This is a genomic window from Bacteroides sp. Marseille-P8574 (assembly GCF_902825465.1).
Lineage (GTDB): Bacteria > Bacteroidota > Bacteroidia > Bacteroidales > Bacteroidaceae > Bacteroides > Bacteroides uniformis.
This window is the reverse complement of the sequence record NZ_CADEBE010000001.1, coordinates 1038090-1153432: the sequence shown is the minus strand read 5'-3', so window position 1 is coordinate 1153432 and position 115343 is coordinate 1038090. Positions and strand designations below refer to the sequence as shown.

Annotated in this window: 97 protein-coding genes, 2 tRNA genes and 1 pseudogene (2 of these 100 cut by a window edge); 41 read left to right on the top strand and 59 right to left on the bottom strand. The window is 46.2% G+C overall.

The genetic code is table 11. The features are described 5' to 3' along the window. The 19 genes from lpxD to HUX74_RS04875 form a co-directional block, all read right to left on the bottom strand. Positions 1–257 carry the beginning of a UDP-3-O-(3-hydroxymyristoyl)glucosamine N-acyltransferase gene (gene lpxD, locus HUX74_RS04965; RefSeq protein WP_174646303.1) on the bottom strand. The gene continues 784 nt to the left of window position 1, outside the view, so the window shows 257 of its 1041 coding nt (coding positions 1–257); the start codon lies at positions 255–257; its stop codon lies off the left edge, out of view. An 84-nt stretch (positions 258–341) separates the two neighbouring features. Beyond that, complete coding sequence (locus HUX74_RS04960; protein WP_174646302.1) at positions 342–1568, bottom strand: HD domain-containing protein; 1227 nt, start codon at positions 1566–1568, stop codon at positions 342–344. 6 nt (positions 1569–1574) lie between these two features. Then, positions 1575–2405, bottom strand: a complete 831-nt coding sequence (gene pyrF / locus HUX74_RS04955; RefSeq protein ID WP_117599419.1) for an orotidine-5'-phosphate decarboxylase — start codon at positions 2403–2405, stop codon at positions 1575–1577. A 120-nt stretch (positions 2406–2525) separates the two neighbouring features. After that, positions 2526–3638 (bottom strand): peptide chain release factor 1, encoded by a 1113-nt coding sequence (prfA, locus tag HUX74_RS04950; RefSeq protein WP_120172703.1) that lies wholly within the window; start codon positions 3636–3638, stop codon positions 2526–2528. Between the two features lie 4 nt (positions 3639–3642). Next, the gene (locus HUX74_RS04945; protein WP_120141110.1) at positions 3643–4812 is read right to left on the bottom strand and encodes an AIR synthase-related protein; all 1170 of its coding nucleotides are present in this window, start codon (positions 4810–4812) and stop codon (positions 3643–3645) included. A 112-nt stretch (positions 4813–4924) separates the two neighbouring features. Continuing rightward, a complete protein-coding gene (locus HUX74_RS04940; protein ID WP_005835359.1) occupies positions 4925–5506 on the bottom strand; it encodes a LemA family protein in 582 nt (193 codons plus the stop codon). Positions 5507–5677: 171 nt separating this feature from the next. Next, a complete protein-coding gene (locus tag HUX74_RS04935) occupies positions 5678–6586 on the bottom strand; it encodes a YgcG family protein (RefSeq protein ID WP_117964786.1) in 909 nt (302 codons plus the stop codon). Between the two features lie 40 nt (positions 6587–6626). Further along, complete coding sequence (locus tag HUX74_RS04930; protein WP_117599423.1) at positions 6627–7622, bottom strand: alpha/beta hydrolase; 996 nt, start codon at positions 7620–7622, stop codon at positions 6627–6629. Next, entirely contained in the window at positions 7622–8368 is a 747-nt protein-coding gene (locus HUX74_RS04925) for a shikimate dehydrogenase (protein WP_005835363.1), read from the bottom strand. The genes HUX74_RS04930 and HUX74_RS04925 overlap by 1 nt, the downstream gene beginning before the upstream one ends. Positions 8369–8398: 30 nt before the next feature. Then, the gene (gene ubiE / locus HUX74_RS04920; RefSeq protein ID WP_098032550.1) at positions 8399–9136 is read right to left on the bottom strand and encodes a bifunctional demethylmenaquinone methyltransferase/2-methoxy-6-polyprenyl-1,4-benzoquinol methylase UbiE; all 738 of its coding nucleotides are present in this window, start codon (positions 9134–9136) and stop codon (positions 8399–8401) included. Between the two features lie 89 nt (positions 9137–9225). After that, complete coding sequence (locus HUX74_RS04915) at positions 9226–10167, bottom strand: phosphoribosylaminoimidazolesuccinocarboxamide synthase (RefSeq protein ID WP_117599425.1); 942 nt, start codon at positions 10165–10167, stop codon at positions 9226–9228. 26 nt (positions 10168–10193) lie between these two features. Beyond that, positions 10194–11195, bottom strand: a complete 1002-nt coding sequence (locus HUX74_RS04910) for a PhoH family protein (RefSeq protein WP_117599426.1) — start codon at positions 11193–11195, stop codon at positions 10194–10196. Positions 11196–11204: 9 nt separating this feature from the next. Beyond that, positions 11205–11924 carry a M23 family metallopeptidase gene (locus HUX74_RS04905; RefSeq protein ID WP_117599427.1) on the bottom strand — a complete coding sequence of 240 codons (720 nt, stop codon included), beginning with the start codon at positions 11922–11924 and terminating at the stop codon, positions 11205–11207. Beyond that, positions 11925–12590 carry a B3/4 domain-containing protein gene (locus HUX74_RS04900; RefSeq protein ID WP_117599428.1) on the bottom strand — a complete coding sequence of 222 codons (666 nt, stop codon included), beginning with the start codon at positions 12588–12590 and terminating at the stop codon, positions 11925–11927. Positions 12591–12624: 34 nt separating this feature from the next. After that, complete coding sequence (gene pgeF / locus HUX74_RS04895; protein ID WP_117964780.1) at positions 12625–13434, bottom strand: peptidoglycan editing factor PgeF; 810 nt, start codon at positions 13432–13434, stop codon at positions 12625–12627. After that, a complete protein-coding gene (obgE, locus tag HUX74_RS04890) occupies positions 13431–14612 on the bottom strand; it encodes a GTPase ObgE (protein WP_117964778.1) in 1182 nt (393 codons plus the stop codon). The genes pgeF and obgE overlap by 4 nt, the downstream gene beginning before the upstream one ends. Before the next feature lie 14 nt (positions 14613–14626). Next, positions 14627–15199, bottom strand: a complete 573-nt coding sequence (locus tag HUX74_RS04885) for an adenylate kinase (RefSeq protein WP_005823672.1) — start codon at positions 15197–15199, stop codon at positions 14627–14629. A 42-nt stretch (positions 15200–15241) separates the two neighbouring features. Continuing rightward, positions 15242–15778 carry a hypoxanthine phosphoribosyltransferase gene (gene hpt / locus HUX74_RS04880; RefSeq protein ID WP_005835372.1) on the bottom strand — a complete coding sequence of 179 codons (537 nt, stop codon included), beginning with the start codon at positions 15776–15778 and terminating at the stop codon, positions 15242–15244. Positions 15779–15819: 41 nt separating this feature from the next. Then, on the bottom strand, positions 15820–17358 hold the full coding sequence (locus HUX74_RS04875; protein ID WP_174646301.1) for a peptide MFS transporter: 1539 nt from the start codon (positions 17356–17358) through the stop codon (positions 15820–15822). Between the two features lie 388 nt (positions 17359–17746). On the opposite strand from HUX74_RS04875, the gene HUX74_RS04870 reads away from it, so the two are divergent. Together HUX74_RS04870 and HUX74_RS04865 are read left to right on the top strand one after the other, a co-directional pair. Beyond that, complete coding sequence (locus HUX74_RS04870) at positions 17747–19258, top strand: NAD(P)H-hydrate dehydratase (RefSeq protein ID WP_174646300.1); 1512 nt, start codon at positions 17747–17749, stop codon at positions 19256–19258. Positions 19259–19287: 29 nt separating this feature from the next. Continuing rightward, positions 19288–19851: a YdeI family protein gene (locus HUX74_RS04865; RefSeq protein WP_005823665.1), complete on the top strand. Its 564-nt coding sequence runs from the start codon at positions 19288–19290 to the stop codon at positions 19849–19851. 17 nt (positions 19852–19868) lie between these two features. On the opposite strand, the gene HUX74_RS04860 is transcribed toward HUX74_RS04865, so the two are convergent. Continuing rightward, complete coding sequence (locus HUX74_RS04860; RefSeq protein ID WP_005823664.1) at positions 19869–20552, bottom strand: DUF5715 family protein; 684 nt, start codon at positions 20550–20552, stop codon at positions 19869–19871. Between the two features lie 120 nt (positions 20553–20672). On the opposite strand from HUX74_RS04860, the gene truA reads away from it, so the two are divergent. The 4 genes from truA (at position 20673) to HUX74_RS04840 (ending at position 23532) form a co-directional block, all read left to right on the top strand. Then, positions 20673–21425, top strand: a complete 753-nt coding sequence (truA, locus tag HUX74_RS04855; protein WP_138345069.1) for a tRNA pseudouridine(38-40) synthase TruA — start codon at positions 20673–20675, stop codon at positions 21423–21425. Between the two features lie 69 nt (positions 21426–21494). Further along, positions 21495–22394 (top strand): DMT family transporter, encoded by a 900-nt coding sequence (locus HUX74_RS04850; protein ID WP_057282020.1) that lies wholly within the window; start codon positions 21495–21497, stop codon positions 22392–22394. An 11-nt stretch (positions 22395–22405) separates the two neighbouring features. Beyond that, complete coding sequence (locus HUX74_RS04845; protein WP_117964776.1) at positions 22406–22876, top strand: GAF domain-containing protein; 471 nt, start codon at positions 22406–22408, stop codon at positions 22874–22876. After that, positions 22873–23532, top strand: a complete 660-nt coding sequence (locus HUX74_RS04840) for a DUF3256 family protein (RefSeq protein WP_005823657.1) — start codon at positions 22873–22875, stop codon at positions 23530–23532. The genes HUX74_RS04845 and HUX74_RS04840 overlap by 4 nt, the downstream gene beginning before the upstream one ends. Here the strand turns inward: HUX74_RS04840 and HUX74_RS04835 are convergent. Next, positions 23519–24409, bottom strand: coding sequence for a YitT family protein (locus tag HUX74_RS04835; protein ID WP_005835428.1), 891 nt, complete (start codon positions 24407–24409; stop codon positions 23519–23521). The genes HUX74_RS04840 and HUX74_RS04835 overlap by 14 nt on opposite strands. A 132-nt stretch (positions 24410–24541) precedes the next feature. Here HUX74_RS04835 and HUX74_RS04830 point away from each other — a divergent pair, with 132 nt between their 5' ends. Beyond that, positions 24542–24907, top strand: a complete 366-nt coding sequence (locus tag HUX74_RS04830) for a hypothetical protein (RefSeq protein WP_117599436.1) — start codon at positions 24542–24544, stop codon at positions 24905–24907. 95 nt (positions 24908–25002) lie between these two features. Here the strand turns inward: HUX74_RS04830 and HUX74_RS04825 are convergent, their stop codons facing one another. Next, entirely contained in the window at positions 25003–26157 is a 1155-nt protein-coding gene (locus tag HUX74_RS04825) for an acyltransferase (RefSeq protein ID WP_119961259.1), read from the bottom strand. A gap of 98 nt (positions 26158–26255) precedes the next feature. Continuing rightward, complete coding sequence (locus tag HUX74_RS04820) at positions 26256–26819, bottom strand: Crp/Fnr family transcriptional regulator (RefSeq protein WP_117599438.1); 564 nt, start codon at positions 26817–26819, stop codon at positions 26256–26258. A gap of 173 nt (positions 26820–26992) precedes the next feature. Here HUX74_RS04820 and HUX74_RS04815 point away from each other — a divergent pair, with 173 nt between their 5' ends. Then, on the top strand, positions 26993–27289 hold the full coding sequence (locus tag HUX74_RS04815; protein WP_117599439.1) for a hypothetical protein: 297 nt from the start codon (positions 26993–26995) through the stop codon (positions 27287–27289). A gap of 337 nt (positions 27290–27626) precedes the next feature. Here the strand turns inward: HUX74_RS04815 and HUX74_RS04810 are convergent, their stop codons facing one another. The 13 genes from HUX74_RS04810 to HUX74_RS04750 all read right to left on the bottom strand — a co-directional run bounded on the left by HUX74_RS04810 (position 27627) and on the right by HUX74_RS04750 (position 38398). Further along, entirely contained in the window at positions 27627–28052 is a 426-nt protein-coding gene (locus tag HUX74_RS04810; protein ID WP_174646299.1) for a hypothetical protein, read from the bottom strand. After that, positions 28052–28570, bottom strand: coding sequence for a hypothetical protein (locus HUX74_RS04805; RefSeq protein WP_174646298.1), 519 nt, complete (start codon positions 28568–28570; stop codon positions 28052–28054). The genes HUX74_RS04810 and HUX74_RS04805 overlap by 1 nt, the downstream gene beginning before the upstream one ends. Further along, a complete protein-coding gene (locus tag HUX74_RS04800; RefSeq protein ID WP_174646297.1) occupies positions 28557–28967 on the bottom strand; it encodes a hypothetical protein in 411 nt (136 codons plus the stop codon). The genes HUX74_RS04805 and HUX74_RS04800 overlap by 14 nt, the downstream gene beginning before the upstream one ends. 14 nt (positions 28968–28981) lie before the next feature. Beyond that, positions 28982–29716, bottom strand: a complete 735-nt coding sequence (locus tag HUX74_RS04795) for a hypothetical protein (protein WP_174646296.1) — start codon at positions 29714–29716, stop codon at positions 28982–28984. A gap of 948 nt (positions 29717–30664) precedes the next feature. After that, positions 30665–31717 carry a DUF3871 family protein gene (locus tag HUX74_RS04790; RefSeq protein WP_174646295.1) on the bottom strand — a complete coding sequence of 351 codons (1053 nt, stop codon included), beginning with the start codon at positions 31715–31717 and terminating at the stop codon, positions 30665–30667. Next, positions 31680–32570, bottom strand: a complete 891-nt coding sequence (locus HUX74_RS04785) for an AAA family ATPase (protein ID WP_174646294.1) — start codon at positions 32568–32570, stop codon at positions 31680–31682. Before HUX74_RS04785 ends, HUX74_RS04790 begins: the two co-directional genes overlap by 38 nt. Before the next feature lie 89 nt (positions 32571–32659). Then, positions 32660–32932, bottom strand: coding sequence for a hypothetical protein (locus tag HUX74_RS04780; protein ID WP_004289510.1), 273 nt, complete (start codon positions 32930–32932; stop codon positions 32660–32662). 261 nt (positions 32933–33193) lie between these two features. Next, on the bottom strand, positions 33194–35074 hold the full coding sequence (locus HUX74_RS04775; protein ID WP_174646293.1) for a DEAD/DEAH box helicase family protein: 1881 nt from the start codon (positions 35072–35074) through the stop codon (positions 33194–33196). Between the two features lie 349 nt (positions 35075–35423). Continuing rightward, positions 35424–36701, bottom strand: coding sequence for a phage integrase SAM-like domain-containing protein (locus HUX74_RS04770; RefSeq protein WP_174646292.1), 1278 nt, complete (start codon positions 36699–36701; stop codon positions 35424–35426). A 130-nt stretch (positions 36702–36831) separates the two neighbouring features. Then, positions 36832–36904, bottom strand: a tRNA-Gly gene (locus tag HUX74_RS04765). A gap of 9 nt (positions 36905–36913) precedes the next feature. Then, positions 36914–36996 (bottom strand) — tRNA-Tyr (locus HUX74_RS04760). Between the two features lie 73 nt (positions 36997–37069). Beyond that, the gene (ribH, locus tag HUX74_RS04755; protein ID WP_005823623.1) at positions 37070–37564 is read right to left on the bottom strand and encodes a 6,7-dimethyl-8-ribityllumazine synthase; all 495 of its coding nucleotides are present in this window, start codon (positions 37562–37564) and stop codon (positions 37070–37072) included. Positions 37565–37714: 150 nt separating this feature from the next. Further along, the gene (locus HUX74_RS04750) at positions 37715–38398 is read right to left on the bottom strand and encodes a tol-pal system YbgF family protein (protein ID WP_057282025.1); all 684 of its coding nucleotides are present in this window, start codon (positions 38396–38398) and stop codon (positions 37715–37717) included. 237 nt (positions 38399–38635) lie between these two features. Here HUX74_RS04750 and HUX74_RS04745 point away from each other — a divergent pair, with 237 nt between their 5' ends. Both HUX74_RS04745 and HUX74_RS04740 read left to right on the top strand, forming a co-directional pair. Then, positions 38636–39748, top strand: coding sequence for a DNA replication/repair protein RecF (locus tag HUX74_RS04745; RefSeq protein WP_174646291.1), 1113 nt, complete (start codon positions 38636–38638; stop codon positions 39746–39748). Beyond that, positions 39745–40035 carry a DUF721 domain-containing protein gene (locus HUX74_RS04740; RefSeq protein WP_005823615.1) on the top strand — a complete coding sequence of 97 codons (291 nt, stop codon included), beginning with the start codon at positions 39745–39747 and terminating at the stop codon, positions 40033–40035. The genes HUX74_RS04745 and HUX74_RS04740 overlap by 4 nt, the downstream gene beginning before the upstream one ends. Here HUX74_RS04740 and HUX74_RS04735 read toward each other — a convergent pair. From HUX74_RS04735 to gap, 7 genes are all read right to left on the bottom strand, one after another. Beyond that, complete coding sequence (locus tag HUX74_RS04735; RefSeq protein WP_117601146.1) at positions 40028–40813, bottom strand: histidinol-phosphatase; 786 nt, start codon at positions 40811–40813, stop codon at positions 40028–40030. The genes HUX74_RS04740 and HUX74_RS04735 overlap by 8 nt on opposite strands. Then, complete coding sequence (locus tag HUX74_RS04730) at positions 40810–41340, bottom strand: 5-formyltetrahydrofolate cyclo-ligase (protein ID WP_174646738.1); 531 nt, start codon at positions 41338–41340, stop codon at positions 40810–40812. The genes HUX74_RS04735 and HUX74_RS04730 overlap by 4 nt, the downstream gene beginning before the upstream one ends. Further along, positions 41258–42997, bottom strand: a complete 1740-nt coding sequence (locus HUX74_RS04725; protein WP_117601145.1) for a S41 family peptidase — start codon at positions 42995–42997, stop codon at positions 41258–41260. Before HUX74_RS04725 ends, HUX74_RS04730 begins: the two co-directional genes overlap by 83 nt. 68 nt (positions 42998–43065) lie before the next feature. Further along, a complete protein-coding gene (locus HUX74_RS04720) occupies positions 43066–43506 on the bottom strand; it encodes a dCMP deaminase family protein (RefSeq protein ID WP_022401703.1) in 441 nt (146 codons plus the stop codon). Between the two features lie 12 nt (positions 43507–43518). Then, positions 43519–44043 carry a DUF4847 family protein gene (locus tag HUX74_RS04715; protein WP_174646290.1) on the bottom strand — a complete coding sequence of 175 codons (525 nt, stop codon included), beginning with the start codon at positions 44041–44043 and terminating at the stop codon, positions 43519–43521. Continuing rightward, positions 44040–46097: a M3 family metallopeptidase gene (locus tag HUX74_RS04710; protein ID WP_174646289.1), complete on the bottom strand. Its 2058-nt coding sequence runs from the start codon at positions 46095–46097 to the stop codon at positions 44040–44042. Before HUX74_RS04710 ends, HUX74_RS04715 begins: the two co-directional genes overlap by 4 nt. 140 nt (positions 46098–46237) lie before the next feature. Further along, positions 46238–47248: a type I glyceraldehyde-3-phosphate dehydrogenase gene (gap, locus tag HUX74_RS04705; protein ID WP_117601142.1), complete on the bottom strand. Its 1011-nt coding sequence runs from the start codon at positions 47246–47248 to the stop codon at positions 46238–46240. 140 nt (positions 47249–47388) lie between these two features. Between gap and mscL the strand changes: the two genes are divergently transcribed. The 4 genes from mscL to HUX74_RS04685 all read left to right on the top strand — a co-directional run bounded on the left by mscL (position 47389) and on the right by HUX74_RS04685 (position 51848). Continuing rightward, complete coding sequence (gene mscL / locus HUX74_RS04700) at positions 47389–47823, top strand: large-conductance mechanosensitive channel protein MscL (RefSeq protein WP_117601141.1); 435 nt, start codon at positions 47389–47391, stop codon at positions 47821–47823. Between the two features lie 350 nt (positions 47824–48173). Next, entirely contained in the window at positions 48174–49727 is a 1554-nt protein-coding gene (guaA, locus tag HUX74_RS04695) for a glutamine-hydrolyzing GMP synthase (protein WP_174646288.1), read from the top strand. A gap of 39 nt (positions 49728–49766) precedes the next feature. Next, entirely contained in the window at positions 49767–51074 is a 1308-nt protein-coding gene (guaA, locus tag HUX74_RS04690) for a glutamine-hydrolyzing GMP synthase (RefSeq protein ID WP_117601138.1), read from the top strand. 81 nt (positions 51075–51155) lie between these two features. Continuing rightward, positions 51156–51848: an SGNH/GDSL hydrolase family protein gene (locus HUX74_RS04685; protein ID WP_117965899.1), complete on the top strand. Its 693-nt coding sequence runs from the start codon at positions 51156–51158 to the stop codon at positions 51846–51848. Positions 51849–51867: 19 nt separating this feature from the next. Here the strand turns inward: HUX74_RS04685 and HUX74_RS04680 are convergent, their stop codons facing one another. Next, positions 51868–52530 (bottom strand): Crp/Fnr family transcriptional regulator, encoded by a 663-nt coding sequence (locus HUX74_RS04680; protein WP_117601136.1) that lies wholly within the window; start codon positions 52528–52530, stop codon positions 51868–51870. Positions 52531–52612: 82 nt separating this feature from the next. Then, the gene (locus tag HUX74_RS04675) at positions 52613–53296 is read right to left on the bottom strand and encodes a rhomboid family intramembrane serine protease (protein WP_117965902.1); all 684 of its coding nucleotides are present in this window, start codon (positions 53294–53296) and stop codon (positions 52613–52615) included. Between the two features lie 170 nt (positions 53297–53466). Here HUX74_RS04675 and HUX74_RS04670 point away from each other — a divergent pair, with 170 nt between their 5' ends. The 3 genes from HUX74_RS04670 to HUX74_RS04660 are packed head-to-tail and all read left to right on the top strand — an operon-like array spanning position 53467 to position 58123. After that, positions 53467–55407, top strand: coding sequence for a glycogen debranching enzyme N-terminal domain-containing protein (locus HUX74_RS04670; protein ID WP_117601134.1), 1941 nt, complete (start codon positions 53467–53469; stop codon positions 55405–55407). Between the two features lie 14 nt (positions 55408–55421). Then, positions 55422–56690 (top strand): glycosyltransferase family 4 protein, encoded by a 1269-nt coding sequence (locus HUX74_RS04665; RefSeq protein ID WP_008666090.1) that lies wholly within the window; start codon positions 55422–55424, stop codon positions 56688–56690. 17 nt (positions 56691–56707) lie between these two features. Then, complete coding sequence (locus HUX74_RS04660; protein WP_117601133.1) at positions 56708–58123, top strand: glycoside hydrolase family 57 protein; 1416 nt, start codon at positions 56708–56710, stop codon at positions 58121–58123. Between the two features lie 81 nt (positions 58124–58204). On the opposite strand, the gene HUX74_RS04655 is transcribed toward HUX74_RS04660, so the two are convergent. Continuing rightward, complete coding sequence (locus tag HUX74_RS04655; RefSeq protein ID WP_117601132.1) at positions 58205–59788, bottom strand: DUF4270 domain-containing protein; 1584 nt, start codon at positions 59786–59788, stop codon at positions 58205–58207. A gap of 23 nt (positions 59789–59811) precedes the next feature. Then, a complete protein-coding gene (locus HUX74_RS04650) occupies positions 59812–60636 on the bottom strand; it encodes a glycogen/starch synthase (RefSeq protein WP_117601131.1) in 825 nt (274 codons plus the stop codon). A 246-nt stretch (positions 60637–60882) separates the two neighbouring features. Between HUX74_RS04650 and panC the strand changes: the two genes are divergently transcribed. Both panC and panD read left to right on the top strand, forming a co-directional pair. Continuing rightward, positions 60883–61740, top strand: coding sequence for a pantoate--beta-alanine ligase (gene panC / locus HUX74_RS04645; RefSeq protein WP_117965911.1), 858 nt, complete (start codon positions 60883–60885; stop codon positions 61738–61740). A gap of 32 nt (positions 61741–61772) precedes the next feature. Further along, on the top strand, positions 61773–62126 hold the full coding sequence (gene panD, locus HUX74_RS04640) for an aspartate 1-decarboxylase (RefSeq protein WP_005823568.1): 354 nt from the start codon (positions 61773–61775) through the stop codon (positions 62124–62126). Positions 62127–62190: 64 nt separating this feature from the next. On the opposite strand, the gene HUX74_RS04635 is transcribed toward panD, so the two are convergent. Both HUX74_RS04635 and HUX74_RS04630 read right to left on the bottom strand, forming a co-directional pair. Next, positions 62191–63837, bottom strand: coding sequence for a S41 family peptidase (locus HUX74_RS04635; protein WP_117965914.1), 1647 nt, complete (start codon positions 63835–63837; stop codon positions 62191–62193). 106 nt (positions 63838–63943) lie between these two features. Beyond that, on the bottom strand, positions 63944–66244 hold the full coding sequence (locus HUX74_RS04630) for a bifunctional dihydroorotate dehydrogenase B NAD binding subunit/NADPH-dependent glutamate synthase (protein ID WP_117965916.1): 2301 nt from the start codon (positions 66242–66244) through the stop codon (positions 63944–63946). Between the two features lie 196 nt (positions 66245–66440). Here HUX74_RS04630 and HUX74_RS04625 point away from each other — a divergent pair, with 196 nt between their 5' ends. Genes HUX74_RS04625 through HUX74_RS04615 form a run of 3 tightly spaced genes read left to right on the top strand, consistent with a single transcriptional unit; the run spans position 66441 to position 70298 of the window. Further along, positions 66441–68576 carry an outer membrane beta-barrel family protein gene (locus tag HUX74_RS04625; RefSeq protein ID WP_254592827.1) on the top strand — a complete coding sequence of 712 codons (2136 nt, stop codon included), beginning with the start codon at positions 66441–66443 and terminating at the stop codon, positions 68574–68576. 5 nt (positions 68577–68581) lie between these two features. After that, positions 68582–69595, top strand: a complete 1014-nt coding sequence (locus HUX74_RS04620; RefSeq protein ID WP_117965922.1) for a sensor histidine kinase — start codon at positions 68582–68584, stop codon at positions 69593–69595. Position 69596: 1 nt separating this feature from the next. Beyond that, positions 69597–70298, top strand: a complete 702-nt coding sequence (locus HUX74_RS04615; protein WP_117965925.1) for a LytTR family DNA-binding domain-containing protein — start codon at positions 69597–69599, stop codon at positions 70296–70298. A gap of 147 nt (positions 70299–70445) precedes the next feature. On the opposite strand, the gene serS is transcribed toward HUX74_RS04615, so the two are convergent. The 4 genes from serS to HUX74_RS04595 form a co-directional block, all read right to left on the bottom strand. Beyond that, entirely contained in the window at positions 70446–71720 is a 1275-nt protein-coding gene (gene serS / locus HUX74_RS04610) for a serine--tRNA ligase (RefSeq protein ID WP_117965928.1), read from the bottom strand. A 141-nt stretch (positions 71721–71861) separates the two neighbouring features. Then, the gene (gene rpmA / locus HUX74_RS04605) at positions 71862–72131 is read right to left on the bottom strand and encodes a 50S ribosomal protein L27 (protein WP_117601126.1); all 270 of its coding nucleotides are present in this window, start codon (positions 72129–72131) and stop codon (positions 71862–71864) included. Between the two features lie 22 nt (positions 72132–72153). Then, positions 72154–72471 carry a 50S ribosomal protein L21 gene (rplU, locus tag HUX74_RS04600; RefSeq protein WP_005828892.1) on the bottom strand — a complete coding sequence of 106 codons (318 nt, stop codon included), beginning with the start codon at positions 72469–72471 and terminating at the stop codon, positions 72154–72156. Between the two features lie 225 nt (positions 72472–72696). Next, positions 72697–74709 carry an HAD-IA family hydrolase gene (locus tag HUX74_RS04595; RefSeq protein ID WP_117965931.1) on the bottom strand — a complete coding sequence of 671 codons (2013 nt, stop codon included), beginning with the start codon at positions 74707–74709 and terminating at the stop codon, positions 72697–72699. A 174-nt stretch (positions 74710–74883) separates the two neighbouring features. Between HUX74_RS04595 and HUX74_RS04590 the strand changes: the two genes are divergently transcribed. From HUX74_RS04590 to HUX74_RS04545, 10 genes are all read left to right on the top strand, one after another. Further along, positions 74884–77115, top strand: coding sequence for a GH92 family glycosyl hydrolase (locus HUX74_RS04590; RefSeq protein WP_117965934.1), 2232 nt, complete (start codon positions 74884–74886; stop codon positions 77113–77115). Between the two features lie 11 nt (positions 77116–77126). Continuing rightward, positions 77127–77720, top strand: a complete 594-nt coding sequence (locus tag HUX74_RS04585) for an RNA polymerase sigma-70 factor (RefSeq protein WP_117601122.1) — start codon at positions 77127–77129, stop codon at positions 77718–77720. Between the two features lie 11 nt (positions 77721–77731). Then, positions 77732–78721, top strand: coding sequence for a FecR family protein (locus tag HUX74_RS04580; RefSeq protein WP_165491389.1), 990 nt, complete (start codon positions 77732–77734; stop codon positions 78719–78721). Positions 78722–78786: 65 nt separating this feature from the next. Beyond that, positions 78787–81063, top strand: a complete 2277-nt coding sequence (locus HUX74_RS04575) for a GH92 family glycosyl hydrolase (RefSeq protein ID WP_117965937.1) — start codon at positions 78787–78789, stop codon at positions 81061–81063. Positions 81064–81367: 304 nt separating this feature from the next. Beyond that, complete coding sequence (locus tag HUX74_RS04570) at positions 81368–84754, top strand: TonB-dependent receptor (protein WP_174646286.1); 3387 nt, start codon at positions 81368–81370, stop codon at positions 84752–84754. An 11-nt stretch (positions 84755–84765) separates the two neighbouring features. Continuing rightward, positions 84766–86355 (top strand): RagB/SusD family nutrient uptake outer membrane protein, encoded by a 1590-nt coding sequence (locus HUX74_RS04565; RefSeq protein ID WP_138345103.1) that lies wholly within the window; start codon positions 84766–84768, stop codon positions 86353–86355. A 22-nt stretch (positions 86356–86377) separates the two neighbouring features. Beyond that, on the top strand, positions 86378–87391 hold the full coding sequence (locus HUX74_RS04560; RefSeq protein WP_117965946.1) for a glycoside hydrolase family 18: 1014 nt from the start codon (positions 86378–86380) through the stop codon (positions 87389–87391). A 9-nt stretch (positions 87392–87400) separates the two neighbouring features. Then, positions 87401–88555 carry a DUF1735 and LamG domain-containing protein gene (locus tag HUX74_RS04555; protein ID WP_117965949.1) on the top strand — a complete coding sequence of 385 codons (1155 nt, stop codon included), beginning with the start codon at positions 87401–87403 and terminating at the stop codon, positions 88553–88555. A gap of 38 nt (positions 88556–88593) precedes the next feature. Next, positions 88594–90576: a BT_3987 domain-containing protein gene (locus HUX74_RS04550; protein ID WP_174646285.1), complete on the top strand. Its 1983-nt coding sequence runs from the start codon at positions 88594–88596 to the stop codon at positions 90574–90576. Between the two features lie 167 nt (positions 90577–90743). Next, the gene (locus HUX74_RS04545; RefSeq protein WP_117588971.1) at positions 90744–93023 is read left to right on the top strand and encodes a GH92 family glycosyl hydrolase; all 2280 of its coding nucleotides are present in this window, start codon (positions 90744–90746) and stop codon (positions 93021–93023) included. Positions 93024–93081: 58 nt separating this feature from the next. Here the strand turns inward: HUX74_RS04545 and HUX74_RS04540 are convergent, their stop codons facing one another. Beyond that, positions 93082–93636 (bottom strand): RNA polymerase sigma-70 factor, encoded by a 555-nt coding sequence (locus HUX74_RS04540; protein ID WP_117588972.1) that lies wholly within the window; start codon positions 93634–93636, stop codon positions 93082–93084. A 218-nt stretch (positions 93637–93854) separates the two neighbouring features. Here HUX74_RS04540 and HUX74_RS04535 point away from each other — a divergent pair, with 218 nt between their 5' ends. The 9 genes and pseudogenes from HUX74_RS04535 to HUX74_RS04495 all read left to right on the top strand — a co-directional run bounded on the left by HUX74_RS04535 (position 93855) and on the right by HUX74_RS04495 (position 109696). Beyond that, positions 93855–94775, top strand: coding sequence for a FecR family protein (locus HUX74_RS04535; protein WP_174646284.1), 921 nt, complete (start codon positions 93855–93857; stop codon positions 94773–94775). A gap of 256 nt (positions 94776–95031) precedes the next feature. Continuing rightward, positions 95032–98322: pseudogene (locus tag HUX74_RS04530) on the top strand (TonB-dependent receptor). 16 nt (positions 98323–98338) lie between these two features. Then, a complete protein-coding gene (locus HUX74_RS04525) occupies positions 98339–99970 on the top strand; it encodes a SusD/RagB family nutrient-binding outer membrane lipoprotein (protein WP_117958554.1) in 1632 nt (543 codons plus the stop codon). Between the two features lie 33 nt (positions 99971–100003). After that, positions 100004–101113, top strand: coding sequence for a glycoside hydrolase family 18 (locus tag HUX74_RS04520; protein ID WP_117601153.1), 1110 nt, complete (start codon positions 100004–100006; stop codon positions 101111–101113). Between the two features lie 27 nt (positions 101114–101140). Then, complete coding sequence (locus HUX74_RS04515; RefSeq protein WP_174646283.1) at positions 101141–102292, top strand: DUF1735 and LamG domain-containing protein; 1152 nt, start codon at positions 101141–101143, stop codon at positions 102290–102292. 214 nt (positions 102293–102506) lie between these two features. After that, a complete protein-coding gene (locus HUX74_RS04510) occupies positions 102507–104792 on the top strand; it encodes a GH92 family glycosyl hydrolase (RefSeq protein ID WP_174646282.1) in 2286 nt (761 codons plus the stop codon). Positions 104793–104808: 16 nt separating this feature from the next. Continuing rightward, the gene (locus HUX74_RS04505) at positions 104809–106116 is read left to right on the top strand and encodes an MFS transporter (protein WP_117588977.1); all 1308 of its coding nucleotides are present in this window, start codon (positions 104809–104811) and stop codon (positions 106114–106116) included. A gap of 108 nt (positions 106117–106224) precedes the next feature. Then, on the top strand, positions 106225–107199 hold the full coding sequence (locus tag HUX74_RS04500) for a glycoside hydrolase family 130 protein (RefSeq protein WP_117965961.1): 975 nt from the start codon (positions 106225–106227) through the stop codon (positions 107197–107199). Positions 107200–107452: 253 nt separating this feature from the next. Then, positions 107453–109696, top strand: coding sequence for a GH92 family glycosyl hydrolase (locus HUX74_RS04495; RefSeq protein ID WP_174646281.1), 2244 nt, complete (start codon positions 107453–107455; stop codon positions 109694–109696). A gap of 78 nt (positions 109697–109774) precedes the next feature. Here the strand turns inward: HUX74_RS04495 and HUX74_RS04490 are convergent, their stop codons facing one another. From HUX74_RS04490 to HUX74_RS04470, 5 genes are all read right to left on the bottom strand, one after another. Further along, positions 109775–111301, bottom strand: coding sequence for an ATP-binding protein (locus HUX74_RS04490; protein ID WP_174646280.1), 1527 nt, complete (start codon positions 111299–111301; stop codon positions 109775–109777). Between the two features lie 440 nt (positions 111302–111741). Further along, complete coding sequence (locus HUX74_RS04485) at positions 111742–112626, bottom strand: TraB/GumN family protein (protein WP_117601112.1); 885 nt, start codon at positions 112624–112626, stop codon at positions 111742–111744. Positions 112627–112704: 78 nt separating this feature from the next. Further along, complete coding sequence (locus tag HUX74_RS04480; protein WP_174646279.1) at positions 112705–113217, bottom strand: C40 family peptidase; 513 nt, start codon at positions 113215–113217, stop codon at positions 112705–112707. Beyond that, positions 113214–114023: an ABC transporter ATP-binding protein gene (locus HUX74_RS04475; protein ID WP_117965970.1), complete on the bottom strand. Its 810-nt coding sequence runs from the start codon at positions 114021–114023 to the stop codon at positions 113214–113216. Before HUX74_RS04475 ends, HUX74_RS04480 begins: the two co-directional genes overlap by 4 nt. A 25-nt stretch (positions 114024–114048) precedes the next feature. Beyond that, a protein-coding gene (locus HUX74_RS04470; protein ID WP_174646278.1) for a DUF5687 family protein crosses the window boundary here: on the bottom strand, positions 114049–115343 show its 3' portion. 193 nt of this gene lie beyond the right edge of the window; the window shows 1295 of its 1488 coding nt (coding positions 194–1488); its start codon lies beyond the right edge, outside the window; the stop codon is at positions 114049–114051.

The following is a 115343-nucleotide window of genomic DNA, read 5'->3' as shown; positions in this document are numbered from 1 at the left end:
TTAGCAAGACTTTCATACGCATTGTCCACTTTAATCAAGGTAGCTTTCACTTCTTGTTCCGGAACAAAGTCCTTATTTACCAGAACAATGCTTGATTGGGTTTCGTATATGTAGGGGGTATATTTGGGGTTGGATAGGAAGGAGATGGCTCCCGGTATTCCCTCTTCGATTTTCGCAAAGGTATGAACGGTAGCATTCTCGTCTCCAACAATTTCTCCTTGGATAAATGTTGCAATTTGTTTAGCAGAGAACTCCATGTCTTATTCTTGTTAGATGGTTTCAAAACGCAAATAACGGACTTTTTTTTTATATTTCCTTGTCCTGAGGTGAATATTTTATACTTATCTATGCAAACGTTGGTAGCATAAGTAGTATTTTTTTACTTTCTTGGACAGAAGAGAGATATTGAGAATATCCGATGCTTCGGCAATATTCTTGATGCTGCCGTCGTTGTAGAGGATGTCAATACTGTCATCTGCCTCGTCGTACATATTCTTCTCGATGCTGGGGGTAGAGATGAAATATCTCGCTTCGGAGAGAGGGATGTTCAGTTGTTCACTGATTTGCAAAGTTAGTGCTTTTTTCCGTTCCTCACTAATAGGTTCGGTAGAAATCTCAACTTTGAAGATGTTTCGGTTAATCATGCCGGCGCTCAAGGTGGACAAAACCTTGTCCGGATGGCGGCTCCATACCTTGAGGGCAGTCCAGATGTCATTATCGTCCAACTGAATGAAATTCTCCAAACATTCGGGATTGTTGTAGAATGCCTCCCGGCTGATGTCGTTGTATAGAAAGAATTTCAAGGCGGGTGAGGCAAAGAGGTCTATGCCGCGGCTTGCCAGTTCCTTGGCGCGGAGCAGGGCGCTAATCAGCATTTTTTCGTAGGCAACGGAGGTTTTGTGCAGATAGACTTGCCAGTACATCAGGCGGCGGGCGGTGAGGAAGTTCTCAATAGAATAGATGCCTTTGGACTCTACTACCAGGTGGTCATCCTTTACATCCAGCATCTTGATGATGCGGGCGGAGCCAATGTTGCCTTCGGTCACTCCGGTATAGAAGCTGTCGCGGCGCAGGTAGTCCAGGCGGTCCATATCCAGTTGCCCGCTTACCAGTTGGTGCAGGAAGCGCTTGGGGTATTCATCCTTGAAAATTTGAATGGCGAGTGTCAACTGTCCGTTCATTTCCTTGTTGATACGTTCCATCAGCATCAAGGAGATGTCTTCGTGGGAGACGCCCTGCACGATGGTATTTTCCAGTACGTGGGAGAAGGGGCCGTGGCCGATGTCGTGCATCAGGATAGCGGCTTCCACAGCTTCGGCTTCGCTGTCGAAGATAAAGTTTCCTTTGGTGGCAAGTTGCTGGATGGCCTCACTCATCAGGTAGAAGGCTCCCAAAGAGTGTTGGAACCGTGTATGCTGCGCACCGGGATATACGACAGAGGACAACCCCAGTTGCTTGATACGGTTTAGACGTTGCAAAAGAGGATGTCGTACAACATCGTACAACAACCCCTTTGGTATGTTGATGAACCCGAAGACGGGGTCGTTGATAATCTTTCTTTCGAACATTAAGCGTTAGCCGTTAATCACTTTTTTCAACTCTTCCGCCATCTGTGCCTGCACTTCTTGGGCTGCTTTTCGGCTGGCGGCGGCGAAGTTCTCTGTCTTGTCCACGTAGATGATGCCACGGCTGGAGTTGACAATCAGGCCGCAAGTCTTGTTCATGCCATACTTGCAGACTTCTTCCAGGGAGCCGCCTTGTGCGCCTACGCCGGGAACCAATAGGAAGTGTTCGGGAACAATCTTGCGGATATCTTCGAAGGCGCGGCCTTGTGTGGCGCCTACTACGTACATCATCTGTTCGTCACTGGCCCACTCCTGGGATTTGCGGAGCACTTTTTCGAAGAGGCGTTCGCCGTTGGTGTCTTCCGTCAGCTGGAAGTCGTGCGAGCCTTTGTTGCTGGTCAACGCAAGCAGGATTACCCATTTGCCTTCGTACGTAAGGAACGGGGTCACACTGTCTTCGCCCATGTAGGGAGCTACGGTTACGGAATCTATATCCAGCTCTTCGAAGAAGGTGCGGGCATACATGGCAGAGGTGTTCCCGATGTCACCGCGTTTGGCGTCGGCAATGATGAATTGGTCGGGATAGTTCTGCTTGATGTAATTTACGGTTTTCTCGAAAGCTATCCAGCCTTTCACGCCCATACTCTCATAAAATGCCAGATTGGGCTTGTAGGCGATGCAGAGGTCGGCAGTAGCGTCGATGATAGCTTTGTTGAAAGCGAATATAGGGTCTTCCTCTTTCAGAAGATGTTCGGGTATTTTCTTGATGTCGGTGTCAAGACCTACGCAAAGAAATGACTTCTTGCGCTTGATGTTCTCGAATAATTGCTGTTTGTTCATATTATTTTTTAGTTACGGGCTACAAGCTACGAGCTACGAGAGATAGCGTGTGGGCTGGCAGCTGGTTGTTTTTTTAGTTATGAGTTACGAGCTACTTGTCACTTGTTTCTTGTAACTATCTTACAGCTCGCTCTCTTTCAGCCTTTCTGCATTTTCCGCCACAATCAGGTGGTCGATGCAGTCTTGGATGTCTCCGTCCATAAAGGCGGCGAGATTATAAATGGTGTAGTTGATGCGGTGGTCGGTGATGCGTCCTTGCGGATAGTTGTAGGTGCGTATCTTGGCAGAGCGGTCGCCAGTACTGACCATCGTCTTACGCTTGGAGGCGATATCGTCGATGTACTTCTGGTGTTCCTTGTCGTAGATGAAGGTACGTAGGCGCGAGAGGGCGCGTTCCTTGTTCTTGGGCTGGTCGCGCGTCTCGGTACATTCGATGAGGATTTCCTCGACTATGCCTGTGTTGGGGTTCTTCCAGTTGTAGCGCAGGCGCACGCCGGATTCCACCTTGTTCACGTTCTGACCGCCGGCACCACCGCTTCGGAAGGTGTCCCACTTGATTTCACCTTCGTTGATGACTACGTCGAACTCTTCGGCTTCGGGAAGCACGGCTACGCTGGCGGCTGAGGTGTGTACGCGTCCTTGCGTTTCTGTGGCCGGTACGCGCTGCACGCGGTGCACGCCCGATTCATATTTCAGTGTGCCATATACATTGTCTCCCGTCACGGAGCAGACAATTTCCTTGAAACCGCCGGCTGCACCTTCGTTGGCGCTGGATATCTCCATTCTCCATCCCTTGGATTCGCAGTACTTGGTGTACATGCGGAAGAGGTCGCCGGCAAAGATTGCCGCTTCGTCACCACCCGTGCCGCCACGAATTTCGAGGATGGCATTACGGCTGTCCTGCGGGTCGGCGGGGACAAGCAGCAGCTTTATCTGCTCTTCCAGTTCCGGTTGGCGGTTTTGGCAGGCATCCAGCTCTTCGCGTGCCATTTCGCGCATCTCCTGGTCTGTTTCGTTGGCGATGATTTCTTTGGCTTCTTCTATGCCACGCAGTACTTGCATGTACTCTTTGCGGGCATTCATCAGGTCGCCCAGTTCTTTATATTCTTTGGTGAGCTTGACGTAACGCTTCTGGTCCGCAATCACTGCCGGGTCTGTAATCAAGGTCGACACTTCTTCGAAGCGGGCGACAAGCCCTTCCAGCTTTTCGAGTATGGTATTGTTGTCTGCCATATATTTAATACTTGAACTCTCCGAATTCACTCTTGATAATCAGTTCTTTCTTGTCGCTTTCTTCCACGCGGCCTACAATCTGTGCATCGATGTTGAAACTCTTCGAAATAGCAATCACCTCTTCTGCATGTTCGGGAGAGAGGTACACTTCCAGGCGATGTCCCATATTGAACACCTTGTACATTTCGCTCCAGTCCGTATCGCTCTGCTCCTTGATGGTCTTGAACAACGGTGGAACGGGGAAGAGATTGTCTTTGATGACACGGCAGTTGTCTCCCACAAAGTGCAGTACCTTGGTTTGTGCGCCGCCCGAGCAGTGTACCATACCGTGGATTTGGGGACGGAGCGCATCGAGCAGTTTCTTTACTACCGGTGCGTAGGTGCGGGTAGGGGAAAGTACCAGCTTTCCTGCATCCAGCGGACTGTCTTCGACACTGTCTGTCAGTTTTAGCTTGCCACTGTATACCAGTTCTTCGGGTACAGCCTTGTCATAGCTTTCAGGGTATTTCTCTGCCAGGTATTTGGAGAATACATCGTGGCGTGCGCTGGTCAGTCCGTTACTGCCCATACCGCCATTGTATTCTTTCTCATAAGTAGCCTTTCCGTAAGATGCCAGACCAACAATCACATCGCCCGGACGGATATTGGCATTGTCTATAACATCTGAGCGCTTCATGCGGCAGGTCACTGTCGAGTCTACGATAATGGTACGTACAAGGTCGCCCACGTCGGCTGTTTCGCCACCGGTGGCATAAACGCCTACGCCCATCTCGCGGAGTTCGGCAAGCAGTTCGTCCGTACCGTTGATGATGGCTGAAATTACTTCGCCGGGGATGAGAAGTTTATTACGTCCGATGGTAGAGGATACCAGAATGTTGTCTACCGCACCCACACAAAGCAGGTCGTCGATGTTCATAATCAGTGCATCTTGTGCAATGCCTTTCCACACACCCAGGTCGCCGGTTTCCTTCCAGTACATATAGGCAAGACTGGATTTGGTGCCTGCTCCATCGGCATGCATAATGTTGCAATACTCCGGGTTACCGCCCAAAATGTCGGGGATAATTTTGCAGAAAGCCTGCGGGAAAATACCTTTGTCGATGTTCTTGATGGCGTTGTGCACATCTTCCTTAGATGCGCTGACGCCTCGCATCATGTATCGTTGATTACTCATGAGATAATAGGTTTGTTCAATTGAATGTGCAAAGATACATCTAATCTTCTACAACACAAAGCGAGGCACAAAGTTTCTCGCCTTTGTGCCTCGCTATAGAGTTGTGTATTTATCAGAATTGTACCTGGGGAGCTTGTTCCGCTCCTTCTGCCGCTTCGAAATAAGCTCGTTTCTCAAAACCGAAGAGACCGGCAAGGATATTTTTGGGGAAACGGCGAATGGCTGTATTGAAGTTCTTGGCTGCATTGTTGAAGTTGGTCCGTGCTACGTTGATACGGTTTTCCGTACCTTCCAGCTGTGCCTGCAGTTCCAAGAAATTCTGATTTGCTTTCAAGTCCGGATAGTTTTCTGTGATGGCAAGCAATTTACCGAGGGCAGAAGTCACCGCACCTTGTGCTTTCTGATATTCAGCCAGCTTTTCCGGAGTAAGGTCTGCAGCATCCACTTTGATTTGAGTGGCTTTGCTGCGGGCTTCTACTACACCTTCCAGTGTTTCCTTCTCGTGCGTGGCATATCCTTTCACGGTATTCACCAAGTTCGGAATCAGGTCGGCACGGCGTTGGTATTGGGTTTCTACGTTCGACCATTGTCCGCTGACATTTTCGTCCATGGTTACGAGTCCGTTATAGCCGGTTACACCCCAAATGGCGAGAAGAGCTATAACAACGATAATGATAATGGTTGATTTCTTCATACTTTTCATTTTTAGGCCTCACCTCCGATTCCTCTCCGATAGAGAGAGGGGAGGAGGGGAAGGCAGTTATTAATCATTTAATTATATTCTATGTAAACGTTTTATTTTCTTCCAGTATCCTCGAAGGTGTGTCAAAACGGTTGATGGCGCACAGATGACACATACTCGGCGTTAGAACCGGGAACCGGCTCCACCGCCACCTCCCATACCGCCTCCGAAGCTACCACCGCTGAAGCCTCCTCCGCCACTTCCGCCGAAGAGACCTCCACCACCGAAGATGACCGGACCACCTCCGCCTCCTCCCCGGTAGTTTTCATCGTATGACTGCTGGCGGCGCACTACTTTATGTCCGCAATTGCGGCAGGTGTAGGTCACATCTTCCGTTTTCACTCCATTGCGGCGTGAGATGAGTATGCTGCTGCTACGTTGCAATTTATGTTGTCCGCAGTTGGGGCATTTGTTGGCAGCGCGTTGGGCAAGGATGCCTATAATAGATGCCACTGCGAGGAAACCGATAAGTCCCAGTAGGATACCTCCTACGGAGAGGTCATCCTCCTCTTCCGTGTCATTCACCATAGTGCCGTCAAGACGTGAACAGACCGCCTTTACACCCGCGACCATTCCGGCATCCCAATTACCGTCTTTTAGATAGGGAATCATATATTTGGTCTGTATGCGTTTGCAGATGGCGTCAGGCAGGTCCCCTTCCAAACCGTATCCCGTATAAAACTGGATGCAGCGTTGATCGGTTACCAGCAGAATGACCAGACCGTTGTTTTTCTCTTTTTTCCCTACTCCCCATTCATTGAGCAGCCGGTGTGAGAAATCAAAACAGTCTTCTTGTCCGATGGAGGGAACAACGGCAACTACCGTTTCAATACCCGTCTGCTGCTCCAATGCGTAGAGCATGCGGTCTATGTCGGCACATGCCTCTTTGGATAAGATGTCGGCAGGGTTGCAGACATAACGCGTCTTGTCCTGAAGGTGTACTTTAGGAATGTTCTTAGTGGTGTAGACTTCTTGTGCCTGCAAGGATATGAACAAGCACAGGAAGAATGCTATGGAAATAAATCGTTTCATATTACCAATGTTTGTTGCGGCGAAGATAGGAAAAATCACGTCAATGTATGTATTTCCCTACGAATTTCTTTACATGCTCGGTGTATTCCTGCGGATAATCCTTGTAAGACATGGCATGTGTGGCACCGGGTACAATCCATAATTCTTTGGGTTCGGGCTTGGCTTCATAGAGGGGATAAACCATCCACGTCGGTACAAAGGTGTCGGCATCACCGTGGATGAAGAGCATCGGCAAAGTACATTTCTTTACTTGCTCCAGGGCAGAAGCTTCGCGGAAATCCCATCCGTACTCCTGCCGGCAAAGCCAGCTTGCAGTATGCAGTAGGGGGAAAGAGGGCAGTCCGAACTGTTCTTTCAACTCCCCGCGAAACTCATCCCATACGCTTGTGTAACCGCAGTCTTCCACAAAACACTTGATGAATGGCTGTTGGTATTGTCCGTGTTCCACTTCGCCGGATACCATCATGGTGGTGGCGGCTCCCATGGAGATGCCGTGTACTACCATCTTTGTACTGCGGGACGCTATGCTGTCCGTATGGCTGCGTCCGAAAAGCTCATCGGCGGTTTCGGTCCATTGCAACACGTCGAGCCGGTCTTTCCAGCCCATCTGTACATGGTTTCCTTCGCTCATCCCGTGTCCGTAAAGGTCGGGCAGCAGGATATTGAAGCCCATCTCCTTGCTGTACAAATAACCTATCATCAGCATGCGCACGGCGTTGTCCGTATATCCATGTACGATGACTGCCGTTTTGTCGGTAGGGCGGGCAGCGGCAACATAGAGCGCATGCAGCGTCTCTCCGCGGTCGTTCTCGATGTAGAAGTCCTTCAGTGCTCCTGCGGTCATCAGGCTATCCACCCAGGGGTGCAGTTCGGGGTAGCGCTCGTACATGAAATCGTAGGATGCGGCTATGTTGCGGCTGCGTGAAACGAGGTCGTCCGGTTTCAGGGAATAGCCCAGCATATAGTACCCTCCGCACAACAGTAGGGTGCAGAGGGCGGCCAGACTGAGAATTGAATATTTTATGGCTTTTTTCATTATTTATTCCAAATTTCCCATGCGGCAAAGGCCTGCAACAGCAACATCTCCAGTCCGTTCTTGGTGACGGCTCCTTGTGCCTGGCCTTTCTTCATGAAGAGGGTTTCGTTTGGATTATATAACAAATCGTAGAGCAAATGGTTGGGGGTCAGTAGCTCGTAAGGAATGTTGGGACAGAAGTCCACTTTGGGGTACATGCCTACGGGGGTACAGTTGACAATCACCGTGTACTCCTGCATGATTTCCGGTGTCAGCTCTTCGTAAGTGAGGTATTTGTCCTCTTTCTTGGTGCGCGATACGAAGGTACTTTTTATACCCAGGTTCTCCAGCCCGCGATATACGGCTTTCGATGCGCCGCCGGTGCCCAGAATCAGGGCTTTCTTGTGATGTGGTTGCAAAAGCGGTTCTATGGATTGTGTGAATCCTATGATGTCGGAATTGTAGCCAACCAGCTTTACCTTGCCTTTGGGAAGGCGGATAATCTTGATGACATTGACGGCGCCTATCTTGGCGGTGTCTTTGTCCAGTTCGTCCAGATAGGGGATGACTTGCTCCTTGTAGGGAATGGTCACATTCAGTCCACAGAGGTTAGGGTTTTCCTCTATAACTTCCATGAAATCCTCGATACGTGGAATTTCGAAGTTTACATATTCTGCATCAATGTTTTCTGCCGTGAATTTCTCATTGAAATATCCGATGGAAAAGGAATGTTTCAACGGGTAACCTATTAAACCGTATTTCTGCATAATGAGGGTGTGTTAAAGGGGAATTAATGATTATTTTCTGGCTGTATACAACGTACATATTCCGAAAGTGAGCCGCTTGAAGTGTACTTCACTGAAACCGGCCTTGCGGATAACTTCCTGCATCACTTCTCCTTGAGGGAAGGCACGGATGCTTTCCGGCAGATAAGTGTAGGCGCTGTTGTCTTTCGAAATACATTTACCGAGCAGGGGGATAACGACTTTGGAGTAAATAGTAAACAGTTGTTTCATCGGGAAGCGGTCCGGCGTGGAGAGTTCCAGTATGACAAGATGTCCGCCGGCCGTCAGTACGCGGCACATTTCGGACAGTCCTTTATCCAGCCCTTCGAAGTTGCGGATGCCGAACGCTACGGTTACAGCATCGAAACTCTCATCGGCAAACGAGAGAGAGGTGCAGTCCTCCCGGGCAAATGAAATCTTGTCCGAGAGGTGCGCCCGTTTTACTTTTTCGCGCCCCACATTCATCATGCCTTCCGAGATGTCGGTACCAATCAAAGCATCGGGTTGCAGTTCGCGGCATGCAAGGATGGCGAAATCACCGGTGCCGGTAGCTACGTCCATGATACGTCGGGGGTGGAAAGGAAGGAGGTATTTGATTGCCTTCCTGCGCCAGCTGCGGTCAATACCCATGGATAGGGTGTGATTCAGCTTGTCGTAGGCGGGAGCGATGTTGTCGAACATTTCTTCCACTTGTTCGCTCTTCTTACCGTCAGCGCCGTAGGGCTTGATGTGTTCTTGGGGGTAATCCATGATTTTTTTATGTGCTAATGTGCTGATACGCCAATGTGCTAATTGGCTGCGCTATTATGCCGCAAGGTCATTAGCACATTGGCATATTATCACATTAAGTAATTAGTTACATTCTTTTCAATGCGTTCGGCAATGTTGTCGGTATCTTCCTTTACGAACTTCTCACCAGTGATGTGTTCGTACAGTTCGATGTAACGTTCGCTGATTGAAGTAACGATTTCGTCTGTCATTTCCGGTACCTGCTGTCCTTCCTTACCCTGAAAACCGTTGTCCATCAGCCATTCGCGTACAAATTCCTTGGAAAGTTGTTTCTGCGGTTCGCCTTTGGCAAAACGTTCTTCGTAGCCTTCGGAGTAGAAATAACGGCTGGAGTCCGGGGTATGGATTTCGTCCATCAGATAAATCTTGCCGTCGTGCTTGCCGAATTCGTATTTGGTGTCTACCAGAATCAATCCGCGTTCCGCTGCAATCTCTGTACCGCGTTTGAAGAGAGCCATTGTGTATTTTTCCAATACGGCATATTCTTCGGGCGTGGCAAGTCCTTGTGCTAGGATTTCTTCTTTGGAGATGTCGGCATCGTGTTCGCCAATTTCGGCTTTGGTAGTCGGGGTGATGATGGGTTCGGGGAACTTCTGGTTCTCCTTCATTCCTTCGGGCAGTTTCACACCGCAGATTTCACGGACACCGCTTTTGTAAGCGCGCCATGCACTGCCGCAGAGGTAACCGCGTACAATCATTTCTACGGGGAATCCTTCACACATCACGCCTACCGTCACCATCGGGTCGGGAGTAGCCATTTTCCAGTTGGGGCAGATGTCGGTGGTGGCATCCAGAAACTTGGCTGCAATCTGGTTCAGCATTTGTCCCTTGAAAGGAATGCCTTTGGGCAATACTACGTCGAAGGCTGAGATACGGTCGGTAGCTACCATGACCAACTTCTCGCCATTGATGTTGTACACATCACGAACCTTCCCATGATAGACACTTTTCTGTCCGGGAAAGTTGAAATCTGTTTTTGTTAATGCTTTCATCTTTGTAATATTTACGATTTGAGAATTTACTGTTTCTGTTCAATCTTGCTATTGGCTTGTTCGGCCTTGCGTCTTTCGCGCTCCGCTTTCGCTTCTTTGTCAAACTTTTCGTAGGCCTCCACAATTTGGGTGACAAGCTTATGCCTTACGATGTCTTTCTTGTTCAGTTCCACGAAGCTGATGCCTTTCACTCCTTTCAGAATACGGAGTGCCTGCACCAGACCGGATGTCTGGGAGGAAGGCAAGTCAATCTGCGTCATGTCTCCCGTGACAATCATCTTGGTGTTCATTCCCATGCGGGTGAGGAACATTTTGATTTGCTGGGTGGTGGTGTTCTGCGCTTCGTCCAGAATGACGACGGCATCGTTCAGTGTGCGTCCGCGCATAAAGGCGAGGGGGGCAATCTGGATGATGTTCAGCTCCATGTACTCTTTCAGCTTGGCAGCAGGTATCATGTCCTGCAGGGCGTCATAGAGCGGTTGCAGATACGGGTCTATCTTGTCCTTCATGTCGCCGGGCAGGAAACCGAGCTTTTCTCCGGCTTCTACAGCGGGGCGGCTGAGGATGATTTTCTTGATTTCTTTGTTTTTCAGTGCCCGCACAGCAAGCGCGATGGCAGTATAAGTCTTTCCGGAACCGGCAGGACCGATGGCAAACAGCATGTCGTTCTTGGCAAAAGCCTCCACCAGTTTCAGCTGGTTCTCGCTGCGCGGGATAATCGGCTTTCCGGTTACGCTGAATACAATGACATTGCCCGATTTCTCTGCTTGCGGGGCATTGCCTTTGATGATGTCTATAATGACCTCTTCTTTCAAAGAGTTGTACTCGGCACAGTGTTTTTCCAGTTTGGTGATGTTCTCCTCGAATGCACACATTTCCTCCTCATCACCCAATACTTTGATGACATTGCCACGGGCGATGATACGAAGCTTGGGATACAGGGCTTTTATCAGTTGCATGTTGGCGTTGTTTACGCCGTAGAATATTACCGGATCAATATCTTCAAGAACAATCAGTTTTTCTATCATTGATATGCTTTAAAGTTCAATTCGTTCTTTTAGTGAAACGTTTTGCAAATGTAGTGAAACGTTTGGATACTTAAATGGTTCTATCGGGTATTTTTTTTGCAGAGGCTTCGGGTAGATTGCCGGCAATTGTTGCACGACGATGCCGTTTCCTTTTTTTGAGCATCCGATGCGTTGCCGGTTCAGCGTCTGCTCCTTCATGTTGAAGATGATATTGGGGTCGAAGTGCTGGCCGTTGACTCGTGTCTCAAAGTGGAGATGCTCGGTAGAGGCGCGTCCGGTACGTCCGGTCAGTGCGATGGGCTGTCCGGCTTTGACCGTGTCGCCACAATGTACAAGGTTTTTGAAGTTGTGGCTGTATATCGTTTCCAGTCCGAAGTCATGGCGTACGACAACGACATTGCCGTAGGCGCTGTAAGGCTTGGACATCCGTACTACGCCGTTGAAGGCACTCCGTATGGTGTCTTTGGCGCAGGTCTTGATGTCTATGCCGCTGTGGCGTCCCCGCCCCCGTCCGTAAGGGGAGATGACTTTTCCTCCGGGCAGAGGAAAGGAGTATTCCGTGTCCGGAATGTCCTCCAAAGGTAGCTCTATCAGTTCTCTTTGCGAAAACAGTCCTGGAGTGGCAACGCGGATATGGTTGGTTTCCATGGCGGAAAAGACCGCTTTTTTCCCTTGTGCCGTGGCACCAAGGGCTATGAGTAGGAGAGGGACAAGAACGCGTATTCTCATTTATTCAAAATATTGTATGGTCCCACCGGTAGAGGAAGCATATTTCTCCAACAGTCCCAATATCATTTCGGCTGCTTCTTTCAGGCCTTCCTGCCCGTTGTAGCCGTTGACAATGGCAAGGATATGGCGGGTTTCCAGTTTCATCTTGGTGCGTTCGTGGTCACTGGTCGGGGTACCGATACCGCCTATACGGTCGCGGTAGACGGGTAGCCCTTCTATGTTCAGCATGCCGCGGCCTATACCCTCGAACGATTCCTCTGCACGTCCTATGCCCAGTTCAAGGTCGGTTCCTTGTATCTCGTCGGCATCAAATCCGCCGATAGAGTGACCCGTACGTAAGGAAACAAGGTTGATAAGGTCTACCAATGTATCTATCTGATAGAGTTCCAATCCGCGTAGCAGTCGTCGTCTCAGTGCTTCGGCCGAGGGACGGTAGCGGCTGGGGTCTTTGCCGCAACGTTTGTAGGCTTCACGGGTGGCGGCAATGACAGGTTGGTACTTGATGCTGTCCGTGGTTTCACGGGCTCTTAGCTCTTGGGTGAAAGTTGCGATTTCCTGCCACAACCCTTCGCTATATGCGGTATTTGTCACTTCGGCAAATACGGCCGCACCACGGAATTCGGAGCAATTCTGTTTGATTTCTTTAGAAAGTGTGATATGATACATTATAATATGCTTGAATATGTTCTTTATCTCAATTTCATTTTAACATGATTCCTGACAGTAATCTTCCGGATTTGATACCCAGCCTGCGTGCGGAGAAGAATTCTTCGTGTCGGGTGTATGTGCAGATGCCTGCCGTCTCCACTTGTGCGGAAGGTACTCCGAAGTCCAGCAGTTGCAGTCGGTTGGCAGCCCATAGGTCGATATGGTATTTGTGGGTGTCGGGTTTCCATTCGGAGATGTAATCCATCTGGAAACCGTTCTTGCGGAATGCTTCATAGACTTCGTCGCCTACCTCGAAGGCAGAAAGGGAGATGCCGGGGCCGATGCAGGCTATCACTTCTTTACCCTCTGTGCCATAGCAGGCACTCATCTTGTCGAGTGTGTGGCCGAGGATATAATTCACTGTGCCACGCCATCCGGCATGAACAGCGGCTATCACGGCATTCTTCCGGTCGTAGAGCAGGATGGGAATGCAGTCTGCCGTAGAGATGCAGATGCAGCAGCCCGGTTCACGGGTTATCAGTGCATCAATGCCCTGTAACATGGAGTGGCGTTCTTCTGCTGTTGCTTGCAGATAAGTTCCGTCAATGACAAGTGCCTTTGTCCCGTGGGTCTGAAACGGAATGACCAGTTCTTTGGGACGCTGGGGCAGGGAAGAACACACTATTTCCTGATTGCGGCGCACAGCTCCGGCTTCGTCTCCCGTGTAAGGCGTACAATTGAGGGAGGCATAGTTTCCCTGGCTGCACCCTCCATGACGGGTGGTTACAAAACAAGAAATGCCGGGATATGAGGCAAGCAGCTCATATCCCAACATTTTCCTATCTTCAGTAAGAGGAATCATTTTTTATCTTCCTCCCAATCCTCTTCGTATTCAAAGTCCTCGAGGTCCTCTATGTCCTCGTCGTCGTTGACGTATTCATAGCTGAGGTCTTCGTCCTCACCCTCTTCTTTCAATTCTTCCTGCAGGTGGCTGAGGTCTTTGGCGCGGTGGGCAATGCTGTCCACTTTGCCTTCTATCTTATTACTTTCCTTGTTCAGCTCTTCCCAAAGGATGTCTTTCAGCGTAGAGATGCCCATGCCGGAGACAGCAGAGATGAATATATGCGGAATCCCTTCGGGCAGTGTCGGCTCTATCTCGTCCATCAGTTCCTGGTCGAGCATGTCGCATTTGGTGACGGCAAGCACTCTCTGTTTGTCCAGCATTTCAGGGTTGAAAGTGCGAAGCTCGTTCAACAGGATTTCGTATTCCTTACGGATGTCGTCACTGTCGGCAGGCACCATAAACAGCAACAATGAGTTGCGCTCGATGTGGCGCAGGAAACGCAATCCTAAGCCTTTGCCGGCACTGGCTCCTTCGATGATGCCGGGAATGTCCGCCATCACAAACGATTTGCTGTCGCGATAGGACACGATGCCCAGATTGGGCTCCAAAGTGGTAAACGGATAATTGGCGATTTTGGGCTTTGCCGCAGAAACGGCTGCCAGCAAAGTCGACTTGCCCGCATTGGGGAAGCCTACCAGACCGACGTCTGCCAGCAGCTTCAGTTCCATGATTACCGTCAATTCCTGCATCGGTTCGCCCGGTTGGGCAAAGCGGGGAGCCTGGCGTGTGGCGGTTTTGAAGTGCCAGTTGCCCAGACCTCCTCGTCCGCCTTTCAGCAGGATGACTTCTTGTTCGTGCTCGGTGACGTCGCAGATATATTCACCCGTTTCGGCGTTGTACACCACCGTGCCGCAGGGCACTTCAATAACCTTGTCCGCTCCGTCTTTTCCGAAACTGCGGTTCTTGGAACCGGATTCTCCGTGACCTGCCAGGATGTGGCGATCATATTTCAGGTGGAGCAGCGTCCAGTAGTTGCGGTTACCCCGCAGGATGACATGGCCTCCTCGTCCTCCGTCACCTCCGTCGGGGCCTCCGTTGGGTATGTATTTCTCACGCCGCATATGCGTAGAACCTCGTCCGCCCTTTCCGGAGCGGCAATATATTTTTACGTAGTCAACAAAATTCGATTCAGCCATATTCTGTTTTATTGTTATTTCACTGCGTCAATAGCCTTGCAAACATCAGCAAAGATTTCTTCCAATACGCCGAAGCCTTGGATGTGCTGGTATTTGCCATCTTGTTTGTACCAGTCAATTAGCGGAGCTGTCTGTGAGTGATAAACAACAAGGCGCTTTTTGATTGTCTCTTCGTTGTCGTCTGCACGTCCTGATTCTTGTCCACGCTTGATGAGGCGCTTCATCAGTTCTTCTTCGGGCACGTCGAGGTCAAGCATCACGCTGACTTCTTGTCCGCGTTCGGCGAGCATCTTCTTTAATGCTTCAGCTTGGGCGATTGTTCTGGGGAAGCCGTCGAAAATCACGCCTTTGCTATCCTTGAAGCTGTCGAACACGCTTGCCAGGATATCAATCATCAACTCATCGGGAATCAACTGGCCCTGGTCGATATAACCTTTAGCAGTCTTGCCCAGTTCTGTACCGTTCTTCATTTCAGCACGGAGCACGTCTCCGGTAGAGATGTGGTTGATGCCATACTTTTCTACAATCTTCTCACTTTGCGTTCCCTTACCTGAACCGGGAGCGCCAAAAATTACAATGTTCAACATTTGCTTAGTTATTATTTAATGATTTACTATATTATGTCTGTATCAGTCTACTACAGTATAAATGTCGGGATAGTTGCGCCCGAAGCCGTCATAATCCAACCCGTAGCCCACGATGAAGTCGTTCGGAATATTCATGGCCACATATTCTATGTTCAAATCAACTTTCAGCTTATCGGGTTTCACCAGTAGGGAGGCAATATGAATCTCCCTGGGACCGCGAGTGCCGAGGGTGTCCAGTAAGCGTTGCATGGTGAGTCCCGTATCTACGATATCCTCTACAATGACCACTGTACGGTCCGTGAGGTCTTCATTGATGCCTATTACTTCCTTGATTACCCCGGTAGAGGATACTCCTTGATAAGATGCCAATTTGACAAACGAAATTTCGCAGGGAATCGTGATTCGTTTCAGCAAATCGGAGGTAAACATGAACGAACCGTTCAGTACGCTGAGGAATAGAGGATTCTTTCCTGCCAGGTCGCGGTTGATTTCGTTCGCTACACGGGTTACTTCTTTCAGTATGTCCTGCTCCTTGATGGAGACTGTGAACATCTTGTCTTTTATTTGTATGGTATCCATAGATGGGATGTTTTTAGAAAGTTGCCGCAAAAATACGATTTTTATTCCACTCCATGCATCATCTTCTGTAATTTCTTTGAAAGCAGGAAGAGGATAAGCGATGCCGTGGCAGACATGATGACGAACACCATGAAGAAATCGTACATCGTCTCGATGCGATAACCCAGCAGCGTCTTTACTTTTCCGGCTTCGGGGTAGAGCCCGCTCAGCGTGCCTGCAAACTTATTGGCAGTGGCGGTGGAGAGGTACCATATCCCCATCATTAGTGAGGCGAAGCGGATGGGCGTGAGCTTGTTCACCATGGAGAGCCCGATGGGCGAGAGGCAGATTTCGCCCATGGTATGGATGAAGTAGAGCCCCGTCAGCCAGATGAGACTCACCTTGATGCCCGGCTGAACATCTTTCACCCCAAAGCAGATGACGAGATAGCCCAGTGAAAGCAGTAGCAGGCCGATGGCTTGCTTGGTGGGCGAGGCGGGCTCCATGCCCCGTTTGCCCAGGGCGCCCCATACGCCCGGCATGATGGCGGCAAGTATCACTACAAAGAAGGGGTTGAAGGACTGAATCCAGGAGGCGGGCATTTCCCACCCCAGGATGACGCGGTCGGTCTGCTCGGAGGCGAAAAGCGTGAGCGAGGCGCCTGCCTGCTCGTAGGCCGCCCAGAAGAAAATGACGAAGAAGGCGATGATGTAGATGACGAAGATGCGGTCGCGCTCCGTCTTGGTGAGCGAGCCTTCCAGCAGGATGCTGACGGGAAACACGATGCAGGCGGTGAAGATGCCGATGCTTATCCAATCGCTCCCGAAACACCGGTAGAAGAAACCGGCAAGCGCGATGGCGAGCAGGGCGAGCAGCAGGTAGTTGCGCATGGGCCGTCCGTTGGCGTGGGCACTCTTCCGGGCGGTGTTGTCTGCCTGGGGCCGCTCCTTGCGGGCGTCGGGGATAATGCCGAGGGGCTTGCCGTCGGGGCCGATGAGGTACTTGTTCTTCTGGGTTTCGAAGAGGACGACCGTCAGCACGGTGACGATGGCTGCGATGAGGAAGCCCCATCGGAAGTCGTGAGGATTGCCCGTCTCGCCAAAGTAGCCGCAGACCAGCGGGGCGAGGAAGGAACCCACGTTGACACCCATATAGAAGATGGTGTAGGCGGAATCCAGCCGTTTGTCACCCGGCTTGTAGAGTTGCCCCACCAGGGAGGAGACGGTGGGCTTGAAGCAGCCGTTGCCCAATATAAGGAAAGTCAGTCCGCCGTACATCAGCCAATGCGAAAGCTCACGCGCCTCCAGCATCGAGGCGCTGGCAAACATCAGGAACTGGCCGACTGCCATCATCATGGCCCCCCAGAAGACGGAACGGCGGATGCCCCAGTATTTGTCGGCGATGTAGCCTCCGATTAAGGGCGTCAGGTACACCAGTCCGGTGTAGCTGCCGTAGATGGAGGCGGCGTGCTCCTTGTCGAAAAGGAGCGCCTGGGTGAGGAACAGGATGAAGATGGCACGCATGCCGTAGTAGCTGAAACGCTCTGCCGTGCTGGTGGCGAAGATAAGGTAAAGACCTTTCGGGTGTCGGGATGTACTCATTGAATATGCTTTTATTGTTTTGGCTTTTATTATATGTTGAGGGTACAAAATTAGTCATTATTTTGCGTAAGTTAATGGGTATAATTAGAAACTTGCCGACAAGCCTGCGGGAACTTGCCGACAACTTGTGCAAACTTATCCGTAAGCCTACGCAAACTTAAAACAGAATTTCTGTTTCTGTAAATAAAGCTTTTGTTTATAGAAATAGAGCTTTTGTTTCTAAGAATAAAGGCTTTGTTCTAAGAATCCTTTGCATTGAAGACAACTTTTCCTTACAGAGCAGATATTTTTTCCCGGGGGACAAAGCAACTTGATAAAAAACGTCTTCTCTTTGTACAGTTGAAATCAAAGCCCTATCTTTGCTCTACGATTTTAAGATAATCCTATTATGAAGATATTTCCTACTACAAGCATCAAGCAACTGGATGCAGATACCATAGAGAATGAACCGATTGCCTCCATTGACTTGATGGAACGTGCCTCACGCGCATTGGCCCGTGCCATTGCCGAGCGTTGGGAGCCGGACACGCCGCTCACCGTTTTTGCCGGACCGGGGAACAACGGTGGCGATGCGCTTGCCCTGGCGCGACTGCTGGCCGGGAAGGGCTACCGGCTCGAGGTGTATCTCTTCAATACGAAAGGGACGCTTTCGCCGGACTGCGAGACGAACAAGGAGCGGCTGGCCGACGTGCCGGGCGTGGACTTCCACGAAGTGACCACTCAGTTTGTGCCTCCTGTGCTGACGGCGGACCATGTGGTGATAGACGGCCTCTTCGGCAGCGGTCTGAACAAGGCTCTGAGCGGCGGTTTTGCAGCCGTAGTGAAGTACATCAATGCTTCGCCCGCCACGGTGGTGTCCATCGATATCCCATCGGGACTGATGGGTGAGGACAACACCTACAACGTACATACGAATATCGTCCGTGCCCATCTGACACTGAGCCTGCAATTGCCGAAACTGGCATTTCTCTTTGCCGAGAACGAGCCGTATGTGGGCGAATGGCAGTTACTGGACATCGGGCTCAGTGAGGATGCCATTCATGATATGGAAACGGACTTCTGCCTGCTGGAGCATGAAGATGTGTCTGCCCTGCTGAAGCCGCGCAGCCGGTTTGCCCATAAGGGGAATTTTGGCCGCGCACTGCTGATAGCCGGTTCGCAGGGGATGGCGGGAGCTTCGGTGCTGGCTGCGCGTGCGTGCCTGCGTTCGGGTGTGGGGCTGCTGACGGTACATGTGCCGTTCTGCAACAACTTCATTGTGCAGACTTCCGTGCCCGAAGCCATGACGGAGCTGGACATCAGCGACACCTGCTTTGCCGCCGCTACTGATACGGACGATTATCAGGCCGTGGCGATAGGTCCGGGACTGGGAAAGGCGGCAGAGACCGAGGCGGCTCTGCTGGAGCAGATAGAGATATGCCAGACTCCGATGGTGGTGGATGCTGATGCCCTGAACTTGCTGGGCGAGAAGCGTAACTATATAGGGCGTCTGCCCAAAGGGAGTATTCTGACTCCGCACCCCAAGGAACTGGAGCGTCTTGTAGGCAAATGCCAGAATTCGTACGAACGCTTGATGAAGGCTCACGAGCTGGCGAAGAGCGCCGGAGTGCATATCATCTTGAAAGGCGCTTATTCTGCCATTGTCACTCCTGCCGGGAAATGTTTTTTCAACCCTACCGGCAATCCGGGTATGGCAACGGGAGGCAGCGGTGATGTGCTGACGGGAGTGGTGCTTGCCTTGCTTGCCCAAGGCTATGAGCCGGAGAAGGCTGCCTGCCTGGCCACGTATGTGCACGGACTGGCGGGAGATGTTGCCTGCAAGAAGCAGGGGGCAGTGGGGATGACGGTGGGGGATATAGTTGCCTGCCTGCCGCTAGCGTGGAAGATGCTGGAAGAATAAGGAGAGAAGTGTAATTTGGATGGCTTGTCATGTCAACAGAAATAAGATATTTTGAAAACAGAAAAGATTGGCGGAAGTGGCTGGCTGACAATTTCGATACTGCCGATGGAGTCTGGTTTGTGTTTCCTACTAAATCTTCAAGCGAGAAAAGTATTGTATATAATGACGCTGTTGAAGAGGCCCTTTGTTTCGGGTGGATTGACAGCACGATAAAGTCACTTGACAAAGAACATAAAATTCAGCGTTTCACGCCCAGGAATCCTAAAAGTACCTATTCGCAAGCCAACAAAGAAAGGTTGAAATGGTTGCTGGAGCATAAAATGATACATCTTGAATTTGAGGATAAAATACGAACTGTCTTGTCGGTTCCTTTTGTTTTTCCAAATGATATAATCGACAGATTGAAAGAGGATGAAAGAATATGGAAGAATTATCAGAGTTTCTCTGACCCCTATAAACGTATCCGAATCGCATACATTGAAGCGGCGAGGAAACGACCGGAAGAATTTGAAAGGCGATTAAATAACTTTATCTGTAAAACGAAAGAGAACAAAATAATAATAGGGTTTGGCGGGATTGAAAAATACTATTAACGCTAATTCTTTTCCGCTTATTTCTCTCTTGTCGTAATGTGGAAGCATCCTTGCTTCAACTCGTACTTGATGTAGCATTTATCGGCTTTCCGCAGGTCACGGAGCACTTCCGAAAGAACCAGTTTTAAGGTATCTGCGCTGACATCCTGCAAAGGACGTCCATCCTCGTCTTCTATTTTCTGAAAGCGCTTCCAACTGACATCGAATGTCGTTCCGTAAAAATGTGCCGAGTTTGGAGAAGCATTGCCGTTACGGCGGCGCAGGCGTTTTACGTCGTCTTGGGTGCGGAGTACGGAAGTCACAATTATCTTGTTTGGATTCAGCCCCTTGGCGGTCAGTGAATCAAGGAAGTTGTGTCCGATGGTGTCCAGCAGGCTGGCGGCGCCCGGAATGAGATAAGGGATGGAATGCGTCAGTGAATCCACGGCATAGAGCTCGTTTGTCGTGATAGGTTGCAGTTGCTCTCTCATCTTTTCTGCTTCCTCGCGGGATGAAAGTACACGTATGCCGATGGCTTGGGCTACATTGAGATGTTTCTCATTCAAGTCTCCGAACGAGCGCTTGTAGCTGACAACACCCCGAATGTTGCGCGGTTCGTTCAACTTGAGCGACATGTCCTTCTTCTTGCAGCCGGCAAAGGTGAATGTTGCGGCAGCTGCGACAATTATCAGTATAGGTAGGATTCTGGAAGAATATCTCATCTTATAAATGTACTATGTCTGTGAAAAATCTGCGTTAATCTGTGTAATCTGTGGTGAAAACCTTGCAAAGATAATTCAAACCTTCTTAAGTTTGCACTATCTTTGCACACAAAAAAGACCGTGCAACGATATTTTATATACCTGGCTTATGATGGCACCGCTTATCACGGCTGGCAAATCCAGCCGAATGGAGCGAGTGTGCAGGAGTGTTTGATGAAGGCGCTGAGTACCTTGCTGCGTCGCGAGGTGGAAGTCGTGGGAGCGGGGCGTACCGATGCCGGGGTGCATGCCTCACTGATGATAGCTCACTTTGACAGTGATTCTCCTCTGGACACTGTTTTTATGACGGATAAGCTGAATCGTCTGCTTCCTCCCGATATTTCCGTATACCGCTTGCGGGCCGTGAAGCCCGATGCACATGCCCGCTTTGATGCTACGGCGCGGATGTATAAGTATTACGTCACTACTGCCAAGATGCCTTTCAATCGTCAATACCGTTGCCGTCTGTTCCAAACGCCGGACTTTGAGCGGATGAATGAGGCTGCCCAAACCTTGTTTGACTATACGGACTTTACCAGCTTCAGCAAACTCCATACCGATGTCAAAACCAATAATTGCAAGATTATGCATGCCGCCTGGACGCAAGTGGACGATGTGACCTGGGTGTTCACCATCCAGGCCGACCGGTTCCTGCGGAACATGGTACGTGCCATTGTCGGCACTCTGCTCGAAGTGGGGCGTGGAAAACTTTCCGTTGAAGGTTTCCGACGCGTCGTCGAACAGAAGGACCGTTGCCAGGCAGGAACTTCCGTTCCCGGAAATGCATTGTTTCTGGTGGACGTAGCCTATCCGGAAACTACTTTTTTAGAATAAAAGAGGGATGTACTACAAAAACGTAGCCCCCTCCCTTTAATTTTTAATTCTTAATTTTTAATTGACTCTATGTGGTTATTACTTGCTTTCCTCTCTGCTGCCTTATTGGGATTTTACGATGTCTTCAAGAAGAAGTCGCTTCGTGACAATGCCGTACTGCCGGTGCTTTTCCTGAACACGCTGTTCTCAAGCCTTATATTTCTTCCTTTCATTCTGGTATCTGCCTTTGCGCCGTCGGTGTTGGGAGGTACGATGTTTGATGTTCCCGTGGTGGGGTGGGAGGTACATAAGTTCATTATTGTCAAGTCGTTTATCGTGCTTTCTTCCTGGATATTCGGTTATTTCGGGATGAAGCATCTGCCGCTGACCATCGTGGGACCGATTAATGCGACGCGTCCCGTAATGGTGCTTGTAGGTGCCATGCTTGTGTTTGGCGAACGCTTGAACCTTTATCAATGGATTGGCGTGCTGCTTGCCATAGTGTCCTTCTTCATGCTGAGCCGTTCGGGCAAGAAAGAGGGAATCGACTTCAAGCATAACAAATGGATTCTTTTCATCGTGCTGGCTGCCGTTGCCGGAGCTGTCAGCGGGCTGTATGACAAATATCTGATGAAGCAGCTCAACCCGATGCTGGTGCAGTCGTGGTATAATGTCTACCAAGTCTTTATCATGTGCCCCATCATCCTGCTGTTGTGGTACCCCAAGCGAAAAGAAAGTACCCCGTTTCGTTGGGACTGGACCATTATCTGTATCTCCATTTTCCTTTGTGCGGCAGACTTTGTCTATTTTTATGCCCTGAGCTATGAGGACTCCATGATTTCCATCGTTTCGATGGTGCGTCGTGGAAGCGTTGTTGTTTCCTTCCTTTTCGGTGCGCTTTTCTTCCGTGAAAAGAATTTAAAAAGCAAGGCTGTCGACCTCATTTTGGTGTTGATTGGAATGTTCTTCCTATATTTGGGGAGTAAATAAACAAGAGATATATGGCAGAAGACCTATATATAAATGCTGGTAGCAAGACAGAGAAATATCGCGCTTTGCTTCCTCAACTGAAAAATCTGCTGGCAGGTGAAGATGACTTGATAGCCAATCTGGCGAATGTTTCGGCGGTGCTGAAAGAGACTTTCCATTTCTTTTGGGTAGGCTTCTATTTGGTGAAGGGTGAAGAATTGGTGTTAGGACCTTTCCAGGGACCGATAGCTTGTACGCGCATCAGGAAAGGCCGCGGTGTTTGCGGCGCGGCATGGGATAGAGCCGAGACGTTGGTTGTGCCCGATGTGGATGCATTTCCCGGACATATAGCCTGTAGCTCGCTGTCGCGTTCGGAGATCGTGGTTCCGCTGAAGCGTGAGGACGGTGAAGTGTGGGGAGTATTGGATATTGACAGTGACGATTTGGGCGGTTTTGATGAAACAGATGCCCGTTTCCTTGAAGAAATGATTAAAATGTTATGATAAGAAAACTGAGTGCTTTTTTGATTTTGGCTTTCATCGGATGGGGGTATTTGCAGGCCCAGGAAGCCAAGACGTGTTTTAAGAATATGCCGGATTCTATATGTCCGTTGCTTAGCGCCGTGAACCGTGCGGATTTTATAGACTTTCTGGAAAGTAAGATGAAAGCTGAGGTGACCAACAGCTTTGGTGGTAAATCGGAAATGACGGAACTTTCTCCAGACTATATACATGTGAAGATGACGCCCCAGAGTTCATGGCAGATGAAGCTCTTGTCTATTAACGACAGTACGAAGGTGATTTGTGTGGTTGCTACGGTTTGTGCTCCGGCTTGCGACAGCCATGTCAAGTTCTATACGACAGACTGGAAGGAGCTGGTTGCTTCGTCCTACCTGCCGGCATTGCCCGTTCTGGATGATTTTATCGCTGAGGCCGCGGATACGGTGGATGTCTATGAGTATCAGGATGCCCGTCGCCAGGCCGACATGCTGCTGATGAAAGCGGACCTTTCTGCGAAGGATGCCACGTTGGCATTCACTTTTACCACGACCGATTACATGGGTAAAGAAGCGGCGGAGAAACTGAAACCGTTTGTCCGCCGTCCTATTGTTTATACTTGGAATCAAGGGAAGTTCGAGAAATCCTCTACTTCACTTTGATTCTGTCGAATCCCTCTCCATAGACTCCGATGACTGCACTTTGTGATACAAAGGCATTGGGGTCTATGTCTTTTATGAGCCGGAAAATGATGGTGGACTCCCGCTTCTTGGCCAGCACGAACAGCATTTTTATCTCTTTTCCCGTATAGAAGCCCGAGGCGTTGATGACCGTTGCACCTCTGTGAGGATATACCTGGATGTGCTTGGCTATCTCCTCATATTTATCGCTGATAATAAAGAATTGTACGGACTGGCGGGCACTGTTCACCACTTGGTCGAGCACGAAGCTGCATATGTATAGAGTAACGTAGCCATACACCACCTTTTCCCAATCTTTTAGAACAAAGTAACTGGACGAGATGATGATAAGGTCACATATCAACATGACTCTGCCCAGCGTGATGTCGCGGTACTTGTTGATTACGGCGGCAATGATGTCCGTGCCGCCAGTACTGCCGTTGTTGGAAAAGGCGATGCCGATGCCGCTACCGCAGAAGGAGGCACCGATGACACAAGCCATGAAAGGCTGGTCGTGCAGGAGGACAACACCCTCGGTCAGTTTCTGGATAATGGAAAGGAAAAAGGTCAGGGTGAATACGGCAAAGATTGTCTTTACGCTGAACTTCCATCCCAACACACGTAGGGCAAGCAATAGAAGCAGAAAATTGATGGCGAAGTACGTATATTGGACGGGAAATCCAGTGGCAAAATATACGATGGATGCAATGCCCGGTACGCCACCGGTAGTAATATCGTTGGGAAGCAGGAAGACTGTCCAGCCGATACCGTACAAGACCATGCCTAAGGCAATCATCAGATAATCCCGCAGTTCGCGCATAGTGTTCTGTCGGGAGGGAATATTTACTATTGTTTTCATTATAATTTTATGTGGTTGTGAAAATGCGGGGACAAAGATACTGCTTATTTGGGATATAATGTTGAAAAAAAAATGCAGATTTTTGCAACCAAACTTCATCTTTCTGCGTCTAATAAATAAAAAGAGGAGATTATGAATATGAAAATGAATTTTTCCATGAACGAGATTCGTCTTAAAGTAGAAGAGTATATAAAGAAAGGTGGCCGGGCAGCTGGTCGTCCAGTACTGACGGCTTATTATGTGATGACTGCAGACTCTACTCCGGAGAGTGAAAGGACAAATATCATGATTGCTTTGGTGGCCATTGTATTTCCTACCAGTATAGAAGACCTTTTGGGACAAGTCTTTATGGTAGGGAAGGGATTTGCCGCAGTTTATGCTTATAAGAAAGTGAAGAAATACATCACTCCACAGATAAAAGACAAGGTTGAAGCTAAATTGGATGAGTGGTTCCATGAGAATGTGACGGAGGTGGTGGAGCCACTTTATCTGGAATAGCAGTTCGCCACGGAGATTATGCTGATTTGTACGGATTGAATTCATATCGCGTATTTGTATCTGTGCGAATCAGCATAATCTCCGTGACGGACTGTTTATTGTTTTTTGCTCAAGAAGCGTTTAGCCAGATATTTCCGTACCGGTTCATCATAGAATTTCAGGCATAGATAGGCTAACAATATATTCCATGCATAGACGCATAAGGCAACCTGCCAAGTCTGCTCCAACGTGAAGAGCTGGTTCTTGATGAGCCATGCATAGAACAAGTACATAAATGGATAATGTATCACATAGACAGGATAGGATATATCTCCCAGGAACTTGCATATCTGGGTCGATTTCTTATCCGTTGTGGTACCGGAAGCTCCTAACCAGACAAGAATCGGAAAAGCTATGATGACACAGAACACTTCATAAATGCCATTTGTACAGACCGGCGCCGTACCTTCCAGATAGGGCACTGAGAACAAGGTAATCAATGCAATGGTGCATATCCAGAAAGCGCCTTTCACCTTAATGGGCTTGAAGTTGCGCGATAAAAGCATACCCATGGAGAAAGGGAAAAGCATCCTCAATAATCCTCCGATAAAGTTTATTCCGTCCAGTGTCCAACCTACTCCCATATTGCCATATCCGGAGACATCGAAGATGGCGAATGATGCCAATGCTATTCCCAGCAATATTGTCAGTACGGTCAGTGCTTTGTTTGACAATCGTCGGATGAACAAGGCATAAAGGATGTTGCCTATATACTCAAAGAACAATGACCAGCAAGGACCATTCAAGGGAAACATTTCGCCATTACCACGGACTTCATAGCCTGCTCCCGGCATTGCGGGAATAAAGAATATGGAGCAGAGAAGGGACAGCATAATCATTGATAGGGCAATATGTGTTCCGTCCCATTGTATGCATCCTTGAATGCAGAAGGTGATGGCGCCCAAAACAGCGCCCATAATTACCATCGGATGAAGACGTATCAGACGTCGCTTGAAAAAACTCTTCATGGTGAGGCTCCTGCCCCAACGGTCGTCATAAGCATACCCGATAACGAATCCCGATAGTATAAAGAAGAAATCTACAGCTAAATAGCCGTGGTTGAAGGTTTCGATAATGCCACCACCGGCAAAAGCGTAGCCTTCGAATATATGATACCATATAACCATCAAGGCTGCTACGCCACGGAGCCCGTCGAGAAGGTCATAATGTGCTTTGGTGTCTGAAAAGGCAGAAGATGAAATGTACGACATCTGTTTTTTCTGTTGTTTGGTTAATGTTTTCGGATGTCAAAGATACGCCATGCGAAGCGAAGTTCTTTTGCTTAAAAGCAAAAAAGAACGGTAATCTTCTATTTTTTTGCGCGTACCCGGCTGAGAGTATAGATGGAAATACCCAGGAAAGCTGCCACATATTTTAGCTTCACCCGATTTATCAGTCCGGGGTAACGGCGGTTAAATTGTTCATACCGCTCTTGGGGAGGCAGTTGGAGTCTTTCCACAAACATATGACTGAGCTCCTTGTTTACGTTCTGATGCAGTATTCTGCCCCAGTTGGCTATATCAATATATGTTTCGTAGAGAGCATTTAACTTGTCTATGTGGATAGTATAGATTTTGCAGTCCGAAAGAGTTTCAATGCTTTCTACCGACGGCTGCTGATAGTACAGTGAATCCATTCCGAAGGTTACATCACCTTCCTGGCTGAACCAAGTGGTGGTATCTTGTCCGTCGTGATGAAATACGGAACGGGTGACCCCTTCCTCAATGAAATAAATCAAACGGTCTGTTACTCCCGCTTGTACTATATAAGTTCCTTTAGGATAGTATCTTACCTGCATATTCGTCAAAAGTGCCTGAAGTGCTTCTTCGGAAACCGGATAAATCTGCCTGATTTTATGAATGATGTTGTTCATTGGAGGGGAACTTTTTATTCGTTTACAAACTTACATAATTTTATTAACTAAAACAGAACTTTGATATACAAATGTGTGCGTTGCCTCATAAGCGTTTATGGTATAATGGAATTTTTCTTGTAAAAGAGATGTTTGTTCTTTGAATATTGTATCTTTGTAGAAAACGGTAGCCTATGAATAAAATATTGGTAACATTATTGGCTCTAATCGGAGGCAGCTGCATTTCATTCGCACAGATGGAGACCGGAAGAATTTCCGATACAGCTGAGGATACATTGAGAATAGAAAATGAAATTGTCGCTGTTGATACCGGATTTTACCAGTCAGTAGTCCGCTATGATACGGTGCGCTATAATTTGAAAATGCAGAGTGTTTACAAAAAGGCTTTTCAACTAAAGAATGATGTTTTTGTGGAAAAGATGAAAGAGCCGTGGTTAGATGATATTCTCAGAAATATCTTATTTAAATAACCATGAATTTGTGCTTTGCGGCATTCGGTTGACTTCCAGGTTTAACTCACTCGGTTAAACCACACTAAATTCAGCATTCTCTAAAAACAAAAATCAGATAGAAATCTTGCGATAACTATCTGATTTTCTTAAGAGCGGAAGACGGGGCTCAAACCCGCGACCCTCAGCTTGGAAGGCTCTTTGATAATACTATTCAATTATTTGATTGTTAGTCTGTTAATTACTTCTATAAAAGTCAATAGAACAACTATTGACCAACATTGGTAAGGTTTATACAATACCAATAGCAGCATTTAGTAATGCTAAGTTTCTTGTTTCTTTCTCATAACAATTTCTATTATTTTAAAATATCACATTTGCTCCAGAAGGTAGAGCCTAAAATAGCATAGTTCTCTTCAACACTCTTATCAACAAAAAATAGTTCAGAGTAAGGGTGTCCCTCATATTCAAAATTGAGTTTGACTGCCTTACACTCCCTAAACTTATTATCACTGCACCAAATAACTTTCTTCCCAACATAATGGAATGTATCTTCCAGTGAAATACTATCTACATAAGCAGGAAGAAAAGGAAGGGAGGGATTATATTCAGGTTTTGTACTTACTGCTTCTATACCATTATTCAACAGAGAATCCCTCTGCTTATCTGTTTTGAAGAAAGCCAAGAAAGTAGGGCTAATCAAATTGTGTTTCATTCTTTTGTCCAGAAGGAATGTAAAGCCTAAACCTTTTACTTGAATAAGTATCTTTGCCTTATTTCTCATTATTGAGCAAACATTTCTTGTGGAAGTTTATAATAATTAGATGGATATCCTGTACTTGCCTTATAATTATCATATTTGATTTCAAGTACACAGAAATCCTCTAAAACTCCATCTACTTCTGCAATTCTAACCTCTCCTTTATCTGTTTTTAGGATGGCTAACTTTGTTTTAGGAAATGAATAGGAATCTCCAATCTTCTCAATACTCCAATATGTACCAGACAATATTTTATGAGTAATATAGCAGTCAGTTCCCACTATGATTTTGTTGCCTTGTTTTTGGGCTGTTATTTGGTCTATTTCATATTTCTGTGGAGGTGAATAATTATAATCAACAAGATATGGTTTCATTATTTCATCTTTACAAATATATGTAATACCATCCCTCAAAAAAGGCTCTATCACATATGCTGTATCTCTTTTCACTATATTTTCCAGCTCTTTATTTTGTTTAGTCTGAACAGAGCATCCTATCATGCAAACAGACAATAAAAGTATAAAATAGCTATTTTTCTTCATTTGTAACCCTCATTTGTTCAAAATCAATAATCCATTTATTCTCTATCAAAAATTGTACCCCAAGTACCCCATGAATCTGTATTCCAGTTTCATCCTGCACTTGTTTTATAGCCTCAGAAGCATCCAAAACAGAAAAGGTGGAAGTATAATCCCTCCCTTCAAAATTGAATGTAGCTTCAATGATAGGGGTTTCTTTGTAGTGTCCCTCTATCCCCATTGTTCTATATGTCCCTTCAAGTAGCTTAAACTCACTCTTAAAATGTTCATATACAAAGTCAAATAGGGTGTTATGAGTAGCACCAGTATCGATCAAGAAACAAAGGTTATTTGTTTTTCTTGATGTCAGTATCAGTGGTAAACCTGCCTTTTGTAGACCAAATGTTAGTGGAAATTCCATATAAAAGATTTTAATTAAAAGGGTAATACTTCAAACCGGTCTTCATCTTGTTGAAAATTTGATAGACTTCCTTCTCTTTCTAACACCCCATTTTTCCAATATCCATATACAATTTTCCTATTAGATGTGTATCTAACAAGCCACCCATTGGTTCCTGAGTAAAATCTATCCCCAACCATCAAATCACCTTGGTTATCAAAAAGAAAGCCCATTGGAGGTTGAATAAATTCAGAATTATCAAATATAGATTTTCTGGTCATTTGAGGAAAACCAAAAAGAATAATTCCTTGTTTATCAAAGATATGTACTAAATCTCCTTTATATATATTCATTTTTTCATTCAGCTGAGTTCTAATCCACTGAACATGAGTGGTCTCATTTTGTATAAGCTGATTATTATTCCACCAACCAAAATGAAATAAACCTGCGCTATTTATTTGTATGCCCCATCCATTCAATTTTCCCTCTTTGAAAAATCCCAATGCCATACTTGAATGATGATTCAAATAACCTAACCCATATGGAATGCCATTTAAAAACCAACCTGAATGAATATCTCCATCTGAGAACTGGTATTTACCAAATCCATTTACTTGACCATGCTTAAACCAACCTGAATAAAAATCTCCATTAGGATAGAAAATTTCTCCTTTACCTGTAAATTCTATCATTTCTCCATTTCTTTTAACTCCTCCAGTATAAATGCTTCCATCAGGGCATCTATATTTTTCAATTTGTTCTAATTCCATAATAATATTCTTTTTTGTTGCCATACTACAAAAAAGAAAGTGTGGTACTTTCCTGCTGAGTCCAAGGTATCACCACAACACCTACAATCACAAACAAGGAAAGCCCACACCTGATGGTATGAGCATTCACTCCCTTACTGCTGTGATTGTTAGTCTTCAAAGTGGTGATTTTAGGACTTCACAAGTAAGAAGCAAACACTTCTTTTTCTAATATGTCTTGTTAAACTTCTATTTCATTAGCAATCATTTGATTGTTTCTGTTGCAAAGTTAGGATTTTCCACAAATAAACAATCATCCGAAGACTACTTTTAATAGGTTTTCAGACCATATTAGCACCATAGGCATGAGCTTATTCTCTTATCTGTCATTAAGGCTCTTGAAGTGGAAAAGTAATAATATACCTCCATATCCACCAGTGGCAAATGTACCATTTATTCTATTACATATCTCTGATTCTCATATCTTTTCAAAATAAAAGCCCCAATTCCTTACAAGAACCGAGGCTTACAACAATAATAAACACAATACAAAGGCTGTTCACCTTTATCTTTCTTTAGCCATTATACACATGAATATCAATCCAATAGTGATATTCAAAATGCCTTTTATCATTATCTCCATGTTATAATCAGTTCAAATACCTTAATACCCAACTACAGCCAGCTACTCCAGAAGGAATAACAAGAAAAGGATGGAGGACATTTCATATCCAATCTTTCTTCCAAACTACCTTCTGGAGCTTGTTTTCCAGTTTTCCATTCAGCCACCATAGAAAATACCCCTTGCTCACTTACTTCCTATATAAATATAACCAAGTAAATGTGAAGTGTCGAATTTTTATTTTCATTCCTATAAGGTGTATCACAAGTTTTTTCGACACTACAGAATTTCCTAACATAATGGATAAATGGGAGCAGATACTCCAGAAGGAAATAGGAAATATAAGATTATTGTATAAACCATGAATATTCATTTTCTCCATACAGAGCCTTATTTAGCCCTTCTGTAAGCTGTGTGGCATTGAGTGACCTATCCAAGAAATTATCTATATAGTTGCTTTTATTGGCTCCAGTGAGCAGATTATATACATTCCACATGGAAATAGCATTCTGATTCTCAGGAAGGGCAAAATTATCATCATTGTAATATGCCTTGGCTACAAGCCCTATCTGAGTATCAGTCATCAGCATTTGAGGAAGTCTTTTCTTCTGTTCAATTGGGAGATATTGGTATAATCTGCTCTTTCCCAAGAACTGTGCAAATTGGCTTTCAGTCATATAACTATCCTTATAAGCACTCATGTAGTATAGGTGCTTGGCTATATTGTATTCTTGAAATAGCCTCATCACTGAACTAAATAAATCAGCAGTGCTCATCACCTTTAATTCTGACTTGTAACCATCAGTAGATACACACATATTACAGCAAACCAAATTTTTAAAACCAATGAATACCTTGAACTTTTCTGCACCTTTCTTACTATATAGATTCTCATGATTATATGCCCTTACTCCACCAATAGTAAGATTCAATCTATTGCCCATTATATCTTCATGGATAGTGGGAATCTCAAAGCAGAACATCATTCTTTCATAGTAAATAGTCTTGTCTGATTCAAGTAAATCCTTCACTGGTTTATGAATAGCTTCGGGTGTTCTGCCTTTAATGACATGGCTTACTCTAATTGCAGGTTCTTCAATCCTCTCATTGGGAAATATCTGATTGGCAGCTTCCCAAACAGTTTCAATAAATGAAGGGTGACTGATAGTTATCTCATTATCCTTGCTGAATACTGGCACTACACATTCTTCCCTTAGATGCTGTATAGTGACTTCTTTGGTATTGGCTTCTATAAAAGGTAATCTTTTGTTTTCCCTTCTGGAGCTGATAATTTCAGTCTCTATAGTTTCAACTGGGGTTTCAACCTCAAACTTTGGCTGATTGAAGGTTTGTATCAACATGTTAGTTCTGTGTACTGGCATTAACTGCATTGCTTCCATAATGTATAAAATTAGGATTATAGTTGATAATAGGTTTATTGTTCTCTTCTTGTAACTGCATCTTCTTCTGCATGAAATCTGATGTAAGTTGCTGATACCATTCTGGGTATTGGTGATAAATGGAGGTAAGTTCTTCAATAGTTTTAGCTTGACTTATCTTCTGCCTTATCATATCCAAGTTTACTCCATTATTACACCAATCCAGTATTATTTGCCCAGTAGTGGGTGTAATAGTAAAGTCTGGCTTACCCATGAATAGACTTGTTCTATCCTTTGATGCAATGGCTTGATGCTTCATGTTAATATCAAGAACTATGGTAAATTCATAGTCTATTCCATCCCTCATGACAGCCTTTAATCCCACTTTCTCAGGAATCATCTTGCCATTTTTTTCACTAAGAACATAATCCTGCTTACACCTCATGGTACAAATAACATGGCTTGGAGATTGTAGAATCTTCTGCATAAAGGCATTAATTCTTGGTGTAATCTTCTGCCAGTTAGTAAATGAATTACCTTGTAGGTTAGCATGATACTCCAGAAGGCAATCCCAGCATTGGGAAATGCTGTCTATGATTATCACCTCCATTTTAGCATCCTCACATATCTTTATAGCTTCAATATAGGTTTCAGGTGTGAAGTTGTCTTGAAGGGGTAATACATTGTAGTTGCCTAAACTGGCATACAAATCAGCACTCCCATTTTCACTGTCAATAATGGCAATTTTGGTCCAGTCATTTGTCAGACCATAGGCTAATAATAGTGCAGAATAGGTCTTTCCTGAGCCTGCACAGCCTTGTAGAGCAAGTTTTATTTTAGCCTGCTTCTTTGATGATACTCTTAAATTTAACATGACTATATTCTATTAATGATTAACTACTTAGAAAAAAAGGCAGTCAGACTATTAATCCAACTGCCCTTCTGGAGCATTTTTATTAGTTTCTATAGAGTTGCCAATGTAGTAGCCCCTCCTTCCCCTTTCTGATGTAACAGAAGGAATATATCTCCAGTTTCAGCAGAGCATACTTCTGAAATGACTGGTATTGTCAGCTCTCCAGTCTCCACCTTCCTTGAACAAGCTCCAGTTTCAAAGCCATAGACAAAGAAACACTTGCCTGTGTGCTCATTTCTTTTCACTTCAATCTTTTCCACATTGTGCTGTGCTTTAAATTCAGCTACACTCATTGTCTTTAAGAACTTCAAGTTTCTTTCCATAATTGTAAATTTATTATTGTTGTAGGGGGGGACTATCCCCACCCTGAATGATAGGGTAGGTGATTGGTTGGAGTGCATAACACTCATGGCTCCAGAAGAGAAAAAAATAAAAAAATAATTTTGGATAGTTCTTTCAAGTCAGTAAAAACAGTTATACTATTACAATGCAATATATATACTAATCCCCTGCTCTCTGATTGAAAACAAGGGATTATGAATAGATGCTGATTCTTACAAATCACATTTTATATAGCACAATATTTAGAATTTAGCATTTTTGACTTTCCAGCCAAAGGTAAAAAATATCTTGTTCAGAATTTCAAAGCCATCAATCCTTTTGCCGAAATCTGATATTTTAACTTTTCTAACGTTAAAATACTGCTTAATGAAACTTGCTTTTGCTGTAATACCTATTCTCAATTTTTGGAAACATAATCCAAGCTGATTTTTTATTTCTTTCAGAGAGTATCTACCGCCTTCTTTAAATGTAATTCTCAACTCCTCTTGTAATGCAGCCTGAGTTTCAGGTGATTTAAAGTGTATCATATTCCTGATTTCAAGTTCATCATACTTCAACTCTGCCACTATTTCATCACCTAATATATTATATGCCAAAGGGATAATATCATTTTGCATTGTAATATCTTTTGCTAAATCTGACATTGCAACTGGATGTTCTTTTCTTTCTACGGAATACATTTTATAAAGTATCTTAAATGCACTTTCACCCATTCCAAAAAAAATATTATTATGTATGTTTTGTTCCCAAGAATTTTCATCTTCAACATCATATCCTGCTTTCAAATATGCTTCTCTTAATGAAATTCCGTTTGAATAAATATTATCAATAGTTTCAAATTTGTACTGTGCATGGGCAATTTTCATTTTATCTATCTCAACTTTTTTTTCTTCTGCATTATAACAAGCAAATTCTTCTGGGTCATCAAGCCTTATTTTTTCTACTATAACAGTTTTCAAATCATCTCTAAGATTGTGATATGCCTCAATTGTCTTTTCAGCACTAACTAATCTCTCATTCAATTTTTCTTCGTACTCTTTTCTGCTTTCGCACATAATTCCTGTGTTATATATATGAAGGATGACATTTCTAAAAGGATTTTCTTTAGTTCTGATTCTTCCAGCTATTTGTACTATATCTGTTGATATATCTAAAAGGGAGCTTTTTGCATATCCTTCGCTTGCAATAACCACTAATCCTGCTTTTGAATAAAAATCTGCTCCATAAAAAGCTGTTTTCGTGCAGAAAGTAAAAGTTTTATTCGTACCACTTGCCTCCCCAATAGTAAAACCCTCTAATTTCTTTTTATTGATTTCATTCTTGGCACATATAATTTTCACTTCATTGGGAGATAATTTGGCTGATTTTATGATACCCCTAATTGCAGATACCGAGTTTACAAAAAAGAAATATTCTTCAACTTTATTGCCTTTTAACTCAAAAGGATGTCCCAGTTTATGATTTCTGATAATGTTGGCAACTATAGCTAATGGATGATTTGATTTTATTCTGAAGGGCATTATCCTGACTGAATTTTCCCATTCTATCTCATATTCAGGCAATCCTTCAAGTTCTGATGGTCTCCATTGATATGGAATTGGGGTTGCAGAAAGATAGGTTACATTAGGCACGTCCTTCAGTGTATGCAATAAATTCCTTATGGCAGCATTTCTGTAAACATAGGCATCCAAAATTTCTTGGTACTCATCCACAACTATTTTGCATTCAATTGATTGCTGTTTCATTACAGCATATACTCTGGGAAAAGAATCATAAGTAACCATTATCTTGATAGGCTGTTTACCTTGACACTCTTTGATATAGTCCTCAATATGATTTTGCCCGATACCTTTTTGCACAGCAAATAATTTGTAGGAACATCTTGTATTGGGATATTGGTTTACTTTATTGATTATCAGTTCTCTTGTAGGACAAGCAACAATAACATTTTCTCCATTTTCCAATACAACAGTAGTTGCTCCACAACCAGTTTCTTTTTTATTCAAAATTCCTGCTGGCAATGTTTCCATAAATTCACTGAGATATACTGCTCCAGTAGGTGCAGTTATCACAGTCTTTCTACCTATCTCATGAGTAGAAAGACCTAATTCTTTTTTTCTCATTTTTTTTGTTGTTAAATTACTAATATTGTCGAAAAACTATTCTACTCCTTTTAAGGAATAAGGTAGAAAATTCGACAAAAAGATATCACTTACTTGTACAGCCACATACAAGCATACATTTCTTTTCTTCCCACGAAAGTTTTATGAATTTTACTCAGAGGTATTGCTTTTTGCCACCTCTCGGAGTACACTAAACAGAATAGCATGAAGCTATTTGTTAGAAAGGGGTTGCAAAGTAATGTCTTTTTATCGACAAAAACAAATAAATTGGGATATTTATTTTTATACGACTAATTATCAGAGATAAAGAATCCCCATAATCCAATTAACTACAGAGATTCTTTTAAGCCTATTTCAACTCTTCACTCCCAAATACATATTGAAGAACCTTCAAGTTTGCTTCATTCTCAATCTTGAAGTCTCTTTCAATGTATATATCTGTGACTTTCATGGCTTCATCTATATGGTTGAGGGCTGAATGGACTGTGTATTTGTCTATGCCTACTTTGTTGACTGCTAAAGTAGCCCATGAGTGTCTTGCTGCGTAGTATTCCAAATCATCTATTTTCAAAAGTTTTCCAATCTCTTTGAGTCCTATATTTATAGCCTTATTGAAGTTGCCAGCAGTTGAATAAGTATGATAGAAATTAAATATTCTATTTTTTGTTTGGTCTTGGTATTTTTCCATTAGTGGTTGAAGAATAGGGGGAACTATAACTTTCATTTTGGCTTTATCTAACCTTCTGTCTTTGGTTTTACTTCTGTAGTAGGTGATTGCTTTTCCTTCCAGTGTAGAGCAACTGTATAAGTCTATTGAGTTCATTCCCATCAGGCAGAAAGATATAATGAAGCAATCTTTGGCTAAATTATATGGGCATTTCTTCTCTTTTCCTGTGTTGTTGTATTGATAAGGTAATTCCCATATCTTTTTGATGGCTTCTGCTGGTATGGCTCTCTTTCTTGTAGCCTCTTGCTTAGGTATTTCTAAGTTATCAAAAGGTGAATTGGGCACTAAGATGATATTTCTATCATAGTCATTATATCTTTTTTTGACTTCATTGTATAGATGTCTGAGGCATCCAATATATAAAGAGAGCATTCTGTTGGAAGGTATTCGTTTTCCATGTTTCTTTAATTCCTCAATTCTTTGGGCTCTTTTTAATTGTAGGTAGTTCATGAAATCTTTTAATAGCTTTTTAGTTATTTGGTCTGTATCCAAGTGTTCTTTTCCAAGATAAGTGATGAAAGCATTAATAGATGTCTGGTAGTTGGCTTTTCCTTTTAATTGAGTAGTTTCCAACCACTCTTTTGAGAACTGAATGAAATCTATGGTAGTCTTTCTTTCATTTTTAACCTTGATGCACTCTATTATATCATTTAAGCTGTAATTGGCTGTTTCCAATGGGAGGGAAGCACATAATTCTTGATATTGCCTAACAATATTATTTGCTTCCTTAATAAACTTGGGATTCTTTATTTTGAATGCCTTGGTGAGGTCTTCCTTCCTTACATAGATAGAAGTAGGCAGTCTTTTGACTTCTCTCTTATAAGTCATTCTGATTTTGACATTATACGTACCATCACTCTTTTGTTTGCCTTTTAATACTTCGGCTTTGATTGTTATCATATCTATTGTTTTTTGGGGAACAACAATAGACCAACAATTACATAATTTATAGTATAATGAAAGGGTGTTTCAAAGAATTCATATAAAAGAAAAGGATTGATAACCTTTTGATTATCAATCCTCTCTGAAGAGCGGAAGACGGGGCTCAAACCCGCGACCCTCAGCTTGGAAGGCTAATGCTCTATCAACTGAGCTACTTCCGCAATTTTTTGTGGGCAAAGATGGATTCGAACCACCGAAGGCGTAAGCCAGCAGATTTACAGTCTGCCCCATTTGGCCACTCTGGTATTTGCCCTTTTGCACTTAAGATTCTATCTCAATTCTCTCATTGAGTAGGTTTGTTTCTCAATTGCGATGCAAAGATACGACTATTTTTGTAAACTCCAAGCAAAATCTATCATTTTTATTGCAGTAATTGCACATTCGTCTCCTTTATTACCTAGTTTGCCACCGGCGCGGTCTTCTGCTTGCTCCATAGTATTGGTAGTAATTAATCCGTAAATTACTGGTACATCGCCACTTGCGTTTAATTGGGTAATTCCTTGGGTAGCACCCATGCAAACATAGTCAAAATGTGGAGTATCTCCTCTGACTACACAACCAATTGCAATAACTGCATCGACTTCACTGTATTCGATAAGTTGGTTGGCGCCGAAAGTCAGTTCAAAACTGCCGGGTACTGTTTTTACCAGGATATTTTCATCTTTGGCTCCATGTTTTTTTAAGGTGTCTATGGCACCTTTTAGGAGAGCACCGGTAATATTATAATTCCACTCAGATACAACGATGCCGAATTTCATTTTTTCCGCGCTGGGTACAGAACTGAAATCGTAGTCTGAAAGATTGTGATAAGCTGTTGCCATAAATAAGGAATTAAGAATTAAAAATTAATAATTGAAAATTAAAGGGAGAGGGGAGATAAAAGAGGCACGGACTACACGGATTCACGGCTATTGTGTCTTTCCGTGTTTTCCGTGTAATCCGTGCCTGAGATGTTTTTATAATAAGGTATATTACTTCTTCAACAGTTTGGCTTGTTCGATATACTTGTCGATATCCATTGCCTGATATGAACGGAAGTATTTATCCTTGATAGTGGTATACGCCTGAATTGCATCGTCATATTTACCTTGCTTTACCAGGATTTCTCCGGCTTGCAGCAGGTAGATGGGGCTGAGGGAGTTGTTGTCGGCTTCGTTGGCGGCTTTCAGCAGCATAGAAGCGGCTTTGTCCAGTTGGCCGAGCTGCGCATAGCAGTTACCCATAGCACCTTTCATGGCAGGAGCTACCATTTGGTCGTCTCCGTCAAAGCTGTCCAATGCTTTTACTGCTTCGTCATATTTGCCGAGGTGTGCATAGCAGAGACCCATATAAGCTTTTGCAAGATTGGCTGCTTTTGTGCCGCTGTATTCGTCTGCTACTTTTACAAATCCGGCAAAACCGATGCTGTCACCGTTCAGTGCTTGTGCATAAGCGTCTGCTTCGAAGTATTCTTGTCCTTTGAATAAGGCAGCTTGTGCTTTTTCTTCACGGGGGTCTGCATAAAGGTTCTTGTACATCACTACACCGGCTATGATGATGATTACTGCTACTACAGCGCCGATGATTGCTTTTTTGTTCTTAATGAAAAAGGCCTCCGATTGTGTCAGTGCATCCTCCACGTTTAAGGCTTCATTCGTCTTTTTTTGTTCTGCCATTTTTATATAATCTTTTTGTTATTATTCTTATTTATCTATTTCGACCCGCAAAAGTAAGTTTTTTATAGCTATCAACGAAATTTAGCAGCATCTTTTTTTGTATTGTATCAGAAAACACTGAAATTATTTCTACTTTTCAATAAGCCGGGCTTCACCTCTGTGTTAAAAATAAGCAGGCTTATTTTGTACTGCTTTTGGTTTTGCATTATCTTTGTAACCGAACTCATCGTTACTATAATGATACTGAAACGTATATCTATACTCAATTATAAGAACTTGGAGCAGGTAGAGCTTACATTCTCGCCCAAGTTGAACTGCTTTTTCGGACAGAACGGCATGGGGAAAACGAACCTGCTGGATGCGGTGTATTTCTTGTCTTTCTGTAAAAGTGCCGGTAATCCCATTGATTCCCAGAATATCCGCCATGATGCCGACTTCTTTGTTATTCAAGGGTTTTATGAGGCTGCCGATGGGACTCCTGAAGAAATCTACTGTGGTATGAAGAGGCGCCAGAAGAAACAGTTCAAGCGAAACAAGAAGGAGTATACGCGTTTGTCAGACCATATCGGCTTCCTGCCTTTGGTCATGGTCTCGCCTGCCGATTCGGAGTTGATAGCAGGAGGCAGTGATGAACGCCGACGTTTTATGGATGTGGTTATCTCGCAGTACGACAAAGAGTATCTGGATGCTTTGATACGATACAATAAAGCTTTGGTGCAGCGGAATACCTTACTGAAGAGTGAACAGTCGGTGGAGGAAGAGCTCTTTCTGGTTTGGGAGGAGATGATGGCGCAAGCCGGCGAAGTGGTGTTCCGCAAACGTGAGGCCTTTATCCGTGAGTTTATTCCTATTTTCCAGTCTTTCTATTCATTCATTTCGCAAGATAGGGAGAAGGTGGGATTAAGCTATGATTCCCATGCCCGCGATGCCTCTTTGCTGGAAGTACTGAAGGAAAGCCGTGTACGCGACCAGATTATGGGCTATTCATTGCGCGGTGTGCACAAGGACGAGCTGAATATGCTTTTGGGAGATTTCCCCATCAAACGTGAAGGATCGCAGGGACAGAACAAGACTTATCTGGTAGCGTTGAAGCTGGCACAGTTTGATTTCCTGAAACGTACCGGGACCACTGTTCCCTTGTTGTTGCTGGACGATATCTTTGACAAACTGGATGCCTCGCGTGTGGAGCAAATCATCAAGTTGGTGGCAGGCGACAGTTTCGGACAGATTTTTATAACCGATACCAACCGCGAACACCTGGACCGTATTCTGCATAAAGTGGGCAGTGATTATAAGATGTTCCGTGTGGAGCAGGGAATAGTTGCTGAGATGAAGGAGGAAGAGGCATGAAGCGAAATAATGCCGAACAGATAGGTGAGCTTATCCGTCATTACCTCAGGCAGGAAAGTCTGGAGTCTCCGCTGAATGAACGGCGGCTTATCAGTGCGTGGCCCGAAGTGCTGGGCCCTACTATTGCCTCCTACACCCGTGAACTTTATATAAAGAACCAGGTACTTTATGTACACCTCACTTCTGCTGCCCTGCGCCAGGAGCTGATGATGGGGCGTGAGTTGCTGGTGCGCAACTTGAACCGTCATGTGGGGGCTCAGGTCATAACGAATATCATATTCAGATGAGCATCCTCAGCTCATCTATTCTTTCAATCTTCAGTTCTTTCAATTCCCGGACTGCCCGGTCATAATACATCGGAGTTTCCAAATCCTTGTTGTCATGCGCATCCAGTCCGATGATAGCTGTACAGCCTTCATTGGCAGCGATTCGCCAGAATTCCGGGCATGGGTAGGTGGATAAGCTGTGCGCTTCATTGTAGGCTACATAGCCTATATTGTATTCCAACGGGACATTCAGGCGTGCAGCAGTGCGGCAGATGTGCCGGCTGATGGTAGTGCAATGGTGGTCGAATCTCGGATAGGAACGCATGAACAAGTCCGGATGGGCAAGGCAAGAGAATAATCCGCTTTCCATACCTTCGATGGCGCTCTCTTCGTAAAGGTCGAGCATATCGCGGCTGTCCGTATGATGGCCGAAGTAGGGGAACTTTTCATCAGTGTGGTAGTGATGGTTTCCGAAGATGATATAGTCCAGTTGGTACTTCTTGATTTGTTCTTTCAGCCAATGGATATATTGGGGGAAGTATTCACATTCAAGTCCTATTCTGATGTCTATCCGGTCGTGGTATTTCTCACGGAGCGTCTTAAGACTCTCCACGTAGCCGGGAAGCTCTTCGGGGAGCATCCGCATGTCGGCTACGTAGTCAGTACGGTATTTCCAGGGAGTGTGGTCCGAAAATCCGAGTATCCGGTAACCGCCTTTGATGGCACTGAGCACATAGTCTTCATCATCTCCGGTGGCATGCATGCAGCGTGTGGTGTGCGTGTGATAATTAGTTTTCATTGCGTTATGATTTCATCCATGCGTATATCAAACGGTTCCGCAGGAACTTCTTCTACGAGTTGAAACGGGAAACAGATGCCGGCTTTGTAGGCTGATGGGATGCGGGGCAGAAGCCGGTCGTAGTAACCTTTACCGCGCCCCAGACGGTTGCCGTTACGGTCGAATGCGACACCGGGAACTACTATGAAGTCAATGTCTGCATAGTCGGTAAATAGCTCGCCGGTTGGTTCTTCAATGCCGTATGCACCGGGTTTCAGGTCTTCCGGTCCGGTGTACAGCCGCAGTTCCAGGTCGTCGCCTACAACTACCGGAAGCAGTATCCGCTTTTCGCGGCTCCACTTCCGGATAAATTCGTGTGTGTCCACTTCGTCTTTGAGAGAGTGATAAAGCAGTACGGTTGTTGCCGCCCTGAAAGCAGGATGTACCTCGAGGGCGGCAAGTATTTCAGCAGACTGACGCGTAGTGGAAGAGCTGTGTCGGGTCTTCAACAAAGCTACCTGCCTGCGCAGTTCTTTTTTCCTTTCCATCATCTTTTGTATCCTCTATGATTGGTGTCGCTTCCGGGGCTTTGGGGAATGCCTCGCCACGTTCCAGAATATCCAATGCCTTCTTGACGGTAGCATCGCTCTGGTTGATGTAGCGGATGTATTGCTCCCTTCCCAGTATGTTATAGATAATGTTGCCGTAAAGGCTTCTTTCCAGTAGCTTGTAAGACTTGTGTATAAGCAGGTTGCGCCGCTTTACTCCCTTGGAGTCTGCAAAACGCACAAACTGTTCCACAATACCCTGATGGCGAAGGTACTTCAACAAGTCTTCTTCATTGTCGTATTCACTCAATTTCGTGCGGTTGCGGTCGGTATACTGGAAGCTGAATTGCAGAATCAGTCCCTTGTTGCTTACTTCTATCAGGTAAGAAGATACTCCGGTGGTGTCTTGCGGAACGAATACGTCCGGCATAATGCCACCGCCGCCGTATACGGGTCTGCCCAAGCCGGTAGAGTAACGTAGGTTTTCGTCCAGTTTGATGCTGTCTTTGGAGAAGAACTCGCCGTGTTCGTAACGGGTAATCCAGTCCATTTCGTATTTGCTGTCCTTACCGTTCTCATAGGGACGCTGGATGCAACGGCCCGATGGGGTGTAATAGCGGGCAATGGTCAGGCGGATGGCGGAACCGTCGCTGAAGTCGATGGGTTGCTGTACGAGTCCCTTGCCGAAGGAACGGCGTCCTACAATGGTCCCGCGGTCATTGTCCTGAATGGCGCCCGCAAAGATTTCGCTGGCCGAAGCGGAGCCTTCATTCACCAATACTATCAGCGGCAGCTTCTGGCAACTGCCGGTGCCGTTGGCATATTCCTCCATACGGGGATATTTGCGGCCGTGGGTATACACTATCAGCTTTCCTTCCGGCAGGAATTCGTTCACCATGCGCGTGGCGGCTTCCATGTATCCTCCGGTATTGTCGCGCAGGTCGATAATCAGGCCTTTGCATTTCTCGTGGCTCAGTTGGGCAATCGCATTCAGCAGCTCCACGTGTGTGGTGCGTCCGAATTTGCTGATTTGTATATAGCCATAGTCATCATCGAGCATATAGGCTGCATCAATGGTGTTTTGCGGGATGTCACCGCGTGTGATGGTGAAGTCGAGCAACTCCTTTTCCGTGGCACGCTTGACGCCTAACTTCACTTGGCTTCCTTTCGGACCTTTCAGGTTGCGCATAGCCTTTTCGTTTGTCAGGCCTTTGCCTGCAAAAAGACTGTCGTTGACCATCACAATGCGGTCGCCTGCCATCAGGCCCACTTTCTCGGACGGTCCGCCGGGAATCACGCTGTTTACGTGTATCGTGTCTTCCTGAATGGTGAACTGGATGCCTATACCGCTGAAGCTGCCTTCAAGTTCGGAATTAACCTCCTCCAGTTTCTGTGCGGGGATGTAGGTGGAGTGGGGGTCGAGTTCCGCCAATATCTGCGGCATGGCCTTCTCTACCAAATCGGTCATGTTGACGGTATCCACATACTGGTCGTCAATAACACGCAGCAAGGCATTCAGCTTGTTGGACGAGCTATTGATGATTCCCAGTTTATTACCGGCAAAATGCCTGGCATAAAACGTTCCGATAAGGATTCCCGCGACTACGCTGATTGCGATGATAAGCGGCATAAAGCGGGAAGTATTTTTTGTACTCATGATGTTTATTTACTATTAGACTATTTACAATTTACTATTTGGCTGCACATGCAATTTTCAACTTTCTATTATCCATTATCCATTGAAATAAATACCACCTCGATGCCTGCCCGTTTCAAAAGTTCGATACCATCTTCCAGGCGGTATTTCTCGGAGTAGACCACCCGTTTGATGCCTGCCTGGATAATCAGTTTGGCACATTCTATGCATGGGGAGGCGGTGACGTACATGGTGGCACCGTTACTGCTGTTGTTTGAACGGGCTATTTTGGTAATGGCATTTGCTTCGGCATGGAGCACGTATGGTTTGGTGACGTTGTTCTCATCTTCGCACACATTCTCAAAACCGGAAGGAGTACCGTTGTAGCCGTCGGAGATAATCATCTTGTCTTTTACAATCAGTGCACCGACCTGGCGGCGTTGGCAATACGAATTTTCGGCCCAAATGCTTGCCATACGTATATAACGCCTGTCCAATGCTTCTTGTTTGTCTTTTGTAGAATCGTCCATCATATTTATGTTTTATCGTTGCGGGGTGAATCCCATGACTCTGGTTGTCGGTCCGTCTTTAAAATAGAGGGTCAGTGAATTGGCATCCCCTTCATACTTGTACACATTTTGCAGTCCGGAGATGAATGCCTTGGCCAGTGCATCGCTCTCTGCGGACCCCGTAACCTTTACGCTGATGCTGAGCGAGCCTGAAGCTCCGTCGGCTTTCCAAGTGCCGTTGACGCTTGAGTTGATGCCTTGTCCGTTGACGGTGATGCCCATCAGTTCTCCATCCAGTTCGGTACCTTCAAAATTGAGGGTGAAGGTACTTTTCTGATTATATAGCTTGTCCAGACTCTTCTTCATCTCTTCCTCATTGTTGTTCCAAAGGTTTGGATAGAATTGGGCATTGCTGCCTTTATTGGTGAGTCGGCTGAGCTTCCATGTCTTCCCGGTGAATATCCCGACAACATCGTCTTCATTGTCGCAACCGCTTAACAGGGGAAGCAACGACAACATGAGCAGTATGCAACAGATGTTCCTTATAAGTCTCTTCATTTCTTTATTCCATTTCTGATTAATAATGCGTCGATTGTAGGCTCTTGTCCGCGGAAGCGTTTATAGAGCGTCATCGGATGTTCCGTTCCACCTTTGGAAAGGATATTCTCTCGGAAGGAGGCGGCAGTCTCAGGGTTGAAGATGCCCGTCTGCTTGAATAGCGAGAATGCATCTGCATCCAGCACCTCTGCCCACTTATAACTATAGTATCCGGCAGAATATCCTCCGGCAAAGATATGGGAGAATTGTGTGCTCATGCAGGCTTCTGCCACAGAAGGCAGAATCTGTGCTTTTTCCCAAGCCTTCTTTTCATAGGCTTTCACGTCACCTTCAAACGGGGTGTTACGTGTGTACCAAGCCATATCAAGCAGGCCGAAGCTAACCTGGCGGAGGCAGGCGTATGCCGCGTTGAAGTTGGAGGAATCCACAATGCGCTGTACCAGTTCGTCCGGTATCAGTTCACCGGTTTGGTAATGGCGGGCAAACGTATGCAGGAATTCCTTTTCGATAGCGAAGTTCTCCATGAATTGGGAGGGGAGTTCCACAAAGTCCCAATACACATTGGTCCCACTCAGGCTTCCGTAGGTGGAATTGGCAAACATACCATGCAGGCTGTGTCCGAATTCGTGCAGGAAGGTTTCTACTTCACCGAAGGTCAATAGGGCGGGTTTGTCTTGTGTCGGTTTGGTGAAGTTCATCACGATGGATATGTGGGGACGGCTGTTCTCGCCGGTCTTCTCGTCAATCCACTGCTCCTTGTAGCTGGTCATCCAGGCTCCCGAGCGCTTGCCTGCCCGGGGGTGGAAGTCGGTATAGAACACAGCCAGGAATTTTCCGTCTTTGTCGAATACCTCGTAGGCGTCCACATCCTTGTGATAAACGGGAATATTTGGGTTCTTCTTGAAGGTGATGCCATACAGTCTGGTTGCCAGGCTGAATACACCTTCCTTCACGTTGTTCAGCTCAAAGTAAGGGCGGAGCAGCTCATCGTCGATATTGAACTTCCGGTCTTTCAGTTTATGGGAATAGTACGCCCAGTCCCACGGCATCACGACGAAGTCTTCTCCTTCCGCTTGGCGTGCCAGGGCTTGCACTTCTGCATATTCTTGTTTGGCGGTAGGCGTGTAAGCCTCCAGCAGTTGGTCCAGCAGCTTATACACGGACTCACTGTTTTGTGCCATGCGCTCCTGGAGGTTGTATTCGGCGAAGTTGTCATAGCCTAGGAGTTGGGCAATCTCCATACGGACATTGGCCAGTTTCTTTACAATTTCCAGGTTATTGCTGGCGTTGTCATGCGTACACTTCGTATTGTAGGCCATATATAGCTCACGGCGCAGGTCACGGCTGTCTGCGTAGGTCAGGAAAGGGCCATAGCTGGGAGCCTGCAAGGTGAATACCCAGCCTTCGACGCCTTTTTCCCCGGCTGTCTCTGCAGCGGCTTCTACCGCGCTCTCGGGTAGCCCGGCCAGTTGTGACTTGTCGGTGATGACAAGCTTGTAGTCGTTCGTTTCTTTCAGGTTGTTTTCACTGAACTGCAGCGTCAGCAGACTGAGCTCTTTGCATAAAGCCCGGTATTTCTCCTTGGCTTCTCCCTGGAGGTTGGCTCCATTGCGTACAAAGCCATTGTAAATATCTTCCAGCAGCTTGTGCTGTTCCGGGTTCAGCGTCTCTTTGTCTTGCTGCTCGTAAACCGCTTTGATGCGTGCAAACAGCTCTTCGTTCAGGCTGATGTTGTTTTCATGCTCGCTCATCATAGGCATGATTTCCTTGGCCAGTTCCTGCAGGTCATCGTTCGTTTCTGCGCTGAGCAGATTGCCGAATACGGTACCGACACGGTGGAGCATTTCGCCGGACTTCTCATAGGCCAGCACTGTGTTGGCAAATGTCGGGACTTCCGGATTGCGGATGATGGCATCTATTTCCGCATTCTGGCGGCGGATGCCTTCGTGGATGGCGGGTACATAGTCTCCGGTCTTAATCTTGTCGAACGGGACAGTGCCGTGTGGCGTGGAGTATGTTTCAAAAAAAGGATTTTGAGACGATATAGTGTTCATAAAGCAAAGCAATATTAGAGTTAGTATAATCTTCATCATCATTAAAGAAGCTGATAAAAAACGTACTAGCTGCAAAATTGCAAAAAAAATAGGCGACTTCCGCAGAAGCCACCTATTTTTTATTATTTTCTAACTGTATATTAGCAGTTAACTGATGCCATGTGAGCAATCAGGTCAAGAACCTTGTTAGAATAACCGATTTCGTTATCATACCAAGATACAACCTTAACGAAAGTATCAGTCAAAGCGATACCAGCCTTAGCGTCGAAGATAGAAGTGCGAGTGTCACCCAAGAAGTCAGAAGAAACAACTGCATCTTCAGTGTAACCCAGAACACCCTTCAATTCGCCTTCAGAAGCTTCCTTCATGGCAGCGCAGATTTCAGCGTAAGTAGCGGGCTTAGCCAAGTTAACTGTCAAGTCAACTACAGATACGTCCAAAGTCGGAACACGCATAGACATACCAGTCAGTTTACCGTTCAATGCCGGGATAACTTTACCTACAGCCTTAGCAGCACCGGTAGAAGACGGGATAATGTTGCCAGAAGCAGCACGACCACCTCTCCAGTCTTTCATAGAAGGACCGTCAACTGTCTTCTGAGTAGCAGTTGTAGAGTGAACAGTAGTCATCAAACCGTCAGTGATACCCCATTTGTCGTTCAATACCTTAGCGATAGGAGCCAAGCAGTTAGTAGTACAAGAAGCGTTAGATACGAATTGAGTACCCTTAACGTAAGTCTTTTCGTTAACACCGCAAACGAACATCGGAGTGTCGTCCTTAGAAGGAGCAGACATTACAACATATTTTGCGCCAGCTTCGATGTGAGCTTGAGCTTTGTCTTTGCTCAGGAACAAGCCAGTAGATTCAACAACGTATTCTGCCTCTACTTCGTTCCATTTCAAGTCAGCCGGATTTTTTTCTGCAGTGATGCGGATAGCCTGACCGTTAACGATCAATTTGCTGTTTTCAACGTCAGCTTCGATAGTACCGTCGAATTGACCGTGCATAGTGTCATACTTCAGCATGTAAGCCAAGTAGTCTACCGGGCAAAGGTCGTTGATACCTACGATCTGAATATCGTTTCTCTTCATTGCAGCGCGGAATACGAAACGTCCGATACGTCCGAATCCATTAATACCTACTTTAATCATTTTGTTTAAACTTTTAAGGGTTTTATAATGTTTAAAAATAAACTTTCGCTTACTAATTGCATTTCTTTCTGATTTGCGGTGCAAAAGTAAGAAAATGTTTTTATATTCGTAACCAAAATCATAATTAAATAATTGAAAAGATGGGAAAAAGTTCATTTTTACAGGAATTTAAGGCTTTTGCCATGAAGGGCAATGTGATAGACATGGCCGTCGGTGTGATTATCGGTGGGGCATTTGGAAAAATCGTCTCTTCCATCGTGGCAGATGTGATTATGCCTCCTATCGGGTTACTGGTGGGCGGTGTCAACTTTACAGACTTGAAGTGGGTGCTGAAACCTGCCGAAATGGTGGATGGGAAAGAGGTTGCTGCCGTGACCTTGAATTACGGTAATTTCTTGCAGGTCACTTTCGACTTTCTGATTATAGCATTCTCTATCTTCATGTTTATAAAGTTGTTGACCAAACTGACTGAAAAGAAGAAAGAAGAGGCGCCTGCCGTTCCTCCGGCTCCCCCCGTACCGAGCAAGGAAGAGGTGCTGCTGACCGAAATCCGTGACTTGCTGAAAGAAAAGTAATATCGAAGCAGAACTTCATAATGTGGTTAATGTGCCGGTTGGCATATTAATTACATTGGTACCTTTAACTCTTCCCGACACTGCCGGAAACTGTTCCTTTTTGTGCTAAGCAATAATCTTACCACAGCTGTGGTAAGAAAATAACATTGCTGTGGTAAGCAAGTTGCATAGCTGTGGTAAGAAAACAACACGGCTGTGGTGAGAATAGCTTTTCGTATATTTGTGGATAGTGTTTGCCTGAATTTAAAGCTGTTTTTAGTAAAAAAGCGTTTTTCTGTCACATTATCCCTAATAATTCCTTTACTTTTTCTACTTTTGCAAATCATTTATTAAAGTCTATACGGATTTATATGCAAGAGAAGATTATTATTCTTGATTTCGGTTCGCAAACCACGCAGCTCATAGGCCGCCGGTTGCGCGAACTGAATGTCTATTGCGAGATTGTACCTTACAACAAATTTCCATACGGAGATGAGAGTGTAAAAGGAGTTATCCTTTCGGGTAGCCCCTTTTCTGTTTATGATAAGAGTGCATTCAAGGTAGATTTGAGCGGGATTCGTGGGAAATATCCCATTCTGGGTATCTGCTACGGTGCACAGTTTATCTCCTACAGCAACGGTGGACGGGTGGAGCCGGCAGGAACCCGCGAGTACGGACGTGCCCATCTCGGTTCTTTCGATTCGGAGAATGTCCTTTTCAAAGGGGTAAGGAAGAATACCCAAGTATGGATGAGCCACGGAGACACGATTACAGCCATTCCCGACAATTTCAAGATTATAGCTTCTACGGACAAGGTAGCGATTGCTGCTTACCAGGTGTCCGGCGAGGAGGTATGGGGAGTGCAGTTCCATCCGGAAGTGTTTCATAGCGAGGATGGTACGCAGATGCTACGCAACTTCGTGGTAGACGTCTGCGGTTGCAGTCAAAGCTGGAGCGCCGCATCGTTTGTAGATACCACTGTGGCCGAACTGAAGGAGCAGCTTGGCAACGATCGCGTTATCTTGGGACTGAGTGGCGGTGTAGACTCTTCGGTAGCCGCCGTGTTTCTGCATCGTGCCATCGGTAAGAACCTGACCTGCATCTTTGTAGACCACGGACTGCTTCGCAAGAATGAGTTCAAGAATGTGATGCACGACTACGAGTGTCTGGGGTTGAATGTGATTGGTGTGGATGCCAGTGAGAAGTTCTTCAAGGATTTGAAGGGAGTGACCGAGCCTGAGCAGAAGCGTAAAATCATCGGCCGCGATTTCATCGAAGTCTTCGATGCCGAGGCGCACAAAATTACCGATGCCCGTTGGTTGGCACAAGGCACCATTTATCCCGACCGCATCGAGAGCTTGAACATTACGGGCAAGACCATCAAAAGCCATCACAACGTGGGCGGTCTGCCCGAGGAGATGAACCTCCGTCTGTGCGAGCCGTTGCAGTGGCTGTTCAAGGACGAAGTACGCCGCGTAGGACGCGAATTGGGAATGCCCGAACATCTGATTACTCGTCATCCTTTCCCTGGCCCGGGACTGGCTGTCCGCATTCTGGGGGATATAACACGAGAGAAAGTACAGACCTTGCAGGAAGCCGACGATATTTTCATCCAGGGCTTGCGTGATTGGAAAGTGAAGGATGCCGCCGGCAACGAGACATCGCTCTACCATCAGGTCTGGCAGGCGGGCGTCATTCTTCTGCCCGTACAGAGTGTGGGCGTGATGGGTGACGAACGTACCTATGAACGTGCGGTGGCCTTGCGTGCTGTTACTTCCACCGATGCCATGACGGCCGACTGGGCGCATCTGCCCTACGAATTTCTGGGCAAGGTGTCCAACGACATTATTAATAAAGTGAAAGGTGTGAACCGCGTAACCTATGACATCTCTTCAAAACCGCCCAGCACAATAGAATGGGAATAAGACCGACTGAAATTATTAACTTAAAAACAATATAGAAGAATGAAGCAGGATATGATTGTGATTCTGGATTTGGGAAGCCATGAGAACACAGTGCTTGCCAGAGCGATTCGTGCGTTGGGAGTATATAGCGAAATATACCCGCACGATATTACCGCTGCCGAACTGAAGGCTTTGCCGAATGTGAAAGGTATCATCATCAACGGTGGTCCCAATAATGTGGTTGATGGGGTATCTATCGATGTATTGCCCGAGATTTACGAAGCAGGGTTCCCCGTGATGGCCGCCGGACACGACAAGGCGTTGTGTGAAGTGAAGCTGCCGCAGTTTACGGATGATGTGGAAGCCATCAAGGATGCTGTGAAATCTTTCGTATTCGATACTTGTAAGGCTGAGGCTAATTGGAACATGACGAATTTCGTCAACGACCAGATAGAATTGATACGCCGTCAGGTAGGCGACCGTAAGGTGCTGCTGGCACTGTCCGGTGGTGTGGATAGCTCCGTGGTGGCTGCTTTGCTGCTGAAAGCTATCGGCGACAAGCTGGTTTGCGTACACGTGAACCACGGGTTGATGCGTAAGGGCGAATCGGAAGCCGTGGTGGAAATCTTTGGCAAGGAGCTGAAGGCTAACTTGATATACGTGGATGCCACAGACCGTTTCCTCTCCAAGCTTGAAAACGTGGCCGACCCCGAACAGAAGCGCAAGATTATCGGCGGAGAGTTTATCCGCGTCTTTGAGGAAGAAGCCCGTAAGCTGGACGGCATCGACTTCCTTGGACAGGGTACCATCTATCCCGACATTGTAGAGAGTGGTACAAAAACAGCCAAGATGGTGAAGTCTCATCACAACGTAGGCGGTCTGCCCGAGGATTTGCAATTTGAACTGGTGGAGCCGTTGCGCCAGTTGTTCAAGGACGAAGTACGTGCATGCGGTGTAGAGCTTGGATTGCCGTACGAGATGGTTTACCGTCAACCGTTCCCCGGTCCCGGATTGGGAGTGCGTTGTCTGGGAGCCATTACCCGCGACCGTTTGGAGGCTGTACGCGAGTCGGATGCCATTCTGCGTGAGGAATTCCAATTGGCAGGCCTGGATAAGAAGGTATGGCAGTATTTCACTGTGGTGCCCGATTTCAAATCTGTAGGTGTACGCGACAATGCGCGCTCTTTCGACTGGCCCGTCATTATCCGTGCCGTCAATACGGTGGATGCTATGACCGCTACCGTCGAGCCGGTAGACTGGCCCATCCTGATGAAGATTACAGACCGTATCCTCAAGGAAGTGAAGACCGTCAACCGTGTTTGCTACGATATGTCTCCGAAACCCAATGCGACAATCGAGTGGGAGTGAGACTGGCCAATGATAATGATAGCCTCACCTTAAAAATGGTGGGGCTGTTTTTTTATGACAAAAACAACAAAGAATAGAACAATGAAACTTTTATGTATGATTGCTGTCTTTTTGTGCATACCTTGGGTAGCCTCTGACGCGCAGAAGCAGGATTGGGGAAATTTGAAACGTTATGCAGAGGCAAATAAGGAACTGGTACGGAAGGGAAAGCAAAAGGACCGGGTGGTTTTTATGGGCAACTCAATCACAGAAGGATGGGTGGCAAATGATGCCGCTTTCTTTGAAAAAAATGGCTATGTGGGCCGTGGTATAAGTGGGCAGACTTCTTCCCATTTCCTGCTCCGTTTTCGTGAGGATGTCATCAAGCTTGCTCCGGCGCTGGTCGTGATAAATGCAGGTACCAATGACGTAGCGGAAAATGCAGGCGCTTATAATGAAGAATACACTTTTGGAAATATAGTGTCTATGGTTGAGTTGGCACGGGCTAATAAGATAAAGGTGATTTTGACATCTGTGTTGCCTGCCGCTGCTTTTGGCTGGAATTCTTCGGTGAAGGATGCTCCGCAAAAGATAATGCAGCTGAATGCCAGAATACGGGCATATGCTAAGGAGAACAAGATTCCTTATGTCGACTATTACAGTGAGATGGTAGAGGCGGAAGACGGCAATAACGCCTTGAACCCCTTGTATACTAAGGACGGGGTACACCCCACTCTGGAAGGGTATAAAGTGATGGAATCCTTGATAAAGAAAGTGATAGACAAGGTGTTGTAGGAAATCTCGGTTCAGGTGGTTATAAGAGTTTTTCTGCGTTGGGAATCATCATCTCGCCTCTGTGCAGTTCGAGCAGACCTTTCTCCTGCATGCTGTTCAGCGCTCTCGATACTCCCACGCGGGTATCATTGACCACCTGGGCCAGTTCTTCCATTTTTATTTTCAGCGTTTTCCTGCCTGCCGGACGTTCGATGTGTGTTAGGATAAAGTTGCCGATACGTCTTTCAAGGTTGTCGGTGTTTTCTGCCCAAAGGCGGTTGCTCAGACTTTGCGCGCGGTTGCTGATGATATTCATGTAATTCAGGCGGAATATATCATATTTAAACAATTCGCTCATGACGAAAGCCTTGCTTATGCTAACAGTGTGGGTCTCAGTTTGGGCGGTATAGGTCGAGACATAGGAGGTGCTCATCCCGAATAGGGATTGTGGCTCGATGACATAAGGCGCTTGAAAATATTCCGTGAAGCTGTATGAGGTATTAGCGGATGAAGTACATGAGGAGATTTCACCTTTCAATACGAATATCAGTTGACTGCATGTGTCACCGGCTTTCACGATAACTTCGCCGGCTTTATGCTTTGTAAAGTTCAGCTTGACTTTTCCTAGGATATTGGTAAAGTCTTCTTGTGCGAGTCCTTGAAAGAGTGGCAGTTGCAATAATGTATCAAACATTGTATTCATGATGCTTTTTCTTCTTGTTTTGAAACAAAAGTAGACATTATCAAGGTGTACTGTAAACTCTTTGCCCTTCTTTTTGTTTTTTTTATTGTTTCTTAAACGTGCTGTTGTCCTCTTCTGCCTTGTGGTCCGAATCCTCTTTTTCTGAATCCTCTTCTTCCGTGTCTTCCTCTTCCTCCTCTCCGGCAAACGGATCAGGCCGTTGTGGTCCGTATCCCATAAAGCATATGGCGCATAGCGTGCCTGCTATGGCTCCGCTAAGGTGTCCTTCCCAAGAAGTGGTGGCCTTTGCAAATTGTGGGAACATATTCCATACCAGGCCGCCATATAGGAACGTTATCAACAGTGAAATGGCGATAAGCGGTACATGTTTGCGCAGTATGCCGCTGAAGAACAGAAAGAAAGCCAGTCCGTATATAATGCCACTGGCTCCGATATGCCATCCCGGTTTCCCTATAAGAAAGGTAAGTGTACCGCATCCTATCCAAATGGCAAAGAAAATGTAGGGGGCTATATGGCGGTAGAAATAGAACAGACACCACATCAGGAAAAAGAGTGGAATCGTATTGGCGAGCAGATGCTTGAAGCTGCTGTGCACCAGTGGATGTGCGAAAATTCCGAACATACCCCGCTGTTCCATCGGATATACTCCCAGTTGTGTGAAGTTCCAGTCCATGCCTATCTCCAAAAACTTCAAAATGTATAAAATGAATAGCAGGAATAGGGGTATAACCGCCGCCAATGCCATTCTGCGTATATCATGCTTCATATTTCGTACAGTGATTGCTATTTTTGTACAATACTACGGAATATTTGACGAAAACCGAAAAAAAACTGACTTTTTATTTTGCCTATAAGCTTTAATTCGTATTTTTGGGCATCGCTACATGGCTTGTAGCGCATATACCGAAATAATTAACCTTTAAATAATGCACAACTATGAGTTATTTACGATTTGACAAGACCCTGATGATTAATCTGCAAGAATCTTTGCCAAGGGAGATATTGCGGACGAATAGGTCGGGAGCCTATCATTGTACAACAATTGTAGATTGTAACACACGCAAATATCACGGTCTGTTGGTGATACCGGTCCCCAACCTTGATGATGAAAACCATGTGCTGCTGTCTTCTTTGGATGAAACTGTAATTCAGCACGGTGCGGAGTTCAACCTGGGGTTGCATAAGTATCAAGGGAACCACTTCAGTCCTAACGGACACAAGTACATTCGAGAGTTCGACTGTGAAAATATCCCCACAACTACCTATCGTGTAGGAGGTGTCATCCTTCGTAAAGAAAAGATTTTCGTACATCATGAAAATCGGATTCTGATTCGTTATACCTTGGTCGATGCCCATTCGGCAACTACACTCAGATTCCGCCCTTTCCTGGCATTCCGCAGTGTGCGCGAGTACACGCACGAAAATGCGCAGGCAAGCCGCGACTATCAGTTGGTAGAGAATGGCATTAAAACCTGCATGTATCCTGGTTATCCGGAGTTGTTCATGCAGCTCAACAAAAAGAATGAGTTCCACTTCCAGCCTGACTGGTATCGTGGTATTGAGTATCCTAAAGAACAGGAACGCGGATATGACTTCAATGAAGACCTTTATGTGCCGGGATATTTTGAAGTTGATATAAAGAAAGGGGAAAGCGTTGTCTTCTCCGCCGGTATTTCCGAGATTTCCCCCCGCAAGCTGAAGCAGACTTTTGAGTCCGAGGTGGCCGACCGCACTCCGCGTGACAGCTTTTACCACTGTCTGAAAAACTCGGCGCACCAGTTCCACAACAAGCAGGGAGAGGAGCATTATGTGCTTGCAGGTTATCCTTGGTTCAAGTGCCGTGCCCGTGACTTGTTCATCTCCCTGCCGGGTCTTACTTTGGCCTTAGGCGAACAAGATGAATTTGAAGACGTGATGAAAACAGCCGAAAAGGCTATCCGTGAATTTATCAATGGAGAACCTTCTTCCTATAAGATATACGAGATGGAGCATCCGGATGTGCTGCTGTGGGCTGTCTGGGCTTTACAGCAGTATGCTAAGGAGACTTCGCGTGAAAATTGCCGGCAGATGTACGGTAATCTCCTTGAAGAGATTGTTGACTATATCCGTGAACGCAGGCATGGCAATCTCTTCCTGCACGAAAATGGATTGTTGTATACCAATGGTACCGAGAAAGCGGTTACCTGGATGAACTCTACCGCCAATGGCCGTCCGGTTATTCCGCGTACGGGCTATATTGTGGAAGTGAATGCACTGTGGTACAATGCCCTGCGTTTTGTAGCCGATATGGTGCGGGAGGGAGGCAATGAAATTCTTGCTGATACACTGGACGCTCAGGCAGAAGTTACCGGAAAGTCTTTCGTAGACGTATTCCGCAATGAGTATGGCTATCTGTTTGACTATGTGGATGGTTATATGATGGATTGGAGTGTACGTCCCAACATGATATTTACTGTTGCTTTTGACTATTCTCCGTTGGATAGGGCCCAGAAAAAGCAGGTACTCGATATTGTGACGAAAGAACTGTTGACTCCGAAGGGTTTGCGTACACTGAGCCCCAAGAGTGGCGGATACAATCCGAATTATGTAGGTCCTCAGATTCAAAGAGATTATGCCTATCATCAGGGTACGGCATGGCCGTGGCTGATGGGTTTTTACATGGAAGCATATCTGCGTATCTATAAAGTGAGTGGCGTGTCGTTTGTAGAAAGATACCTCATCGGTATGGAAGATGAAATGACTTCCCATTGTATTGGCGCATTGCCCGAACTCTTCGATGGTAATCCTCCGTTTGTAGGAAGAGGGGCGGTGTCATTTGCCATGAATACGGCAGAAATCCTGCGTATCTTGAAGTTATTGTCTAAGTATAATTTATAAAAGGAGGAACGAAGATGAAAGTTTTAATGTTTGGATGGGAATTTCCTCCCAAAATATATGGTGGTCTTGCGGTTGCTTCTTATGGAATAACTAAAGGATTAAGTTTGCAGGGCGATGTGGAAACTACTTTCTGCATGCCCAAGCCGACGGGTGAAGAAGAGGACTTCTTGAAGATAGTAGGCATGAACCAGGTGCCTATCGTGTGGCGTGATGTCGATTACAATTATTTGAAGTCGAGGCTGACGCGCAACATGACGCCGGAAGATTATTATTCTTTCCGCGACCATATCTATTCGGATTTCTCTTATATGCACGTCAATGACATAGGCTGCATGGACTTTGCCGGCGGTTATCCCGGCAACCTGCACGAAGAGATAAACAACTTCTCGGTGATTGCCGGAGTAGTGGCTCGCCAGCAGGAATTTGATATTATTCATGCCCACGACTGGCTGACGTATCCTGCCGGAGTGCATGCCAAGATGGTGAGCGGAAAGCCGCTCTGCATCCATGTGCATGCTACGGACTTTGACCGTTCACGTGGAAAAGTCAATCCTACCGTCTATTCTATGGAGAAGAACGGTATGGATTATGCCGACTGCATCATGTGCGTGTCCGAACTGACCCGTCGCACGGTTATTGAGCAGTACCATCAGAATCCCAAGAAGGTGTTTGCCATGCACAATGCCGTCTATCCTCTCTCGCAGGAATACCAGGACATTCCACGTCCCGACCATTCCAAAGAGAAGATTGTGACATTCCTTGGCCGCATCACCATGCAAAAGGGACCGGAATACTTTGTGGAAGCTGCTTCACTGGTATTGCAGCGTGCCCGTAACATCCGCTTTGTTATGGCCGGTTCGGGAGATATGATGGATGCCATGATTAATCTGGCAGCCGAGCGGGGCATCGCCGACCGGTTCCATTTCCCGGGCTTCATGAAGGGAAAGCAGGTATATGAGGTTTATAAGAACAGTGATGTATTCGTTATGCCTTCCGTTTCCGAACCTTTCGGTATTGCTCCGCTGGAAGCCATGCAGTGTGGAACTCCTTCCATCATTTCAAAGCAGTCGGGATGCGGTGAAATTCTTGATAAGGTCATCAAGACCGATTATTGGGACATTCATGCAATGGCCGATGCCATTTACTCTCTCTGCACTAATCCCGCTCTCTTCCAATATCTGCAGGAGGAAGGCAAGAAGGAAGTGGATGGAATCACGTGGGAAAAAGTAGGCTTGAGAATCCGCGCCCTCTATGAGGATGTGTTAAGAAACTATGGTAAATAACAAAAACAATAATAGAAATGAGAACTATCTGTCTTTATTTTGAAATACATCAAATCATTCATCTGAAACGTTACCGTTTCTTTGATATAGGTATCGATCATTATTACTACGATGATTATGCCAATGAAACCAGTATCAATGATGTAGCCGAACGCTCTTATATCCCGGCATTGAACACTCTGATTGAAATGGTGAAGAATTCCGGAGGTGCGTTTAAAGTGGCTTTCTCCATTTCAGGGGTTGCGCTGGAGCAGTTGGAAATATATGCACCGGCTGTCATCGACTTGTTGCACCAGCTGAATGATACTGGTTGCTGTGAGTTCCTTGCCGAGCCTTATTCTCATGGCCTTTCTTCTCTGGCCAACGAGGATTGCTTCAAGGAAGAGGTGATGCGTCAGAGCGCTAAGATGAAGCAAATGTTCGGTAAGGCGCCGAAGGTGTTTCGTAATTCCAGCCTGATTTATAATGACGAGATTGGTGCGATGGTGGCAGCTTTGGGATTCAAGGGCATGCTGACGGAAGGAGCCAAGCATGTTTTGGGTTGGAAGAGTCCGCACTATGTATACCATTGCTCCATGAATCCTAACTTGAAGTTGCTGTTGCGTGACTTTAAGCTGTCTGACGACATCAGCCTACGCTTCTCCAACTCCGAGTGGAACGAGTATCCTTTGTTTGCCGACAAGTACATCAACTGGATTGATGCTTTACCGCAGGAAGAGCAGGTCATCAACATCTTTATGGAACTCTCTGCTCTGGGCATGGCACAGCCGTTGTCTTCCAATATTCTGGAATTCCTGAAGGCACTTCCATACTGTGCCAAAGAAAAGGGGATTACTTTCTCCACACCGACGGAAATCGTTACTAAACTGAAATCTGTTTCCCAGTTGGACGTTCCATATCCGATGTCTTGGGTGGACGAAGAAAGAGATACCAGCTGCTGGCTGGGTAACGTGATGCAGCGTGAAGCATTCAACAAGTTGTATAGTGTTGCCGAACGTGTCCATCTCTGTGATGACCGTCGTATCAAGCAAGACTGGGATTATCTGCAGGCAAGTAACAACTTCCGTTTCATGACTACCAAGCAAAGCGGTGTCGGTTTGAACCGTGGCATTTATGAATCTCCTTTTGATGCTTTCACCAATTATATGAATATTCTTGGTGACTTTATCAAACGTGTCGATTCTCTTTATCCGGTAGATATAGATAATGAAGAACTGAATGCATTGCTGACCACTATCCAAAACCAAGGTACCGAGATAGAGGAACTTCATAAGGAATTGGCGAAAGCGCAGACCAAACTGGAGAAGATAAAGGCTGCGGAAAAGAAAGAGGGCAAGGCTACAGCTAAATCTGCCGCAGAAAAAACGGCAAAGGCCAAGGCTTCTGCCAAAAAGCCTGCTGCAAAGAAAACAACTAAAAAGGCTGCTGAATAATATCGGCAGCTTTCCCATCAATCATAAAAAAGCCTTCCGCTCATCGTAGAGCGGAAGGCTTTTTTATGGAATATCTGTCAGTTACTTGTTGAAACTGGTGTATGTAACTTCTATCTTCAGAGGCGATTCCACTTCGCCTTTTGCATTCTCTTTCGGACCGCCTTTCAGTTTGGCATATCCCGGCTTGAGGTCGTTTTGGATACCGGTTATGGTTTTGTTGCCGCTACTGCTTGTACTGTTGTCATAGGTAATGGAAACCGGAATCAGCAATACCTTATCCCAGTCTTCATTTTCTTTGTTCCAAGTTTTTTCCCACTCTGTCTCATTCCAAGAACTGCCGGCCTTTTCTTTGGCGGCTTTCTTGGCAGCTTGTTTTTCGTTGATGCAAGTGGTAACCAACCGGGCGATGTTGCTGAATACATATTGATTAGTGGCAAATGCATTGTGGGTGGTTGTAAATGAGGTAATATTATCCATGACTTTGTTCTCTTCAAAGAAGCTTTTCAAGTCTTGTTTACGTATCAACAGCACGTCATTGGGAGCACTCATGCTATATTCATAGTCACTGTTTATATTATAATTCGTGAAAGTTAACTTCACGGCATTCAAGGTGTCATTGGTCAGTTTATTGTATATTGAATCGTATGGCATGGTAGCTTGAGTGAAGATACCGGCAGGAGATTTGATATAGGTATGTTGAGTTTCGGCAGCCTTTGCTTTTATCAAATCAGAATTCAGAAACTGGTTTGCCTGGATAACCTCTTTGGTAGAGGCGAATACAGTTTGCATGCTATAGAACAAAGAGTCTGTACCATCTTTTTTCTTCAGTGCTACACCGGTAGTATCATTTACGTGGTGGAAACGGAATTGCATTTGCAGAGCCACATAATCCACATAGAGGATGGTTCCATCTCCATAATCGCTCTTCACGTATACTCCTTTGAAAATCTTGTCTATGAAAGTTGCGGCGTCTTTAAAGTATTCGGGATGCTCGCGATAAACCTTCAATATTCTGTCTTCGCCGAAGGTTTTCTTGTCCAATGGGAACGTTACATTGGGATAGAAAGTATAATAACCGTTATTGTCCTTTTCAAATCTCACAGAGTCTGGAACAGACGTGTCGAAAGCTGAATAGGCCTTACGTCCGAGCAGGGACTTGGGGTCATACTTATTGTAGTACTCCTCTGGATTGATGTTGGTATAGCGATTTTTGTCCAGCTTCTTGTCCAGTTCATAGACACTCATTCGGCATGCATTCAGGGAATCGCCGAACCAACTGGAATAATAGACTGCTAGTTGTACTGAAACTACCGAGTCGGCAGTCATTGTACCTGTTGCCTTGATTGGATTTCCTTCACTGTCCCATTCGGTCACTTTATACACTTCCGGAAGTGAGAAGTTCTCCGTACAGTTCAGCTCCGTAAGGAAACTTGTTTCGTAATAACCGAATTCCGGGTCGGAAAACTTGCCTATATAGCCGGTACTCGTTTTGGCAAATACGGAATCAACGGGAAATGAACATGTTGTTACATTAAAAGTAGCAGTATGCGCTGACATGCCGTCAGAATCGGGCAACATACCCAGGCCTAATGTGCCGGTGTTGTCATCGCATCCAAAGAAAGTCAGGACTGCCAAAAGTAATGTTCCCAGATATCTTACTTTCATAGTTTTAACTGTCTAAATCGATTTTATTTTTGTTCTGTTTTCCATACCTTGTCGTAGAAGTCGTTGCAGGCTTCAGCAAAGTTTTCGGGAGATTGATATTCCAATACGGGCTTTCCGGATTCGCGGGCATAGTTCAGTACTTCCTCATTGACGTGTTCGCTTTGCTGTATAATGCCGTCGGAGAAGTCAGCAGCCAGTTTGCAAAGTGCTGTGTAGTCAATGGGTTCCTTCAATCCTGCAATATCTTTTTTGGCAATGCCTTTCAACAATAGCTTGTTAGAAAAGTCTGTGTGGAAAGCTTGTTTGAAGTCATCTTCATAAAGGGAAAATATGACTTTGGCATCTCTGAAAGAAGGTTCGTCTTTATAGGCTTTCTTGATGTACAGAGGCGCTAAAGCGGTCATCCAGCCGTGGCAGTGGATGATGTCGGGACACCAACGCAGTTTCTTCACCGTTTCCAGTACGCCGCGGGCATAGAAGATGGCACGGGCATCATTGTCTTCATACTCTTCACCATTTTCGTCTGTTACCTGCAAGCGGTTCTGGAAGTAGTCATCGTTGTCGATGAAGTATACTTGCATACGTGCAGACTGGATAGAGGCAACCTTGATGATGAGCGGGTGATCGGTATCGTCAATGATGAGGTTCATGCCGGAGAGTCGTATCACCTCATGCAGCTGGTTTCTGCGTTCGTTGATATTTCCCCATTTTGGCATAAACGTTCTGATTTCTCTGCCTTTTTCTTGAATAGCCTGAGGTAGGTTTCTGCCTACGAGGGACATTTCGGATTCTGAAACGTAAGGGGTAATTTCTTGGGTTATAAATAAAACCTTGTTCGCCTTTGTCATAATAACAATGTTCTCAATTATTCTGCAAAGATATAAAAAAAATCGGGCAATAAAGCAAACAGAGCCCGTCTATAATTCCTTATGAATTGTTAACTGATTGTTGTTCAGTGAGAAATCTTCTTTTGGAATTGTCGGAAAGTGTACTGAGTTTTGCATTAATTTGTGATATTTCTTCTTTATATGCTAAATAATGGTTTATTTTGCACCGCTTTTGAGAACAACCAAGTTATTATATAACCAATTAAAATGGAAATAGTACATACTATCAAGGACTTGCAGGCCGGACTTTCGGCTTTGAGAGCCCAGGGAAAGAAGATAGGTCTGGTACCTACGATGGGTGCCTTGCATGCCGGTCATGCCTCATTGGTGAAACGTTGTGTGGCAGAAAATGACGCTGCCGTAGTAAGCGTTTTTGTAAATCCGACCCAGTTTAATGACAAGAATGATTTAGTGAAATATCCCCGTACGCCGGAGGCTGATTGCCGTTTGCTGGAGGAGTGTGGAGCGGCATTTGTCTTTGCTCCTTCGGTGGAGGAGATGTATCCGGAACCGGATACCCGCCGTTTCAGCTATGCACCGCTGGACACAGTGATGGAAGGGGCATTCCGTCCGGGACATTTTAATGGTGTTTGCCAGATTGTGAGCAAACTGTTTGATGCTGTGCAGCCGGATCGTGCCTACTTCGGCGAGAAAGATTTCCAGCAGCTGGCAATTATTCGCGAGATGGTCCGCCAGCTGAAGTATCCTTTGGAAATTGTAGGCTGTCCCATTGTTCGTGAGGAAGACGGGTTGGCTCTGAGCAGCCGCAATGCCCGTTTATCTGCCGAAGAACGCAAAAATGCACTGAGAATTTCGCAGACTTTATTTGAAAGTCGTACCTTTGCAACCTCGCATACGGTAACTGAGACACAGAAGTTTGTGGAAGACACCATCGCAGCCACCCCCGGATTGCGTTTGGAATACTTTGAGCTGGTGGATGGCAGTACCTTACAGAAGATTGCCGATTGGGAGGAAACCTCTTATGCTGTGGGTTGTATCACGGTGTTCTGCGGGGAAGTCCGTCTGATTGACAATATCAAGTACAAAGAGCCTGCTGCCTTGTAATTTATAATTAGTAATTCGTAATTTATAAAGATATGATGATTGAAGTGTTGAAGTCGAAAATCCATTGTGCCCGCGTCACGGAAGCAAACCTGAACTATATGGGAAGCATTACGATTGATGAGGATTTGATGGATGCTGCCAACATGATTGCCGGCGAGAAGGTGTATATAGCCGACAATAATAACGGTGAACGTTTTGAAACCTACATTATTAAGGGCGAGCGCGGCTCTGGAAAAATTTGCTTGAACGGTGCGGCAGCCCGCAAGGTGCAACCTGATGACATCGTTATTATCATGTCCTACGCGCTGATGGACTTTGAAGAAGCCAAGTCATTCAAGCCGACGGTGATTTTCCCCGACCCGGCAACGAACAAGGTGGTGAAGTAGTCTCTTTATTGAAATATGGAAATAAAGCCCCGTTTGCAATTTTTCTGTAAACGGGGCTTTGTTTTTACTTCTGATTCTTCCCCGCAGGGTTCGTATGAGAATGAGGAGCCGATTTAATCTTATCGAGTAAATACAGAATCTCAGTTTGGACATCGAAATTATATCTTTGGTAGTCCTGATAGGTGGGCATCAAGTCCGGATAAAGTGTGTGGGCACACCGGTCTTTGCCCGGAAAGCATATTTGTATGGAGTTGGAGATAGAGCCTTGCATGCCGGTATAAGGTAACCGGAATAAGGTTTGTTCCATATAGGTATTGGGGGCTTGTCCACTGGGTATTCCTACAAGGGTAGCACCCATTTTCCACAGATAGAAAGTGTAGTGGAAAGCTGCACTGAAGGTACGTTCGTTGGTAATGACGTAAATGTGTTCCGGAGTATAGAGCGCCTTTCCTTGTTGCTTTCTCAGTTCTTCCGGTGCACTGGACATACAGTTCTCGATGAAGTCGGCCCGTCGCTGTTCTATGTTTGTGGTATCTGCTTCGTCCGTACTAAAAGTGTAGTCACCGTAGGTATAGTCTGTTCCGTATGTTTGGTTGAAATCCTGCAAGTTTGTCTGTAGTTTTTGCATGTAGAGGGGAGAGATGATACGATAGAATTTTATATCCATATCCGTTTGCAGGAAGTGGTCACCGAACAGTTGGTAAAGTGTGGGTAGGACAATCGGAGTCCAGCCGCCGCTATTGTTGCGCAAATCTATGATGAGAGTGGAGGAGGCTTCCTTCTTCATCTCTTTCAACATATGGGCGAAAACTTCGGAAAGGGACGGGAGTTGCCGAATGGCTTGCAGGGTATCGGCGGGCATATCTTGTTTCAAGATATCCCGATAATAGAATCCTATTTGCCGGTATAAATCTTTCAGCCCTTGTTTTTGCATATACTCAAAATTATCCCGTGCCATGATACTGTTGATATTGATGAGCATTATTTGCTTGTCGTTGTCTACGAACTGATAGGTCAGTTGTTTGTCTGTATAAGCTTTCCAACTGTTATTGTGTTGCATGGGTGTGTTTTGCACTTCCTGCCTTGACAATAAGGGAAGGGTTAATCCTCTTGATTTGCCGTCGGGAGTAAGAAGTGAGAGGTGAAGGTTGTCTTTCATTTCAGGGAAAAGCTGTCTCAAGAAATGTTCCGTAGGCATGGACTTGCATAGATTGGCATAACGGTCATATAGGTTTTCACTGGCTTGGATAGCGGCAGTGCGGGCCAGTACCTCTTCTAAAGAATCTCCGTTGATGGTTGTGATACGGCTACCTAACAAGTCTTTGTACGTTTCAGGGATTCCTTGAAGTATAATGCCGTCGGGGATGGTGCGTACTTCCAGTGCCAGGTAACGCTGCTTTGCTTGTTGATTGGCTGTGGGAGGTAAAAGGTAGGTGTGTCCGTCTTGCAGATTGGATAGGAAAATGCTTACCTTGTCAAAAAAGGTCTGTTTCGTACTGGGAGTCCGGCGTAACTCGTTCTCCAGATGGAAAGCTTGTTCGTAGAAGAATACTTTTCCTCCGAAGCCGCTGTAAGGGTCAGGATGGGTTGCTGTCAGTTCTTTTACCAGATACCGAAAGTCTGAAGCAAGGGAATCCCCGTTTAGGGGCTCTTGGGCGCTTGCCAATAGGGAAGCCAGACAGAGAAGGAAGGATAGATGAATATGTTTCATATTCTTGAAATATTAAGTTGTATGTTAGAAGGGGAAAGTAGAAGGAGAGGTTGTAGTAGAATAAAAAAGGTGGAGTTCGTATGTCTCCACCTTTCATGACAGATTCTTATTTTTTTAGCTGTTCGTTCATCGCTGCTGCTGCCTTTCGTCCGTCTCCCATGGCAAGGATTACGGTAGCACCTCCGCGGACAATGTCTCCTCCGGCAAAGATGGTCGGGATGGACGACTGCATGTTATCGTTGACGGCAATCGTTCCTTTCCGGCCCAATTCCAGTCCCTTGATGGAGCTTGGGACAATCGGGTTGGGAGATACACCTACGCTGACGATGGCAAGGTCAATGTCGATGGTTTCCGTGGCTCCGGGGATGGGTACGGGACTGCGGCGTCCGCTGGCATCCGGTTCACCCAGTTCCATTTTCTGAAGCACCACTTGTTTCACTTTTCCTTGTTCGTCGGCAATGTATTCGATTGGGTTGTGGAGGGTCAGGAATTCTACACCTTCTTCCTTGGCATGTTTCACCTCCTCGATACGTGCCGGCATTTCTTCTTCCGAACGACGGTAGATAATTAGGGCGCGCGCTGCACCGAGGCGGCGTGCAGTACGCACGGAGTCCATGGCAGTATTACCGCCGCCTATCACGGCTACACATTTGCCGAAGGGAACCGGTGTATCGGAATCTTCACTTGCCGCATCCATCAGGTTGACACGGGTCAGGTATTCATTGGACGAGAGGATATTGATGGAGTTCTCGCCGGGGATGTTCATAAAGTTGGGCAGTCCTGCACCGGAAGCTACGAATATGCCTTTGAAGCCTTCCTCTTCCAGTTGTTCCACGCTGAGCGTCTTGCCGATGATACAGTCCTTGACGAATTCTACTCCCATTTTGGCAAGGTTGTCAATTTCCACATCCACCACTTTGTTGGGCAGGCGGAACTCAGGAATGCCGTATTTCAATACACCACCAATCTCGTGCAGTGCTTCGAAAACAGTCACGTCATAGCCATACTTCGCCATATCTCCGGCAAATGACAGACCGGCGGGACCTGAACCGATGACAGCTACTTTGATACTGTTCTTTTCCTTGATTTCAGGTATGGAGATTTGTCCGCTCTCTCGTTCGTAGTCAGCGGCAAAACGTTCCAGATAGCCGATGGCTACCGGCTTTTCGTTCATCTTCAGATGGATACATTTGGATTCGCACTGTTTCTCTTGCGGACAGACGCGACCGCAGACGGCAGGCAGCGCACTGGTTTCTTTCAGTGTCTTGGCCGCTTCGAGGAATTCACCGCGCTCAATGTTCTTGATGAAGCGGGGGATGTCGATACCTACCGGACAACCTTCCGTACATCCGGGGTTGGCGCAGTCCAAGCAACGTTTGGCCTCTGTCAGCGCTTGTTCTTTCGTTAACCCTTGGTTGACTTCCTCCTTGCGGCTGTGCGAGCGGTATTCTGCATCGAGCTCGTTCATCTCCACGCGTGGAATGGCAGTCCGTTCTTTGGCTTTCATGGATTTGCGTAACTCCTGACGCCATGCAGCATTACGGCTTTTCTCATCTTCCATGTTTTCACCGGTAGCTTGGCAGGTCTGAGGTTCTTCCAGCTTGTGCATCTCCTCGCGTTCGATGCTTTTAAAAGCGCCCATACGCTTCAGCATCTCATCGAAGTCCACTTGATGTCCGTCGAACTCAGGGCCGTCCACACATACAAATTTGGTCTTTCCTCCGATGGTGATTCGGCAGGCGCCACACATGCCGGTACCGTCAACCATAATCGTATTCAGGGATACATCCGTGGGGATTTCGTATTTCTTTGTCAGCAAACAAACAAATTTCATCATGATGGCGGGGCCGATGGCGAAACACTTGTTCACCTTCTCGCGCTTGATGACTTCTTCTACGCCTTCCGTCACCAGACCTTTTCGTCCGTAGGAACCGTCGTCGGTCATGATAATGACTTCGTCGGAGCTTTCGCGCATCTCCTTTTCAAGGATGATCAGTTCTTTGGTACGTCCTGCTAGTACGGTGATGACGCGGTTGCCGGCAGCTTTCAGCGCTTGCACGATAGGGAGCATGGGAGCTACGCCTACACCACCTCCGGCACAGACCACAGTACCGAAGTTGTCAATGTGCGTAGCTTGTCCCAACGGGCCGACAACATCCGTAATGTAATCGCCTTCGTTCAGTTCGCAAAGACGGGTAGAGGAGAGCCCGACTTCCTGAACCACCAGTGTGATGGTTCCCTTTACCGGGTCGGCTTCCGCAATGGTAAGCGGCATACGTTCGCCTTTTTCGCCCACACGTACAATGACAAAGTGCCCTGCCTTACGTGATTTGGCAATCAATGGTGCTTCAATGACTAACTTAAAGACCTTTTCAGAAAAGTGTTCTTTGCTAATGATTTTATTCATTATCTAATAATTTTGTTGGTGTAATTACGCAATTACTGTCAGATTGATAGATTTTGCAAAGATAGGGGTTATTTGGTAATATCAAAAGAAGAATAGGGTAAAACTGCATGTTGTCACTGGATAACATCCCTTTGTCACTATAATTTGTCCACTTTCTACAGCCTGCCTACTTTTGAAATAAAAAATGAGGAAGAGTATGTATCGAAATGTTTTTTTAGGGGCAATTTTATTGAGTATGCCTTTGGTGGTTTGGTCGCAGCAGGATACGATTGCCGACCAGCGTTTGGAAGAGATTATGGTAACTGCTAAACTCCCGTTGGTAGAAATATCTGCCGGTAAAACAAGTTATCGGATGGATGCATCTGTCACTCAAAGTACGGGCAGTCTTTATGATGTTCTTGCTTCCCTGCCGGGAGTCGTGATAGATTCCAATGGCAATATTTTGTTGAACGGACAAAGCGGTGCAACGATTCTGATGGATGGCAAGCCTACTTATCTTTCGGGAGATGAATTGATGAGTCTGTTGAAATCTACTCCTGCAACTAATGCTGATAAGATAGATTTGATAACCCAGCCTTCCGCACGCCACGATGCGGCGGGAAGCTCCGGGTTGATTGATATACGTACAAGAAAAATAAGGCTGCGCGGTGTGAATCTGGCCTTGAACGGCAATGGCAGTCTTGGACGGACGGGTGGCGGTTATGGCGGCGTTTCCATGAATGTCAGGGAGAATAAGTTCAATCTTTATTTGAATTATTCGTATTATCAGGGAAAGGATGTCATAGACTTGTTTATCGACCGTGCGTTCGAACGGGATGGAGGAAGAATGATGCAGGACTCTTACCGGAAGCGTAGGAATTATTCGCACTATTTTCGTACCGGATGTGATTATTATCTCAATGAACGGACAGTTTGGGGAGTCTCGTTGGGTGGAAACTTTTCCCGGCAAAAGGAAAATGCAGGCATGTTTACGGAAATCCAAGAAATCGGAGTTGCGGGAAATACTTATAGCTATGCGGAGCAAAACCGGAACAATCTTTCTGCCGGGACCAGTATGGTGCATAAGCTTAAAAGAGAAGGGGGAGAACTCAGCGCTTCTTTTGATTATTTCCATTATTACCGTGTTGGAAACCAGTTGATGGATAGTTTTAAGCCCGATACATTGAAAGGGGACATGAAGGGAAATACAGACTTATATGTCGGACAGATAGATGCGGTTTATCCATTAAGTGAGGTTTGGAAGTTGCAGGCCGGAGTCAAAACCTCATTTGTTACGATAGACAATACGGCAGGTTATATGCGTCCGTCGGCTTCCGGCTGGCTGCCGGACGGGGCGCTTGGTTCCCGATTTGTATATGATGAAAATATCAATGCCTCCTATCTGCAAGCCGGCTATGAGAAAGACCGCTTGAAAATCTCAGCGGGTCTAAGGTTGGAACATACCCATGTACACGGGGACTTTGGAGGAAATACACAACAGAAAGACTCTTCGTTTACAACGAATTACTTCCATTTGTTTCCTACCATTGCTTTGCAATACGGTTTGACTTCGGAACATTTGTTTCAGTTTTCGTATGGCAGGCGTATTACCCGCCCCAATTATGGTGATTTGAATCCTTTTACCTACATATTCGATGACTATACCCATGAAGGAGGAAATACAAAACTGCATCCTTCCTTTTCTGATAATATAGAGTTGGGGTATGTGTATCGTGACTGGTTTCAGACGGTTCTCTTTTTCTCGTATACAGATGATGCTATCATGAAGAGCTATCGCGAACAAGAGGAACGGCGTATCTATGTAATGCCTCAGAATCTGTCTTCCTATGTACAGACGGGTGTGCGTGTACATGCTGCCAACCTCTCACCTGCTTCTTTTTGGAAAGTGAATCTGACCGCTATCGGTATTTATAATAATTATGGTTGGACGGAACAAGGGCAGAAAATGAAAAACCGTATGTTTACCCCGATACTCGGCTGCATGAACCAGTTTGCTTTCGCTTCAGTATGGTCGGCCGAACTTTCGGCAAATTATAATGGGCGAATGGCCTACAGACAAGCCACTGTACATCCGGTGCTGGAGGTGAACATCGGTATCCAAAAGAAGATGTTCCGTAACAGATGCACCGTTACCTTGTTTGCCAAGGATGTATTCAACACCAATTATCAAAAAGTAGATATTCGGTCTCCCGGTGTGCAGGCGTTTGTTGACGAACGGCACAACAAACGTGTGCTGGGTATTGCTTTCTCTTGGCGTTTTCAAAAAGGCAGCGATACAAAAGAAAGCAGAAGAAAAAAAGAAATAGATGAAACAAAAAGAGTAAATTTGTAACTACTATGGGCAGACTGTGGAACAAATGGCTGATGCCGGCATTATTTGCCGTGATTCTTTTTCTATGTATTCGTGTGGCGAATGATATTCCGAAACATGAATACTATTGGGAAAGCAATGAGTGGAATTTCATGTTGAAGGATATGCTTGTGGTACTCTTCATGTCTTACCCTATCTTTTTTCTATTGAAGTATTGGCTTTGTTTGTGCCGGAAGCGGAAGCTGGTGTGGTGGCAGGAATACGGGGTGGTTGTCCTGACAGCTCCCGTCTGGTGTCTTCTGACGATGTGGGTTATCCGCTTTTTGATGGGGGTAAGTCTTGATTTATACGATGTGCCTATTCCCGCCATAGTCAGTATGTTGCTTGGCGGCTTCTTCTATATATTCTTGCGTAATCAGATGATACAGAAGGAAAACGAAGCTCAACGCCTGCAATTGGAGAAGATAAAAAATGACCAGCTCCAGACAGAGCTGAAATTCCTTAAAGCGCAATATCATCCACATTTTCTTTTTAATGTACTCAATACGGTTTATTTTCAGATAGATGAGAATAATGAGGCTCCACGGCATACTCTTGAGCAATTGTCCGATTTGCTTCGTTACCAATTATACAATGATGGGGAGAAAGTGCAGGTTCGTGTGGAATTGGAATATCTGAAACAATACATCAGCCTATGTAAACTTCGTGCTACGAAGCGGCTGCAGTTGCAGGTGCATTTCGATGAAATGGAGGCGCAGGTTGAGATTTATCCATTGTTGTTTGTACCGTTGGTGGAGAATGCTTTCAAATATGTGGGAGGGAACTATTTTATAGCTATGGATATGTGTCTGAAAGAAGGCAAGTTGTGTTTTAGTATTGAAAATTCTATACCGGAACCATTAGTGCACCAGAAAGGAAAACATGGAATCGGCATAGAAAATCTGAGGCGCAGGCTGGAGCTGCTATATCCGGAGCGTCATACGCTGGACATAAATAGAGGAGATACTTTGTTTAGAGTAAAACTTGTGATAGAATTATAGGATGAAACAGGTAAAATGTGTAATAACCGATGACGAGCCTACTGCATGTGAAGGATTGCAACGCTATGTGGAAAAGGTGGATTTCCTTTCTTTAATGGGTGTATGTGAAGATGCTATGCAGTTGAACACTCTTTTGCAGACTGAGCAGCCGGACTTGTTGTTTCTGGATATTGAAATGCCTTATCTTTCGGGGCTTGAACTCTTGGCATCTCTTGCCCATCCGCCTCATGTGATTATCACTTCCGCTTATGAGCAGTATGCATTGAAAGGTTATGAACTTGATGTTACGGACTATCTGTTGAAACCGATTTCGTTTGACCGGTTCCTGAAAGCGGTGAATAAAGTACATGGTCTTTTGCAGCAGGAGAAATGGCCGGATGAAGCTAATAATTTTATATTTGTCCGTTCAGACCGTCAGATGCATAAGGTGTTGTTTAAGGATATTCTGGTGGTAGAGGGGCTGGAAAATTACGTCTGTATTTATACGGAAAGCACAAAGCTGCTTGTACGTTCTACCATGAAGCGTATGATAGAGGCTCTTCCTGGTGGAGTATTTCAGCAAGTCCATAAATCATATCTGATAAATTTGGAAAAGATTGAGATGATAGATGGCAATCGGATTATAGTTGGGAGGCATACTGTTCCGGTGGCACGTAATTTCCGCGAGGAGGTGTTTGCACGTATTTTGAAGAATACTTTGTAGTTGCGCAGGAGAAGCTTGTCATGATAAAACTCTGGGCACGAATTACATGAATTTCACAGTTGCGGTTAGCAAAAAACGTGAAATCCATGTAATTCGTGCCCGAAAGAAAGTGTCAAAGGCGTATTGCTGCACGTGACTATTATGGCCTTAGTCTATTATTTCAAATCCCGTATACGGAACCAATGCCTTTGGTATGCGGATTCCTTCTGGAGTCTGGTTGTTTTCCAGCAAGGCGGCAACGATGCGTGGCAGAGCGAGTGCGGAACCGTTCAGCGTATGGCAAAGCTCTGTTTTCTTTTCTGCCGTACGGTAGCGGCATTTCAGACGGTTGGCTTGATAAGTGTCAAAATTAGAGACGGAACTTACTTCCAGCCAGCGTTTCTGTGCTTCGGAATACACCTCAAAGTCAAAACAGAGGGCAGCCGTGAAGCTCATATCGCCACCGCAAAGGCGCAGGATGCGGTAGGGGAGTTCCAGTTTTTGAAGCAAACCTTCTACATGGTCCAGCATTTCCTGATGAGACTGTTTGGAGTGTTCCGGCTTGTCGATGCGCACCAGTTCTACTTTGGAGAATTCGTGCAGACGGTTCAGACCACGTACATCTTTTCCGTATGAGCCGGCTTCGCGACGGAAACATTGAGTATAGGCGCAATTCTTGATGGGCAACTGTTTTTCGTCCAGAATCACATCGCGGTAGATGTTTGTTACCGGAACTTCGGCTGTAGGAATCAGATATAAGTCGTCCACTTCGCAATGGTACATTTGTCCTTCTTTATCGGGAAGTTGCCCCGTGCCATAGCCAGAAGCGACGTTCACCACTGTCGGCGGCATTACTTCTGTATAGCCGGATTTGCGTGCCTCGTCCAGGAAGAAGTTGATGAGCGCGCGTTGCAGTTGTGCACCTTTGCCTTTGTATACGGGGAATCCGGCACCGGTAATCTTAACGCCCAGGTCAAAGTCTATCAAGTCATATTTCTTGGCCAGTTCCCAGTGGGGCAGGGCATCTTTGGGCAATTCGGTTTCCATGCCGCCCATCTTCTCTACCACATTGTCGTCGGCACCGACGCCTTCGGGCACACTGTCATAGGGAACGTTGGGGATGGTGTAAAGTAAAGTCTGCAAATCGTTGGCAGCCTGCTCCATATTGGCTTGCAAGTCTTTGTTGACTTCTTTCAGCTCGGCCACGCGGCTTTTGGCGGCTTCTGCTTCTTCTTTCTTACCCTCCTTCATCAGTTGTCCGATGGATTTGGAGAGTGAGTTGGCTTCTGCCAAGTTTTTATCTAAGATGGTTTGATTGGCTTTTCTTTTGTCATTGAAGTCCAGCACTTGTGCAATGGTTTCTTTCGCATTCTTGAAGTGCTTCTTTTCCAGTCCGCGGAGAACCGCGTCGGTATTTTCTGTAATTTGTTTGATGGTAAGCATATCTTATACTTGTTTTTATGTTATTCGGTTTTGTGAGTGCAAAGATATGGAAAAAACAAATAAAGTGTTGCTTTTGACATGAAAGAAAGGGATGCAATCCATTCGGATTACATCCCTTTTCCTTATTTCTTGTTCGGAAACTTATGCTTCTGCGTTTTCTGCGGGGATAACAGAAACTGAACGTCTGTCTTCCTTGCCTACTTTGAACTTTACAGTTCCGTCTACTAAAGCGAAAAGAGTGTGGTCTTTTCCCATGCCGATGTTCTCACCCGGGTGGAATTCAGTACCTCTTTGACGAACGATGATGTTACCTGCCTTGCAAGCTTCGCCACCAAATATCTTAACGCCTAATCTCTTGCTCTGTGATTCGCGGCCGTTCTTAGAACTACCGACACCTTTTTTATGTGCCATTTTTTCTTACTGTTTTAATTGATTAAGCTACTACTTCTGTAATTGTTAACTCTGTGAATTGTTGACGGTGACCGTTCAACTTACGATAACCTTTTCTTCTTTTCTTATGGAAAACGAGAACTTTATCGCCTTTTACCATGTTTGATACGACCTGGCAAACAACCTTTGCACCCTCTACAGTGGGAGCACCTACGGTGATGTTGCCGTCTTTGTCTACCAAAAGAACCTTGTCAAACTCTACTGTTGCACCGTTTTCTGCATTCTGGATGTGGTGTACAAACAGTTTTTTGCCAGCTTCTGCTTTGAATTGCTGACCGTTAATTTCTACAATTGCGTACATTTCTTATATTAATGTATAAGTTAGCTCCGTCGGGTGGTCTCTAATCACTTAGAAAGCACTTGGTCGAACCCGGTGCGGAATAATCGGGCACAAAAGTACTCTTTTTATTCTAAATGGGCAAATGTTCTTTTGCTTTTTTATTCTTTTAGTGCAGATTGTACTTTTGGCCTATTGGAGAAAAACTGTTTCATCAAGAAGAGACAATTTATGTAGGGATGGTTGTTGTTACAAGATGAATTTCAGTACATAGATACCGGCCAGCATTAGTGCCATGACGAGGCATGCAAATATGACGAGTAGCACAAGACTGTAAGTCAGCATGAGGATAGTGCGCCAAAAGCTTCTCCACCAGGTGCAGCGGTACAATTGTTTGTAATCGCAACAGAATAGGACGAAAATAAGCCATAAAGGCAGCTCATACAAATCGTCTACCTTTGCACACCCGTTGAAAGGCAGCACGATGATGCTTAGCAGGAGTATCTGGCAAGCTATGTAGGCTTGTATGAATACATGCTCCGTGGTATTGTAGTTTAACTTATATTTCCGGCATCGGAAGGCAAGTTGGGTAGCAAGTGCAAACAGAGGCAGTGTGGCAATGATGCGGAATGCTTTGTTTCCGTGTCCCCAGCTCTTCATCAGATTCCATACTTTCATTAGGAAAGGAGAGTTCTGGAAGACTTTTTCCAGTCTGTCTCCCACCTCCGAGGTGTCGTTTACAAACTCATCGATGAGGTCGCCATCATCGCTGTTCGATTCGGATACCTGTGTGGCAGAAGTGGAGTCGTTCTTCTCTTCCAGTTTGTTCAGGCTTTTCTCCAGGCTTTTTATAGTGATGGCGAGGGCTCGCTTTTCCTCTTTGCTATAGGTTTTCTCCATCTTTTGGGTAAGCTTCTCTTTAGCGGCAATGATTTCTTCTTTGTCTGTCTGCTCTGTCTTTTCCGTCTTTGCTTTTTTGCTCAGAGCTTCCGGGTCTACCAGTTGCACAGCCATGATATAAAGAGCTGCAAGAATGAAGAGTGTCTGGAACGGGCGAAAATACTCTATACGCTTACCACCGATGAAGTCTCTAATCATGTATCCCGGACGGTAGAGGAGTTCCAGAAGGGTACGTCCAAAACCATTGTCTATATTGAAGAAGCCTCCGGCAATGTTTTTAAGGGCGTTGCTTAGCCGGTAACGTGGAGTGTTTCGGCTTTGTCCGCAACGGTTACAGTAGTTGCCGGTATAGGTGGTGCCACAATTCAGGCAAGTGCAGGTTTCGGTACTCGCAGGAGGAGTTTTCCTTCCTTGTATCAGCTTGATGTGGAATGCACGCAGGCGTACTGCGTAGGGGTGCCACCATGAGTCGATGAAAGTTCTTGCTTTGTTGGGCAGTATCCTTCTTTTTTGGAGGATGCCCCACAATGTCAGTATGAAGACAACCGGGAAGAAGTTGCTGTCGTCGGTCATGTCCAGCTCTTCAATAGCCAACCAAAAGAGTGTCAATAGAAGGAGGATTTGCCAGGCATTTATCCTTTTCTGTTTCCGGGGAGAAGTGGCATACATATTTTCCGGTCGGATGGGGCTTTCAATCTTGAATATGGAGGGATGCTCCTCCTGAACTGCCAGCAGTTCTTCTAAAGTGCTCATTATTTTCCGGTGTGGGTACTTTTCCAATTCTTTGGCAGTGGTTACTCCGTGGGTGACCCCGGCAAAGTCTACTCCGGCCGCTTGGGCTGTTTCCGCATCTATCGTGCTGTCGCCTATATAGAGGGTATCGGTTTTGCTGACATGTAGCCGCTTAATGGCAAGGAGTAGCCCTTCGGGAGATGGCTTGGCGGTTTTCACGTCTTCACCACCCACGATGATGTCTATAAAATCTTCAGGAAAATGCTGGTCGAGGAGTTCCTTGATGCGGAATCGGTATTTGGTCGAGATGATTCCGATGCGGGCGCCAGAGTCCTTTAGTGCAGTCAGTACAGACTTGGTTTCCAGGAAAAGCACCGTATTGACAGTCATATGCGTATCGGCCTCTTTTCGGTATTCTGCCTTGAATCCTGCCAGTTGTCCGGCATCTGTCACGCCGGTGAGGATGGAAAAAGAGTTTTCCAGAGTCTTGCCGATGGTACGTTTGATGTCGTCATCTGTAACCTCTGTATATCCGTGACGGGTCAGTACGTTGCGGAAACAAGTGACGATTCCGCGGGAAGAATCAGCAAGCGTATAGTCAAAGTCGAAAAGATAGGTCGTGTAATTCATTGTGACTTTTTGTGGCAAAGATAGTGTAAAGTATATTTTTACAAAATAAAAAAGAGGATTAATCGGAATTTTGTATTACTTTTGTTTGCATGAATTCTGTTGAAAAAGTGACAAGATGTGTAAGTGTTTTATCCGGTTAGGTTGTTATACTATACACGTTAACCCTATAATGTTATGAATTTGATAAAATCTTGTTGTTTGTTTGTGGTCTTTTCATCCTTTCTGGCATGTACCCCACAAGTGTCGGATGTGAAGAGTATGTCTTATACAGAGTTCGTGAACCCCTTTATCGGTACAGATTTTACTGGAAACACCTATCCGGGTGCCCAGGCACCGTTTGGCATGGTGCAACTCAGTCCTGACAACGGACTGCCGGGCTGGGACCGTATTTCCGGATATTTTTATCCAGACAGTACCATTGCAGGCTTCAGCCATACCCATCTCTCCGGAACCGGCGCTGGTGACTTGTATGATATCTCTTTTATGCCGGTGACATTGCCTTATAAGGAGGCGGAAGCTCCGCTCGGCATTCACTCTTTGTTCTCTCATTCGGAAGAGTCGGCAAGCGCCGGATATTACCAGGTGCGTCTGAAAGATTATAATATCAATGTAGAGTTGACGGCCACCGAGCGTTGTGGCATTCAGCGGTATACTTTCCCCAAAGCCGATGCTGCCGTTTTCCTGAATTTGCGGAAAGCCATGAATTGGGATTTTACCAATGATTCTCACATAGAAGTCGTCGATTCGGTAACGGTGCAAGGTTACCGTTACTCTGACGGTTGGGCACGCGACCAGCGCCTCTACTTCCGTACCCGTTTCTCCAAACCGTTTGTTGTGATGCAGCTCGATACAGCTGCCATAGAGAAAGATGGCAAGCGGATAGGGACATCCGTCATTGCACGATTCGACTTTCAGACTAAGGAAGGAGAACAGATTCTTGTTAGTACTGCCATCTCCGGTGTGAGTATGGAAGGGGCGGCACGTAATTTGGCAGCCGAAGTACCCGATGATGATTTCGACAAATACCTGGCAGCTGTGCAGGATGATTGGAACAAACAATTGTCCCGGATAGAAATAAAATGCGATGACCGTGATGAGAAAGTCAAGTTCTATACGGCTTTGTATCATTCGATGATTGCTCCTACCATTTACAGTGATGTGGACGGTGCTTATTACGGTCCCGACAAGCAAGTGCACCGTGCGGAGAGCTGGACAAATTACAGTACTTTCTCCTTGTGGGACACTTACCGTGCGGCTCATCCTCTCTATACCTTTATTGAGCCGGAACGGGTGAACGATATGGTGAAGTCCTTCCTCGCCTTCTTCGAACAGAACGGTCGCCTTCCCGTATGGAATTTTCAGGGGAGCGAGACAGATATGATGATAGGTTACCACTCTGTACCAGTTATTGTAGATGCCTATCTGAAAGGTATTGGGGACTTCGATGCGAAAAAGGCCTTGGAGGCTTGTGTAGCTACTGCCAATATCGATTCTTATCGTGGCATTGGGTTATATAAGAAATATGCTTATGTTCCTTATAATGTGACGGATCAGTATAATTCGGAAAACTGGTCACTTTCTAAAACACTGGAATATGCATACGATGACTATTGTATAGCCCGTATGGCAGAGAAACTGGGCGATAAGGAGGTAGCGGACGAGTTTTATAAGCGTTCCCGTAATTACCGGAATGTTTACAATCCGGTAAGTTCTTTCATGCAGCCCCGTGATGACAAGGGAGAGTTTATCCGGAACTTCTCGCCGGACGACTATACTCCGCACATCTGCGAGAGCAACGGCTGGCAGTACTTCTGGTCTGTACAGCAGGATATTGACGGCTTGATAGCTTTGACCGGAGGTAAGGAACGGTTTGCCCAGAAGCTGGACAGTATGTTTACCTATAATCCTTCTGCAGATGATGAGCTGCCTATTTTCAGCACCGGAATGATTGGCCAGTATGCGCATGGAAATGAGCCTAGCCATCACGTCATTTATCTGTTCAATGCTGTGGATCAACCTTGGAAAACCCAGAAATATGCAGCCCGGGTGATGCATGAACTCTACCTGAACACTCCTGCCGGTTTGTGTGGCAACGAGGATTGCGGACAGATGTCTGCTTGGTATGTGTTCAGTGCGATGGGCTTTTATCCGGTAGACCCGGTTGGCGGAAAATATGAAATCGGTACCCCCCTATATCCGGAAATGAAGATGCACCTGCCTGGTGGAAAGACCTTTAAGGTACTGGCACCGGCGGTGAGCAAGGAAAATTGCTACATTCAATCTGTCAAACTCAACGGTAAGAGCTATGACAAAAGTTATATTACGCATGAACAGATAATGGATGGAAGTGTTTTCGAATTTGAAATGGGGGATAAGCCAGGTGATGCATGGTACAGCCCCCGATAACCGGCTAAAATATGGATGAACATTTCGACTTGACATATAAATCCCTTTTCCGCAGGTATTATACCAATCTGCTGTTCTACGCCACACGCATTGTGGGGGAAGAAGATGCGGAAGATGTGGTGCAGGATGTTTTCGTGGAGCTGTGGAAGCGGAAAGATACCATGAAGGTGGGAGAGCAGATTCAGGCTTTTTTGTATAGGGCGGTGTATACCCGTGCCTTGAACGTTCTGAAGCATCGGGACATTGTAAGTGGCTATGAGGCTGTCATGCTCGAAATCCATAAAAAGAGGGTTGAGTTCTATCAACCCGACAGCAATGATGTGGTGAAACGGATAGAGGATGCCGAACTCAGAAGGAAGCTGTCCGATGCCATCAATGAATTGCCGGACAAGTGCCGGATGGTATTCAAACTCAGCTATCTGCATGATATGAAGAATAAGGAGATAGCTGATACGATGGGAGTGTCATTGCGTACGGTGGAGGCTCACATGTACAAAGCTTTGAAGTTGCTGCGCGATAAACTGGGGTATCTGAACCTGATGTTGGCTCTGTTTTTCATCGGGAAAGTAAGTGTTTTTGCGAGCAGCGTTGTTTTATTATCATAATGAAGGAAAGAATGAATAAGTTGAATGAGGAGATATTGGCCAAGTTCCTTATGGGTGAATGTACGGAAGATGAACTTCGTGAGGTGAACGCCTGGCTGGAAGGGTCGGGTGAGAATGCACGCGAATTGTTCAGGCTGGAGGAGATTTACCACTTGGGGAGACTGGGGGATACTTCGAATGCACAAGACATAGAAAAGGTCGAAAAGCGATTGTTTAAAAGGTTGGAACAAGAGAAGACGAAACAATACAAGGTACGGAGGATGGTTGGATGGATGCGGTATGCGGCCGTATTTGTGGGCTTCTTCCTTTTGGGTACTTTCGGCTATCTTTTTTATCAGACTTATAGCCAGCCGGAAACATTACTGGCTGTCACCACTCATGATAAGATTAAGGAATTGAAACTGCCGGATGGCACAAAAGTCTGGCTGAATAAAAATACTACCTTGAAATATCCGTATGAGTTTGCAGGGAAGGGAAGAAAGGTTTATCTGGAAGGAGAAGGATATTTTGAGGTAATGAGGAATCCGGAAAAACCGTTTGTCGTACAGAGTGAGGCCATGCAGGTCAGAGTATTGGGAACTGTTTTCAACCTCAAGTCTGACAAGGCTAAGATGTCTGCAGTAGCTACCCTTCTGAAAGGCGAAGTAGAGGTGAAAGGCAATCATGGCGAGGGTATGATTATCCTTGCCCCCGGACAGAAAGCCGAGCTGAACGGAATGACTAGGCGTCTGGTGGTGAAGCAGGTGGATACGGGAATCGAAAACTGGCACAATAATGAGTTTGTCTTTGAGAAGGCTGACCTATACACCATTGCGCGTACATTGGAGAATTCGTATGGGGTGAGGATAATTCTGGCACCGAACATAGATGTAAGCAAGACCTACTCGGGTACACTGAAGAAAAAAGAGAGTGTGGGGGCTGTGCTGAATCTGATAAAGAATGCCATTCCATTGGAGTATAAAATTGTGGGGAACAGTGTTTTCCTCTCCTCAATGAAGTAGGAAGGCCGCACAAATCCGAGATATGACGAGAAGAATTTATTTAATACTAACAACTTTCTAATATTATGCGAAAATTAATCCTATTGTTTCTTTTTGTGAGCAGTTCCTTGTGGCTGCATGCCAAGGACTTTACCCAGTATGTCAGTCCTCTTGTCGGCACGCAGTCTACTTTCGAGCTTTCCACCGGTAATACCTATCCTGCGATCGCACGTCCCTGGGGTATGAACTTCTGGACTCCTCAGACTGGTAAGATGGGTGACGGCTGGCAATACGTCTATACCGCGAACAAGATCCGTGGTTTCAAGCAGACACACCAGCCCAGTCCCTGGATTAACGACTACGGGCAGTTCTCCATCATGCCGGTGGTTGGCAAGCCCGAGTTTGATGAGGAGAAGCGTGCAAGCTGGTTCTCCCACAAGGGCGAAGTGGCACTTCCTCATTATTATAAGGTATATCTTGCCGAACACGATGTGGTTACCGAGTTCACCCCTACCGACCGTGCCGTATTGTTCCGTTTCACTTTCCCTGAAAATGATCATTCATACGTTGTTGTTGATGCCTTTGACAAGGGCTCTTATGTGAAGATACTTCCGGAACAGAATCGTATTATCGGTTATACTACCCGTAACAGCGGCGGTGTTCCCGAGAACTTCAAGAACTATTTCGTGATAGAGTTCGACAAGCCTTTTACTTATAAGGCGTCTGTAGCCGATGGCGTCTTGACCGAGAATAAGGTTGAGCAGGAAGCCGGACACGCCGGTGCTGTTATCGGCTTCAAAACCCGCAAGGGTGAAGTGGTACATGCCCGTGTAGCCTCTTCTTTCATCAGTTTTGAGCAGGCTGACCGTAACTTGAAGGAGCTTGGCAATGACAATTTGGAAACATTGGTTCAGAAAGGTCAGGATGCCTGGAACAAGGTGCTGGGCCGTATTGATGTGGAAGGCGGAACCCTTGACCAGTACCGTACTTTCTACTCATGTTTGTATCGTTCCTTGTTATTCCCCCGTGCATTCTATGAACTGGATGAGGCGGGAAGTCCTATTCATTACAGCCCTTACAATGGTCAGGTGCTGCCCGGTTATATGTATACGGATACCGGTTTCTGGGATACTTTCCGCTGTCTCTTTCCATTCCTTAATCTGATGTATCCGTCAGTGAACAGGCAGATTCAGGAAGGTCTTGTCAACACCTATAAGGAAAGCGGTTTCTTCCCCGAATGGGCAAGTCCGGGTCACCGTGGCTGTATGATTGGCAACAACTCTGCTTCCGTACTGGCAGATGCCTATCTGAAAGGTGTGAAGGTGGAGGATGTGCAGACGCTGTACGAAGGTCTCATCAACGGTACAAAGAATGTCCATCCCGAGGTCTCTTCTACGGGTCGCCTCGGCTATGAGTATTACAATAAGCTTGGTTATGTTCCCTACGATGTGAAAATCAACGAGAACACTGCCCGTACTTTGGAGTATGCTTATAATGACTGGTGCATCTACCGCATGGCAAAAGAGTTGAACCGTCCGAAGAAGGAGCAGAAACTCTTTGCGGAACGTGCCATGAACTATAGGAATGTGTTTGATAAGGAAAGCAAGCTGATGCGTGGTCGTAATCAAGACGGCCAGTTCCAGGCTCCTTTCTCTCCATTGAAGTGGGGTGATGCCTTTACTGAAGGTAACAGTTGGCACTATTCCTGGTCTGTATTCCACGACCCTCAAGGTCTGATAGACTTGATGGGTGGCAAGGAATCTTTCGTGGAGATGCTTGACTCTGTTTTTATTGTTCCACCCTTGTTCGATGACAGCTATTACGGCCAGGTAATCCATGAAATCCGTGAGATGACAGTGATGAATATGGGTAACTATGCCCATGGCAACCAGCCCATCCAGCACATGATTTACCTTTATAATTATGCCGGGGAGCCTTGGAAAGCCCAATATTGGCTTCGTCAGGTAATGAACCGCATGTACACTGCCGGTCCCGACGGTTATTGCGGTGACGAGGACAACGGTCAGACTTCCGCGTGGTATGTCTTCTCTGCACTTGGTTTCTATCCGGTTTGCCCTGGTACGGACGAGTATGTACTGGGCGCCCCTCTGTTCCGTAAGGCTACCCTCCATTTCGAGAACGGTAAGTCCCTGACAATTGACGCTCCGGATAACTCACCGGAGAACATGTATATCGAGTCTCTCAAGGTGAACGGCGTGGATTATTCCAGGAATTATCTGACGCATGGCAATTTGCAGAATGGCGGTACCTTGAGGTTTGATATGGGCAGCCAGCCTAATATGAAGAGAGGTACGCAGCCGGAAGATTATCCTTATTCTTTCTCGAATGAACTGAAGAAGTAAAGAATAGTAATAATATAGTAAGAAAAGGGTTGCCTCGAAAATAAGTTGATATATCATTTTGTTATTTACTATCTGTATTATAGGTGTTTTTCTTGAATCAGGTGGAAATAATTATTTACTTCGTTAGTAATATTGAGCAAAATGATATATCAACTTATTTTCGGGGTAACTCTTTTTTTTTAGGATTAATGATAAAAAAGATACTTTTTCAGTAAGTGTATTTTCATTGTCTGTTGTTTTATATAGGAATGCGAGAGAATGAATCTCTCGAAGTAATTTATTGTATAACCTATAAATTGTGTTTATGAAAGACAATTATGCTTTTCGGAGTTCGACGTTCATGCGGGCTTTATTAGTTTTGTTGTTCATGGCAGTTTCTATCCAGTGGGGCTTTGCCCAATTAAACCTGAATGTGTCTCGCGGCACATTGAGGACAGTCATTGAACAAATCAAGTCTCAATCCAAGTATCAATTTTTTTATGACGACAAACTGGCTGCGTTGCCGGTAGAAAACGTCAAAGTGAACAATGCGTCTATAGAAGATGCTTTGAATGTTATTCTCAAAGGGAAAGACATTTCCTATAAAGTGGAGGATAACATCGTTTATCTTTCTGAAAAGTCTGCTGCTCCTCAAGAGGGCAACCAACAAGGGAAAGAACGGACGATTACCGGAGTCGTGTCAGATGACATGGGACCTCTGATTGGTGTGAATGTATTGATAAAAGGTACCAGCAACGGGTGCATTACCGACCTCGACGGTAACTTTACGTTGACCACTACGGAAGCGAATCCGGTGATCGTATTCTCTTATATCGGTTATACTACGCAGGAAATTCCCGTGAAAGGTAATGCATCGATTAATGTGATGATGGCCGGAGATACCCAACAGCTTGAAGAAGTTGTGGTTACTGCCCTAGGTATCAAGCGTTCGGAAAAGGCATTGTCCTACAATGTACAGCAGGTGAATACAGATGCCATTACTTCCAATAAAGACGCCAACTTTGTGAACTCATTGAGTGGTAAAGTAGCAGGTGTGAATATCAATGCTTCTTCATCCGGTGTGGGTGGCGTGTCAAAGGTAGTGATGCGTGGTACGAAATCCATCATGCAGTCTTCCAATGCACTTTATGTAATTGACGGTGTGCCTATTTTCTCTGGCCGTGGTACTGCCGGAGGTAAGGAGTTCGACTCCCAGGGATCTTCAGAACCGATTGCTGACATCAACCCGGAAGACATCGAGTCAATGTCGGTCTTGACTGGCGCCGCCGCTGCTGCCTTGTACGGTTCGGAAGCTGCCAACGGTGCCATTGTCATCACTACAAAGAAAGGTAAAGAAGGTAAGGTGAGTCTTACTGTCAGCAGCAATACTGAATTCACCAATCCGTTTGTGATGCCGAGCTTCCAAAACCGGTATGGTACGGGAACCGGTGGTGTGATGAGCACTTCAGGAGCCATGAGCTGGGGAGCTCCTTTGTCTGCAGCCAATAATTACAATTACAGTCCGAAAGATGATTATTTCCAGACGGGTATTGTAGGGACGGAAAGCATCTCTTTGTCAACTGGTACAGAAAAAAACCAGACGTATGCATCGGCTGCTGCCGTAAACTCTAAGGGTATTGTTCCCAACAACAAATACAACCGTTACAACTTCACGGTACGTAATACCACTACTTTCTTGGACGACAAGATGACTTTGGACTTCGGTGCAAGCTATATTCTGCAGAATGACCAGAACATGACGAACCAGGGTACCTACAATAACCCGTTGGTGGGTGCTTATTTGTTCCCGCGCAGCAACGACTGGTCGGATATCAGCATGTATGAGCGCTATGACGCTGCCCGTAAGATTTATACGCAATATTGGCCGGTAGGGGACGAAGGTATGGTAATGCAGAATCCTTATTGGATTAACTACCGCAATTTGCGCCAGAACAAGAAGGATCGCTATATGCTGAATGCCGGTTTGAGCTATAAGATTCTGGACTGGCTGACTGTTTCAGGACGTGTACGTTTGGATAACTCCAATAATGACTATACAGAAAAGTTTTATGCTTCTACCAATACTCAGCTCACCGAGAGTTCTTCACGAGGTCTTTATGGTATTACTAAGACGCAGGACAAACAGTTGTATGCTGACTTCCTGGTGAGTATCAACAAATATTTCGGTGAAGACTGGTCACTCCAGGCCAACGTCGGTGGTTCATTCTCCGATATACGTTCGGATGCAATGAAAACACGTGGTCCGATTGCTGACGGTGGTGATGCTTTCGGTGGTGAACCGGTAGGTCTAACCAACTACTTTGCTATCCAGAACCTGAGTGCCAGCAAGACACAGCGCTTGCAGGAGGGATGGCGTGAACAGACTCAGTCTCTCTTCGCTTCGGCTGAGCTTGGTTACAAGAATACTTACTTCTTGACGCTGACCGGACGTAACGACTGGCCTTCACAGTTGGCAGGTCCCAACTCCAACAGTAAATCATTCTTTTATCCTTCAGTCGGTGGTTCTGTTGTACTGTCTGAACTGATGCCTAACTTGAACAAAGATTATCTTTCTTTTATAAAGGTTCGTGGTTCATGGGCATCTGTTGGTAGTGCTTTCTCCAGATACTTGGCTAATCCTCACTACGAATGGAATTCAAGTTCCGGTCAATGGAGTATCACGACTCAATATCCGTTGTATAATCTGAAGCCTGAGCGTACCAATTCTTGGGAAATCGGTTTGAACATGCGTTTCCTCAAAAATTTTGAATTGGATGTGACATATTACAATGCCAAGACTATGAATCAGACATTCAATCCGCAGTTGCCTGTCAGCGGTTGGTCGGCTTTGTATATCCAGACCGGTGCCGTACGTAACTCCGGTATTGAGTTGTCACTGAACTATAAGAATACTTGGAAGGACTTTACATGGGATACTGGTATAACTTTTTCCAGCAACAAGAATAAGATTTTGACACTGGCAGACAAAGCCATCAACCCCGTTACCGGTGAGTTGTTCTCTTTGAGCACGTTGAATATGGGTGGTTTAGGTGATGCCCGCTTCTTGCTGAAAGAGGGAGGAAGCATGGGGGACCTTTACTCTCTGAGAGATATGAAGCGTGATGCCAATGGACAGATTTTTGTAGACCAGAACGGAGCAGTTGCTACGGAAACCATTACCGATCCTGACAAATACATCAAATTGGGAAGTGTACTTCCTAAGGGGAATTTGGCTTGGCGTAACAACTTCATCTGGAAGAATTTCACAGCAGGCTTTTTGATTTCAGCCCGTTTGGGTGGTGTGGTCTACTCACGTACACAAGCCATGTTGGATTACTATGGTGTGTCTGAGGCCTCTGCGGATGCACGTGATTTAGGTTACGTATTGGTGAATGGCAAGGACAAGGTAAATCCCGAAACATGGTATGGTGTAGTCGGTAGTGGTACAGCTGTTCCCCAATACTATACTTACTCTGCTACCAACGTTCGCCTGCAGGAAGTTTCCTTGGGTTACACTATTCCCAAAAAGTTGTTGAACGATGTGTGTGATATCAAGGTTTCGTTGGTAGGCCGCAACTTATGGATGATTTACAGCAAGGCTCCTTTCGATCCAGAAAGTGTGGCTTCTACCGATAACTTCTATCAGGGAATCGACTATTTCATGATGCCGGCTTTGCGTAACATCGGCTTTAGCTTGAGCTTTAAATTTTAATACCAAACGATATGAAAAAGAGAAATATAATAAATAAATTGATTATTGCTCCATTGCTTATGGGCTTTATGTCCTGCACCGGCAATTATATGGATATCAATTCCAATCCTTATCAACCGGGCGATTTGACTCCCGATGATTATGCACTGGGTTCTGCCATGAGTAACTTGGCAAGTACGGTTATTTCGTCAGACGTCAATACGGCACAATTTACCGATTGTTTGTTGGGCGGACCGTTGGGAGGTTATTTTGCCGATTCAAATGCCGGCTGGTCCAATACAATATCCAATTTTAATGCTACGAATGACTGGACACGCGTATTCTTGATGAGTGACCGTATCATCTCGACATTATATGCTAACTTGAGCACAGTGAAACAAGTATCGGAGAATACCAACAATCCGGTTCCCTATGCTATTGCACAAATCATAAAGGTTGCTGCCATGAGCCGCGTGACTGATACATATGGTCCCATCCCTTATTCCAAGATTGGTCAGGATGGCAAGATAACTATTCCTTATGATACGCAGGAAGAAGTCTACAATGCATTCTTCAAGGAACTGGACGAGTCCATTGAGGTGCTGACCGAGAACAGAAACGCGGCGTTGGTCGCTTCTGCAGACTTCGTATACAGCGGTAATGTACAGAAATGGGTGAAATTTGCCAACTCATTGAAGTTGCGTCTAGCTATCCGCATTGCCAATGTAAGTCCTGCCAAAGCCAAAGAGATGGCTGAAAGCGCAGTGAATCATGAACTGGGCTTGATTGAAACAAATGCAGACAATGCTACATGGAAGTATTTCGGAACAATCAGCAACCCGCTGTTTATGGCAGTGCGTTATAATGAAGAAGCATCAGGCGGTGATACCCATCCTGCTGCTGACATCATCTGTTACATGAACGGTTACAATGACAATCGCCGCGCCAGCTATTTTGAAGAATCCAAATGGGAGGGAGAGTCTTATGTAGGATTACGCCGTGGTATCGATCTCAGCAAAGCGAGGGAATCTTTCATAAATTATTCACGGGTGAAGATTTCCTCTTCAGACCCTGTGCTTTGGATGAATGCAGCGGAAGTTGCCTTCTTGCGCGCTGAAGCTACTGCAGTCTATGGTTTCAGCATGAAAGGAACTGCGGCTGATTTTTATGAACAAGGTGTCCGCCTTTCTTTTGAACAATGGGGAGCTACGGGGGTAGACAGTTATCTGGCTGATGAAAGCAGTGTCCCTGCCCTTTATAAGGATCCTGCTGGTCTTAATACGTATGAAAAGAACCTTTCAAACATTACCATCAAATGGAATGAGGGAGCATCCAAAGAGGAAAAGCAGGAGCGTATCATTACTCAGAAATGGATTGCTAACTGGCCGTTAGGCAACGAGGCTTGGGCTGATTACCGTCGTACGGGTTATCCCAAACTGTTGCCTGCAACCAGCGAAGGCAATAAGAGTAATGGAATTGTTGACAGCGAGAAAGGTGCACGTCGCATGCCTTATCCTTCTGAAGAATATACAAATAATACTGAAAACGTGCAGGATGCAGTAAGCAATTATCTGGGTGGACCGGACAACATGGCTACTGATGTATGGTGGGCACGTAAATAATAACAATAAATGCTGAATAATTATGAAATTATATAAGAAATCATTTAAAGGAATTGCGCTGGCAGCTTTTTCCGTATTGGCATTGTCTGCCTGCTCCGACTGGACAGATACAGAAAGCATCAATTTGGCAGAACCCGGAATCGACGAACAGTCTCCCGAATTGTATGCCAAGTATCTGAAGAACTTGCAGGAATATAAGAATTCTGACCATAAGATTGTGTACGGCTGGTTTGATAATAGTGAGAAAGTTCCTTTCAGTCGTGGGCAACACATGTCAGATGTGCCTGACAGTCTGGACGTAATTATTGTGACTACTCCCGATTTAGTGGAATTCGAACTGAAAGACATTGTAAGTGTACACGAGAAAGGAACAAAAGTATTCTACTCTATCAGTTATGACAATATCTTGAAGGAACATACCGACAAGGTGAAGGAAGGAACGGAAACGTCCACATTCTCGGCTTATCTTTCTGCTGAGTTGAACAGATTGATTGCTCTGGAAGCTCCTTTCGACGGCATTGTTGCTGAATATCGCGGCAGCAATCCTATCTACATGTCCGAAGCTGACAAGGCTGAAGCAAAGGCAAATCAAGATACCTTTTTCAGTGTGATAGCCAACTGGAAGAGCGCCAATTCGGGTAAGAAGCTGGTGTTCCAGGGGTATCCTGCCAACCTGATAGGTCAGTCTGTACTGTCTTCTTGTGACCATATCATCTTGATTACAAATGATGTCACGGATGTTGCCCAACTGGGGATAGAAGCGCTTCAGGCCTTGATGGCAGACGGTGTTCCGGCTGACCGCTTCATTGTATCGGCATCTACCATCTCTCTGGATACAACTGATAAGACTACCGGATATTACAATGCTTTGAGAGCTCTGTCGGAAGCCGCTTATTGGGTGACAGAGCCGTCTGCTGAGTTTATAAAAGCTGGTTTGGCTATTGAGAACATGCAGAATGATTACTACAATGCAACCAATACCTACCAATACGTGAGAGAAGCTATCAATATTATGAATCCTGCTCCTAAAAAATAAAAGAATATCATGAAACTGAAAAGTATATATTTAGTATCGATGGCATTATTGGCAGGTGTATTTGCTGCTTGTAATGATAATGACGTTGAGAATTTCGATAATCAGGTGTATATCAACAGCTCGGCGATGACCAGCACTGTGTTGTTGAAAAACACAGTTTCCGATACGGAAGGTTCATTCCGGATTTCAATGGCTCGCCCTGAATCACGGGACATAACTATTTCCTTGAAGGCGGACCCTTCCTTGGTAGCTACTTATAACGCCACCTATTATGACACAGCCGAGGCGCTGCCGGAAAATTATTATACGGTAGAAACTCCGCAGGCTACCATTTTGGCCGGTGCTGTCATTTCAGATGACATCACTGTCAGCTTCAAGAACTTGACGGAACTGGACCGTGAGAAGGTATATGTATTGCCGGTTACGGTAGACCAGGCAAGTATCGGAGTCTTGAAGAGCTCCGGTACCATGTACTACGTGCTGAAGGGTGCTGCATTGATTAATACGGTTCCTGATATTACCAAGAATCTGGTTTACGTAACTTGGACCAATCCGGATGTAGCCAATAATATGAATAAACTGACGGCAGAAGCGTTGATTCGCGTAAGCAAGTTCGACAAGATGCTGACTTCCATTATGGGTATCGAAGGCAAGTTCCTGCTCCGTATCGGTGATGCCGGAATTCCTCAGAACCAATTGCAGGTGGCTACAAGCAGTGGCAATGTGACTGATGAGAGTCTGGCTATTCCGACAAATGAATGGACACATATAGCTGTGACCTACGATGCGGATGCAAAAACTGTTATAGTTTACATCAATGGTAAGAATATGTTGGAGACTACTTTGGACTGCGGTGCTGTGAACTGGGGGCAGACTATGACTGATGAAGGTAACGGATTCTGGATTGGTCATTCATACAATCGTGACCGCTGGTTGGAAGGTAACATCTCAGAGGTACGTATCTGGAACAAGGTGTTGACATCAGCAGAAATCAATGCAAAGGACCACTTCTACCAGGTAGATCCGGATGCTGACGGACTGGTTTCTTACTGGAAGTTCGATGAAGGTGCCGGTACTGCCATTCATGACTATAGCGGAAATGAGAACAATGCTACTGCAGTTGAACCATTGACTTGGACTGCTGTGGAACTGCCCGCCAAATAATTTAGTTATACCTTAATTCAAATAAAAAGATATTGATTATGAAATATATGAATCATGTAAAATCAGGCTTGCTGGCAATGGCTTTTGCATGTGCAGGAATATGCTTTACCGGTTGTGAAGATGATGTTGTCATCAACACCGGCAACAGCGACAAGCTGGATACTGTGGATGGCGTGTATGGTTATGTAAAGTCTGCCGCTGGTGCACGTGAACTTACTCCGATTTCCGTTTTTGGCGACAAGGTTGCTACCGGACATCTCTATTTTGAACTGAGCAAAGCTGCAGAGCAGGATGTTACGGTGACCTTCAAAGTGGACGAAGACGTTTTGGAAGCTTATAATAAGAAGAATGGAACAAGCTATAAAATGTATCCCGCCGATAAGTTGAGTCTGGCGAACGGTGGAACTGTCATTATCAAGGCGGGCGAACAGAAGTCGGCTTCTGTGGAACTGAATATCAATGCAGGAGGCACAATCGGACAAACTTATGCTGTTGCCGTTTCTGCATCTGCCAATAACGGTGTGGAAGTTTCTACAAACAATCAGGAATATATTTACTTGGTAAAGCCTTTGGCTGCTATTCCTGAGAGTATCAGTAAGGGTGATATACTTACACATTGCTTTGTGGAAGTAAATGACGAGAACATCTTGAATATGGGTGAATATACCATGAAGAGCGACGGAAAGCCTTTCTTTGATGTAGTCAGCATTTTTGCTGCCAATATCAATGTGGATAGCAAGACCGGTCGCGTACATGTTTTTTGCAATGACCAGGTTTCTTTCTTGCTGAGAAATGCGGATAAGTTCATCCGTCCTTTGCAGGCTAAGGGCATTAAGGTGGCTATGACTATTCTTGGCAACCATGATGAGGCCGGTATGGGTAACCTTTCTGAAGCTGCCGCCAAAGACTTTGCCAAGGAACTGAAGGCTTATTTGGATATCTATGGTTTGGATGGCATTGACTTTGATGATGAGTACACCAGTTACAACAACTCCAACCCCAGTCCCGGCTTCGAAAAACGTTCACGTGCCAACTTCGCACGTTTGGTTTATGAGTGCCGCCAGGTATTTGGAGATAAACTGATCGGTGTGTATGAATATGGTTCGCTTGATTCTCCCGATGGCGAGGTAGAAGGTGTGAAAGTTGGTGATATTGTGGACTATATGACCTATGGTTATTACCAGAATCAGAATCCTAATGGAGCTTTTGGCCGTGAAGCGTCTCATTTTGAGAACCTGCCCAAATCCAAGTATGCTCCGCTGCCTTGGAAGATTAATGATGAGTTGAACGGAGGTTGGAATGGATTTGACAAGAGCAAATTCCAAAAAGTGAAAGATGAAGGTTATGGCATTCAGATGTTCTACAATCCCAAACCGCTGATGTATCAGTATTATACGCTGCTTTCGGAAATAAGTAAAGTACTTTTTGATGATGAAGTGGAGTGGAGCGGTAAGTACTGGAACCGTACTGGTGAAGCTTATCAAGGAAAGATGATGGGCTATGAAGATTTGGTCGGTGAATGGAAAGTAACTTCCAGTAACTCCCTCTTTACCTATGTGGATGAAGAAGGCAATCCTCGCTGGTGGGATTGGAAAGGCAGTCAGGATTTTGAGAAGAATGTAATTATAGAGAAAGATGAAGAAGGTACCGGATATGTAGTTTACAACTGGGGTACTTTCCCCGAAATTACCGGTAAGTATCCGATGCATTGCGATTACTATAACGGTGCACTGCTCATCTATCCGCAAACCATTCATGAGGGCGATGCTGAAGACCCTGCTACCTACAAGATGCATTTCGGTACTTATAGTAATGCCTTCCAGTGGAAAGCATATCCTAAGTATGATAATTATTCCATGGATGGCGATATTGCTCCTAACGGTGATATGCGTATCTATGGTTTGGGCAACAGATGGGCTATCAACCCTTATAAGTATGTAGTCGGTGAGATTGAGAACGACATCTTCCCCGATGTTCCTTACTTCGTGAGTGAGAACTATACGATGAAGAAGGTACGCTGATGCCATGTTTTCCGTAAACTGAGGTTTCGGAAAAATGGATGCTTGAACCTTTTCATACATGAAACAAAGGAGGGCTTTGCTCAAAGTAATGGGGCGGCCCTCCTCAAGCATTCTCATATAACAAGATTCTATTATGAAGCTATACACTTACTTATACAATAAACAATATGAAGAAAAACATGAAATCTAGTTCCATACTGTTGGGCGGACTTTTTCTGCTGGGGGCGGTTTGCAGCTGTACCCAGACGGCACCGGACTATGCGTCTTACGTCAATCCGTTCATCGGTACGGGCGGACATGGGCATACCTATCCCGGAGCGGTAGTTCCCAACGGAATGATTCAGCCCAGCCCCGACACGCGTATCTACGAGTGGGATGCCTGCTCCGGATATTACTATGCAGATACTACTATCAACGGATTTTCACATACTCACGTCAGCGGTACGGGTTGTGCCGATTACGGGGATGTGTTGCTGATGCCCACTGTAGGGCGGCAGGATTACCACTCTATGGGCTCGAAGAGCCAGCAGATGGCGTACGCCTCTGCCTTTTCCCACGAGAATGAAACAGCCGAACCGGGATATTATTCCGTATTTTTGGACCGCTACGGGGTGAAAGCCGAACTGACCTCTACCAAACGTGCGGCGATTCATCGCTATACCTTCCCGAAAGCGGAAGATGCAGGCTTTATCCTCGACTTGGATTATAGCATTCAGCGCCAGAAGAATGAACAGATGGAGCTGGAAGTAATCAGCGATACTGAAATCCGTGGACGCAAGAAGACTGTATATTGGGCTTTCGACCAGTATATCAACTTCTACGCCAAGTTCTCCAAACCATTTACCTATACGCTGGTCACGGACTCCATGGCATTGGACGAAGGCGGTCCGCTTCTGCCTACAGCTAAAGCTTTACTGCAATTCCAGACGGAGCCCAATGAGGAGGTATTGGTAAAGGTAGGTGTGTCTGCCGTGGATATGGACGGTGCCCGCAAGAATGTGGAAGCCGAAATCTCCGGATGGGATTTTGACGGTGTGCGCCGTGCTGCCCGCCAGCAGTGGAACACTTATCTCTCCAAGATTGACATCGATACGAAGGACAACGACCAGCGTACCATGTTCTACACGGCACTTTACCACACGGGCATGCAGCCCAACTTATTTACCGATGCCGACGGACGTTACTTTGGTATGGACTTGAAGCCCCATCAAGGCAGGGTGGACGAGCCTGTCTACACCATTTTCTCTTTATGGGACACTTTCCGTGCCTATCATCCGCTGATGACGATTATCGATCCAGAACTGAACGAGGCCTTCATCCGTTCGCTCATCCAGAAGTCCCGCGAGGGCGGCGTCCTGCCTATGTGGGAACTGGCCGGAAACTATACGGGTACCATGATTGGTTATCATGCAGCTTCCCTCATAGCGGATTCGTATGTAAAGGGATACCGTAACTTCGACGTGCAGGAGGCCTATAAGGCTTGCCTCCGTACGGCAGAATACGATACGACGGGCATTATCACGCATCCTTTGGTTGTGCCGCATCTGATGCCGCAGGCCAAGTACTGGAAGAACAAGATTGGCTACGTGCCTTGCGACAAAGACAATGAGTCCGTGGCAAAAGCGCTGGAGTATGCTTACGATGACTGGTGCATCTCTGTACTGGCAGGTGCCTTGGACGACGAAGTCAACCGCGACAAGTATGCTGCCTTTGCCGAGGGATATAAAGTTTATTTCGATCCGAGTACCCGTTTCATGCGTGGACTGGACAGTGAGGGCAACTGGCGTACGCCTTTCAACCCCCGCGCATCCAATCACCGTAACGATGACTATTGCGAAGGCACTGCCTGGCAGTGGACTTGGTTCGTTCCCCACGATGTAGACGGATTGGTAGAACTGATGGGAGGACGCGACGCTTTCATCGGCAAGTTGGATTCTCTGTTCACTGCCGATTCCAAGCTGGAAGGTGAATCGACTTCGGTGGATATTTCCGGTCTGATAGGCCAGTATGCTCACGGCAATGAGCCGAGCCATCACATTGCCCATCTCTACAACTACGTAGGCCAGCCCTGGCGTACGCAGGAGATTGTGGATGAGGTGCTGCATACGCTTTACTTCAACAACCCCGACGGACTTTCGGGCAATGAAGACTGCGGACAGATGTCTGCATGGTACATTCTGAATGCGATGGGCTTCTATCAGGTATGCCCCGGCAAGTCGGTATATTCCATCGGACGCCCGCTGTTCAACGAGGCGACCGTTCATCTGAAAGACGGCAAGTCGTTCAAGGTGATAGCCCACAACAATAGCCGCGATAACAAGTATGTGCAGAGCATTGTGCTGAACGGCAATAAGCTGGAGACTCCATTCTTCACGCATCAGGATATAGTGGACGGCGGTACACTGGAACTGACTATGGGCAGCGAACCGCTGAAGCCGGAAGAGTAAATGGATTATTATGCTCACAAGATTCCCTGATGAGCAATACCTTTAATAAGGTGGAGTCCTACCGGGAAATGAATAGCAGCAGCAACGGCATGTATTCTTTTAGCTCGTTGCGCAGAAATTCCAATGTTTTTTGTTTATAGCGGTTGACTGACTTCACACTAAGGTTCAGCTCTTCCGCTATTTCTGTATGCGTTTTTCCCTTGAAGAAGCTCTCGATGAAGACAATGCGGTAGCTCTCAGGAAGCTTGTTCAGGGTACCGTACAGCATCCGGTACATTTCGTCTAAGGTATATACACTGTCCGGTTCCGTTTCGTAGACAGGGGTTTTCTTTTTGACGACTTCCGCATAATTCCATTCATATTCCTGATGCTTCAGGTAGTTCAGGCAATTGTTCCTCACGCACATCTTGAGGTAACCCAATATCGTTTTCGGGTCTATCTCGAAGTTGTCCATGTTGTTCCATAGGGAGGCGAATACTTCGGAAACAATGTCTTCGCGAGTCTCTTTATTGTCAACAAAACGCTTGGCATACAAGCAGAAGGGGGCATAGTACTCCTCGTAGAGCTGCTTGAATACTTGTTTCTTGCTTTGTTCATTAAGAGATAGTTTCATAATATATCTACAGTATTTCGAAGGCAAATATACAATAAGAAAGTCAAATAAAAGGTTCTTTTTGAAATTTAAAAGAACAAAGCTGTGGCAATAGGCAAGTAGTATTTTGTTATTAAGGACCCAATTGAAAAAACTTTGTTTTAGCTGTCCCTTTTTGATTTCCCGATTGTATTATCTATGTAATTGCAATTATAAATAGGTTATAAGGTTTAGAGATTATGGAAAAATTAGATTCGGATTTATTGTTTCGGAAAGCACAAGCATTGGGAGATGATATCCGGGAAATGGAATCAATTGATGTGGCCAAAGCTTTTGAACGGACACAGCAGTTGATAAGGAAAAAGCGGGGTAGGCAGATGTATGATAGCTTGATGCGCTATGCCGCATTCTTGACGTTACCTTTGCTGATGATTTCGCTGACGTTGGGCTACTTATATTTCAGTGGACCGGAAGCGGTAGACTGCTACGCCGAAGTCACGGCTGCCAAAGGTTCGGTCATCCGTTATGAGCTTCCTGACCATTCGGTGGCGTGGCTCAATGCGGGAAGTACCTTGCGTTATCCCATAGTTTTCAGGAAAGACAATCGGAGCGTGGAACTGAAAGGGGAAGCGTATTTTGAAGTGCAGGCCGACAAGAAACGTCCTTTTTATGTGAACACACCGGATGGATTGAGTGTATATGTATACGGAACGAAGTTCAACGTGGCTGCCTACGAGGATGAAGAACTTATTGGTACGGTGTTGGAGAAAGGTAAGGTAAATGTGGTAACCCCCAATCAGGAGACAATGGAATTGTTACCCGGAGAGCAGTTGCTTTACAATCGGAACAGTCGGAAATGGATTAAAAATAAAGTGGATGTCTACGAGAAGGTGGCTTGGAAAGACGGAAAGCTGATTTTCAGGAATGCGACGTTGGAAGAGATATTCAAAAGGCTTTCAAGGCATTTCAATGTGGATATTGAGTTTGACAATAGGTTGGGAAAGGAATACAAGTACCGGGCGACTTTCCACAAAGAGACCTTGCAGCAGATTTTGGATTATCTGGCAAAGTCGGCAGCCTTGAAGTGGAGGGTGGAAGATGCTGCGCAGCAGGCAGACGATACCCTTACGAAGGCTAGGATTATAGTAAACTTATATTAGTAACCCTTAAAACCATAAAGAGCCTATGATATAGCATAAGAAGAGCAAAAACAAAAAAGGAAGAAAACTGTCCCCACAGCTTTCTTCCCTACTCATTAAAAAACTCACGGATTTTGGTTTAGCAGACAAGAAGCCGTGAATCAAACCTTAGTTCATTTAGTAATAAACTTTAGTTAACCGCAAATGTATGAAAAATAATCATTCATTTAGTGCAGTATGCCTTAAATATACCTTAAAATTAAAACTTCCTTTACCTATGAGGATAAGTCTAATACTACTTTTTGCTGTTGTATTACAGCTTCCTGCCAGTAACGGGTACGCCCAGCGGACGCGAGGCTCCTTTTCTATGTCGAGTGTTTCCATAGAAAATGTATTGAATAAGATAGAGGAGAACTCCGACTATGTGTTCCTCTATAATAACAAGACGATTCAGGCAGACCGCATTGTTTCGGTAAACAGCCGGTCGGGAAAGATAACAGAGATCCTGGATGACATGTTTCGTGGAACAAATGTCACTTATACATTGGTAGACAATCAGATAATCTTGTCCACGAAACAGATAAAGCAACAAGAACCCAAAATCAAGGTGGACGGCGTGGTCAAGGATGCTACCGGCGAACCGCTGATTGGCGTCAACGTGAAGGTGAAGAATACCATTGCCGGTACCATTACTGATTTGGACGGCAAGTTCAACTTGGCGGTAAACAAGGGGGACGTTCTCGAAATCTCTTATGTGGGATATACTACTAAGGAAATCAAGATAATAGACGATCGAATCCTGAATGTGCTGTTGGAAGAAGATTCGCAGAAGCTGAACGAGGTAGTGGTCACTGCCCTGGGTATCAAGCGTGCCGAGAAAGCGTTGAGCTACAACGTGCAGCAGGTGAAACAAGACGAGCTGGTCCGTGTGAAGGATGCTAACTTCGTGAACTCGCTGAGCGGAAAGATTGCCGGTGTAAGCATCAACAAGAGTGCTAGCGGCGTGGGAGGAGCTACCCGCGTGGTGATGCGTGGAGCCAAGTCCATCGAGGGCGACAACAATGCACTCTACGTGGTGGACGGTATCCCTTTGTTCAACACCAATATGGGGAATACGGACAGCGGTATCATGGGTGAGGGCAAGGCCGGAACGGAAGGTATTGCTGACTTCAACCCCGAAGACATCGAAAGCCTCTCCGTGTTGAGCGGCCCTTCGGCAGCCGCCTTGTACGGTAGCAGCGCCGCCAACGGGGTGATTCTGATTACTACCAAAAAGGGCAAGGAAGGAAAACTTTCCGTCCAGTTCTCTTCTTCCACGGAGTTTAGCAAAGCCTACATGACACCGGAGTTCCAGAGCACCTACGGCAATAAAAAGGACATGTACGAAAGCTGGGGAGAAAAGCTGGCTACCCCTTCTGCCTACGATCCGAAGGACGACTTCTTCAATACCGGAACCAACTTCATCAACTCGTTGACATTGACCACGGGCACCAAGTAGAACCAGACGTTCGCGTCCGTATCATCCACCAACTCGGCCGGTATTGTGCCCAATAACTCTTACGACCGTCTGAACTTCACTATCCGCAACACTGCCACCTTCTTCAAGGATAAACTGCAACTCGACCTGGGCGCGTCGTATGTGAAGCAGAAAGACCGCAACATGGTGTCGCAAGGACAGTACTGGAATCCGGTGATGGCTGCCTACCTCTTCCCGCGGGGAGAAAACTTTGAAGACATCAAGACTTTTGAGCGTTATGATGACAGCCGTAAGTTTCCCGTACAATACTGGCCGGTGTCCGAACCTACCTACGCTTCGCAGAACCCTTACTGGACTGCCTACCGCAATGTGGCTACCAACGAGAAGAGCCGCTACATGTTCAACGTGGGGCTGACCTACAAGATTACCGACTGGCTGAACGCCGCCGCACGCTTCCGCATGGACGATACGCATGTGCTCTTCGAACGCAAGATTTACGCCACTTCCGACCAGAAGTTTGCCGAGGGAAAGAAAGGACATTATGGCTACAGCAACTATAACGACCGCCAAGAATACGCCGACTTCATGCTGAATGTCAACAAGCATATCCGGGACTTCAGCATTGCTGCTAACTTGGGCTGGAGCTATTCTAACTATTGGCTATTGGAGAGAGGATATAAAGGAACATTGAGCCTGGTACCCAATAAATTCGTGGCAGTCAACATCGACCCGGCCAATGGACGTGTCTCCGAAAAGGGCGGTGATAGCCGCGTGCGCAACCATGCCGTCTTTGCCAATGTGGAATTAGGCTGGAAGAGTATGCTTTACTTGACGCTGACCGGACGTAACGACTGGAACTCCCGTCTGGTGAACACCGACGAAGAGTCCTTCTTCTATCCTTCCGTAGGTTTGTCGGCCATCATTTCCGAAATGGTAGATTTGCCCCGGTTCATTTCTTACTTGAAGGTACGTGGTTCCTTTACCGAAGTGGGCGCTCCAATTTCCCGTTCCGGTCTGACTCCCGGTACGGTGACAACTCCCATTGACGGCGGTACGGTGAAGCCTACCTATATCTATCCGTTTACCGACTTCAAGGCAGAGCGTACCCGTTCGTATGAATTCGGTTTAAGTTTGCGTTTGTGGAACAAGTTGAGTGCAGAAGTCACTTACTACCATTCCAATACCAAGAACCAGACTTTCTTGGGTAACTTGCCTGAATTTACCGGTTACAAGCAGATTTACTTGCAGGCCGGTAATGTGGAGAACCGCGGATGGGAAGCCTCTTTGGGTTACAATGACAAGCTGAAGAACGGACTGGCATTCTCCTCCACATTGACATTTTCGCGTAACGTCAACAGAATTAAAGAAATGGTGGATGGTTACCATACTGATTTGTTGGACGATCCCATCCAGATTTCTGAAGTTGTGAAAGATGGCGGACGTATCATTTTGAGGAAAGGTGGCAGCATTCACGACATTTACGCCAATACCTTCTTGAAGAAAGATCATCAGGGTTATGTAGAGATAAAGAGTGACGGTACGTTTGAACTGGATAATAGCGGTAAGCCCGTCTATTTGGGCAAGACTTCCCCCGACTTCAATATGGGATGGAACAACTCCTTGTCGTACAAAGGACTCGGACTCAGCTTCCTGCTCAACGGACGTTTCGGAGGTGTGGTTACCTCCTCTACCGAAGCATTGCTCGACCGTTTCGGCGTGTCGAAGCGTTCGGCCGAGGCACGTGACAATGGCGGTGCATTATTGCCGGGACAGGGCAGGGTAGATGCAAAGACCTACTACCAGATGATTGGTACAGGAGGTTACGAGACCTCCGGCTACTATGTCTACAGCGCTACCAACATCCGTTTGCAGGAGTTGACACTCAGCTACACCATGCCCAACCGCTGGTTTGGCAACGTACTGAAGGACGTGACGGTTTCCTTCATTGCCAACAATCCCTGGATGTTGTACTGCGAGGCTCCGTTCGACCCCGAACTGACTCCCTCTACCGCCACCTACGGACAAGGCAACGATTACTTTATGCAGCCAAGTGTGCGTAGCTTTGGCTTTGGTATTAAATTCAAATTATAACAGACCGACTTTTAATATGAAAAAGATAAATCAATATAAGCTTTTAGCGGGAATATATGCCCTAGCATTGTTGGCATCCTGCGATTACGAGGAAATCAATACCAATTGGGCTGAAATGAACGAGAAGGAAGAAGCCATGGACGGTGTTGCCGTCGGAGGATTGGTGACAACGATGGAGCAGACCGTCTTCCCGGTAGGGACACAAGCCGACGATACGGACATCATCAACATGTACCAGACCGACTATCATCTGTCTGCCGACTGCTGGAGTGGATTCTTCTCACAAAACAACTCTTGGAACGGTGGTAACAACAATACCAGTTATTATTTGATTGACGGATGGATTAAGGGTACTTATGCACGTTCTTATACCAATGCACTCGACCCGTGGAAAAAATTGAAAGCCGCTTCTGAAAAGAACGACACTCCCGAAGTCTTTGCCTTGGCACAAGTATTGAAGATTTCTGCTTGGCACAAGGCGTTGGAGAGTTTCGGGCCGATGCCTTATTCACATGCAGCCGATGCTACGATGAACATTCCTTTCGACTTGGAGAAGGACATATATGCTGCCATGTTCAAAGACTTGGCCGATGCTGTGGAGGTTTTGACCAAGAAAGCGGATGCCGGGGTGACCATTATGGGAGATTATGATGCGGTTTATGCGGGTGACTCTAGGAAATGGGTGAAGTATGCCAATTCGCTGATGCTTCGTCTGGCGATGCGCGTACGTTTTGCCGATGCCGAACTGGCAAAGCGGTATGCGGCTTTGGCCGTGAAACACTCCATCGGAGTGATGACCTCCAAAGACGAAGAGGCGCAGATGAGTTCGGGTGCGGGCATCACTTTCCGCAACAACATCGAGTGGTTGGCCGAGCAGTACAATGAATCGCGCATGGGGTCGTCCATGTTCTCTTACCTGATGGGTTACGAAGACCCACGTCTGAGCGCTTACTTCAAACCGGTGGATGACAAATGTACTTTGGGACAGTTGGCATTCGATGGCAAGAAATATCAAGCCATTCCTGCCGGGCATCTTTACGGGCAGAACGATGTCTATACGACATTCTCAAAGCCGAATATCAAAGGTGACACTCCGACCTATTGGATGCGTGCTTCCGAAGTCTATTTCTTACGTGCTGAAGCTGCTTTGGTGTGGGGAGGTGAATTCGGTAATGCCGACGAGCTCTACAAGCAAGGTATTGGGATGTCGTTCCAGGAAAACGGGGTGACAGCTTCGGTCGATGATTACATGAACTCCGGCAATGTACCAATCAAGCATGAGTTCGGTGGTTCTTACTCTTGCAGTTTTTCCGCCCCTCGTGCCGTTACAGTCAAGTTTGAAGGCAGCCGGGAAGAAAAATTGGAGAAGATTATTATCCAGAAGTGGCTTGCGCTCTTTCCCAACGGTCAAGAGGCTTGGACGGAGTGGAGAAGAACTGGCTATCCCGACTTGAATCCGGTGATGGCAAACAGAGGTTCGTTCCAAGGAGCCACCATTGAAAAAGGAGTGCGCCGAATGATTTATCCGACCAGTTTCCATCAGACAACGGAGGACGAGGCCAACTATCAGGCCATCCTGAAGTTGCTCAATAATGGGAAGGGTGGTGAAGACAAATCTTCTACCCGTCTGTGGTGGGATTGCAAGTGATAAACGATGTCTTACGTTAGAAATAAGAAAAATATGAAAAAATTGAAGAAACTATTATATATTGTTCCGTTGCTTGGTTTGATGGCTACTGCCTGCACGGATATTGAGAGCATTGAGATAGATCATATCGGTGGTAACAATACCAAAGATGACGTGGAGAGCGAAGCGTACTATGCCGACTTGCGCGCGTATAAAGAAACCGCCAAGAATTATGGCCGCCCCGTTGCGTTCGGCTGGTTTTCCAACTGGGCGCCGACGGGAGCCATGCGGAGGGGGTATCTCACTTCTGTGCCCGATAGTATGGATATCATATCTATGTGGAGCGGTGCCCCAGGACGTTATGAAATCACTGAGGCGCAGAAGAAAGACAAGGAGTTTGTGCAAAAAGTGAAAGGCATCAGGTTATTGGAAGTCTGCCTGCTTTCACACTTGGGCAAAGGGCGCACCCCTACTTCGGTATACGATGAAGTGGAAAAAAAAGCCATAGAAGAGGGTTGGAGCGAAGCTAAGCTGACAGAAGAAAGAAAGTTTGCTCGCTGGGACTTCTGGGGGTTTACTTCGCATGACTTGAACAACAAGGAAGAGCTGGAACGGGCTCTTTCCAAATTTGCCAAAGCCATCTGTGACTCGTTGGTGACCGGCGAGTGGGACGGATATGATATCGACTGGGAACCGGGTAACGGTTTCAATGATTCCGACGGTACTATCGGCAGCCGTAACATCGGTTTCGTGGTGAAAGAGTTGGGCAAATACATCGGTCCTAAGAGCGACCCGGAGAACAAAGGGCATAAACTGCTATGCATCGACGGGCATATCAATGATTTCTTGCCTGAGATAGAAGATTATGTGGATTACTGGATAGCTCAGGCGTATGGGCAAGCTTCTCCTTATTTGCATTCGCCTGGCAATATCAATGAGAAACTCATTGTCACGGAGAACTTCGAATCGTTTGCTTCCAATGGAGGGCAATTGTTGAAACAGGCCGCCTGGATGCCGGAAGAAGGGTATAAAGGCGGTGTGGGAGCTTATCGCTTTGATAATGACTATGACAATGCACCCGATTATAAATGGATGCGTCAAGCCATACAGATTAATCAGCGTGTGTTCAACGAATGGAAAGAAAGCAAAGGAAAAAATAAGTAGTGAATCAAATTTTAGAATATGAAAGATATGAATAAATATTTGTTGAAATATATGGTGTTTTGCTTCATAGCCATGCTGTCGGTCAGTTGCAATGATAGCGAAAGTGATTTGCTGGAACCTAAGGTCTATTTTGAAGAAAGGGAGTACCGGATAGAGGTGGAAGAGGGCGAAGCGATGACCCATGAGTTGCGGGCACGTGTGTCATCCTTGTGTGCTTCGCAGGTAGAGGTGTCTTATGAAGTGGCCGATACTTCTGTAATTGAGGCTTATAACAAAAAGTATGGAACGGAATATGAGATGTTCGATGCTACTGCCGTAGATTTGGGAAATGCTGTTGCCACTGTTCCTTCCGGAGAGGTGTATGCCGGATCGGTATCGGTGAAATTTTCTAAGTTGGATAAGGTGGAAGAAGGTAAGTCTTATCTGCTTCCGGTGCGTGTACGGTCTGCTTCTCTACCGGTTTCCCAAGGGGGAGATGTGGTTTATTTTATCCTCCACAAGCCCGTGCGGATTATGAAGGTGGCTCGTGTGTATAACAATTATGTGAGGATACCTTTGCTTCCCGGTACCCAATTCACATCCGTTACTTACGAAGCATTGATTTATATTGATTTCTTTGGAAACAATAATACTGTTATGGGATGCGAGGGAACTCTGATTTTCCGTATCGGTGATGCACCTTTGCTGGAGAAAGACCATTTGCAGATTGCAGGCAAATCGGAATACAGCGTTTCTCAGGCTTTGGGAACCGGGAAATGGTATCACGTGGCGTTCACTTACAATCAGTCTACCGGCAAGACTGCCATCTTCATCAATGGAGAAAAAGCTTCCGAAGCGGTTTGGGATATTCCGAGCTTCGATTTCGGTAAGGGCGACTTCTTTATCGGTAAGGTGGCCGGATTCATGTGGGGCGAACGTCCGTTCTATGGTCGCATGAGCGAAGTCAGACTTTGGAATGTGTCGCGCACGGAGAGTCAAATCAAGGAAAACATGATTACGGTTGACCCGAAATCGGAAGGCCTTGCTGCTTATTATAAGTTGAACGGAACCGACCAGTTCCAAGACGGAGAGACGTGGAAAGTGAAAGATGCTTCCGGTCATGGAATGGACGGATTGGTGAATGGAGGCGATAAAGCCCTCGGCATCGTGGAATTGGATGAACCGATAACTATTAAATAGCAGGATTCCGGTTTGGATATGAATGCAAGTTCTTGCAACTACCAATTACAAGAACTTGCATTCTTTCTTTTACCGACATGTCTTTATTCTTTATCCTTCTATTCTGCTAATTAAAATTAAAAAATAATCTGCAGTATTAGTGTTTTTGCCGAGTGAATTGTTTTATTAACCAATAAAAGGCAAAAGAATGTGTCTCAATAAACTTAAATTTAGGATGAAAAACATGAAATCTATTGCATGGCAAGCCGGATGTCTCTTGTGGTTGGGCATGGCGGTATGCAACTGTACTCCGGCTTCTTCAGGGGAAGACTATGCATCTTACGTAAATCCGTTTATCGGTACGGGTGGGCACGGACATACCTATCCGGGCGCAGTGGTACCCAACGGGATGATTCAGCCGAGCCCCGACACGCGCATCTTTCAGTGGGATGCTTGTTCCGGTTATTACTATGCCGATTCCACCATTAACGGATTCTCGCACACGCACCTCAGTGGAACGGGTTGCGGTGATTATGGCGATGTGCTGCTGATGCCCACCGTGGGCCGTCAGGACTATCATGCGATGGGGAAGAAGAGCCAGCAAATGGCATACGCCTCGCCTTTCTCGCACGGGCGGGAGAAGGCAGAACCGGGATATTATTCCGTATTCCTCGACCGTTATGGCGTACAAGCCGAGTTGACCTCTACCAAGCGCGCCGCCATTCATCGCTACACGTTTCCCAAGTCTGGGAAAGCAGGATTTATCCTTGACCTTGACTACAGCCTCCAGCGTCAGAAGAATGAAGAGATGAAGCTGGAAGTCATCAGTGATACAGAAATCCTCGGACATAAGAAAACCGTTTACTGGGCTTTCGATCAATACATAAACTTCTATGCCAAGTTCTCCAAACCGTTTACTTATACAATGGTGACCGATTCCATGGCATTGGACGAAGGGGAACCGCTGCTGCCCACCGCCAAGGTGCTATTGCAATTCCAGACGGAGAAGGATGAGCAGGTGATGGTGAAGGTGGGTGTTTCAGCTGTGGATATGGACGGTGCCCGCCGGAATGTGGAAGCGGAGATACCCGGATGGGATTTTGACGGAGTGCGTCGGGCAGCCCGCCAATCATGGAATGAATACCTTGCCAAGATAGATATCGAGACGGAGGATGAAGACCAGCGTACCATGTTCTATACGGCGCTTTATCATACGGGTATGCAGCCCAATCTGTTTACCGATGCCGACGGGCGTTATTTTGGCATGGATTTGAAAGTGCATCAGGGTAGCGTGGAAGAGCCCGTCTATACCATTTTCTCTTTGTGGGACACGTTCCGTGCCTACCACCCGTTGATGACGATTATCAATCCGGATTTGAACCAAGCCTTCATCCGCTCGCTCATCCAGAAGGAGCGCGAAGGCGGTGTATTTCCCATGTGGGAATTGGCGGGCAACTATACGGGCACGATGATAGGCTATCATGCTGCCTCCCTTGTGGCAGATGCCTATATGAAGGGCTATCGCGACTTTGATGTACAGAAGGCATACCGCGCTTGCCTGCGTGTGGCGGAGTATGACACTACTGGTATTATCACCCATCCTTTGGTATTGCCTCATTTGATGCCGCAGGCCAAATATTGGAAGAACAAGGTCGGTTACGTGCCTTGCGACAAGGATAATGAAGCAGTAGCTAAGGCCTTGGAGTATGCCTACGATGACTGGTGCATCTCTGTGCTGGCCGGTGAGTTGGGCGACACGCTGAACCAACGGAAGTATGCTGATTTCAGCAAGGGCTATCAGAACTATTTCGATCCAGTTACCCGTTTTATGCGTGGACTGGATAGCAAAGGCAATTGGCGTACGCCGTTCAATCCCCGCTCTTCCAACCATCGCAGTGATGACTATTGTGAGGGGACTGCCTGGCAATGGACCTGGTTTGTTCCTCACGATGTGGAGGGACTGGTGGAACTGATGGGAGGCCGTGAAGCTTTTATCGGTAAGTTGGACTCGCTGTTCGTGGCCGATTCTTCACTGGAAGGTGAACTAGTGTCTGCCGACATTTCCGGCCTGATAGGGCAGTATGCCCATGGTAATGAGCCGAGTCACCATATCATTCACTTCTACAACTATGTGGGCCAACCCTGGCGCACGCAGGAGTTGGTGGACGAGGTACTGCAGACGCTTTATTTCAACAATCCGAACGGGCTTTCGGGTAATGAAGACTGTGGGCAGATGTCAGCATGGTATGTACTGAATGCCATGGGCTTCTACCAAGTTTGCCCAGGCCGTCCGCTCTATTCCATCGGTCGCCCGTTGTTCGACAAGGCGACAGTGAACCTTAAGGATGGAAAGAAATTCACGGTGGTGGCCACGGACAATAGTCGTACGAACAAGTATGTTCAGAAGATGTTGTTGAACGGCGAGGAATTGGTACGCCCGTTCTTTACGCATCAGGACATAACGGACGGTGGCACTTTGGAGTTGATAATGGGCGACAAGCCGGTAAAGACAAACAATTGATAACGTGCGATTAGTTATGAATCACAATAATTACCGTAACCCGGTTTCCTGGGTGCCTTCCGTTTATTTTGCCATGGGGCTGCCTTTCATTGCAGTCAACCTGGTCTCTACGTTCATGTTCAAGGATTTGGGCATATCCGACACGCAGATTGCCTTCTGGACTTCTATCATCATGATGCCCTGGACGTTGAAGTTCCTTTGGAGTCCGTTCCTGGAGATGTACCGCACAAAGAAGTTCTTTGTGGTTATCACCCAGTTGTTGAGCGGATTGCTGTTCGGACTGGTGGCTTTTTCGTTGAAGTTCGATTACTTTTTTGCCATTAGTATTTCGACAATGGCAGTCATCGCTTTCAGCGGAGCCACGCACGATATAGCCTGCGATGGCGTGTATATGGCGGAACTGTCACCTGCCGACCAAGCCAAGTACATCGGTGTGCAGGGGGCTTTCTACAACATCGCCAAATTGGTGGCGAACGGCGGACTGGTGGCGATGGCGGGTATGCTGGCCCAGAGTTTCGGGGCGATGGAAGGCCGTTCTATGCAGGAGAACATGTCTGCTTATAAGGAAGCGTGGATGATTATCTTTATCGTCATTGCCGTGTTGCTGTTGCTGTTGGGGGGGTATCATTCACGGATGTTGCCGTGCACGCAGAAGCGGCAGGACGCCAAGCGTTCGGGCGCGGAGGTGATGCGGGAACTGTGGGCGGTGATAAGGAATTTCTTCACAAAGCGCCACATCTTCTATTACATTTGCTTCATTATCCTCTACCGCTTTGCCGAAGGGCTTGTGATGAAGATTGCACCGCTCTTCTTGCGCTCCTCGCGTGAGGTGGGGGGATTGGGGCTTTCGCTTACTGAAATCGGTACGTTGAACGGTGTCTTCGGTTCAGCGGCTTTTGTGCTGGGATCCTTGTTGGCAGGCATCTACGTGTCGAAGCGCGGGCTGAAGAAGACGCTGTTTTCGCTCTGCATCGTGTTCAACTTTCCGTTCGTGGCCTACACGCTACTCGCCATTTATCAACCGGAGAACCTTTATCTGATAGGTGCGGGCATCGTGGCGGAGTATTTCGGTTACGGCTTCGGCTTCGTGGGGCTGACGTTGTTCATGATGCAGCAGATTGCTCCCGGCAAGCATCAGATGTCACACTACGCCTTTGCTTCCGGCATCATGAATTTGGGAGTGATGCTTCCGGGGATGATGAGTGGTTTCTTTAGTGATTTGTTGGGGTACGAGAAGTTCTTCACTTACGTGCTGTTGGCCGCCGTACCGTCGTTGCTGATAACATACTTCATTCCCTTTACGCATGACGATGAGGTGAAGTAAGCTTTGCAGCATGAATGAGACTTGTTGCATAAAAAACTATTGAATAAAAGAATATAATCTGTGCCCATCTGTGTAATCTGTGGTGCAAAGATAAAAATCCAAAATATTATGAACAATAAATTTACTTCAATCCCTTGGGAAGAGCGTCCGGCAGATTGTGCGGATGTGATGTGGCGTTATTCGCAGAATCCCGTTATCGGACGTTACCATATTCCGACGTCCAACAGTATCTTCAATAGTGCAGTGGTGCCTTTTGGCGACGGATTTGCCGGTGTGTTCCGTTGTGACAACCGGGCGGTGCAGATGAATATTTTTGCCGGTTTCAGCAAGGACGGCATCCACTGGGAAATAGAGCATGAGCCAATCAAGTTCAAGGCCGGGAATACGGACATGATAGAGTCCGAATATAAATACGACCCGCGCGTGACATGGATTGAGGATCGCTACTGGATTACGTGGTGCAACGGCTACTACGGTCCCACCATCGGTATCGGCTATACTTTCGATTTCAAGGAGTTCTTCCAGTGCGAGAATGCTTTCTTGCCTTTCAATCGCAACGGTGTATTGTTGCCTCAGAGGTTCGATGGCAAATATGCACTCTTGAGCCGTCCCAGCGACAGTGGCCATACACCTTTTGGCGACATCTACATCAGCTTCAGCCCCGACATGAAGTTCTGGGGCGAACACCGCCATGTGATGGCTCCCACACCTTTCCCCGAAAGTGCCTGGCAATGCACCAAGATAGGGGCGGGTTCGGTACCGTTCCTCACGGACGAAGGTTGGCTGATGTTCTATCACGGCGTGATAACCACTTGCAACGGTTTCCGTTACTCCATGGGGGCGGCTATTCTGGATAAGGACAATCCTGCCAAGTTGCTCTACCGCACCCGTGAGTATCTGCTTGCGCCTGCTGCTCCATACGAACTGGCAGGCGATGTACCCAATGTGGTGTTCCCTTGCGCAGCATTGCAGGATGGAGAACGTGTAGCTGTATACTACGGTGCAGCCGATACGGTAGTGGGGCTTGCCTTTGGCTATATCCGCGAGATTCTGGAGTTCACGAAGCGCACAAGTATTTTGTAAGCACCAAGCAGTTGGCAGGCGCTTGGTATTGCTGAAAAAAACGTCTGCCGTAACTGTCTTATACTTAGTGAAATATCACTGCAAAGATACTGCATGCTTTTTGCAGTGATACTGCAGAGCCGTTGCAGCGCTACTGCAAAGTAGTTTGCAGTGTCACTGCAGACCGTTTGCAGTAACGCTGCAGAGTGCATGCAATGACACCGGCATGGGTAGCGTGCTCACTAACTAATAAAGAACAAATCCCTACTATATTATGAAACGACTGATTACTTTCTGTATCATCTCCTTTGGAATGCTCACGGCATCTATGGCTGCGGAGAAGCAACCGACGGACTATGTGAATCCTTTTATTGGTACCACCAACTTCGGCACTACAAATCCGGGAGCCGTCTGTCCCAATGGAATGATGTCCGTAGTGCCCTTCAACGTGATGGGCTCGGAGGACAACAAATACGATAAAGATGCCCGCTGGTGGTCCACTCCCTATGAGTATCACAATTGTTTCTTCACCGGATATTCGCATGTCAATTTGAGCGGTGTGGGCTGTCCGGAATTGGGTTCTTTGCTGCTGATGCCCACTACGGGAGAGTTGTCCGTGGATTATAAGGAGTATGGAAGCCGCTATAAGGACGAGCAGGCATCCCCCGGATATTACAGCAACTTCCTGACCCGCTACAATGTGAAGACGGAAGTGACGGCAACTCCCCGCACGGGTGTGGCGCGTTTCACCTTTCCTGCTGGGCAAAGCCATGTACTGCTGAATCTGGGCGAAGGTCTGACCAATGAATCGGGAGCTTTTCTGCGTCGGACGGGTGAGTGCGAGTTTGAAGGTATGAAGCTGCTGGGTACTTTCTGCTATAATCCGCAGGCCGTTTTCCCCATCTACTTTGTGATGCGTGTCAACAAGCAGCCTGCTGCTTCGGGCTACTGGAAGAAGCAACGCCCCATGACCGGTGTGGAGGCCGAATGGGATCCCGATAACGGACGCTACAAACTTTACACCGGCTACGGGAAAGAGCTGGCAGGAGATGACATCGGCGCTTACCTTACATTCCATACTGAAGAGGGCGAGCAAGTGGAAGTACAGATGGGAGTCTCTTTTGTGAGTATAGAGAATGCCCGGCTCAATTTGGATATCGAGCAGCAGGGAAAGAACTTCAGCCAAGTGCTGGAGGAAGCCCGTCGTTGCTGGAACGATGACCTCTCGCGCATCCTTGTGGAAGGAGGTACGGAAGAGCAGAAAACCGTTTTTTATACGGCACTCTATCATACGCTGATACATCCCAATATCCTGCAAGATGTGAACGGGGAGTATCCCGCTATGGAGAGTGACAAAATTCTGACCACCAAAGGCGACCGTTATACCGTCTTTTCCTTGTGGGACACTTACCGCAATGTGCACCAGCTTCTTACGCTAGTATATCCCGAACGGCAATTGCAGATGGTGCGCTCCATGCTCGACATGTACCGCGAACACGGCTGGCTTCCCAAATGGGAACTCTACGGCCGTGAGACGCTGACCATGGAAGGTGACCCTTCCATCCCCGTCATCGTCGACACCTGGCTGAAAGGTCTGCGCGACTTTGACATAGAACTGGCCTACGAGGCCATGCGCAAGGGAGCCACCCTGCCGGGGGCGGAGAACCTGCTCCGTCCGGACAATGACGACTATGTGTCATTGGGATATGTGCCTCTGCGGGAGCAGTATGACAATTCCGTTTCACATGCCTTGGAATATTATATTGCCGACAATGCCTTGTCGCGCATAGCTGCTGCGCTTGGCAAGAAGGAGGATGCCCGTCTGTTCCACGAACGTTCGCTGGGCTACAAGCATTATTACTGTAAGGAGTACGGTACTTTCCGTCCCATCTTGCCGGACGGAGAATTCTATGCTCCTTTCAATCCTATGGAAGGTGAGAATTTTGAGCCCAGCCCCGGCTTCCACGAAGGCAATGCTTGGAACTATACTTTCTATGTTCCCCACGATGTGAAAGGGCTTGCCCGGCTCATGGGTGGAAAGAAGCCGTTTGTAGACAAGCTTCAGCGCGTGTTCGACGAAGGGCTGTACGACCCTGCCAACGAACCGGACATTGCATACGCCCATCTTTTCTCTTATTTCAAGGGTGAGGAGTGGCGCACGCAGAAAGAGCTGCACCGCCTTTTGCAGAAGTATTTCAAGAATGCCCCCGGCGGAATTCCCGGCAATGATGATACCGGAACGATGTCCGCTTGGGCTATCTTCAATATGATGGGCTTTTATCCGGATTGTCCCGGAGAACCGGCTTATACGCTATCTACTCCGGTATTTGATAAGGTGTCCATAAAGCTCGACCCTAAGTATTGGGGACGCGACCAACTGGTAATAGAGACGGAACGTCCGTCGGCAGAATCTCTATATATCCGCGAGATGAAGCTGGGAGGAAAAAAACTGTCCCGATATCGTATCACTCATGAAGAACTGGTGCAGGGAGGTAAACTGCAGTTTAGTCTTCGATAGGTATTGTGAGTCAGGATAACATCGGTGATGGTTTAGGTTGCCCGCTGTTGACAGAGTTCATGTCAGTGGCGGGCTTTTCTATGCAGGTTGGCTTCCGGCAGGTTGATAGGGTATTTCGAACCAGAATTCGGAACCTTTCCCCGGAATAGAGCTGACGCCCACTTTTCCGTTCATTTTCCCGGCAATCATGGTGCAGATGGAGAGTCCGAGGCCCGTGCCTTGTTTAAAGCTGTTTAGCTTGACAAAGCGTTCGAATACATCCTTTTGCTTTTCGGGAGGAATGCCGCACCCGGTATCACGGACAAAGAAGCGAATCCTGTCTTCTTGCGGCAGGTGATAACCAATGTCGATGAAACCTTCTTCCGTATGCTTGAGGGCGTTTGACAGATAGTTGTTCAGTACTTGCCTTACCCGCTTGGGAATGGTATGAATGCTACAGCAATCCGTACCGGGGAGGAGACGTATGCAGACTTTGGGCGGAAGTTTCAGTTTTGCCATCGTCTGCATTTCATCAAGCGTCTTGTTTACATCCATATCTCCTTCTGTGAATTCGAGAATGCCGGCTTCGATGCGTGACAGGTCGAGAATATCATTAATCAGTTGCAGCAGCAGTTGGGTGTTTTCTTTGATGATATGTATGTATTCCTTTGTATCTTCGTCTTGTATATAATCGGAAAGTATGGAGGAGAATCCGACAATGGCGTTTAGTGGAGTACGTATCTCGTGGCTCATATTGGCAAGAAAAGCCGATTTCAGGCGGCTGGCTTCTTCTGCTTTCTCTTTGGCTGCCAGTAGTTCGGTGATATCCAGTGCAGAACTGACAATCCATCTCTCTTTTCCTTTGTTGTAGGACACCAGCGTTTTGTGAAACGACAGAACATACTCTCTGCCTTTGGGATTGACAAAGTGCTTGATGTAGGACTGGGGAGTTTCCGACTCTTCGACTTCTTTGTCTGTCTCCTGAATGAAATTATCTTGCATTAGGGGTTTGAACTCCTCTTCATAGTGTCCCACAATATCCTCAGCGGGGACTTCCATCATCTCTGCCGCTTTTTTGTTCCATATCAGGTAGCGTCCTTCGTCGTTTTTGTCTTTTACTGTAGTGGCGATGGGGAGGTTCTCCAGAATACTTTCAAGGAAGAAACGGTATTTTTCGTTTTCCCGGCGTTGGACTTCATCTTCCGTAATGTCGCGTATGAAGGCCATGGCATAATTTCTGTTGAGGTAGACCATGCGCACTGCGATATATAGTTCTTCACTACTTTCCACTCTTATCTTTAGGATCAGGCTGTCCGAAGTGCGGGTATTCAGTACGCGTAACAGCGACGTCATGTATTTCCGGCATTCATCGGCGTCTGTCACTAAATTATTGATATTTAGAACTCCCGAATTCAGAAATGGAAGTCTGTTCGCCTTTTCGGTAGGTGTATTAAGTAGTTTTACGACAATACCTTGTCTGTTCAGCAGATATACTGGAATGTCTATTGCCCGGATAATCTGTCTGTTCAGACTTTTGTATTTATGATTTATCCAGTATAGAAAGCTTGCAGATGTAACGGCAATTAACAGAAATAACTGTACTTCTCCAAATAATGTAAGATGCATACGCGGTGTCTTTCATTTCGTCTGTCCTCATTGACGAAGGTTATTATATAAAAAGCGCGAGGACTGTTATTGTCTATCTGCATTCGAGGCTCTGGAAAATGCCCACACCGTTAATAGACAACAGCCCCCACGCCTAAGTATATAATAACATAGACGTGAAGAAACTGTTGCTATTATCCTGCGGTGTTTAAGAGAATTTTCCAGATTCCGAATAGCAGGGATAATAACTTTCGCTTCTTGCGTTCTTATCGAATCGAGTCAAAAGTGACGTTATCACTATAACAGCCAAGACTTTGGTGCAAAAGTAGTATATTTTTCGGGATGTACAGTATGATGAGGACAATAAAGTGTATATGCAAACAAAGCGTGATGGTATTTGACCGTCACGCTTTGTATAGTCTGCCATTAAAAGTTGTTGTTAGAGAGAATTGTTAGAGGATTTATTTCATGGCTTCTATGGTATATCCTTGTTGTTTCAGAAGGTTCAGCACTCCATTGTCTCCGGGCAGGTGTCCGGCACCGACTACGAAAAGGGTGGGGGCTTCCGTCATGATGGCAGGCATCTTTTCAACCCATGCCTTGTTGCGGTTGTCCAGCATGGCTTCCATCTCTCCGGGCAGCGGGTCGCATGAATTGCCGTCGCGCTCTTCCATCAGTTGCAGCATGGCATCCAGATCCTGCTTTTCATAAGCGGCAATCAGGCGCTTGCTTTGCTCGATACCTTTCTCGATGTCACTGATAGCGCAGTAGAGGAGGTTTGCCTGGCGTTGCAGCGTCTGGCTGTTGAACAGAATGTCTATTTGTGACTGGGCTGTTTCCAGACCGCCAACTTTCTTGCCTTGCTGTCCGGCCTGCTGCTGGAAGTAAGTGTCGAGCTGTTCTTGCGGGTTGAAGCCCGGAGTATGTTTCATGTAGAGCAGGACGACAAGCTGCTGGTTGATGGCAGCCGGTTTCAGTTGAGCAAGCATGGCGATGTCTACCATCATATTCTCTTTTACAACTTTACCCACTTCTTCGTATTGCTCGGGAGTAAAGAGGCTTTGCAGCGTGGTGTCTTTGGGCATCATCATCTGCTGTTGCATGCTTTGCATGAAGGCGGGAGTCGCCATTTCGCTTATCACGACCTCACCGTAGACTTGGGTGGTTTCGTTCATGGCCTGCGGCATGGCGGCGATGCTGTCCTTGATGCTGAGTGGAGAGAGATGGTAAGTACCGAAAATATAGGATGGTTTCTCTAATCCTTTACCGGATACTTTCCATAAAAGTTGTGCATTGGCACTCAGCGCAATGCTGATGAATACGAGGATGCCTAAAAGTTTCTTCATTGTTTTCTTCTTTTAATTGTTTCTGGACTATCAGTCGGGAAAGAGTAAAGAAAATCACAAGAAGGGAAAAAATTAGTATCATTTTATTCTTCCTCCGCAGAGCCAGTGTTGGGTGTAATATTTTTCCCAGAGGTTGCTGACTATGACTCCCTGGCTGGTACTGGCATGTATAAATTTGCCGTCCTTGAGGTAGATACCTACGTGTGCCACTTTTTTGCGGGAAGCACGGCTGGTGAAGAACACCAAATCTCCCTCACGCAAGTTGCGGCGGGAGATTTTGCTGCTCTCTTTCAGTTGCCCGTCTGTGCTTCTCGACAGACGGGTGTGGTAAACTTTCTTATACAGTTGCGATACCAGTCCGGAGCAGTCTGTCCCCCGCTTGCTGTCGCCACCAGCACGATAGGGGGTGCCTATCCATTCGGAGGCATGGATGTACAGCTTGTGGTTGTCCTGCAGTTCAATATCCACTCCCAAACGGACGGATGCCTGTGCCAGGGCTTTGTAGTCCAGGCGTGGCGCGGAGGTATGGCAGGAACTTAGACCTATCAATATGATGGTAAAGGCTACTATATAAGAAAGATATTTTTTCATGCTTCCGAGTTTTTTTCTTCTACCGTTTTATCTTCTTTTTCCGTTATTTCTTCTACGGCTGCTTCTGCTTCTTCTACCGTTTCTTCTACCACGGCTTCTTCCTCCACGCCGACGTTGAAGTAAGCTTCCAATTCCTGTTCGGCAGAGTTGTTCTCATTTCGTATATCGCGGATAATAACACCGTTTTCTAACAATGCAATACGCGGGCAAACGTCCACTGTGTGGTTCAGGTTATGGCTGGAAATGATGACAGTGGCTCCGTGTTCTTCATTGTATCTTTTCAGCAAGTGTTTGATTACGGACTGTGAACTGGGGTCAAGGAAGTTGAACGGTTCATCCAGAATCAACAGTTGCGGATGGTGGAGCATGGCGGAGATGATGCCGATTTTCTGTTTGTTTCCGGCAGAATAGTTGCGGATGAATTTCTTCTGGCCCATTACCTCGCCGTTCATGAAGCGTTCGAAGGGAAGCAGGCGTTCGTCTACCTCCTCTTTCTTCAGACCGTACATCTTGCCGATGAAATAGAAGTATTCTTCGGGAGTGAGGTAGTCTATCAGGAAACCGTCGTCTATAAAGGCTCCCGTGAAGTTCTTCCAGTCCTCACTTTTGCTGACGTCAATGTCATTGATGGTTACATTGCCCCGGTCTGCCTGTAGCAAGTCAAGAATAAGGCGGAAGAGGGTGGTCTTGCCTGCACCGTTGTTGCCTACCAGTCCCAGCATATCGCCTTGCCCGATGGTGTAGTTCTCTATATCTACGGCTTTTTTTGTGCCGAAATTCTTCTGTAAATTATTGATGCGTATCATGTTAGTGATTGATGTTTAATGATTTCTATTTCTGTCTACTGTCCCTGAAGCCTTCCATATTCTTGTAGCGGCGTTTCATGAGTCGGTGATATACATTCATCAGCCAGAATTTGGAAGTGGCGATAAATGCCACGCCGATGCCGATAAGTATCCAGGGGGTGACCTCTTTGCCAAAGATGGCATTCAGTGCAAAAAGCAGCAGTAAAGGTATGCCGAAAGCACCTCCTGAAATCAGATTCTGCAGACCGGTGCCTATATTCTGCCGGCTGGTCATCTTTGAATTCAGGTCGGTAGTCTTGTTGTTGTATACTGCCAACTGGAACAGACAGCAGTATACGGCTCCCGGAATGAATATCAGCCATGCAATGCAACCGAGTACGGATACCTTCCCGGTAACCATACCGGGAATCATCAGAATCGTAGGAATGAGCAATGCAATGCTGTACAGTATGTATTTGGCACGCAGCAGCGAGTAGATAGATTCCTTGCGGCTCATCAGTCCGTCAATGTAATTGCCTTCGTAACCCATCAGTGTGCTGAGGAACATGATGCCGAAGATAATGTAGTTATAAAGGACGAAGAAATCTCTCAGACCTCCGTCATACACATCGGAAAAGCTAATGATACTACTGAACATTATCACTACACCGGTGATGGAATAGAGCGAACGCTTACAAATCTTGTTGCGTAGCAATAACTTGAGTTCCAGTTTCATGTATTCGCCTATTTCGCCGTAGCGGTCGAGGAATTTGTATTCGGATACATGTTTTATCCGTGTATCTTCCACTTTGTTCAGTTCATTGTAGATGAGTTTCTGCATCAGGGTGCGGTTGATGAACCACATGAGGGCGATGGCAGCCAGTACACCGATGAATGACAGTATATTGCCGGTGATGAACCCTTCTCCCAGATTGACAAAACAGTCGAAAAGCGGACTGTTGTCCGGAATGAATAGTGCGGCGGCAATGCCACCATATACTACTACCGGTAATGCCAGCCACCAGATGCGCTCACCCATCAGTGTGCGGCACAACAAGAACCAGTAGTTATTGAATACCATCAGCAGCCAGATGCCAATGCAATAGGTCAGCACACCACTGATTCCATAGAATTTGGTGACGGTGATGATGGAAAACGGAACAAACAGAAACAGCCAGAACAGATTGAAGCCATCCAGTCCGGAACGGATCAGCAGGAAGTCTATAAGACGATTCCGTTTGATGGGAAGCAGCAGGTAGGGCTTCACTTCCTGGGTGGGTGTTTTTTGGAAAGGCAGGCGTATCAGGAAATCCAGCACAAGGACAAATATCAATCCGGAGT

Coding starts and splice junctions, on each gene's coding strand:
- HUX74_RS04580 (WP_165491389.1), top strand. CDS start 77,732: ATGAATAAGTTGAATGAGGAGATATTGGCCAAGTTCCTTATGGGTGAA.
- HUX74_RS04940 (WP_005835359.1), bottom strand. CDS start 5,506: ATGAAGAAATCAACCATTATCATTATCGTTGTTATAGCTCTTCTCGCC.
- ubiE (WP_098032550.1), bottom strand. CDS start 9,136: ATGGATTACCCCCAAGAACACATCAAGCCCTACGGCGCTGACGGTAAG.
- HUX74_RS04560 (WP_117965946.1), top strand. CDS start 86,378: ATGAAATTATATAAGAAATCATTTAAAGGAATTGCGCTGGCAGCTTTT.
- HUX74_RS04475 (WP_117965970.1), bottom strand. CDS start 114,023: ATGATACGCATCAATAATTTACAGAAGAATTTCGGCACAAAAAAAGCC.
- HUX74_RS04915 (WP_117599425.1), bottom strand. CDS start 10,167: ATGAAAGCATTAACAAAAACAGATTTCAACTTTCCCGGACAGAAAAGT.
- panD (WP_005823568.1), top strand. CDS start 61,773: ATGATGATTGAAGTGTTGAAGTCGAAAATCCATTGTGCCCGCGTCACG.
- HUX74_RS04925 (WP_005835363.1), bottom strand. CDS start 8,368: ATGCAGAAATACGGTTTAATAGGTTACCCGTTGAAACATTCCTTTTCC.
- HUX74_RS04630 (WP_117965916.1), bottom strand. CDS start 66,244: ATGAATAAAATCATTAGCAAAGAACACTTTTCTGAAAAGGTCTTTAAG.
- gap (WP_117601142.1), bottom strand. CDS start 47,248: ATGATTAAAGTAGGTATTAATGGATTCGGACGTATCGGACGTTTCGTA.
- pgeF (WP_117964780.1), bottom strand. CDS start 13,434: ATGATTCCTCTTACTGAAGATAGGAAAATGTTGGGATATGAGCTGCTT.
- HUX74_RS04510 (WP_174646282.1), top strand. CDS start 102,507: ATGAAAAACATGAAATCTATTGCATGGCAAGCCGGATGTCTCTTGTGG.
- HUX74_RS04785 (WP_174646294.1), bottom strand. CDS start 32,570: ATGTTAAATTTAAGAGTATCATCAAAGAAGCAGGCTAAAATAAAACTT.
- HUX74_RS04930 (WP_117599423.1), bottom strand. CDS start 7,622: ATGAAAAAAGCCATAAAATATTCAATTCTCAGTCTGGCCGCCCTCTGC.
- HUX74_RS04805 (WP_174646298.1), bottom strand. CDS start 28,570: ATGAAGAAAAATAGCTATTTTATACTTTTATTGTCTGTTTGCATGATA.
- HUX74_RS04635 (WP_117965914.1), bottom strand. CDS start 63,837: ATGAAACATATTCATCTATCCTTCCTTCTCTGTCTGGCTTCCCTATTG.
- HUX74_RS04685 (WP_117965899.1), top strand. CDS start 51,156: ATGAAACTTTTATGTATGATTGCTGTCTTTTTGTGCATACCTTGGGTA.
- HUX74_RS04485 (WP_117601112.1), bottom strand. CDS start 112,626: ATGAAGAAACTTTTAGGCATCCTCGTATTCATCAGCATTGCGCTGAGT.
- HUX74_RS04665 (WP_008666090.1), top strand. CDS start 55,422: ATGAAAGTTTTAATGTTTGGATGGGAATTTCCTCCCAAAATATATGGT.
- HUX74_RS04735 (WP_117601146.1), bottom strand. CDS start 40,813: ATGAAAACTAATTATCACACGCACACCACACGCTGCATGCATGCCACC.
- serS (WP_117965928.1), bottom strand. CDS start 71,720: ATGCTTACCATCAAACAAATTACAGAAAATACCGACGCGGTTCTCCGC.
- HUX74_RS04480 (WP_174646279.1), bottom strand. CDS start 113,217: ATGAAAAAATATCTTTCTTATATAGTAGCCTTTACCATCATATTGATA.
- HUX74_RS04675 (WP_117965902.1), bottom strand. CDS start 53,296: ATGAAGCATGATATACGCAGAATGGCATTGGCGGCGGTTATACCCCTA.
- HUX74_RS04625 (WP_254592827.1), top strand. CDS start 66,441: ATGTATCGAAATGTTTTTTTAGGGGCAATTTTATTGAGTATGCCTTTG.
- HUX74_RS04725 (WP_117601145.1), bottom strand. CDS start 42,997: ATGAGTACAAAAAATACTTCCCGCTTTATGCCGCTTATCATCGCAATC.
- HUX74_RS04775 (WP_174646293.1), bottom strand. CDS start 35,074: ATGAGAAAAAAAGAATTAGGTCTTTCTACTCATGAGATAGGTAGAAAG.
- HUX74_RS04715 (WP_174646290.1), bottom strand. CDS start 44,043: ATGAAGAGACTTATAAGGAACATCTGTTGCATACTGCTCATGTTGTCG.
- guaA (WP_174646288.1), top strand. CDS start 48,174: ATGCAAGAGAAGATTATTATTCTTGATTTCGGTTCGCAAACCACGCAG.
- HUX74_RS04935 (WP_117964786.1), bottom strand. CDS start 6,586: ATGAAACGATTTATTTCCATAGCATTCTTCCTGTGCTTGTTCATATCC.
- HUX74_RS04495 (WP_174646281.1), top strand. CDS start 107,453: ATGAAACGACTGATTACTTTCTGTATCATCTCCTTTGGAATGCTCACG.
- HUX74_RS04740 (WP_005823615.1), top strand. CDS start 39,745: ATGAAGCGAAATAATGCCGAACAGATAGGTGAGCTTATCCGTCATTAC.
- HUX74_RS04830 (WP_117599436.1), top strand. CDS start 24,542: ATGAATATGAAAATGAATTTTTCCATGAACGAGATTCGTCTTAAAGTA.
- HUX74_RS04650 (WP_117601131.1), bottom strand. CDS start 60,636: ATGACAAAGGCGAACAAGGTTTTATTTATAACCCAAGAAATTACCCCT.
- panC (WP_117965911.1), top strand. CDS start 60,883: ATGGAAATAGTACATACTATCAAGGACTTGCAGGCCGGACTTTCGGCT.
- HUX74_RS04520 (WP_117601153.1), top strand. CDS start 100,004: ATGAAAAAATTGAAGAAACTATTATATATTGTTCCGTTGCTTGGTTTG.
- pyrF (WP_117599419.1), bottom strand. CDS start 2,405: ATGAACAAACAGCAATTATTCGAGAACATCAAGCGCAAGAAGTCATTT.
- HUX74_RS04815 (WP_117599439.1), top strand. CDS start 26,993: ATGAATAAAATATTGGTAACATTATTGGCTCTAATCGGAGGCAGCTGC.
- hpt (WP_005835372.1), bottom strand. CDS start 15,778: ATGGATACCATACAAATAAAAGACAAGATGTTCACAGTCTCCATCAAG.
- mscL (WP_117601141.1), top strand. CDS start 47,389: ATGGGAAAAAGTTCATTTTTACAGGAATTTAAGGCTTTTGCCATGAAG.
- ribH (WP_005823623.1), bottom strand. CDS start 37,564: ATGGCAACAGCTTATCACAATCTTTCAGACTACGATTTCAGTTCTGTA.
- HUX74_RS04730 (WP_174646738.1), bottom strand. CDS start 41,340: ATGGAAAGGAAAAAAGAACTGCGCAGGCAGGTAGCTTTGTTGAAGACC.
- HUX74_RS04885 (WP_005823672.1), bottom strand. CDS start 15,199: ATGTTGAACATTGTAATTTTTGGCGCTCCCGGTTCAGGTAAGGGAACG.
- HUX74_RS04720 (WP_022401703.1), bottom strand. CDS start 43,506: ATGGACGATTCTACAAAAGACAAACAAGAAGCATTGGACAGGCGTTAT.
- HUX74_RS04800 (WP_174646297.1), bottom strand. CDS start 28,967: ATGGAATTTCCACTAACATTTGGTCTACAAAAGGCAGGTTTACCACTG.
- HUX74_RS04790 (WP_174646295.1), bottom strand. CDS start 31,717: ATGGAAGCAATGCAGTTAATGCCAGTACACAGAACTAACATGTTGATA.
- HUX74_RS04745 (WP_174646291.1), top strand. CDS start 38,636: ATGATACTGAAACGTATATCTATACTCAATTATAAGAACTTGGAGCAG.
- HUX74_RS04810 (WP_174646299.1), bottom strand. CDS start 28,052: ATGAGAAATAAGGCAAAGATACTTATTCAAGTAAAAGGTTTAGGCTTT.
- HUX74_RS04660 (WP_117601133.1), top strand. CDS start 56,708: ATGAGAACTATCTGTCTTTATTTTGAAATACATCAAATCATTCATCTG.
- HUX74_RS04565 (WP_138345103.1), top strand. CDS start 84,766: ATGAAAAAGAGAAATATAATAAATAAATTGATTATTGCTCCATTGCTT.
- HUX74_RS04550 (WP_174646285.1), top strand. CDS start 88,594: ATGAAATATATGAATCATGTAAAATCAGGCTTGCTGGCAATGGCTTTT.
- HUX74_RS04875 (WP_174646301.1), bottom strand. CDS start 17,358: ATGAGTACATCCCGACACCCGAAAGGTCTTTACCTTATCTTCGCCACC.
- HUX74_RS04680 (WP_117601136.1), bottom strand. CDS start 52,530: ATGAATACAATGTTTGATACATTATTGCAACTGCCACTCTTTCAAGGA.
- HUX74_RS04845 (WP_117964776.1), top strand. CDS start 22,406: ATGGCAGAAGACCTATATATAAATGCTGGTAGCAAGACAGAGAAATAT.
- rpmA (WP_117601126.1), bottom strand. CDS start 72,131: ATGGCACATAAAAAAGGTGTCGGTAGTTCTAAGAACGGCCGCGAATCA.
- HUX74_RS04835 (WP_005835428.1), bottom strand. CDS start 24,409: ATGAAAACAATAGTAAATATTCCCTCCCGACAGAACACTATGCGCGAA.
- HUX74_RS04710 (WP_174646289.1), bottom strand. CDS start 46,097: ATGAACACTATATCGTCTCAAAATCCTTTTTTTGAAACATACTCCACG.
- HUX74_RS04750 (WP_057282025.1), bottom strand. CDS start 38,398: ATGGCAGAACAAAAAAAGACGAATGAAGCCTTAAACGTGGAGGATGCA.
- obgE (WP_117964778.1), bottom strand. CDS start 14,612: ATGGCTGAATCGAATTTTGTTGACTACGTAAAAATATATTGCCGCTCC.
- HUX74_RS04670 (WP_117601134.1), top strand. CDS start 53,467: ATGAGTTATTTACGATTTGACAAGACCCTGATGATTAATCTGCAAGAA.
- HUX74_RS04900 (WP_117599428.1), bottom strand. CDS start 12,590: ATGTATCATATCACACTTTCTAAAGAAATCAAACAGAATTGCTCCGAA.
- HUX74_RS04615 (WP_117965925.1), top strand. CDS start 69,597: ATGAAACAGGTAAAATGTGTAATAACCGATGACGAGCCTACTGCATGT.
- HUX74_RS04870 (WP_174646300.1), top strand. CDS start 17,747: ATGAAGATATTTCCTACTACAAGCATCAAGCAACTGGATGCAGATACC.
- HUX74_RS04590 (WP_117965934.1), top strand. CDS start 74,884: ATGAATTTGATAAAATCTTGTTGTTTGTTTGTGGTCTTTTCATCCTTT.
- HUX74_RS04535 (WP_174646284.1), top strand. CDS start 93,855: ATGGAAAAATTAGATTCGGATTTATTGTTTCGGAAAGCACAAGCATTG.
- HUX74_RS04515 (WP_174646283.1), top strand. CDS start 101,141: ATGAATAAATATTTGTTGAAATATATGGTGTTTTGCTTCATAGCCATG.
- HUX74_RS04820 (WP_117599438.1), bottom strand. CDS start 26,819: ATGAACAACATCATTCATAAAATCAGGCAGATTTATCCGGTTTCCGAA.
- HUX74_RS04905 (WP_117599427.1), bottom strand. CDS start 11,924: ATGAGAATACGCGTTCTTGTCCCTCTCCTACTCATAGCCCTTGGTGCC.
- guaA (WP_117601138.1), top strand. CDS start 49,767: ATGAAGCAGGATATGATTGTGATTCTGGATTTGGGAAGCCATGAGAAC.
- rplU (WP_005828892.1), bottom strand. CDS start 72,471: ATGTACGCAATTGTAGAAATTAACGGTCAGCAATTCAAAGCAGAAGCT.
- HUX74_RS04780 (WP_004289510.1), bottom strand. CDS start 32,932: ATGGAAAGAAACTTGAAGTTCTTAAAGACAATGAGTGTAGCTGAATTT.
- HUX74_RS04655 (WP_117601132.1), bottom strand. CDS start 59,788: ATGAAAGTAAGATATCTGGGAACATTACTTTTGGCAGTCCTGACTTTC.
- HUX74_RS04545 (WP_117588971.1), top strand. CDS start 90,744: ATGAAGAAAAACATGAAATCTAGTTCCATACTGTTGGGCGGACTTTTT.
- HUX74_RS04825 (WP_119961259.1), bottom strand. CDS start 26,157: ATGTCGTACATTTCATCTTCTGCCTTTTCAGACACCAAAGCACATTAT.
- HUX74_RS04525 (WP_117958554.1), top strand. CDS start 98,339: ATGAAAAAGATAAATCAATATAAGCTTTTAGCGGGAATATATGCCCTA.
- HUX74_RS04595 (WP_117965931.1), bottom strand. CDS start 74,709: ATGAATTACACGACCTATCTTTTCGACTTTGACTATACGCTTGCTGAT.
- HUX74_RS04850 (WP_057282020.1), top strand. CDS start 21,495: ATGTGGTTATTACTTGCTTTCCTCTCTGCTGCCTTATTGGGATTTTAC.
- HUX74_RS04860 (WP_005823664.1), bottom strand. CDS start 20,552: ATGAGATATTCTTCCAGAATCCTACCTATACTGATAATTGTCGCAGCT.
- HUX74_RS04490 (WP_174646280.1), bottom strand. CDS start 111,301: ATGCATCTTACATTATTTGGAGAAGTACAGTTATTTCTGTTAATTGCC.
- HUX74_RS04555 (WP_117965949.1), top strand. CDS start 87,401: ATGAAACTGAAAAGTATATATTTAGTATCGATGGCATTATTGGCAGGT.
- HUX74_RS04505 (WP_117588977.1), top strand. CDS start 104,809: ATGAATCACAATAATTACCGTAACCCGGTTTCCTGGGTGCCTTCCGTT.
- HUX74_RS04575 (WP_117965937.1), top strand. CDS start 78,787: ATGCGAAAATTAATCCTATTGTTTCTTTTTGTGAGCAGTTCCTTGTGG.
- HUX74_RS04500 (WP_117965961.1), top strand. CDS start 106,225: ATGAACAATAAATTTACTTCAATCCCTTGGGAAGAGCGTCCGGCAGAT.
- HUX74_RS04945 (WP_120141110.1), bottom strand. CDS start 4,812: ATGAGTAATCAACGATACATGATGCGAGGCGTCAGCGCATCTAAGGAA.
- prfA (WP_120172703.1), bottom strand. CDS start 3,638: ATGGCAGACAACAATACCATACTCGAAAAGCTGGAAGGGCTTGTCGCC.
- HUX74_RS04840 (WP_005823657.1), top strand. CDS start 22,873: ATGATAAGAAAACTGAGTGCTTTTTTGATTTTGGCTTTCATCGGATGG.
- HUX74_RS04795 (WP_174646296.1), bottom strand. CDS start 29,716: ATGGAATTAGAACAAATTGAAAAATATAGATGCCCTGATGGAAGCATT.
- HUX74_RS04620 (WP_117965922.1), top strand. CDS start 68,582: ATGGGCAGACTGTGGAACAAATGGCTGATGCCGGCATTATTTGCCGTG.
- HUX74_RS04865 (WP_005823665.1), top strand. CDS start 19,288: ATGTCAACAGAAATAAGATATTTTGAAAACAGAAAAGATTGGCGGAAG.
- HUX74_RS04540 (WP_117588972.1), bottom strand. CDS start 93,636: ATGAAACTATCTCTTAATGAACAAAGCAAGAAACAAGTATTCAAGCAG.
- HUX74_RS04910 (WP_117599426.1), bottom strand. CDS start 11,195: ATGATAGAAAAACTGATTGTTCTTGAAGATATTGATCCGGTAATATTC.
- HUX74_RS04585 (WP_117601122.1), top strand. CDS start 77,127: ATGGATGAACATTTCGACTTGACATATAAATCCCTTTTCCGCAGGTAT.
- HUX74_RS04960 (WP_174646302.1), bottom strand. CDS start 1,568: ATGTTCGAAAGAAAGATTATCAACGACCCCGTCTTCGGGTTCATCAAC.
- HUX74_RS04570 (WP_174646286.1), top strand. CDS start 81,368: ATGAAAGACAATTATGCTTTTCGGAGTTCGACGTTCATGCGGGCTTTA.
- HUX74_RS04770 (WP_174646292.1), bottom strand. CDS start 36,701: ATGATAACAATCAAAGCCGAAGTATTAAAAGGCAAACAAAAGAGTGAT.